This is a genomic window from Streptomyces sp. CA-288835 (genome assembly GCF_050936385.1).
Classification (GTDB): Bacteria; Actinomycetota; Actinomycetes; order Streptomycetales; family Streptomycetaceae; genus Streptomyces.
In genome coordinates this window covers 5,174,005-5,286,153 of sequence record NZ_JBNJMW010000001.1, presented here as the reverse complement: position 1 = coordinate 5,286,153, position 112,149 = coordinate 5,174,005, and the positions used below count along the sequence as shown (strand labels likewise).

General features: G+C 68.0%; 121 protein-coding genes, 1 tRNA gene and 1 pseudogene (2 of these 123 cut by a window edge). 35 read left to right on the top strand and 88 right to left on the bottom strand.

Going from position 1 to position 112,149, the window contains the following annotated elements; translation table 11 throughout:
- A protein-coding gene (locus ACQEVY_RS23900; protein WP_432951527.1) for a globin domain-containing protein crosses the window boundary here: on the bottom strand, positions 1–237 show its start. The gene continues 1,239 nt to the left of window position 1, outside the view; only the first 237 of its 1,476 coding nucleotides appear in the window; its start codon is at positions 235–237; its stop codon lies off the left edge, out of view.
- Between the two features lie 596 nt (positions 238–833).
- Here ACQEVY_RS23900 and ACQEVY_RS23895 point away from each other — a divergent pair.
- The 3 genes from ACQEVY_RS23895 (at position 834) to ACQEVY_RS23885 (ending at position 2,829) form a co-directional block, all read left to right on the top strand.
- Entirely contained in the window at positions 834–1,397 is a 564-nt protein-coding gene (locus tag ACQEVY_RS23895; protein WP_432951526.1) for a DUF2269 domain-containing protein, read from the top strand.
- Positions 1,398–1,402: 5 nt separating this feature from the next.
- Entirely contained in the window at positions 1,403–2,269 is an 867-nt protein-coding gene (locus ACQEVY_RS23890) for a GNAT family N-acetyltransferase (protein WP_432951525.1), read from the top strand.
- Positions 2,270–2,376: 107 nt separating this feature from the next.
- On the top strand, positions 2,377–2,829 hold the full coding sequence (locus ACQEVY_RS23885) for an N-acetyltransferase family protein (RefSeq protein WP_432951524.1): 453 nt from the start codon (positions 2,377–2,379) through the stop codon (positions 2,827–2,829).
- Positions 2,830–2,951: 122 nt separating this feature from the next.
- Here the strand turns inward: ACQEVY_RS23885 and ACQEVY_RS23880 are convergent, their stop codons facing one another.
- From ACQEVY_RS23880 to ACQEVY_RS23855, 6 genes and pseudogenes are all read right to left on the bottom strand, one after another.
- Positions 2,952–4,337 (bottom strand): serine hydrolase domain-containing protein, encoded by a 1,386-nt coding sequence (locus tag ACQEVY_RS23880; protein ID WP_432951523.1) that lies wholly within the window; start codon positions 4,335–4,337, stop codon positions 2,952–2,954.
- Positions 4,338–4,462: 125 nt separating this feature from the next.
- A pseudogene (locus tag ACQEVY_RS23875) lies at positions 4,463–4,711 on the bottom strand (hypothetical protein); the annotation flags it as partial.
- A 39-nt stretch (positions 4,712–4,750) separates the two neighbouring features.
- On the bottom strand, positions 4,751–5,053 hold the full coding sequence (locus tag ACQEVY_RS23870) for a hypothetical protein (RefSeq protein WP_432955368.1): 303 nt from the start codon (positions 5,051–5,053) through the stop codon (positions 4,751–4,753).
- Between the two features lie 203 nt (positions 5,054–5,256).
- Positions 5,257–6,540 (bottom strand): NAD(P)/FAD-dependent oxidoreductase, encoded by a 1,284-nt coding sequence (locus ACQEVY_RS23865; protein WP_432951522.1) that lies wholly within the window; start codon positions 6,538–6,540, stop codon positions 5,257–5,259.
- Between the two features lie 57 nt (positions 6,541–6,597).
- Positions 6,598–7,281 carry a haloacid dehalogenase type II gene (locus ACQEVY_RS23860; protein WP_432951521.1) on the bottom strand — a complete coding sequence of 228 codons (684 nt, stop codon included), beginning with the start codon at positions 7,279–7,281 and terminating at the stop codon, positions 6,598–6,600.
- A 479-nt stretch (positions 7,282–7,760) separates the two neighbouring features.
- Positions 7,761–8,978: a helix-turn-helix domain-containing protein gene (locus tag ACQEVY_RS23855; RefSeq protein ID WP_432951520.1), complete on the bottom strand. Its 1,218-nt coding sequence runs from the start codon at positions 8,976–8,978 to the stop codon at positions 7,761–7,763.
- 934 nt (positions 8,979–9,912) lie between these two features.
- Between ACQEVY_RS23855 and ACQEVY_RS23850 the strand changes: the two genes are divergently transcribed.
- The 3 genes from ACQEVY_RS23850 to ACQEVY_RS23840 are packed head-to-tail and all read left to right on the top strand — an operon-like array spanning position 9,913 to position 14,124.
- Positions 9,913–12,939: an aminotransferase class III-fold pyridoxal phosphate-dependent enzyme gene (locus ACQEVY_RS23850; protein ID WP_432951519.1), complete on the top strand. Its 3,027-nt coding sequence runs from the start codon at positions 9,913–9,915 to the stop codon at positions 12,937–12,939.
- A 24-nt stretch (positions 12,940–12,963) separates the two neighbouring features.
- Positions 12,964–13,134 (top strand): hypothetical protein, encoded by a 171-nt coding sequence (locus ACQEVY_RS23845; RefSeq protein WP_432951518.1) that lies wholly within the window; start codon positions 12,964–12,966, stop codon positions 13,132–13,134.
- A gap of 18 nt (positions 13,135–13,152) precedes the next feature.
- Positions 13,153–14,124 carry a succinylglutamate desuccinylase/aspartoacylase family protein gene (locus ACQEVY_RS23840; protein WP_432951517.1) on the top strand — a complete coding sequence of 324 codons (972 nt, stop codon included), beginning with the start codon at positions 13,153–13,155 and terminating at the stop codon, positions 14,122–14,124.
- Here ACQEVY_RS23840 and ACQEVY_RS23835 read toward each other — a convergent pair.
- Both ACQEVY_RS23835 and dnaB read right to left on the bottom strand, forming a co-directional pair.
- The gene (locus ACQEVY_RS23835; RefSeq protein WP_432951516.1) at positions 14,055–14,798 is read right to left on the bottom strand and encodes a TnsA-like heteromeric transposase endonuclease subunit; all 744 of its coding nucleotides are present in this window, start codon (positions 14,796–14,798) and stop codon (positions 14,055–14,057) included. The genes ACQEVY_RS23840 and ACQEVY_RS23835 overlap by 70 nt on opposite strands.
- Positions 14,799–15,089: 291 nt before the next feature.
- Complete coding sequence (gene dnaB / locus ACQEVY_RS23830; protein WP_328770344.1) at positions 15,090–16,562, bottom strand: replicative DNA helicase; 1,473 nt, start codon at positions 16,560–16,562, stop codon at positions 15,090–15,092.
- A 459-nt stretch (positions 16,563–17,021) separates the two neighbouring features.
- On the opposite strand from dnaB, the gene ACQEVY_RS23825 reads away from it, so the two are divergent.
- The gene (locus tag ACQEVY_RS23825) at positions 17,022–18,359 is read left to right on the top strand and encodes an MATE family efflux transporter (RefSeq protein WP_432951515.1); all 1,338 of its coding nucleotides are present in this window, start codon (positions 17,022–17,024) and stop codon (positions 18,357–18,359) included.
- A gap of 241 nt (positions 18,360–18,600) precedes the next feature.
- On the opposite strand, the gene rplI is transcribed toward ACQEVY_RS23825, so the two are convergent.
- From rplI to rpsF, 4 genes are all read right to left on the bottom strand, one after another.
- Positions 18,601–19,047 carry a 50S ribosomal protein L9 gene (gene rplI, locus ACQEVY_RS23820; protein ID WP_033321283.1) on the bottom strand — a complete coding sequence of 149 codons (447 nt, stop codon included), beginning with the start codon at positions 19,045–19,047 and terminating at the stop codon, positions 18,601–18,603.
- A gap of 18 nt (positions 19,048–19,065) precedes the next feature.
- Positions 19,066–19,302 (bottom strand): 30S ribosomal protein S18, encoded by a 237-nt coding sequence (rpsR, locus tag ACQEVY_RS23815; RefSeq protein ID WP_003949403.1) that lies wholly within the window; start codon positions 19,300–19,302, stop codon positions 19,066–19,068.
- 45 nt (positions 19,303–19,347) lie between these two features.
- Positions 19,348–19,941 (bottom strand): single-stranded DNA-binding protein, encoded by a 594-nt coding sequence (locus ACQEVY_RS23810; protein WP_328770342.1) that lies wholly within the window; start codon positions 19,939–19,941, stop codon positions 19,348–19,350.
- A 78-nt stretch (positions 19,942–20,019) separates the two neighbouring features.
- Positions 20,020–20,310 (bottom strand): 30S ribosomal protein S6, encoded by a 291-nt coding sequence (gene rpsF, locus ACQEVY_RS23805; RefSeq protein ID WP_033321285.1) that lies wholly within the window; start codon positions 20,308–20,310, stop codon positions 20,020–20,022.
- A gap of 275 nt (positions 20,311–20,585) precedes the next feature.
- On the opposite strand from rpsF, the gene ACQEVY_RS23800 reads away from it, so the two are divergent.
- The 3 genes from ACQEVY_RS23800 (at position 20,586) to ACQEVY_RS23790 (ending at position 23,342) form a co-directional block, all read left to right on the top strand.
- Positions 20,586–20,900 (top strand): hypothetical protein, encoded by a 315-nt coding sequence (locus ACQEVY_RS23800; RefSeq protein WP_432951514.1) that lies wholly within the window; start codon positions 20,586–20,588, stop codon positions 20,898–20,900.
- 223 nt (positions 20,901–21,123) lie between these two features.
- The gene (gene femX, locus ACQEVY_RS23795) at positions 21,124–22,245 is read left to right on the top strand and encodes a peptidoglycan bridge formation glycyltransferase FemX (RefSeq protein WP_328770340.1); all 1,122 of its coding nucleotides are present in this window, start codon (positions 21,124–21,126) and stop codon (positions 22,243–22,245) included.
- Between the two features lie 65 nt (positions 22,246–22,310).
- A complete protein-coding gene (locus ACQEVY_RS23790; protein WP_432951513.1) occupies positions 22,311–23,342 on the top strand; it encodes an alanine racemase in 1,032 nt (343 codons plus the stop codon).
- Positions 23,343–23,419: 77 nt separating this feature from the next.
- On the opposite strand, the gene ACQEVY_RS23785 is transcribed toward ACQEVY_RS23790, so the two are convergent.
- On the bottom strand, positions 23,420–24,934 hold the full coding sequence (locus ACQEVY_RS23785; RefSeq protein WP_432951512.1) for a glycosyltransferase family 87 protein: 1,515 nt from the start codon (positions 24,932–24,934) through the stop codon (positions 23,420–23,422).
- Between the two features lie 195 nt (positions 24,935–25,129).
- Complete coding sequence (locus ACQEVY_RS23780; RefSeq protein ID WP_432951511.1) at positions 25,130–27,838, bottom strand: transglycosylase domain-containing protein; 2,709 nt, start codon at positions 27,836–27,838, stop codon at positions 25,130–25,132.
- Between the two features lie 374 nt (positions 27,839–28,212).
- Here ACQEVY_RS23780 and ACQEVY_RS23775 point away from each other — a divergent pair, with 374 nt between their 5' ends.
- The 4 genes from ACQEVY_RS23775 (at position 28,213) to ACQEVY_RS23760 (ending at position 31,939) form a co-directional block, all read left to right on the top strand.
- Positions 28,213–28,896 (top strand): PadR family transcriptional regulator, encoded by a 684-nt coding sequence (locus ACQEVY_RS23775; protein ID WP_328770336.1) that lies wholly within the window; start codon positions 28,213–28,215, stop codon positions 28,894–28,896.
- A gap of 45 nt (positions 28,897–28,941) precedes the next feature.
- Positions 28,942–30,024, top strand: a complete 1,083-nt coding sequence (locus tag ACQEVY_RS23770) for an inositol-3-phosphate synthase (RefSeq protein ID WP_432951510.1) — start codon at positions 28,942–28,944, stop codon at positions 30,022–30,024.
- Positions 30,025–30,101: 77 nt separating this feature from the next.
- The gene (locus ACQEVY_RS23765) at positions 30,102–31,382 is read left to right on the top strand and encodes an MFS transporter (RefSeq protein WP_432951509.1); all 1,281 of its coding nucleotides are present in this window, start codon (positions 30,102–30,104) and stop codon (positions 31,380–31,382) included.
- 101 nt (positions 31,383–31,483) lie between these two features.
- Complete coding sequence (locus ACQEVY_RS23760) at positions 31,484–31,939, top strand: LppU/SCO3897 family protein (RefSeq protein ID WP_432951508.1); 456 nt, start codon at positions 31,484–31,486, stop codon at positions 31,937–31,939.
- A 114-nt stretch (positions 31,940–32,053) separates the two neighbouring features.
- Here the strand turns inward: ACQEVY_RS23760 and ACQEVY_RS23755 are convergent, their stop codons facing one another.
- Positions 32,054–33,520, bottom strand: coding sequence for a CCA tRNA nucleotidyltransferase (locus ACQEVY_RS23755; RefSeq protein WP_432951507.1), 1,467 nt, complete (start codon positions 33,518–33,520; stop codon positions 32,054–32,056).
- A 233-nt stretch (positions 33,521–33,753) separates the two neighbouring features.
- Here ACQEVY_RS23755 and ACQEVY_RS23750 point away from each other — a divergent pair, with 233 nt between their 5' ends.
- The 7 genes from ACQEVY_RS23750 to trxA all read left to right on the top strand — a co-directional run bounded on the left by ACQEVY_RS23750 (position 33,754) and on the right by trxA (position 43,477).
- Positions 33,754–36,171, top strand: a complete 2,418-nt coding sequence (locus tag ACQEVY_RS23750; RefSeq protein ID WP_432951506.1) for a DUF6049 family protein — start codon at positions 33,754–33,756, stop codon at positions 36,169–36,171.
- A 46-nt stretch (positions 36,172–36,217) separates the two neighbouring features.
- Positions 36,218–38,464: a murein biosynthesis integral membrane protein MurJ gene (murJ, locus tag ACQEVY_RS23745; protein ID WP_432951505.1), complete on the top strand. Its 2,247-nt coding sequence runs from the start codon at positions 36,218–36,220 to the stop codon at positions 38,462–38,464.
- Between the two features lie 117 nt (positions 38,465–38,581).
- Positions 38,582–40,282: a protein kinase family protein gene (locus ACQEVY_RS23740; RefSeq protein WP_432951504.1), complete on the top strand. Its 1,701-nt coding sequence runs from the start codon at positions 38,582–38,584 to the stop codon at positions 40,280–40,282.
- A 21-nt stretch (positions 40,283–40,303) separates the two neighbouring features.
- Positions 40,304–41,020: an RNA polymerase sigma factor SigM gene (gene sigM / locus ACQEVY_RS23735; RefSeq protein WP_432951503.1), complete on the top strand. Its 717-nt coding sequence runs from the start codon at positions 40,304–40,306 to the stop codon at positions 41,018–41,020.
- Positions 41,017–41,946 carry a hypothetical protein gene (locus tag ACQEVY_RS23730; protein ID WP_432951502.1) on the top strand — a complete coding sequence of 310 codons (930 nt, stop codon included), beginning with the start codon at positions 41,017–41,019 and terminating at the stop codon, positions 41,944–41,946. The genes sigM and ACQEVY_RS23730 overlap by 4 nt, the downstream gene beginning before the upstream one ends.
- Before the next feature lie 183 nt (positions 41,947–42,129).
- Positions 42,130–43,101, top strand: coding sequence for a thioredoxin-disulfide reductase (trxB, locus tag ACQEVY_RS23725; protein WP_432951501.1), 972 nt, complete (start codon positions 42,130–42,132; stop codon positions 43,099–43,101).
- A gap of 43 nt (positions 43,102–43,144) precedes the next feature.
- Positions 43,145–43,477: a thioredoxin gene (trxA, locus tag ACQEVY_RS23720; RefSeq protein WP_033321301.1), complete on the top strand. Its 333-nt coding sequence runs from the start codon at positions 43,145–43,147 to the stop codon at positions 43,475–43,477.
- A gap of 88 nt (positions 43,478–43,565) precedes the next feature.
- On the opposite strand, the gene ACQEVY_RS23715 is transcribed toward trxA, so the two are convergent.
- The 9 genes from ACQEVY_RS23715 to rpmH form a co-directional block, all read right to left on the bottom strand.
- Positions 43,566–44,183: a GNAT family N-acetyltransferase gene (locus ACQEVY_RS23715; RefSeq protein WP_165341952.1), complete on the bottom strand. Its 618-nt coding sequence runs from the start codon at positions 44,181–44,183 to the stop codon at positions 43,566–43,568.
- Positions 44,184–44,508: 325 nt separating this feature from the next.
- Positions 44,509–45,621, bottom strand: coding sequence for a ParB/RepB/Spo0J family partition protein (locus ACQEVY_RS23710; RefSeq protein WP_432951500.1), 1,113 nt, complete (start codon positions 45,619–45,621; stop codon positions 44,509–44,511).
- Positions 45,618–46,691: a ParA family protein gene (locus ACQEVY_RS23705; protein WP_328770323.1), complete on the bottom strand. Its 1,074-nt coding sequence runs from the start codon at positions 46,689–46,691 to the stop codon at positions 45,618–45,620. Before ACQEVY_RS23705 ends, ACQEVY_RS23710 begins: the two co-directional genes overlap by 4 nt.
- Before the next feature lie 301 nt (positions 46,692–46,992).
- Positions 46,993–47,709: a 16S rRNA (guanine(527)-N(7))-methyltransferase RsmG gene (gene rsmG / locus ACQEVY_RS23700; protein WP_432951499.1), complete on the bottom strand. Its 717-nt coding sequence runs from the start codon at positions 47,707–47,709 to the stop codon at positions 46,993–46,995.
- Between the two features lie 139 nt (positions 47,710–47,848).
- Positions 47,849–48,361, bottom strand: coding sequence for a protein jag (locus tag ACQEVY_RS23695; protein ID WP_328770321.1), 513 nt, complete (start codon positions 48,359–48,361; stop codon positions 47,849–47,851).
- Between the two features lie 15 nt (positions 48,362–48,376).
- Entirely contained in the window at positions 48,377–49,690 is a 1,314-nt protein-coding gene (yidC, locus tag ACQEVY_RS23690) for a membrane protein insertase YidC (protein ID WP_432951498.1), read from the bottom strand.
- Positions 49,691–49,693: 3 nt separating this feature from the next.
- A complete protein-coding gene (gene yidD / locus ACQEVY_RS23685) occupies positions 49,694–50,059 on the bottom strand; it encodes a membrane protein insertion efficiency factor YidD (protein WP_165341947.1) in 366 nt (121 codons plus the stop codon).
- Positions 50,056–50,427: a ribonuclease P protein component gene (gene rnpA / locus ACQEVY_RS23680; protein ID WP_078491857.1), complete on the bottom strand. Its 372-nt coding sequence runs from the start codon at positions 50,425–50,427 to the stop codon at positions 50,056–50,058. The genes yidD and rnpA overlap by 4 nt, the downstream gene beginning before the upstream one ends.
- Positions 50,428–50,446: 19 nt before the next feature.
- Positions 50,447–50,584 carry a 50S ribosomal protein L34 gene (gene rpmH / locus ACQEVY_RS23675; RefSeq protein WP_003949374.1) on the bottom strand — a complete coding sequence of 46 codons (138 nt, stop codon included), beginning with the start codon at positions 50,582–50,584 and terminating at the stop codon, positions 50,447–50,449.
- A 418-nt stretch (positions 50,585–51,002) separates the two neighbouring features.
- On the opposite strand from rpmH, the gene dnaA reads away from it, so the two are divergent.
- The 9 genes from dnaA (at position 51,003) to ACQEVY_RS23630 (ending at position 63,854) form a co-directional block, all read left to right on the top strand.
- A complete protein-coding gene (gene dnaA / locus ACQEVY_RS23670; RefSeq protein WP_432951497.1) occupies positions 51,003–52,928 on the top strand; it encodes a chromosomal replication initiator protein DnaA in 1,926 nt (641 codons plus the stop codon).
- 946 nt (positions 52,929–53,874) lie between these two features.
- Positions 53,875–55,005: a DNA polymerase III subunit beta gene (gene dnaN, locus ACQEVY_RS23665; protein WP_432951496.1), complete on the top strand. Its 1,131-nt coding sequence runs from the start codon at positions 53,875–53,877 to the stop codon at positions 55,003–55,005.
- 138 nt (positions 55,006–55,143) lie between these two features.
- A complete protein-coding gene (gene gnd / locus ACQEVY_RS23660; RefSeq protein WP_432951495.1) occupies positions 55,144–56,019 on the top strand; it encodes a phosphogluconate dehydrogenase (NAD(+)-dependent, decarboxylating) in 876 nt (291 codons plus the stop codon).
- A gap of 106 nt (positions 56,020–56,125) precedes the next feature.
- Positions 56,126–57,250: a DNA replication/repair protein RecF gene (gene recF / locus ACQEVY_RS23655; protein WP_432951494.1), complete on the top strand. Its 1,125-nt coding sequence runs from the start codon at positions 56,126–56,128 to the stop codon at positions 57,248–57,250.
- Positions 57,247–57,789: a DUF721 domain-containing protein gene (locus tag ACQEVY_RS23650; protein WP_432951493.1), complete on the top strand. Its 543-nt coding sequence runs from the start codon at positions 57,247–57,249 to the stop codon at positions 57,787–57,789. The genes recF and ACQEVY_RS23650 overlap by 4 nt, the downstream gene beginning before the upstream one ends.
- 390 nt (positions 57,790–58,179) lie before the next feature.
- Positions 58,180–60,246, top strand: coding sequence for a DNA topoisomerase (ATP-hydrolyzing) subunit B (gene gyrB / locus ACQEVY_RS23645; RefSeq protein WP_432951492.1), 2,067 nt, complete (start codon positions 58,180–58,182; stop codon positions 60,244–60,246).
- A 42-nt stretch (positions 60,247–60,288) separates the two neighbouring features.
- Complete coding sequence (gene gyrA / locus ACQEVY_RS23640; protein ID WP_432951491.1) at positions 60,289–62,883, top strand: DNA gyrase subunit A; 2,595 nt, start codon at positions 60,289–60,291, stop codon at positions 62,881–62,883.
- 18 nt (positions 62,884–62,901) lie between these two features.
- Positions 62,902–63,615 carry a DUF3566 domain-containing protein gene (locus ACQEVY_RS23635; protein ID WP_432951490.1) on the top strand — a complete coding sequence of 238 codons (714 nt, stop codon included), beginning with the start codon at positions 62,902–62,904 and terminating at the stop codon, positions 63,613–63,615.
- 165 nt (positions 63,616–63,780) lie between these two features.
- A tRNA-Ile gene (locus tag ACQEVY_RS23630) sits at positions 63,781–63,854 on the top strand.
- A 254-nt stretch (positions 63,855–64,108) separates the two neighbouring features.
- On the opposite strand, the gene ACQEVY_RS23625 is transcribed toward ACQEVY_RS23630, so the two are convergent.
- Entirely contained in the window at positions 64,109–64,303 is a 195-nt protein-coding gene (locus tag ACQEVY_RS23625) for a hypothetical protein (RefSeq protein ID WP_432951489.1), read from the bottom strand.
- A gap of 250 nt (positions 64,304–64,553) precedes the next feature.
- On the opposite strand from ACQEVY_RS23625, the gene ACQEVY_RS23620 reads away from it, so the two are divergent.
- A complete protein-coding gene (locus ACQEVY_RS23620) occupies positions 64,554–65,456 on the top strand; it encodes a hypothetical protein (RefSeq protein WP_432951488.1) in 903 nt (300 codons plus the stop codon).
- Positions 65,457–65,533: 77 nt separating this feature from the next.
- Here ACQEVY_RS23620 and ACQEVY_RS23615 read toward each other — a convergent pair whose 3' ends face one another.
- The gene (locus ACQEVY_RS23615; protein ID WP_432951487.1) at positions 65,534–66,388 is read right to left on the bottom strand and encodes a hypothetical protein; all 855 of its coding nucleotides are present in this window, start codon (positions 66,386–66,388) and stop codon (positions 65,534–65,536) included.
- Positions 66,389–66,478: 90 nt separating this feature from the next.
- Between ACQEVY_RS23615 and ACQEVY_RS23610 the strand changes: the two genes are divergently transcribed.
- Positions 66,479–67,714, top strand: coding sequence for an MFS transporter (locus ACQEVY_RS23610; RefSeq protein WP_432951486.1), 1,236 nt, complete (start codon positions 66,479–66,481; stop codon positions 67,712–67,714).
- Here the strand turns inward: ACQEVY_RS23610 and ACQEVY_RS23605 are convergent.
- The 4 genes from ACQEVY_RS23605 to ACQEVY_RS23590 all read right to left on the bottom strand — a co-directional run bounded on the left by ACQEVY_RS23605 (position 67,673) and on the right by ACQEVY_RS23590 (position 70,303).
- Positions 67,673–68,434 carry a class I SAM-dependent DNA methyltransferase gene (locus tag ACQEVY_RS23605; RefSeq protein WP_432951485.1) on the bottom strand — a complete coding sequence of 254 codons (762 nt, stop codon included), beginning with the start codon at positions 68,432–68,434 and terminating at the stop codon, positions 67,673–67,675. The genes ACQEVY_RS23610 and ACQEVY_RS23605 overlap by 42 nt on opposite strands.
- Positions 68,435–68,528: 94 nt before the next feature.
- Entirely contained in the window at positions 68,529–68,957 is a 429-nt protein-coding gene (locus ACQEVY_RS23600; protein WP_432951484.1) for a hypothetical protein, read from the bottom strand.
- Positions 68,958–68,988: 31 nt separating this feature from the next.
- Complete coding sequence (locus ACQEVY_RS23595) at positions 68,989–69,714, bottom strand: phytanoyl-CoA dioxygenase family protein (protein ID WP_432951483.1); 726 nt, start codon at positions 69,712–69,714, stop codon at positions 68,989–68,991.
- Positions 69,707–70,303 (bottom strand): hypothetical protein, encoded by a 597-nt coding sequence (locus ACQEVY_RS23590; RefSeq protein ID WP_432951482.1) that lies wholly within the window; start codon positions 70,301–70,303, stop codon positions 69,707–69,709. Before ACQEVY_RS23590 ends, ACQEVY_RS23595 begins: the two co-directional genes overlap by 8 nt.
- Before the next feature lie 304 nt (positions 70,304–70,607).
- Here ACQEVY_RS23590 and ACQEVY_RS23585 point away from each other — a divergent pair, with 304 nt between their 5' ends.
- Both ACQEVY_RS23585 and ACQEVY_RS23580 read left to right on the top strand, forming a co-directional pair.
- Positions 70,608–72,077, top strand: a complete 1,470-nt coding sequence (locus ACQEVY_RS23585; RefSeq protein WP_432951481.1) for a helix-turn-helix domain-containing protein — start codon at positions 70,608–70,610, stop codon at positions 72,075–72,077.
- A gap of 13 nt (positions 72,078–72,090) precedes the next feature.
- Positions 72,091–72,714 (top strand): 2'-5' RNA ligase family protein, encoded by a 624-nt coding sequence (locus tag ACQEVY_RS23580; protein ID WP_432951480.1) that lies wholly within the window; start codon positions 72,091–72,093, stop codon positions 72,712–72,714.
- A 150-nt stretch (positions 72,715–72,864) separates the two neighbouring features.
- On the opposite strand, the gene ACQEVY_RS23575 is transcribed toward ACQEVY_RS23580, so the two are convergent.
- From ACQEVY_RS23575 to ACQEVY_RS23430, 30 genes are all read right to left on the bottom strand, one after another.
- On the bottom strand, positions 72,865–73,062 hold the full coding sequence (locus tag ACQEVY_RS23575) for a hypothetical protein (RefSeq protein ID WP_432955367.1): 198 nt from the start codon (positions 73,060–73,062) through the stop codon (positions 72,865–72,867).
- Positions 73,063–73,115: 53 nt separating this feature from the next.
- On the bottom strand, positions 73,116–73,340 hold the full coding sequence (locus tag ACQEVY_RS23570) for a hypothetical protein (protein WP_432951479.1): 225 nt from the start codon (positions 73,338–73,340) through the stop codon (positions 73,116–73,118).
- A gap of 20 nt (positions 73,341–73,360) precedes the next feature.
- Positions 73,361–74,158, bottom strand: coding sequence for a peptidoglycan-binding protein (locus ACQEVY_RS23565; RefSeq protein ID WP_432951478.1), 798 nt, complete (start codon positions 74,156–74,158; stop codon positions 73,361–73,363).
- Positions 74,159–74,230: 72 nt separating this feature from the next.
- A complete protein-coding gene (locus ACQEVY_RS23560) occupies positions 74,231–76,012 on the bottom strand; it encodes a glycosyl hydrolase family 28-related protein (protein ID WP_432951477.1) in 1,782 nt (593 codons plus the stop codon).
- Entirely contained in the window at positions 76,012–76,950 is a 939-nt protein-coding gene (locus ACQEVY_RS23555) for a hypothetical protein (protein ID WP_432951476.1), read from the bottom strand. The genes ACQEVY_RS23560 and ACQEVY_RS23555 overlap by 1 nt, the downstream gene beginning before the upstream one ends.
- Before the next feature lie 6 nt (positions 76,951–76,956).
- A complete protein-coding gene (locus ACQEVY_RS23550) occupies positions 76,957–78,111 on the bottom strand; it encodes a siphovirus ReqiPepy6 Gp37-like family protein (RefSeq protein ID WP_432951475.1) in 1,155 nt (384 codons plus the stop codon).
- 19 nt (positions 78,112–78,130) lie between these two features.
- Complete coding sequence (locus ACQEVY_RS23545) at positions 78,131–79,093, bottom strand: phage distal tail protein (protein WP_432951474.1); 963 nt, start codon at positions 79,091–79,093, stop codon at positions 78,131–78,133.
- Positions 79,094–82,348, bottom strand: coding sequence for a phage tail tape measure protein (locus ACQEVY_RS23540; protein WP_432951473.1), 3,255 nt, complete (start codon positions 82,346–82,348; stop codon positions 79,094–79,096). It abuts the gene before it with no gap.
- Between the two features lie 6 nt (positions 82,349–82,354).
- Positions 82,355–82,564: a hypothetical protein gene (locus ACQEVY_RS23535; RefSeq protein ID WP_432951472.1), complete on the bottom strand. Its 210-nt coding sequence runs from the start codon at positions 82,562–82,564 to the stop codon at positions 82,355–82,357.
- Positions 82,561–83,082 carry a DUF7426 family protein gene (locus ACQEVY_RS23530; protein ID WP_432951471.1) on the bottom strand — a complete coding sequence of 174 codons (522 nt, stop codon included), beginning with the start codon at positions 83,080–83,082 and terminating at the stop codon, positions 82,561–82,563. The genes ACQEVY_RS23535 and ACQEVY_RS23530 overlap by 4 nt, the downstream gene beginning before the upstream one ends.
- Positions 83,082–83,555, bottom strand: coding sequence for a phage tail tube protein (locus ACQEVY_RS23525; RefSeq protein WP_432951470.1), 474 nt, complete (start codon positions 83,553–83,555; stop codon positions 83,082–83,084). The genes ACQEVY_RS23530 and ACQEVY_RS23525 overlap by 1 nt, the downstream gene beginning before the upstream one ends.
- Before the next feature lie 11 nt (positions 83,556–83,566).
- Positions 83,567–84,007, bottom strand: a complete 441-nt coding sequence (locus ACQEVY_RS23520) for a minor capsid protein (RefSeq protein ID WP_432951469.1) — start codon at positions 84,005–84,007, stop codon at positions 83,567–83,569.
- On the bottom strand, positions 84,004–84,354 hold the full coding sequence (locus ACQEVY_RS23515; protein WP_432951468.1) for a hypothetical protein: 351 nt from the start codon (positions 84,352–84,354) through the stop codon (positions 84,004–84,006). The genes ACQEVY_RS23520 and ACQEVY_RS23515 overlap by 4 nt, the downstream gene beginning before the upstream one ends.
- An 8-nt stretch (positions 84,355–84,362) precedes the next feature.
- A complete protein-coding gene (locus ACQEVY_RS23510; protein WP_432951467.1) occupies positions 84,363–84,686 on the bottom strand; it encodes a hypothetical protein in 324 nt (107 codons plus the stop codon).
- Positions 84,674–85,078, bottom strand: coding sequence for a hypothetical protein (locus ACQEVY_RS23505; RefSeq protein WP_432951466.1), 405 nt, complete (start codon positions 85,076–85,078; stop codon positions 84,674–84,676). The genes ACQEVY_RS23510 and ACQEVY_RS23505 overlap by 13 nt, the downstream gene beginning before the upstream one ends.
- A gap of 11 nt (positions 85,079–85,089) precedes the next feature.
- On the bottom strand, positions 85,090–85,599 hold the full coding sequence (locus tag ACQEVY_RS23500; RefSeq protein ID WP_432951465.1) for a hypothetical protein: 510 nt from the start codon (positions 85,597–85,599) through the stop codon (positions 85,090–85,092).
- Complete coding sequence (locus ACQEVY_RS23495; RefSeq protein ID WP_432951464.1) at positions 85,599–85,949, bottom strand: hypothetical protein; 351 nt, start codon at positions 85,947–85,949, stop codon at positions 85,599–85,601. Before ACQEVY_RS23495 ends, ACQEVY_RS23500 begins: the two co-directional genes overlap by 1 nt.
- Positions 85,950–85,963: 14 nt before the next feature.
- Positions 85,964–86,317, bottom strand: a complete 354-nt coding sequence (locus ACQEVY_RS23490; protein WP_432951463.1) for a hypothetical protein — start codon at positions 86,315–86,317, stop codon at positions 85,964–85,966.
- Between the two features lie 78 nt (positions 86,318–86,395).
- Positions 86,396–87,310: a P22 phage major capsid protein family protein gene (locus ACQEVY_RS23485; protein ID WP_432951462.1), complete on the bottom strand. Its 915-nt coding sequence runs from the start codon at positions 87,308–87,310 to the stop codon at positions 86,396–86,398.
- A gap of 14 nt (positions 87,311–87,324) precedes the next feature.
- Positions 87,325–88,113, bottom strand: coding sequence for a hypothetical protein (locus ACQEVY_RS23480; protein WP_432951461.1), 789 nt, complete (start codon positions 88,111–88,113; stop codon positions 87,325–87,327).
- Positions 88,114–88,263: 150 nt separating this feature from the next.
- Entirely contained in the window at positions 88,264–88,548 is a 285-nt protein-coding gene (locus ACQEVY_RS23475; RefSeq protein ID WP_432951460.1) for a hypothetical protein, read from the bottom strand.
- A gap of 12 nt (positions 88,549–88,560) precedes the next feature.
- Entirely contained in the window at positions 88,561–91,071 is a 2,511-nt protein-coding gene (locus ACQEVY_RS23470; protein WP_432951459.1) for a phage minor capsid protein, read from the bottom strand.
- 15 nt (positions 91,072–91,086) lie between these two features.
- The gene (locus tag ACQEVY_RS23465) at positions 91,087–92,601 is read right to left on the bottom strand and encodes a phage portal protein (protein WP_432951458.1); all 1,515 of its coding nucleotides are present in this window, start codon (positions 92,599–92,601) and stop codon (positions 91,087–91,089) included.
- Positions 92,582–92,761 carry a hypothetical protein gene (locus ACQEVY_RS23460; protein ID WP_432951457.1) on the bottom strand — a complete coding sequence of 60 codons (180 nt, stop codon included), beginning with the start codon at positions 92,759–92,761 and terminating at the stop codon, positions 92,582–92,584. Before ACQEVY_RS23460 ends, ACQEVY_RS23465 begins: the two co-directional genes overlap by 20 nt.
- Entirely contained in the window at positions 92,758–94,035 is a 1,278-nt protein-coding gene (locus tag ACQEVY_RS23455; RefSeq protein WP_432951456.1) for a PBSX family phage terminase large subunit, read from the bottom strand. The genes ACQEVY_RS23460 and ACQEVY_RS23455 overlap by 4 nt, the downstream gene beginning before the upstream one ends.
- Entirely contained in the window at positions 94,025–94,561 is a 537-nt protein-coding gene (locus ACQEVY_RS23450) for a helix-turn-helix domain-containing protein (RefSeq protein WP_432951455.1), read from the bottom strand. The genes ACQEVY_RS23455 and ACQEVY_RS23450 overlap by 11 nt, the downstream gene beginning before the upstream one ends.
- Positions 94,562–94,630: 69 nt before the next feature.
- Entirely contained in the window at positions 94,631–95,056 is a 426-nt protein-coding gene (locus ACQEVY_RS23445) for a hypothetical protein (RefSeq protein ID WP_432951454.1), read from the bottom strand.
- Positions 95,057–95,640: 584 nt separating this feature from the next.
- Positions 95,641–95,886 carry a hypothetical protein gene (locus tag ACQEVY_RS23440; protein ID WP_432951453.1) on the bottom strand — a complete coding sequence of 82 codons (246 nt, stop codon included), beginning with the start codon at positions 95,884–95,886 and terminating at the stop codon, positions 95,641–95,643.
- 69 nt (positions 95,887–95,955) lie between these two features.
- On the bottom strand, positions 95,956–96,387 hold the full coding sequence (locus tag ACQEVY_RS23435) for a PASTA domain-containing protein (protein ID WP_432951452.1): 432 nt from the start codon (positions 96,385–96,387) through the stop codon (positions 95,956–95,958).
- A 246-nt stretch (positions 96,388–96,633) separates the two neighbouring features.
- Positions 96,634–97,050 carry a hypothetical protein gene (locus ACQEVY_RS23430; RefSeq protein WP_432951451.1) on the bottom strand — a complete coding sequence of 139 codons (417 nt, stop codon included), beginning with the start codon at positions 97,048–97,050 and terminating at the stop codon, positions 96,634–96,636.
- A 263-nt stretch (positions 97,051–97,313) separates the two neighbouring features.
- On the opposite strand from ACQEVY_RS23430, the gene ACQEVY_RS23425 reads away from it, so the two are divergent.
- The gene (locus ACQEVY_RS23425) at positions 97,314–97,886 is read left to right on the top strand and encodes a hypothetical protein (RefSeq protein WP_432951450.1); all 573 of its coding nucleotides are present in this window, start codon (positions 97,314–97,316) and stop codon (positions 97,884–97,886) included.
- Positions 97,887–97,923: 37 nt separating this feature from the next.
- On the opposite strand, the gene ACQEVY_RS23420 is transcribed toward ACQEVY_RS23425, so the two are convergent.
- The 27 genes from ACQEVY_RS23420 to ACQEVY_RS23290 form a co-directional block, all read right to left on the bottom strand.
- Positions 97,924–98,328, bottom strand: a complete 405-nt coding sequence (locus ACQEVY_RS23420) for a hypothetical protein (RefSeq protein WP_432951449.1) — start codon at positions 98,326–98,328, stop codon at positions 97,924–97,926.
- A 181-nt stretch (positions 98,329–98,509) separates the two neighbouring features.
- On the bottom strand, positions 98,510–98,899 hold the full coding sequence (locus ACQEVY_RS23415) for a hypothetical protein (RefSeq protein ID WP_432951448.1): 390 nt from the start codon (positions 98,897–98,899) through the stop codon (positions 98,510–98,512).
- 154 nt (positions 98,900–99,053) lie between these two features.
- Entirely contained in the window at positions 99,054–99,263 is a 210-nt protein-coding gene (locus ACQEVY_RS23410; protein WP_432951447.1) for a hypothetical protein, read from the bottom strand.
- Between the two features lie 12 nt (positions 99,264–99,275).
- Positions 99,276–99,410 carry a hypothetical protein gene (locus ACQEVY_RS23405; protein WP_432951446.1) on the bottom strand — a complete coding sequence of 45 codons (135 nt, stop codon included), beginning with the start codon at positions 99,408–99,410 and terminating at the stop codon, positions 99,276–99,278.
- Between the two features lie 76 nt (positions 99,411–99,486).
- Positions 99,487–100,029 (bottom strand): hypothetical protein, encoded by a 543-nt coding sequence (locus ACQEVY_RS23400; RefSeq protein ID WP_432951445.1) that lies wholly within the window; start codon positions 100,027–100,029, stop codon positions 99,487–99,489.
- A 61-nt stretch (positions 100,030–100,090) separates the two neighbouring features.
- Positions 100,091–100,597: a hypothetical protein gene (locus ACQEVY_RS23395; protein ID WP_432951444.1), complete on the bottom strand. Its 507-nt coding sequence runs from the start codon at positions 100,595–100,597 to the stop codon at positions 100,091–100,093.
- 12 nt (positions 100,598–100,609) lie between these two features.
- Positions 100,610–100,762 (bottom strand): hypothetical protein, encoded by a 153-nt coding sequence (locus ACQEVY_RS23390; protein ID WP_432951443.1) that lies wholly within the window; start codon positions 100,760–100,762, stop codon positions 100,610–100,612.
- 10 nt (positions 100,763–100,772) lie between these two features.
- Positions 100,773–101,534, bottom strand: coding sequence for a DUF2637 domain-containing protein (locus ACQEVY_RS23385; RefSeq protein ID WP_432951442.1), 762 nt, complete (start codon positions 101,532–101,534; stop codon positions 100,773–100,775).
- 169 nt (positions 101,535–101,703) lie between these two features.
- Complete coding sequence (locus ACQEVY_RS23380; RefSeq protein WP_432951441.1) at positions 101,704–102,393, bottom strand: hypothetical protein; 690 nt, start codon at positions 102,391–102,393, stop codon at positions 101,704–101,706.
- Between the two features lie 97 nt (positions 102,394–102,490).
- A complete protein-coding gene (locus ACQEVY_RS23375; RefSeq protein ID WP_432951440.1) occupies positions 102,491–102,712 on the bottom strand; it encodes a hypothetical protein in 222 nt (73 codons plus the stop codon).
- 244 nt (positions 102,713–102,956) lie between these two features.
- The gene (locus ACQEVY_RS23370) at positions 102,957–103,277 is read right to left on the bottom strand and encodes a hypothetical protein (RefSeq protein ID WP_432951439.1); all 321 of its coding nucleotides are present in this window, start codon (positions 103,275–103,277) and stop codon (positions 102,957–102,959) included.
- The gene (locus ACQEVY_RS23365; protein WP_432951438.1) at positions 103,274–103,582 is read right to left on the bottom strand and encodes a hypothetical protein; all 309 of its coding nucleotides are present in this window, start codon (positions 103,580–103,582) and stop codon (positions 103,274–103,276) included. The genes ACQEVY_RS23370 and ACQEVY_RS23365 overlap by 4 nt, the downstream gene beginning before the upstream one ends.
- Positions 103,579–103,704 (bottom strand): hypothetical protein, encoded by a 126-nt coding sequence (locus ACQEVY_RS23360; RefSeq protein WP_432951437.1) that lies wholly within the window; start codon positions 103,702–103,704, stop codon positions 103,579–103,581. The genes ACQEVY_RS23365 and ACQEVY_RS23360 overlap by 4 nt, the downstream gene beginning before the upstream one ends.
- Positions 103,701–103,958: a hypothetical protein gene (locus tag ACQEVY_RS23355; RefSeq protein ID WP_432951436.1), complete on the bottom strand. Its 258-nt coding sequence runs from the start codon at positions 103,956–103,958 to the stop codon at positions 103,701–103,703. The genes ACQEVY_RS23360 and ACQEVY_RS23355 overlap by 4 nt, the downstream gene beginning before the upstream one ends.
- Positions 103,955–104,461 (bottom strand): hypothetical protein, encoded by a 507-nt coding sequence (locus ACQEVY_RS23350; RefSeq protein WP_432951435.1) that lies wholly within the window; start codon positions 104,459–104,461, stop codon positions 103,955–103,957. The genes ACQEVY_RS23355 and ACQEVY_RS23350 overlap by 4 nt, the downstream gene beginning before the upstream one ends.
- 50 nt (positions 104,462–104,511) lie before the next feature.
- Complete coding sequence (locus tag ACQEVY_RS23345) at positions 104,512–104,754, bottom strand: hypothetical protein (RefSeq protein ID WP_432951434.1); 243 nt, start codon at positions 104,752–104,754, stop codon at positions 104,512–104,514.
- Positions 104,747–104,977, bottom strand: coding sequence for a hypothetical protein (locus tag ACQEVY_RS23340; protein WP_432951433.1), 231 nt, complete (start codon positions 104,975–104,977; stop codon positions 104,747–104,749). Before ACQEVY_RS23340 ends, ACQEVY_RS23345 begins: the two co-directional genes overlap by 8 nt.
- On the bottom strand, positions 104,970–105,479 hold the full coding sequence (locus tag ACQEVY_RS23335; RefSeq protein WP_432951432.1) for a hypothetical protein: 510 nt from the start codon (positions 105,477–105,479) through the stop codon (positions 104,970–104,972). The genes ACQEVY_RS23340 and ACQEVY_RS23335 overlap by 8 nt, the downstream gene beginning before the upstream one ends.
- A 130-nt stretch (positions 105,480–105,609) precedes the next feature.
- Positions 105,610–105,786 carry a hypothetical protein gene (locus ACQEVY_RS23330; protein WP_432951431.1) on the bottom strand — a complete coding sequence of 59 codons (177 nt, stop codon included), beginning with the start codon at positions 105,784–105,786 and terminating at the stop codon, positions 105,610–105,612.
- Positions 105,786–106,283 carry a single-stranded DNA-binding protein gene (gene ssb / locus ACQEVY_RS23325; protein WP_432951430.1) on the bottom strand — a complete coding sequence of 166 codons (498 nt, stop codon included), beginning with the start codon at positions 106,281–106,283 and terminating at the stop codon, positions 105,786–105,788. The genes ACQEVY_RS23330 and ssb overlap by 1 nt, the downstream gene beginning before the upstream one ends.
- 2 nt (positions 106,284–106,285) lie before the next feature.
- The gene (locus tag ACQEVY_RS23320) at positions 106,286–106,507 is read right to left on the bottom strand and encodes a DUF6011 domain-containing protein (RefSeq protein WP_432951429.1); all 222 of its coding nucleotides are present in this window, start codon (positions 106,505–106,507) and stop codon (positions 106,286–106,288) included.
- Positions 106,504–107,823 carry a DnaB-like helicase N-terminal domain-containing protein gene (locus ACQEVY_RS23315; RefSeq protein WP_432951428.1) on the bottom strand — a complete coding sequence of 440 codons (1,320 nt, stop codon included), beginning with the start codon at positions 107,821–107,823 and terminating at the stop codon, positions 106,504–106,506. The genes ACQEVY_RS23320 and ACQEVY_RS23315 overlap by 4 nt, the downstream gene beginning before the upstream one ends.
- Positions 107,823–108,704 (bottom strand): hypothetical protein, encoded by an 882-nt coding sequence (locus ACQEVY_RS23310; protein WP_432951427.1) that lies wholly within the window; start codon positions 108,702–108,704, stop codon positions 107,823–107,825. The genes ACQEVY_RS23315 and ACQEVY_RS23310 overlap by 1 nt, the downstream gene beginning before the upstream one ends.
- Before the next feature lie 78 nt (positions 108,705–108,782).
- Positions 108,783–109,070: a WhiB family transcriptional regulator gene (locus tag ACQEVY_RS23305; RefSeq protein ID WP_432951426.1), complete on the bottom strand. Its 288-nt coding sequence runs from the start codon at positions 109,068–109,070 to the stop codon at positions 108,783–108,785.
- Positions 109,067–110,554, bottom strand: a complete 1,488-nt coding sequence (locus ACQEVY_RS23300; RefSeq protein WP_432951425.1) for a UvrD-helicase domain-containing protein — start codon at positions 110,552–110,554, stop codon at positions 109,067–109,069. The genes ACQEVY_RS23305 and ACQEVY_RS23300 overlap by 4 nt, the downstream gene beginning before the upstream one ends.
- Positions 110,555–110,633: 79 nt before the next feature.
- Positions 110,634–111,905, bottom strand: a complete 1,272-nt coding sequence (locus ACQEVY_RS23295; protein ID WP_432951424.1) for an AAA family ATPase — start codon at positions 111,903–111,905, stop codon at positions 110,634–110,636.
- Positions 111,902–112,149, bottom strand: the 3' portion of a protein-coding gene (locus tag ACQEVY_RS23290) for a hypothetical protein (RefSeq protein ID WP_432951423.1). Its footprint extends 49 nt past the window's final position; 248 of the gene's 297 nt are visible here — the last part of the coding sequence; the start codon falls outside the window, past its right edge; the stop codon is at positions 111,902–111,904. The genes ACQEVY_RS23295 and ACQEVY_RS23290 overlap by 4 nt, the downstream gene beginning before the upstream one ends.

Below are 112,149 nucleotides of genomic sequence, written 5' to 3'. Positions count from 1 at the left end.
GGCACCGGCGTCGGCTGGAGCGGCTTCCGCGAGGGGAGTTATTCGTTTCTGCGCTGCCTCGCCGTGGTCCGCCGCGGGCCTGCCCACGGGGCGCAACGCGGCCAGGCGGGTGCCCTCGGTCGGCTCCTGCTCGCCGCCCGCGGGCGGCTCCGGCTGCCTGCGCGGCGTGAACCAGCCGCCCTCGCCGCTGCCCCCTGAAGTGCCGTTGTCGGCCGACGTGGTGGTCGGAGCGTCCATGGTGTGCCTCGCCTCGAACATCTTTCGGTCGGTCTGCGCACTTCCTCGATCGGAAGATGCCTGCTTTCCCCCGCAGACGGCTTGTTTTTCCGTTCTGTCCCGCTGGCCAATTCGGGCACATTCAAACCCGAAATCCCGCCCCCTACGGACAAGTAAGGCAAGAGTGTGACAATGGCCGCAGTACCGCCATGGCAGCGTCCCACCCTGTACCAACACCCTGGCCGCATTACGGAGAATGCGGGTCTTCGATCTCTCCGTCCCGTTAGGCTGCGTTGACCTGCGCTCGTTCCCTGCGGGATCTGCACGCGAGACGCACACACATCACACTGGAACCGGAGTCGACCCTACCGGTCCCGGTCCACCGCACAAGTCCCCAGTTCCTTGCGCCCAGAATTGCGCGGGGCGAACCATCAATTCCTCCGATTACCGGGGATGCCGGACCAGTTGATAGGCATCCACCAGATCACGCGCCCCACAGAGGAGTACGTGGTCAAACCCGTCAGATGCTGATCCGCATTGACGGATCGAAGAGATGAAGTCTCGCTTTGTACGCCGAGGCTAGTACGTGGGAATACTCCCGCTGTCAGACGTCCTCGATGCTCGCGCCCGGCACGGTGTTTCACGTGAAACTAACCCGCCCCGCACGCCGGGCCACCCTCGTTGTCCATGTAGCCGCCTCAGCATGCTGGCTCGGGCTCACGCTCGGCCTGCTCGCTCTCGGAATCACCGCGACCACCACCGGTTCCGCAGTGACCGTCGAGGCTTCCGTCCGCGCCATGAAGCTCTTCGCCGACTGGCTCCTGCTCCCCCTCGCATTCCTTACGTTCCTCAGCGGTCTGGTGCTGTCCCTGGGCACTCCGTGGGGTCTGGCGAAGCACCGATGGGTCTACACGAAGTTCTGGCTGACTCTGGCCACGATGACCGCCACGGTGTTCGCGCTGCGCCCCGGGGTCAACTCCGCGGTCGCCGCCGTCTCCGTAGGCGGCCCTCTACCCGACGTCAGCGAGGTACTGGCCGGGCCGATCGTGTCGCTGTCCGCCTATGTCTTCATGACGGTGATCTCGGTCCTCAAGCCCTGGGGACTGACTCGGCGTGGTCAAAAACTACGTATGACTGCCCGGAAATCGGTGGACGCCGAGCGCGCCCGTCAGACAGCCTGACCAGCGTGCCGACTCCTTCCCTTGCCGACCTGCCCATCCGCGGTCTGACGCCCCGTGACCTCGCCGCCTGCACCGACTTGTCCGAGAACGTGGGCTGGCCCCGTGAAGAGCACAAGTGGGGTCTGCTCCTGGCGGCGGGCAGGGGTTACGGCATCGACTACCCGGACGGCGGTCTTGTCAGCGCCTGCGTCGTGACCTCGTACGGACCGCGGGAGCGTCCCGATCTGGCCGCGATCGGCATGGTGCTGGTCGCCCGACGACACGCACGGCAGGGCGTCGGCCGCCGCCTGATGCGTCATGTTGTCGCTGAACAGGGCACCACCCCGCTGACCCTGCATGCGACGCCGTACGGCCGCCCCCTCTACGAGGAGTTGGGCTTCAAGACCACTGGCCGAGCCGAGATGGTCCGCGGACATTTCACGCCCGGCGGTCCGGAGCCGGAGGCCACCACGCGCAGGGCCACGGCCGAGGATCTTCCCGCAATCCTCCGGCTCGACCAGGAGGTCTTCGGCACCGACCGCACGCACATGATCACGCGACTGCCGGCCTTCGCCGATCAACTTCGCGTCGCCGAGGAAGACGGGCAGATCACCGGGTACGCGGCCGCCTGGCCCAATATCGACAACCATGTCGTTGGTCCTCTGATCGCCCAGGACACGGAGACGGCGAAGGCGCTCATCGCCTCGCTGGCAGCCCACACCTCTCAGGCACTGCGCACAGATATCGACGTACGGCACGAGGAACTGCTGGCGTGGGTCAAGGCACACGGCCTTGCCTCTGCCGGCTTCAACGCGGTGATGACGTACGGCATCCCGGACCTCCCCGGCGACTGGACGCGCAGGTTCGCTCCACTGACGGTGGCGGCGGGCTGAGTCGCCCCTCTAAGAGACCGCCTGGGCAGCGGATCCGTGGTGGACGGGCCACGCCCGCGCCCGCCTCGGACACGTCTGCGCAGGACGTGCCCACATAGGCTGCCCCCATGGGAGACCTTGAGATACGACCCGCTGTTGCGGACGACATCCCGGTCATCGTCGCCATGCTTGCCGACGACCCGCTGGGTGCCCAGCGCGAGTCACCGGACGACCTGGCTCCGTACCTGACCGCGCTGAACCGCCTGAGCGGTGACCCGAACCAGCACTTGGTCGTCGCCGAACGCGAAGGCCGCGTCGTCGGCACTCTCCAGCTCACGATCGTTCCTGGCCTGTCCCGTAAGGGAGCGACCCGCTCAATCATCGAAGGCGTACGGGTTCGCACCGACGAGCGCGGCAGCGGCCTGGGTTCCCAGCTCATCGAATGGGCAGTCGACCAATCCCGGCGCGAGGGCTGCCAGTTGGTCCAGCTGACCTCCGACGCCACCCGCACCGACGCCCACCGGTTCTACGAACGACTCGGCTTCACAGCCTCCCACGTGGGGTTCAAGCTTCCCCTCTGAGACGGTGTATGGCATCCCTCCGCGGCGTCGTGTTTCACGTGAAACACGACGCCTCCCCCGTGTGGAACGCTCTCGGTCGGGACGCCCTTGTCGCGCACCACGCTGCTTGTCCGGTGCCGCGGCTACCGAATCCCGCGCCACCCCTCTGGATCCACCCCGCCCGGCACCGGCGCCCCCTCGTCGTACGGCTGCCGCGTGAAGACGAACGACCCGAGGTCCAGATGACTTACCGACCCGTCGGGGCGCCGTACGGCCCGCAGAAGTTCCCCCGCGTAGTAGCCGTCGAGCCCCGTCCACGTCCCGTCGCCATTGGCCCGGAAGCGCGAGCGACGGCCATTGCCGGACAGGGGTCCGAGTGAGACGCCTCCATCGGCGGTGAGACGCAGTGCGGATGCCTGCGTGCCCCAGTACCACGGCCCCGCCAACTCCAGTACGGATGCGTCGACTTCCGGCAACGGCCGCCACGGCTCGGGGAGCCGGGGTTCGGCCTCGGCGACGATGCGTACGAGGTCCGCGGCAACCGTCATCACCAACGGGCCCGAGGTGCAGTTGGCGAGCACGACTGAGGCCAGATCGTCCTCAACGCTGATCACGAGACCGGCGAGGAAGCCCGGCAGGGATCCCGAATGCCCCACAAGGATCCGCCCGTCCCGGTGCAGAATCTGCATGCCGAGGCCATAGGCCATGCCTGCCGCCACCTCATCGGCCTCAGGCGGCGCCGCGGGCGTACGCATCTCCTGCACCGACCGCGCACTCAGCACACGATCGTCCCCCTCGGCCAGAAAGGCGGCGAAGCGCGCCAGATCGCCCGTGGTCGACCAGAGCTGACCGGCCGGCGCCATCCGGCCCAGGTCCTCAGCAGGCTCCGGCAGCATCACATCCGCCCAGGGATGCACGGCCCAGCCGCCCGCATGCGGTGCCTGTGGGCGGCTGCTCGTACGGTGCAGTCCCAAGGGCTCGAGGACCTCATGCCGCAGGACCTCCTCCCAAGGCGCGCCCCTGAGCTCCTCGACCAACGCGCCCAGCAACGTATAACCGGGGTTCGAGTAATGGTGCCGCCGCCCGACGGGATGCCGGTGCGGCTGTTCGCCCAGCACATCGGCAAGCTCCGGGCGCAGCGAGCCCGGCGTACGCTCCCACCAGGGCGCGGGCGACTCGGCCGCCAACCCGCCCGTATGCGCGAGCAGTTCGGCGATCGTCGCCTCCCCCGCTCCGGTGTCCGGCAGATACTTCTCCAGCGGATCGCCGAGGTCCAGCACTCCCTCGTCCCGCAACCGCATCACCAGCACCGCGGTGAACGTCTTGGTGATCGACCCGATCCGGTACTGCACGTTCTCGTCCGGCCCATGCCCGTCCACCGAGGTACGCGCCCCGTGCCACACCGCCTCCCCGCCCCGCACGACCCCGGCCACCATCGACGGCGCCCGTCCCTCGGCCTGAGCAGTGGCAATACGGTGCAGCAGGGCCCGGCGCGTTCCGGGCAGCAGCTCATCCTGAGATGTCGTCATGAGCCCAGTCCACCTGGTCGGAGGCCCGGCGTCGAGCGCCGACAGGACCGCGGCCGGATCGAAAGCAAAACGCAGCGACAACAGCTGTAGGATCTCGCGGCTCGTGCCATAGAGCACAGCCCTGACCAGGGGGTTCCTGCGCTCCTGGCTGTCAGCAGCTGCTGGCACCTCCACTGCACCGGCACCTCGGGACGGTGTCTGAGCCGCTGCACGAGCGTAGGGAACAGGTAGTGCGTCGCCTCTGCAGCGAGGTGCTCTTGGAGCCAGTCGACCGGGAGCCGCTGGCTGAAGCCGTGCATGGCGGCCTCCTGGGCGAGGTCCAGGAGCTGAGCGGTGTCGACGGCTCGGACGGTGCGGGGAAGGGTCGGGGCCATGTCGAGATGATGCCAAGAAGCCTCAGCGGGGCCGAGAGGTCAGCCGGGCCGGGATGCGATCTGCCGACGAGCAGGACCCCAGACTTCCTCGAACTCCTCGGAGGTAAGTTGCTCGGGGTCGTGGCCTTCCCATTCCGAGACGGGCAGCTCAGCTGTGATCCCGGACCTGCTGTCGTACTCATCGAGGCGGCCTGCGTCGTAGGCCCGCTGCCACTCGGCGAGGGAGGCAGCTGCGATCGGGGTCAGCTCAGGCCCTTCGAGTTCGACCTGCCGGATCACCCAGCCTTCAGCGTCGACCTCGAAGTAGAACCAGGTGTCTTCCTCGTCCCAGTAGCAGCGCATCCATGTGGTCACCGGTCAATGATGACGGTGCTGGCTGCTGTCATGGCAGTCTTCCCGAAGGGGTCAGCTTCTAGCCCGACCGCGCTCGCGCGTTAGAGCAGTGCTTGCCCGAGGTCCCGCTCCAGGCGGTTGATCTGAGTGACCAGGGTTGGCTGGTATTAGTAACTGCGGCACGCAACTTGACGAATGCCTCTTGCTGAAGGTCAGAGCAGCCGGTCCTTGGCCTTGTAGTACGCCCCGGCGAAGGGCAGGAACCAGGCGGTGCCGTTGTAGAACGGCACCGGAACCTTGGGGAAGCCGAAGCCGCGCATGGGGTTGGCCTCCGGGTGGCCGTCCATGACCTCGGCCATGGCGCGGCCCATGTAGGTGGCCATCTGGACGCCGTGGCCGCAGTAACCCATGGAGTAGTAGAGGCCGTTGTCCTCGCCCGCGTGCGGAACGCGGTCGTAGGAGAAGCCGACCATGCCGCCCCATACATAGTCGATCTTCACCCCGGCCATCTGCGGGAAGATCTCGGTCATCTCCCGCTTCAGGACGTCACCGCTCTTGACGTCCGAGGCGGGGTCGGAGGGGGCGAAGCGGGCCCGGCCGCCGAAGGCGAGGCGGTTGTCCGGGGTGAGGCGGATGTAGTGGCCGATGTTCTTGGAGTCCACGACCACGCGGTTGTTGGGGATGAGCTGCCGGGCCCGCTCCTCGCCCAGTGGCTCGGTGACGATGACGAAGCTGCCGACGTTGATCAGCCGCTTGCGGAACCAGGGCATGGCCTTGTCGGTGTATGCGTCGGTGGCCGCCATGACCTGCTTGGCGCGGATGGTGCCGTGCAGGGTCTCGACGAGGAAACCGCCCTCGGGGATGCGGTGCAGCGCGGTGGCGGCGTTGCGTTCGTGGATCTGAGCCCCGGCGCGTTCGGCGGCCTCGGCCAGACCATGGACGTATTTGCCGACGTGTAGGTGCGCGCTGAGCGGGTCGAGCAGGGCTCCGTGGTAGTAGTCGGAGCCCAGCTCGGCACGCAGATCGTTCTTGCTCAGCAGCGTGGTGTCGTGGCCGAAGTTGTCGGCCAGGTCGCGCTGCTTGGCCCGCATGCTCTCGAAGTGCTGCGGCTTGAACGCGACTCCCAGACGCCCTACGCGGTGGAAGTCGCAGTCGATCTGCTCCTTGACCGTCAGCTCCTCCACCAGGTCCACCGCCTCGCGGAAGGCGTCGTACAGTTCCCTGGCCCGCGGCTGCCCGTAGCGCTTGCGCGCCTCGGCGGGACTGATGGTGATGCCCTGGGTGCACATGCTGCCGTTGCGCCCGGAGGCGCCGGAGCCGACCTTGTCCTTCTCCACGAGGACGACGTGGGCGCCCTTGCGTGCCGCGTGGTAGGCAGTGGACAGGCCGGTGAGGCCGCCGCCGATGACCACCAGGTCCGCCTGCTCGGGGAGGGGCTTGCCGGTCCGGTCGGGGAAGGCAGGAGCTGTGTCGAGCCAGTAGGGGATCTGCTTCATGACGTACGTCCTCGGGTCTTCCTGGTAGTCCGGGGGTGCTTTGTCTGGGTCCCGGCTTCAGCAGCCGAGCAGGGCCGGCAGGCCGGACAGGTCGGGCAGCTCGTCGAAGGGCTGGTAGTCGGCGCTGCCGCGGGCTCCGATGGAGCCGTTGTGGCCGTAGCGGTTGATCCACACGCGGCGAGCCAGGCCGAGGTCGCGGGTGGGGATGAGGTCGTACTCCCAGCCCTGGGCGACGTGGATGACCTGTGCGGGGTCGATGTCCATGGCCTGGAAGGCGTACTCGAAGGCCTGCCGGGACGGCTTGTAGGCCTTGGCCTGCTGGGCGGTGATGACATGGTCGAACTCGACGCCCATGTTGGCCAGGTTCTGGGCGATGAGGTCGTCGTCCGTGTTGGAGATGATGGCGATCTCGTACCGGGACTTCAGCGCCCGCAGGGCGGCCGGGACCTCGGGGTGAGGGCCGAAGGTGGGCACGGCCGCGACCAGGGCCTCGCCGTCGGACTGCCGGTACTCCAGGCCGTGCAGACGCATCGCTATCTCCAGGCTGGCGGGCAGCAGCTCGCGGAAGGGGCGGTATGCCTCCAGGACGGCGTGGAACCGCATGATTCGGAAGTCGTCGAGGAACTCGTCGACGTTCAGACGGTCCAGGTCCAGCCGGTCGGCCAGGACCTTCAGGGTGGTGGGGCCGAGCTGGAAGTCGACCAGGGTGCCGTAAGCATCGAAGGTGACGATCTGACGCATGATGTTCAACCTCTTTCCGGACATATAGGACATTCCGTTTACCGGGAGTCACGATCTCGTCGAGTGCGGCCAGGTCGGCCGCATCGGAAGTTCAGGAGGCTGCCGAGGCGTTGGGGCGACGACCTGCCTAGGGGGCATGAGGGCTGAGGGGGGTGCCCGAGGGGCCACCGCTGGAGGACGAGCCCCCGACAGGCCGGGGACGGCGAATGCTGATCAGGGGGTCGGCGGCAGCATCATCACTGCTGCGATGCGATGAGCCTCTCTTCGGCTCGAGGTGTTGCGTCAGTGAAGCACTGTGGAGAATCCGGCAACAAGGGACGTGAGGCCGCGAGATCGACCGCGTATTTTGTGCCTGTGCACAATTTCTGAGAGGCACCGCGAGCGGCTCCGGCGCGAACCGCGGCCGCTTGGCGCTGCTGCTCCAGCTCTCCCGGTCGCGGCCCCGGCCGGTTGCCTTGCCCCGTCCAGCAATCGGTGGATCAGGACACCGTCGCCCGGAAGCGGGCGCCCGCGTCCGTCTCCAGCCAAGCCAGGGCGAGGACCAGCCGGGCGGCGTCGTTCGGTCGTGACAGCTTCAGCCCGGTCGCCTCTTCCGCGGCCTGCAGGCGATTGCCCACCGTGTTCCGGTGACGGTAGGTGCGTGCGGCCACCTCGGCGACCGAGCCCAGGTCGAGGTACCAGCGCAGGGTCTCGACGATGCTGTCGCGGTCGCGCAGCTCGAGGAGTGAGCGCAGCACGCCGGTGGCCATCGCACCGGTGAGCTCCTCCTGCGCCGACATGATCGCCCCGACCCAGTGGCCCTCCACATGCCGCACTCCGGGCTGCGCGGAGCTGCGGATCGCGGCACGCGCGAACCGGATGCCCCGCGCCGTCAGCGCCAGGCCGGGAACTTCCGCGACGCCGCAGCGCCACGGGGCGAACGGCCGGAGCATGGCAAGCACGGCCCCTTCATCGCGCCGTCCGTGACCGATGATGCCGAGGAGCTCGTCGCCCATCCATCCGAAGTGACGCAGCAGGCCGCCTCGACGCAGCGCGTCGTCGACCTGGGACACAGCCGGGTCCCCGGTAGGAACGGATTCGACCACGACCACGGTCAGGGCGACGTTCTCGGAGAAGCCCAGCAACGTGGAGGCCTCGGCGACGATGGAGGGATCCTGCTCCCCTTCCAGGACGAGACGGGTGAAGGCGCGGTTGCGCACCTCCGTACGATGGCTCGCCAGGTCGCGCTCGGTGCGGCGGTAGGCGTCGACGACCTCGACGCTGTTGGCGTCCGTCGCCTCCCAGACGCGGATCAGCCCGTCGAGGAAGTCGGGATCGGCGCTGATGCCACGTGCTCGCCCCTCTGCGAGCACGGCCTCCCACAGGGTCCTGAGGTCCAGCTGGAAGGAGTGCATCAGAGCGGTCAGGGGAAACGCCTGCTCCGCTCGCTCGCGTCCCACGTCCTCGGTGGCGCGCGAGACCGTCCGGGGCACAGGACCGCCGGCCAGCCGGGTCAGGGCGAGTTCGAGGGTTCGTCGCATCCCCTCCCGTTTCTGGACCGGGTCCCAATCCGCCGACGCGTAGGCGGGCTCCTCGGCTTCCAGTCGTTCGAGAGCACGAGAGGTCAGTTCGTCGAGTCGTTCCTCGAGCAGCCGGCGCGCGATCGCCTGCACGGCGTCGTGGCGGGCCCCGCCCTGACGGCGTCCCGGGCCGCTCACGAGGACCGCCTCTCCCGACGACAGCCGTCACCGTACGAATCCGGGGCCGCCTCCGGGTAATACCGCTGACATGCCGGTGGGGCTCCCTGGCAGTAATTGTGCACAAGCACAAAATACGGGGTCGATGTCGCGACCTCGCGTCCCTTGTTGCCGGATTCTCCGCGGTGTTTCATCTGACGCATCACCTCGGGCTGGAGAGACCTCGTGACATGACCACGCACTTGGAGCAGTTATGGCACTTCCGTAGGCACCTGACCCCCAGTCCGTCACCTTGAGTAGGCGCTGCTGAGGGGCACCGCGTTGCTCGGCTCAATGTCGGCCTTCCGCTACGGAGCCCACCAGGAGGCGATGACCAGGGCGGCCGAGCCAACCGGTTCGCCAGGCAGAGCGGAATATCGAGATCACCCAGGACTCCCCCAGAGGCTACGCCGAGCTCAAGGCGAGGGTCGAGGACCATGAGGACACCGCTGGACCCCGCCCAGGCGCTGCGCGGGGTGCTCCCTCCAACGTCACCTGGGACGTCATAACCGCCGCCGCGTGAGCAGATGACCGGTCTCGATGAGCGCTCCGCCTTTGACGGACGGCCCACCTCGGATCTGATGCCGACCAAGTGCTGGAGCGCGTCCTGGCCCGGGCCCCTGCGGCCGTCGGAGTGGGGCATCGAGGCGAAGCACCAAACGGTGGAGTCGCCCTGGACCTGTCGGTCGTCGACTTGGCCAAGGTCTGCGCAGCCCGTAAGGCGATCGAGACACAGCCGAGGCTGCCCTGCCCGCCGCCTGCGGCAACTGCAACCAATCGGACCGTCCGGGAGCTGGCTGACAGCGTCGGGCAAAGCCGACACGGGTGGCGGCGGGGGACTGGCCAAGACCTGAGCGTCGTGGCCAGTCCCACGGTGAGTGATGAGCGACCTGACGACGAGAGAGAGAACGCACCGATGACCTCAGCGACCACCACCGGCCAGGACGGAACGACCATCCCCGGTCACACCGGCCCACTGCCGGGCTCGCTCCTCGATCACGTGCTGCGGCAGTCCTTCGGACTCGAGGAATATGTCCAGCATCCCCTGGGAGGGGAGGTCGACCAGAACGTCCGGATCACCGGCGACGACGGCATGCGCTACTTCGTACGGGTCACCCGCGCGGAGCCGGACTCGGCCGACGTTCTCTGGCAGAACTCGCTCCTCCAGCATCTGGCCTCCACCGTTCCCGACCTTCCGGTGCCACGGCTGGTCCAGACACGCGAGGGGAAGTGCCTTGCCGACGTCGTCCACGAGGGCCGAACGCACGTGGTTCGCGTGATGAGCTGGCTTGAGGGCCGGGTCCTGGCGGAACTCGACGACCACCCCGCGGCGCTTCTGCGTCAGCTGGGAGAAGCCGCCGGGCGGCTGAGCCTCGGACTCTCCAGCGTGGAGCCACCGGTGGGCTTGGAACCGCACGACTGGGACATGCGCCGGGCCGCTGAGATTGTCGAGGCGTCGCTGCACGCGGTACAGGACGCGGACCGGCGGGAGTCGGTGCGCACGATCATGAGCTGGTACGACGATCTCCTGCCGGCATGGGATCGACTGCCTCGGAGCGTCGTACACCAGGATCTCAATGACGCCAACGTCCTGGCCGACGCTGACGAGGACGGGGTGCTGCGGATCTCGGGCATCGTCGACCTGGGCGACTCGCTCCACAGCGTGCGCGCGGCGGAGGTGGCGATCGCGGCGGGCTACGCCATGGTCCGCAAGGCCGACCCGCTCGCTGCGGCGGCCGAAGTCGTGGCCGGCTTCCACTCGGTGCTCCCCCTCACGGCTGAGGAACTGGCGGCCGTCTATCCGTTGGCGGCCGCCCGGCTGTGCATGAACGCCGTGACGTGGACGCGCCGGGTCGCCGAGAGCGACACGCCGTACGGGCGGACCCGCATGCAACACACCTGGCCCGCGATCGCGCAGGTGGCCGAGGTCTGCCCCGACGTCGCCGAGGCGATGTTCCGGGTTGTGTGTGGGCTCCCCCCGACGCGGGAGCAGCTGGGTTTGGAAGAGGTCCTGGCAGAGGCGGCCCGAGACGGTGCCCCGTACGCACCGGCCCCGCGACTGCTCGACCTGCGACCGGCAAGTGATCTCTACGACGAAGTCGACTGGCACGACGCGAGGGCGGTGCGCGCGAGCATCGACGACATCCTCGACGGACGACGGCGACGGGGCTACGTGCCCCACCTCAGCGCATCGCTGCTCCTTGGGGGCCGGCGCCGCCCGGGAGCCGACGAGCCCGCGACGGTTCAGGTCGGCGGCTCGCTGATCGTGGCAGACGCCGAGGAGGTTGCCAGCCCGCTGTCCGGCATCGTCGAGGCCCGCGGTGGCGCAGGGATGCCGTTGGTACTGCGACATGCGGTCGAAGGGCTGGAGTTCTGGACGTGCTGGTGGGGACTCGACGACACGCCGCCCGTTGCGGCGACAGTCCCGGCCGGGGCGCCGTTGGGACGCGCCGGCGCGAGCGATGAGACGGACCCACTCGGGCCCTGCGTCCAGGTGCAGGTCCACCGCGCCGCGCGGATGGCCACGTGGCCGCCGCCTCGTGCCGTGCCGCCCTCCGCACGGCAGATGTGGAGCCACCTGTCACCCGACCCCGCCCGGCTCCTCGGGTTCGCCGAATCCCCCGCCGCGGCCCCCACCATCGACGACGTCGTCTCAGTGCGCCGTCGCCACATCGCTCGCTCCCAGCGCAACTACTACCGCACCCCGATGAACCTTGTGCGTGGGCGGGACGTGTGGTTCCACGACGAGGACGGCCTGGCCTATCTGGACTCGCTGAACAACGTCACCCACGTCGGCCACGCCGAGCCACGCGTGACGGCCGCCGCCACCCGACAGCTGCGCAAGCTCAACACCAACAGCCGTTTCGTCTACCCGCAGATCGCCAGTTACGTGCAGAAGCTGGTAGCCACCCTGCCCGACCCGCTCGAGGTCGTCTTCCTCGTGTGCACCGGCAGCGAGGCAAACGACCTGGCGCTGCGGATCGCCCGCCAGGTGACAGGTCGTCAGCACATCGTCAACATCGACGGCGCGTACCACGGAAACACCGGCGTGGTGACCGGGATCAGCCCGAACCGTTACAAGGGCCCCGGCGGCGCCGGTGCGCCCGCGACCACCCACGAGGTCGTCATCCCGGACCGCTACCGCAGTACCTACGGGTACGACGACGCGGACGCCGGAGTCAAGTACGCGCGCGACGCCGCGGCTGTCATCGAGCGGATCACGGCCGACGGCCGACCCCCGGCCGCCTTCATCGCCGAGTCCTTGATGGGATCGGGTGGGAACATCGTGTTCCCCGACGGCTACCTCGACGGCGTGTTCACCGCTGCAAGGCGAGCGGGCGCCCTGTGCATCTCCGACGAGGTCCAGGTCGGCGTCGGACGACTCGGGCCCTGGTGGGGTTTCGAGCTCCAGGGGGTGGTCCCGGACATCGTCACGATGGGCAAGCCGCTCGGGAACGGGCACCCCCTCGCGGCGGTGGTCACGACTCGAGAGATCGCCGACGCGTTCGACACGGGCATGAAGTACTTCAACACCTTCGGCGGCAACCCGGTCTCCTGCGCGATCGGCGAGGCCGTGCTCGACATCGTCGAGCAGGATGGGCTGAGGGAGAACGCCGTGAGCGTGGGCGGGTACTTCGCCCAGTCGCTGCGCGAGCTCCAGCAGCGCCAACCGCTCATCGGTGACGTGCGGGCAGAAGGGCTCTACCTCGGCGTCGAACTGGTCCGCAACCGCACCACCAAAATGCCGGCCACTGAGCAGGCCTTCATGGTCACCGAGCTCATGAAGGAGCGAGGCGTCATCGTCTTCCCCAATGGCGTGCACGACAACGTACTGAAGATCAAACCGCCCATGACCTTCCGTCGCGAGCACGTCGATGTCTACGTCGACGCGCTGGACGAGGTCCTGTCCCTGCCCGAGCTGCGCTCGGCCGTTCAGTCCTGAGGCGGGCAACCGTCCACTGAGGCAATGAACGAGAGCGGCCCGCGAAACGCGAGAAGTGCCCTGCTGGCCGGCTTCTCCGGCCAGGGCTTCAAGCTTTCGCCCGCCATGGGCGACATCGCCGCGGACCTCACCCTGGAGCGCCGCACCTCCCAGTCGATCGACTTCTTCACCACAATCGGCCGCTCCGCGGCCTGAGCCAGAAAGAGGAAGCACATGACCCTGACCATCGGCGCGCTGAGGGCTGAGCCCGGCCAGAAGACCCGCGGGAGCCTGTCGGCCGACCTCGGCACCACGACAGTGGAGGTGCCCCTGGTCCTCGTCAACGGATCCCGCCCCGGCCCCCGGGTGGTGATCACCGGGGGCGTCCACGGCGGCGAGTTCATCGGCGTCGACACGGCCACCCGCCTGGCCGGACTGCTGGAACCGGACGAGGTCGCCGGCCAGGTCGTGATCTGCCCCGTGGCCAACCCCCCGGCCGTCTACGGAGGCAGGCTCAACATCTCCCCGCTGGACGGCGTCAACATCAACCGCGTCTTCCCCGGGGACAAGGACGGCGGCCCCACCGAGCGGATGGCGGCCTGGCTGTTCGAGTACGTCATCGACGGCGCCGACGCCTACGTGGACCTGCACAGCGGCGGCATCGACCAGCACCTGCTCGACTTCGTCGGCTACCGCCTGACCGGCGACGACGAGCTGGACGCGAAGAACAAGGCGATGGCCCACGCGGTCGGATACGAGCGCGTCATCTTCGGCACCAGCCCGGCCGGCGGCAACAGCCACGCCGCGGCGAACCGGCAGGGCATCCCCGCCATCCTCGTCGAGACCGGGCAACTCGGCGAACGCGACCCCGCCACCGTGCGCAGGCTGCTCGACGCCCTGTACCGGATCCTGCACCACCTCGGTGCCATCGAGGCGTCGGAGCACGTCAAGCCGCCGACCGTGCAGCCGCGCGACTGGATCTGGACGGGCGACGTCGAGTCTCCGACCGCAGGCCTCTGGTACCCGGACGCGGCCACCGGTAACGAGGTGACCGAGGGACAGACCATCGGCCGCATCATCGACCCGGTCGACGGCACCGAGCACAAGATCACCGCCATCGCCACCGGAAAGATCATCTACAACATGAACGGGCTCTCCGTCCGCCCCGGCACGCACCTCGCCGCCATCGCCACCCCGCACCACTGACGGGCCGCACGCCCGCCCACTGATCCCATCCCCCTACCCCACCGAGATGGCCCCATTTCACTCCTTCCAGGAGAATCGTGTATCCAAGCCGGTCTTGCGGACTGTCTCCACCAACAGCACGGCGGATGGATGGCTGACCGAACTTGGGGTCCCGGCTGACCAGGCAGAGAGGCCACGGCCCGTCCCAAGGGCACTCCATCGAGATCAATTCCACGAAGCTCTTCCAGCAGCGCGGCGCTAAACAGCCAGTCCCTGCGGTAGCCCGCCAGGAATCGGACATTCTCCAGCTCCACCGTCGGAGGCTCGCTCCAGACCTCGTACTTCCATCCGCGCGCCTCCACCGCCTGCCGGGTCCACTCGAAGGTGAACGCGACCTCGGGCTTGGACACACGGTGGAGCGGCTTGACGTCAACGATCACCGGCACCTGGTCGGTGAGCAGGAGACAATCCGGGATGTGCTTGCGGATCTTCCCTTCCAGCACGGTCTGAAGCAGAAAGGGCTGAGCCACGATGCCGTGGACGCTGCGTTCGAAGTCTGCGAAAAGCAATCGGGCCAGCTCCAGGCGGGATTCGTAGAGCACGTGGTCGCGCATGGTCGCTGACCAGTAGGTACCCGAGTAATGCTTCTGCCCTCGGTGCCAGCGGATTAGCCGCCACGGGGCCGCGGAGGCCAACAGATCCTTGGAAGCGGCCGACTAGGCATACTCCTCGACCTCGTCGCCATCACGGCGGCGCACTCTGACCACGACTTCCGCAGCAATGTCCACGACGTACCCCCACCCAGACCGTGGTCCGTACGACCAGACTGCCCGCCGTCGAGAGCAGACGCCTGAGCTTGGAGCCAGTAGCCCGAAAGAGTGAACGCCCCGACCTGCTTGTCTCACGGCCGCTTCATAAGTGCAGCCGATATGAAGCGGAGCGTGAGACTCTGCAGCGAAATCTGAGGCCCTACAACAGTCGAAGACTCAGGCCTGCATATCCACGAAGCGCGAGTAGTGGCCCTGGAAGGCGACCGTGATCGTCGCTGTCGGACCGTTACGGTGCTTGCCGACGATGATGTCCGCCTCACCGGCGCGCGGCGACTCCTTCTCGTACGCATCCTCGCGGTGCAGCAGAATCACCATGTCCGCGTCCTGCTCGATCGACCCGGATTCACGCAGGTCCGAGACCATGGGCTTCTTGTCCGTACGCTGCTCAGGGCCACGGTTCAGCTGCGACAGCGCGATGACCGGAAGCTCCAGCTCCTTGGCCAGAAGCTTCAGATTCCGCGACATGTCGGAGACCTCCTGCTGACGGCTCTCGGCCCGCTTGGAACCGCCCGACTGCATCAGCTGCAGATAGTCGATGACCACGAGCTTCAGGTCGCTGCGCTGCTTGAGTCGACGGCACTTGGCGCGGATCTCCATCATCGACAGGTTCGGGGAGTCGTCGATGTAAAGGGGAGCGGCCGAAACATCCGGCATCCGGCGCGCGAGCCGGGTCCAGTCCTCGTCCGTCATAGTCCCCGAACGCATGTGATGCAGAGCCACCCGCGCCTCCGCCGACAGCAGACGCATCGCGATCTCATTACGGCCCATTTCCAGCGAAAAGATCACACTCGGCATGTTGTGCTTGATCGAGCATGTCCGTGCGAAATCCAGCGCCAGCGTGGACTTACCCATGGCAGGACGCGCGGCGATGATGATCATCTGGCCGGGGTGCAGACCATTCGTGAGCTGGTCGAGATCGGTGAAGCCCGTCGGCACACCGGTCATCTCCCCCGAACGCGAACCGATCGCCTCGATCTCGTCGAGCGCACCCTCCATGATGTCGCCGAGCGGCAGATAGTCCTCCGTGGTGCGCTGCTCGGTCACCGCGTAGATCTCTGCCTGGGCGCTGTTGACGATCTCGTCGACGTCACCGTCGGCCGCGTACCCCATCTGTGTGATGCGCGTACCAGCCTCCACGAGGCGGCGCAGCACCGCCCGTTCGTGGACGATCTCCGCGTAGTACTCGGCGTTGGCCGCCGTCGGTACCGTCTGAACGAGGCCGTGCAGATACGAGACGCCGCCGACCTTACTGATCTCACCGCGCTTGGTGAGCTCGGCGGCGATCGTGATCGGGTCGGCCGGCTCGCCCTTCGCGTAGAGGTCGAGGATCGCGCTGTAGATGGTCTCGTGCGCCGGCCGGTAGAAGTCATGGCCCTTGAGCAACTCGACGACATCGGCAATGGCGTCCTTGGACAGCAGCATGCCGCCGAGGACGGACTGCTCAGCGTCCAGATCCTGGGGCGGCACACGCTCGAAGGACGAACCTCCGCCGTCCCAGACGCCGTTGTCCCGTCCACGATCGTGTTGCTCGTCGCGCCCCCTGCCACCATCACGCCGACGGGAGGCGGGCAGACGATCACTGGGACCGCTGTCGGCCCACGGATCGTCCAAGGGCTCGGAAATACTCACCGAGCCACCTCCTCCCGTCCGCCGAGCGGACCTAGCCGTGCCTCATCTTTCTACGGCACGGCACTGACAAATGAGAGGCCCAACTCCGGTTCTCACCCGTCGCTTTTGCGAGGTTTCCGAGGACGGAAGAGGAGCAGGGCGCCGGACCACGTTAGGCCTGCGGGCACCGTCCGCCAATCTGGTTATCCACAGGCCATGTGGACGACCGCCCGGATGCTGTGGAGAACCTCGCAAAACCTGTGCACGACCCGGTGGACAGACCTGTGAACAAGCCTGGGCCTCATCCTCCAAACAAGCCTTGACCTGCGAATATCCCGTCCACCGGCTGTGCAGAAGAAAAACTTCCACAGCAGAATCAAGATCGTTACGAACGCCCCGCAACGGCACTTCACACAAGAAGAGACGTAAGGGGCTATCAAGCATTGCATCTCTTACCTGTGGAAGATTAGATTGATGTGCATGACACAGGCCTCAGCGGAGCCCAAGGCTGCCCGGCGCCGGCACGACCGAGAGATCGTCTCGTTGGCCGTCCCGGCCTTCGGCGCACTCGTCGTCGAGCCCCTCTTCCTCATGGCCGACAGCGCCATCGTCGGCCATCTCGGCACTCCGCAACTCGCCGGTCTCGGTGTCGCCTCCGCCCTCCTCACCACAGCCGTCAGCATCTTCGTGTTCCTGGCGTACGCCACCACAGCCGCCGTCGCGCGCCGGGTCGGCGCGGGCGATCTGCAAGCAGCGATCCGTCAGGGCATGGACGGCATCTGGCTCGCGCTCCTGCTGGGGGCAGCCATCATCGCGATCGTCGTGCCGACGGCCCCCGCCATGGTGGAGCTCTTCGGCGCCTCGGACACCGCCGCCCCCTACGCCACCACGTATCTGCGGATCTCGGCGCTCGGCATTCCCGCGATGCTCGTCGTTCTCGCCGCCACTGGAGTCCTGCGCGGACTGCAGGACACCAAGACACCGCTGTACGTCGCCATCGCGGGCTTCATCGCCAATGGTGCCCTCAACGTCGGCCTCGTCTACGGCGCGGACCTCGGCATCGCCGGCTCTGCCTGGGGCACTGTCATCGCACAGTGCGGTATGGCCGCGGTATATCTCGCCGTCGTCGTCCGTGGAGCACGGAAGCACGGCGCCTCCCTGCGGCCGGATGCCGCCGGGATACGCGCCTGCGCCCAGGCCGGGGCGCCTCTGCTGATCCGTACGCTCTCGCTGCGGGCCATCCTGTTGATCGCCACCGGCGTGGCGGCGCGACTTGGCGACGCGGACGTCGCCGCGCACCAGATCATCCTGGGGCTATGGAGTCTGCTCGCCTTCGCCCTGGACGCGATCGCCATCGCCGGTCAGGCGATCATCGGTCGCTACCTCGGCGCCGGTGACGCCCAACGCGCCCGTGAGGTCTGCCGCCGCATGGTGGAGTGGGGCATCGCGGTCGGCGTCGTACTCGGTGTGCTGGTGATCGTCACGCGGCCGCTCTTCGTCCCGCTGTTCACCAGTGACTCGATGGTCAAGGACGCGGCGCTGCCCGCTCTCATCGTGGTGGCCCTGTCCCAGCCGATCTGCGGCATCGTCTACGTACTCGACGGCGTTCTGATGGGCGCCGGGGACGGCCCGTACTTGGCACGGGCGATGCTCGTGACGCTCGCCATCTTCACGCCCGTCGCCCTGCTCGTACCTGTTCTCGGCGGCGGCCTGACAGCGCTGTGGGGAGCGATGACCCTGATGATGGCTCTGCGAATGCTGACCTTGTGGCTGCGCTCCCGCTCGGGTCGCTGGATCGTCACTGGCGCCACGCGCTGAGAAGAGCCGATCCAGCACCGGGTGAAGCAGAATCGCCCCCAAGCTCGCTCGGTTTCACGTGAAACGGCGGGGACCAACTCGGGGACTGATGCACGCCGTTTCACGTGAAACATGCTCTCCATGCCTCCCCGCCACCGACACGTCCGCCGCCGAGGGACCCGCCAGCCAACAGCCGACGGGCAAGCATGTGGGGCCGCACCCCGAAAGGCACGGCCCCACACTGCTTCAGCGATCGCAGCACTCAGGCAGCGACGACCTCGATGTTGACCTTGGCGGCAACTTCGGGGTGCAGACGCACGGACGTCTCGTGAGCGCCCAGCGTCTTGATCGGCGAGCCCAGCTCGATGCGGCGCTTGTCGACCTCGGGGCCACCGGAAGCCTTGATCGCCGAGGCGATGTCGGCCGGGGTGACAGAACCGAAGAGCCGACCGGCGTCGCCGGAGCGGACGGCCAGGCGGACCTTGACGCCTTCGAGGCGGGCCTTGATCTCGTTGGCCTGCTCGATGGTCTGGATCTCATGGATCTTGCGAGCACGACGGATCTGCTCGACGTCCTTCTCGCCGCCCTTGGTCCAGCGGATCGCGAAGTTCCGCGGGATCAGGTAGTTGCGAGCGTAACCGTCCTTGACGTCGACGACGTCGCCCGCGGCGCCGAGGCCGGAGACCTCGTGGGTGAGGATGATCTTCATGTGTCGGTCACCCTTCCCTTATCGCGCGGTGGAGGTGTAGGGCAGCAGCGCCATCTCACGGCTGTTCTTGACAGCCGTGGCGACGTCACGCTGGTGCTGCGTGCAGTTGCCGGTCACGCGGCGGGCACGGATCTTGCCGCGGTCGGAAATGAACTTCCGCAGCATGTTCGTGTCCTTGTAGTCCACGTACGTGACCTTGTCCTTGCAGAAAGCGCAGACCTTCTTCTTCGGCTTGCGCACAGGCGGCTTCGCCATGGTGTATCTCCTGTGTGATCAAGAAGTGTGGGTGCGAACCCGCCCTTAGAAGGGGGGCTCGTCCGAGTAGCCGCCGCCGGAGCCGCCGGAGCTTCCGCCCCAGCCGCCACCGCCGCCACCCTGCTGGCCGCCGCCGGCCGGCGCACCGGTCGCCCAGGGATCGTCGGCGGGAGCGCCGCCGCCCTGCTGCTGACCGCCACCGGGGCCTGAGCCCCAGCCGCCGCCCTGCTGGCCGCCTCCGCCACCGCCGCTGTAACCACCCTGGCCGCCTCGGCCGGTGGTCTTGGTGACCTTGGCCGTGGCGTTGCGCAGGCTCGCGCCGACCTCGTCGACGTCGAGTTCGTAGACCGTGCGCTTGACGCCCTCACGGTCCTCGTAGGACCGCTGCTTCAGCCGGCCCTGCACGATGACGCGCATGCCTCGCTGGAGCGACTCGGCGACGTTCTCCGCCGCCTGACGCCAGACCGAGCACGTCAGGAAGAGGCTCTCGCCGTCCTTCCATTCGTTGGTCTGACGGTCGAAGGTGCGGGGAGTGGACGCGACACGGAACTTCGCGACCGCCGCACCGGAAGGGGTGAAGCGCAGCTCGGGGTCGTCGACAAGATTGCCGACGACCGTGATGACGGTCTCGCCTGCCATTGGGGGAACCTCTCGGCGGGTTTGCTGCTGGCTGCTTGTGCTGCTACTCGATGCCCGAGATCAACTGAGCGGGAGAGCTCAGTGCATCTCGGGGCGGAGGACCTTGGTCCGGAGGACCGACTCGTTCAGGTTCATCTGGCGGTCGAGCTCCTTGACGACCGCAGGCTCGGCCTGCAGGTCGATGACCGAGTAGATACCCTCGGGCTTCTTCTTGATCTCGTACGCGAGACGACGACGGCCCCAGGTGTCGACCTTCTCCACCTTTCCGTTGCCCTCACGGACAACAGAGAGGAAGTTTTCGATCAGTGGGGAGACAGCGCGCTCCTCGAGATCGGGGTCGAGGATGACCATCACCTCGTAGTGACGCATGTGGAACCCACCTCCTTTGGACTCGGCGGCCACGGTCGTTCCGTGGCAGGAGGGTTGTGATGCGTACGCAACGGTATCGGCCACCACTGACAATCGGGCCCGTCACTCAGTGAACTGAGTGGGAGTCGCGTCATGGCCTGGGCAGACACCGGTGCAGACGGTACAGACTACCCGGACACCGGCTTCCGGTTGAAATCCGGGGGTGGAGGCCGCCAATCTGTACACATCGGGTGTGCATGGCGCTACGATGCGCCGCTTTCCGCAGGAGGTGCCCTATGGCACAGACATCGCGACCCAACATCGCCGGATCCCTGTTCGCCACCGACCACAAGCCCCACCCGCTCCAGGACACGCTGCTGGCCGTGACGCTGGTGCTCGGCGCGACGGCCTTCACCACGGGGCTGTTCGACGACCTCCATCTGGTCAGCTCATGGGCGGGTCTGGTGGGAATCATCACCGGGGCAAGCGGGCAGTTCGTCTCCGAGACGACACGGCAGCGCTTCGGGCTGGTGCTGGGTCTCGGTGCGGCGGGGGTCGGCTTCTTCCTCGGCATGGCACATGGCGGCCTTTTCGGCGGAGTCATCGACTGAGCGACTCCCCGGCGCGTCCGGACAGGCGCGGCGACCACAGGCCCACGACCTTCCCAACACCCGGCCCTACAGCCGGATAACACCTCAAGACGCTCCGGCCGCGTATCGGTCGGGCCCAGGTTCCGTACGGCCAGACGGGGCGCTCGCAGGGCGCAGTAGGCTTCGGCGCGAGAGCCGGAGCCCCTGTACCCATGGGGACACACCAGCCCGAGGAGCGCCCCGTATGAGCCTGACCCTGAGGACCATCAGTCGAGAGCAGCATCTGGCGTACATCCAGAGCCTGCCCGCGGCGAGCCACATGCAGGTCCCGGCCTGGGCAGACGTCAAGGCGGAGTGGCGCGCCGAGAATCTCGGATGGTTCGACGACAGGACAGGCGAGATGGTCGGGGCGGGCCTTGTGCTGTACCGGCAGCTGCCCAAGATCAAGCGCTACCTCGCCTATCTGCCCGAGGGCCCGGTCATCAACTGGTTCGCGCCAAATCTGACCGAGTGGCTGGATCCGATGCTCGCGCATCTCAAGCAGCAGGGCGCCTTCTCCGTGAAGATGGGCCCGCCGGTCATCATCAGGCGCTGGGAGGCCGCTTCGATCAAGAAGGGCATCCAGGATCCGGACGTGAAGCGGCTCCGCGACATCGAGGCCGACTTCATCGAGCCGCGCGCCTTTGAGGTCGCCGACCGGCTGCGTCGCATGGGCTGGCAGCAGGGCGAGGACGGCGGGGCCGGCTTCGGCGACGTACAACCCCGCTATGTCTTCCAAGTGCCGCTGGCCAACCGGTCGTTGGAGGACGTCCACAAGGGCTTCAACCAGCTGTGGCGGCGCAACATCAAGAAGGCCGAGAAGGCGGGCGTCGAGGTCGTCCAGGGCGGTTACCAGGACCTTGAAGAGTGGCAGCGTCTCTACGAGATCACAGCCGTACGCGACCACTTCCGGCCCCGCCCGCTCTCGTACTTCCAGCGCATGTGGACAGCCCTCAACAACGAGGACCCCAACCGCATGCGGCTGTACTTCGCACGGCACAACGGTGTGAACCTGTCCGCCGCGACGATGCTGGTCGTGGGCGGGCATGTCTGGTACTCGTACGGCGCCTCGGACAACATCGGGCGTGAGGTCCGGCCCTCGAACGCGATGCAGTGGCGCATGCTGCGCGACGCCTACGCGCTCGGTGCCACGGTCTATGACCTGCGGGGCATCTCCGACTCGCTGGACGAGACCGACCACCTCTTCGGCCTCATCCAGTTCAAGGTGGGCACGGGCGGCCAGGCCGCCGAATACCTCGGTGAGTGGGACTTCCCGCTCAACAAGCTGCTCCACAAGGCGCTCGACATCTACATGTCGCGCCGCTGACGCATCAGAATTCGCCTTCATATCTCTGATACACCGCAGCCACGAGAAAGGTTCCAGGTCCGGCCATGGCGCTCACGCTCTACGTCGACACCGCACGCTGGCGGGCGCACCACAAGCAGGTGTCCGAGCAGTTCCCCGGACTCGTCCCTGTGTGCAAGGGCAATGGCTACGGCTTCGGCCATGAGCGGCTGGCGGACGAGGCCACGCGGCTGGGCTCGGACATCCTGGCCGTCGGGACGACGTACGAGGCCGCCCGGATCAAGGACTGGTTCGGCGGTGACCTGCTGGTGTTGACGCCGTTCCGGCGGGGCGAGGAGCCCGTGCCGCTGCCCGATCGCGTGATCCGCTCCGTGTCGTCGATCGACGGGGTCTACGGCCTCGTGGGCGCCCGCGTCGTCATCGAGGTCATGTCCTCGATGAAACGGCACGGTGTGAACGAGCACGACCTGCCCCAACTCCACGCCGCCATAGAGAACGTACGGCTGGAGGGCTTCGCGATCCATCTGCCGCTGGACCGCACCGACGGATCGGACGCCGTCGAGGAGGTCATCGGCTGGATGGACCGGCTGCGCGCGGCCCGGCTGCCGCTGCACACCATGTTCGTCAGCCACCTGAAGGCCGAGGAACTCGCCCGGCTGCAACAGCAGTTCCCGCAGACCCGCTTCCGCGCCCGCATCGGTACGCGGCTGTGGCTGGGGGACCACGAAGCGACCGAGTACCGCGGAGCCGTCCTGGACGTCACTCCCGTCGGCAAGGGCGACCGCTTCGGCTATCGCCAGCAGAAGGCCGCCTCTGACGGCTGGCTGGTGGTCGTGGCGGGCGGTACGTCGCACGGGGTGGGCCTGGAGGCCCCGAAGGCCCTGCACGGCGTCATGCCGCGCGCCAAGGGCGTCGCCCGGGCCGGCCTCGCCACGGTCAACCGGAACCTCTCGCCGTTCGTCTGGGGCGGCAAGCAGCGCTGGTTCGCGGAGCCTCCGCACATGCAGGTCTCGATCCTGTTCGTGCCCTCGGACGCCCCGGAACCGAAAGTCGGCGAGGAACTCGTTGCCCATCTGCGCCACACCACCACGCAGTTCGACCGGGTCGTCGAGCGCTGACCACCGAACCTCAGCGGAAAGGCCGTACACGGAATCCGTGTACGGCCTTCTCTGTGGTTCCCCTACGCCCTGTTCGCTCAGGGCGAACCGCCGCCGACCGACGGCCCGCGGTGACCCCACTCCACCTGCGGCCTGTCGAAGTGCGCCGCATGCCGCCGCGGATGGGCTGCGGCGCCCAGTACGAAGCGGTCCTCCGCGCCATCCAGTACGCCCCCCGTCGGGTCGTCGTCCCCGGCCCGGCGTACCACGTCCCGTTCCGGCATGAGGATGTCGCGTACGACGACGGCACACAGGTAGAGCGTCCCCAACAGGTGGATGACGATGGCGACGTGATAGCCGTCGGTCGGCAGTCCCTTGTGGGCGTCTCCACTGGTCGTGTACGCGAGGTACATCCAGATCCCGAGGAAGTAGGCGACCTCGCACGCCTGCCAGATCAGGAAGTCCCGCCATTTGGGGCGGGCCAGCGCGGCGAGGGGGATCAGCCACAGCACGTACTGGGGTGAATAGACCTTGTTGGTGAGGATGAAGGCCGCGACGATCAGAAAGGCGAGTTGGGCGAAGCGCGGCCTGCGCGGGGCGGTCAGCGCGAGTCCCGCCACACCCAGGCAGGAGACCAGCATCAGCACCAGGGCGAGCGTGTTGACGGTGTCCGTGGTGGGCGGGCTGTCCATGCGATGGGACAGGACGAGCCAGAACGAACCGAAGTCGACGCCGCGCTCCTGGCTGAATGTGTAGAACTTCGACCAGCCCTCGGGGGCGAGCAGCATCACGGGGAGGTTCACGATCAGCCAGGCGCCCCCCGCGCCGCGCAGCGCGGTGCCGAACTCCCGCCACCGGCCCGCGCGCCAGCACAGCACGAGCAGTGGACCGAGGATCAGGAAGGGATAGAGCTTGGCGGCGGTGGCAAGGCCCAGGAGGACGCCGAAGGCGAACGGGCGGCCCCGCGCCCACATCAGCATCGCGGCGGCCGTCAGGGCGACGGCCAGCAGGTCCCAGTTGACGGTGGCGGTAAGCGCGAAGGCGGGTGCGAGGGCGACCAGCAGACCGTCCCAGGGCCGCCGGCGGTGGGTGCGGGTGACGCAGACGGCGATGATCGCCGCACACGCCATCAGCATCCCGCAGTTGACCATCCAGTAGATCTTTGCCTGCTCCTGGATGCTGCCGCTGCCCGGTGTCAGCCAGGAGGCGACCTCCATGAACACGCCGGTCAGGACCGGGTATTCGAGGTACTCCATATCGCCGCTGAGCTTGTCGAAGTACGGCACGAGCCCCTCGGCGAAGCCGCGGCCCTGGTAGAGGTGCGGGATGTCTGAGTAGCACGCGTGCGTGTACTGCGAGCTGGCCCCGAAGAACCAGGCGCCGTCGTAGCACGGCAGCTTCTGCACCATGCCAAGGGCGAACATGCCGATCGCGACGAGCGCGATGACACGTACAGGGGTCCACCAGGACGTGCCGAGCAGCGCGCGGCGTCCGATGGGGCCACCGATCAGCTCGCTGCCGGTTGCGGCGACCGCGTCCTCCTTGGTCGGCCGTACCGTGTCCGGCTCGTGCGAGCTGGCTCGCTTCGTCTCTGCACTGGGCATGCCGACCATCCTGCCGTACGTAGCTGAGAGTGTGCTGCGTCGTCGAGCCGCTGTGGCCGGTCGCATGGCTGAAGGCCCTCGCCCCGTGTACGACAAGCGGCCGCTACAACAAGGGCCGCCGCACCCTGTCGGTGCGGCGGCCCTTGTTTCACGTGAAACAGCGTGTTTCACGTGAAACACACACAGTGACGGCTACTACGTGCCCTACCCGAAGATGCCCCCATTGTTGTTATCGCCGTTGTTCCCGGGGGGATCGGACTCCGTCGGCGAAGCGCTCACACCCCCGTCGACTCCGCCGTTGTCAGCACCACCGTTGTCCTCGCCACCGGTGTTGTTGCACTCGAAGTCGAAGGGTTCGCAGGTGTTGCTCGGCGAGGGCGTGGGACTGGTCGTCGGCTCGCTGGGCGTCGGGCTCGGCGTCGGGGTGTCATCCTCGGGCTCGGGCTCAGGGGCGGACGGCGTCGGAGTCGGAACCGGGATGTCGTTGACGACCTCACCGATGGGCTCGGGCGTCGGGAACTCCTTCGCGGGCTTGCCCTTGAGCGCGTCGTCCATGTAGTCGTGCCAGATCTCGGCCGGGAACGAGGCACCGTGGATCTTCTTCTGGCCACCCGTCCCGAACATCTCCAGGAACTCGCGCTTCTTGCTGTTCTCGTCGTCATCCATGCGGTACATGGAGATCGCGGTCGAGAGCTGCGGGGTGTAGCCGACGAACCAGGCGGACTTGTTGCCGTCGGTGGTACCGGTCTTGCCCGCCACCTCACGGTCACCGAGCGCAGCAGCGGTACCAGTGCCGTCTTCCACGACGGTCTTCAGAACGTCGGTCACGTTGTCGGCGACCTGGGAGGTGAAGGCCGTTTCAGGATTGGCGACGTCCGCGTGCCTGAATACCGTTCCGTCCTTGTCTTCGATCTCCTTGACCGAGTATGGATCGTTCTGCTGGCCGCTGGCCGCGAAAGTGGCGTACGCGCCTGCCATACGGATCGCGCTCGGGTCGGATGTGCCGAGCGAGAAGGACGGGTAGTTCGCGCTGGCCAGACTGCCCTCCAGGACGCCCGCGTTGACCGCTGCCTCCTTGACCTTGTCCAGTCCTACGTCCATGCCGAGCTGCACATAGGCGGAGTTCGCCGAGACCCTCATTGCCTCGCGGAGGTCGATCCGGTAGCTCGGGGCGTTGTACGACTCACCGCCGTCGTTCTTCTGCAGCCACACCTTGCCCTTGTTGTCCTGCCAGACGGTGCCGTCGTAGTCCTCGATCTTGAGCTTGTTCTTGCCGCTGTAGAAGCTCTCGGGCGAGACGATCGTCCGCTCGTCCTGCGCCTGAATCGGGTCGCCGTCGGGATTGCGCGCACCCCACTGCATCGCGGACGCCAGCACGAACGGCTTGAACGTCGACCCGACCTGGGCGCCGGTCTGGTCGGCGTTGTTGGTGAAGTGCTTCGTCGCGTCCTCGCCACCGTAGATGGCCTTGATCGCGCCGTCCTTCGGGTCCACCGAGGCGCCGCCGAACTGGACGTGCGTGTCCGTGTCGGGACGCTCCTTCGGCTTGATGTTCTCCTTCTGGACCTTCTTCACCGCGTCTTCGAGCTGGTTGACCATCTTCTTGTCGAAGGTCGTGTGGATCTCGAGGCCGCCTTGCTGAAGCCTGTCGGCCGTGATCCCGGTCTTCTCGCTGTTGTTGACGATGTACGACTTGGCGAGGTCGACGAGGTAGCCGGTCTGCCCGCTCAACTGGGCATTCGACCGCGGGTTCTCGGTCTTGGGGAGCTTCGTGTACTTCGCTCGCTCCGTTGCCGACAGGTGGCCGTACTCGACCATCTTGTCGAGCGTGTCCTGCATCTGCGCGAGGGCCCGCTTCTTGTTTGCGTCGGACGTGGCAGCCGGGTCGATGGCGGTCGAACCCGCTGGGTCGTAGTAGGTGGCGCCCTTGAGGGTCGCCGACAGGAAGGCGCATTCGCCCGCGTTCAGCTTGACGGCGTCCTTGTTGAAGTAAGCACGTGCCGCTGCCTGAATTCCGTAGGCGCCGCGACCGTAGTAACCGGTGTTCAGGTAGCCCTCGAGGATCGTGTCCTTGGGTTCGGTGGTGCCCACCTTGACAGAGACGAAGATCTCTTTGAACTTCCGCGAGAGCGTCTGCGACTGGTCATTCAGCATCGCGTTCTTCACGTACTGCTGAGTGATCGTGGAACCGCCCTGCGTCTCACCGCCCCGGGCCATGGTGAGTACGGCGCGGGTGATGCCCTTCGGGTCGATGCCGCTGTCGTCGTAGAAGGTCTTGTTCTCCTGGGAGATGACGGCGTTCTGCATCGCCTTGGGAATCTGCGAGAGGTTGATGATCTGGCGGTTCGTCTCACCACCCGTGGCGACCATCTCGGTGCCGTCAGACCAGTAGTAGACGTTGTTCTGCGCCGTCGCGGCCTCGGCGACGTTCGGAACGCTCACCATGGCGTACCCGATGCCCGCAACGGCCACCAGGCTGCCGAAGAAGCCGATGCACAACCCCGAGACAAGCCTCCACGAGGGCACCCAGCGCGCAGCGCCGTACTTGCCCGCGCGCGGATAGTCGATGAGGCGCTTCCTGGGCGGCTCGGCCCCGCGGCCCCTGCCACGCCCGGGCCCGTTCGGCCCGACGGGACCGCCTCCGCGGCCGCCACCACCGTGGCCGCCGCGTCCCGCGCCGTCGGCCGCTCTGCGCCGGCCACCGCCGCTCGTACTTCTCTGGGCGGCCCTTCGGGCCTCTGCTCGGCCACCGTACGGCCGTTCCTCGCCTCCCGAGCCGTAGGAGGCGGAAGGAGACCCGGTGGCGCCTCGCGGTGCCGCGCGGCGACCGGAGGACGAGCTGGTAAGGCCGCGTCGGGCCGCGGCACGTCCGCCACCTTGCGGCTGCGGCGGTTTGCGACGGTGCTCGCTCATCGAACGGTTACTCCTCGGGCAGGCGCACCTTTGCGCGCCTGGAAACGGCGGCTGGTTTCCCGGTCCCCCCGAAGTACGGATGCGGTCGTTCTGTCATTCACCCGTACTGCACCGAGGACGAGGACGTCCCCAAACGTCACTTGGTTCCCGGTGATGTGCATGGCGCACAGACTACGCACCGGCAAAACCTACCGAGGGCCGAAGGCCACCCCAAAACAGGCAACTTGCTTCCCACGAATCGGTGATGTGACGCCGCTCACCGTGCCCCCTCTTGTCGCGTACGGATGGCCGTTCTATCGTGCTGATGTATCGAGTCGATACATCAGCTCGGCATAACGACCGTCACGGCAAGACTCTGCTGAGAGGAGGCGACCATGAGCCGGCGCTCCGGGATCCTCGAGTTCGCCGTACTCGGCCTGCTCCGCGAGTCCCCGATGCACGGCTATGAGCTGCGTAAACGGCTCAATACCTCACTAGGGGTGTTCCGTGCCTTCAGCTACGGGACGCTCTACCCCTGCCTCAAGACGCTGGTCGCGAACGGCTGGTTGATCGAGGAATCGGGGGGTGCCCGCGATGAAGCACCTGCCGCTCCACTCGCAGGGCGCCGCGCCAAAATCGTCTATCGGTTGACGGCGGAAGGTAAGGAGCACTTCGAGGAGCTGCTCTCGCAGACGGGTCCCGACGCGTACGAGGACGAGCACTTCGCCGCTCGCTTCGCCTTCTTCGGGCAGACGTCGCGGGATGTACGTATGCGGGTCCTCGAAGGCCGCCGCAGTCGTCTCGAGGAGCGCCTGGAGAAGATGCGCGCCTCCCTGGCACGCACCCGGGAGCGCCTCGACGACTACACCCTTGAGCTCCAGCGGCACGGGATGGAGTCCGTGGAGCGCGAAGTGCGCTGGCTGAACGAGCTCATCGAGAGCGAGCGGGCCGGACGGGACCAGCGGCGTCCCGCCGCGGACGGCTCCGCTCAGCACGACAGCACATCTGGAGAGTCGGGCGGCCTGCCCCGGCACGGGGACACCTCCCGGCCGGATCCGTCCGACGACACCGACACGTGAAGTCCGCTCAGGACTTTCACCGAGTACACACAGGGAGCAACCGGAATGGGTTCGGTTCGCGTAGCCATCGTCGGCGTGGGCAACTGCGCCGCCTCGCTGGTCCAGGGCGTCGAGTACTACAAGGACGCCGACCCGGCGGGCAAGGTGCCGGGTCTGATGCACGTCCAGTTCGGCGACTACCACGTCCGTGACATCGAGTTCGTGGCCGCCTTCGACGTCGACGCGAAGAAGGTCGGCCTCGACCTCGCGGACGCCATCGGTGCCAGCGAGAACAACACCATCAAGATCTGCGACGTCCCGAACTCCGGTGTGCCCGTGCAGCGCGGCCACACCCTGGACGGGCTCGGCAGGTACTACCGCGAGACCATCGAGGAGTCGACCGAAGCCCCGGTCGACGTCGTCCAGGTCCTCAAGGACCAGCGGGTCGATGTCCTCGTCTGCTACCTCCCGGTGGGCTCCGAGGACGCGGCGAAGTTCTACGCCCAGTGCGCCATCGACGCCAAGGTCGCCTTCGTCAACGCCCTTCCGGTCTTCATCGCCGGCACGAAGGAGTGGGCGGACAAGTTCACCGAGGCCGGCGTCCCGATCGTGGGCGACGACATCAAGTCGCAGGTCGGCGCCACGATCACGCACCGCGTCATGGCAAAGCTGTTCGAGGACCGGGGCGTCGTCCTGGACCGCACGATGCAGCTGAACGTCGGCGGCAACATGGACTTCAAGAACATGCTCGAGCGGGACCGCCTGGAGTCGAAGAAGATCTCCAAGACCCAGGCCGTCACCTCCCAGATCCGCGACCGCGACATGGGCGCGGACAACGTCCACATCGGCCCGTCCGACTACGTGGCCTGGCTGGACGACCGCAAGTGGGCGTACGTCCGTCTCGAGGGCCGCGCTTTCGGTGACGTCCCGCTGAACCTGGAGTACAAGCTCGAGGTCTGGGACTCCCCGAACTCCGCGGGCGTCATCATCGACGCCCTGCGCGCCGCGAAGATCGCCAAGGACCGCGGCATCGGCGGCCCGATCCTCTCGGCGTCGAGCTACTTCATGAAGTCCCCGCCGGTCCAGTACTTCGACGACGAGGCCCGGGACAACGTCGAGAAGTTCATCAAGGGCGAGGTCGAGCGCTAAGAGCTTCGCTGAGACGGCTGTTGAGGGTCTCCGGGTCGTACGCCCGGGGACCCTCCTCGTATGTGAGGCTGGGCCCCATGGCTGTCGTACGTGACCTGCGCGTACTCCTGCGCTTCCGGAACTTCCGGCGCCTGCTCGCCGTACGGCTGCTGTCCCAGGGCGCCGACGGTGTCTACCAGGTCGCGCTCGCCACGTACGTCGTCTTCTCGCCGGAGCGGCAGACCTCGCCTGCCGCGATCGCCTCGGCGATGGCGGTGCTCCTCCTCCCGTACTCGCTCGTCGGCCCCTTCGCGGGCGTGCTGCTGGACCGCTGGCGACGTCGGCAGGTTTTTCTGTACGGGAATCTCCTGCGGGCGCTGCTGGCCTCTCTGACGGCCGTGCTGATCGTGAGCGGTGTCCCGGACTGGCTCTTCTACGCCTCCGCGCTGAGCGTCACCGCGGTCAACCGCTTTGTCCTAGCGGGTCTGTCCGCCGCGCTGCCGCGTGTCGTCGACTCCGAGCGCCTGGTGATGGCCAATTCCCTGTCGCCCACGGCCGGGACGCTCGCCGCGACCGCGGGCGGCGGGATCGCCTTCGTCGTACGTCTCGTCATCTCGGACTCCGACGCCGCGGTCGTTCTCGTCGGAGCGGCGCTCTATCTGTGCGCGGCACTCGCCTCGCTGCGTATGGCGCGAGAACTGCTGGGTCCCGACCAGCAGTTGGTGCAGCCGCATCTGAAGGCGGCCCTGGCGGGTACGGCACGTGGCCTGGTGGCCGGTGTGCGCCATCTGGCCGAGCCCGCACGCCGTGAGGCCGCCTGGGCGCTGACCGCGATGACGCTGATGCGGTTCTGTTTCGGCGCCCTGACGGTCATGGTGCTGATGCTCTGCCGGTACGCCTGGTCGTCCGGCTCGGACGACGACGGGCTCGCCCTCCTGGGCCTTGCCGTGGGGATCTCCGGGGCCGGCTTCTTCGTGGCGGCGGTGGTGACCCCGACGGCGGCCGGGCGGCTCGGGCCGGGCGGCTGGATCGTCGTCTGCGCCGGTTCGGCCGCGGTCCTGGAACCCGCGCTCGGTCTGTCGTTCACCGAAGTGCCCGTACTGATCTCGGCCTTCGTCCTCGGCCTCACCACACAGGGCGCGAAGATCGCCACCGACACCGTGGTCCAGTCGTCCGTCGACGACGGCTTCCGTGGCCGGATCTTCTCCGTGTACGACGTGCTGTTCAACGTCGCGTTCGTCGGCGCCGCCGGGGTGGCCGCCCTGATGCTGCCTCCTGACGGCCGCTCAGTCCACCTGGTGGTCACGGTGGCCGTTGTCTACGCGGCAGTTGCTGCGTCTATGGCCCGCTTTGAACGGCGTCGAGTGTCACATCAGTGACACAGAGCGTCTCCGAGGCACTGAGTTGTCAGTGGTGGCCGATAACTTACGTGGGTCTTATCTCGCGCTCCGCGCACCCAACGTTCCAGGGGGACCCACAAGTGACCACTCCGCCGCCCCAAGGCCAGAACCCGTTCGCCCAGGGCCAGACGGCACCTCAGGGCCAGCCTCAGTTCCCCGGCCAGCCCGGCTACCCGCAGCAGCCGAACGCGCCGTACGCCCCGGTCCCGCCCCAGCAGCGGAAGCGCGGAGTCAAGTTCTACGTGCGCATCGCGGTCGTCGTTGCCGCCGTCATCGCCGCGGGCATCGGCTTCATCGCGAGCCGGGACGACGCCGCCACCGCCAAGGTCGGCGACTGCATGAGCGTCGGCAACCCGAAGAGCACCACCGAGCCGGAGCTCGAGGTCGTGGACTGCGGCGACTCCAAGGCCGCGTACAAGGTCGAGCAGAAGAAGACCGACGACTCCAGCTGCGACCGCACCAAGTACGCCCAGTACACCGAGACCGGTGGCAGCAGCGAGTTCACCCTCTGCCTGTCGGAGTACCCCGCCAAGTAGAAGCTCGTCTGACGCGCGAGGGCCGTTGTTTCACGTGAAACAACGGCCCTCGGCGTATCCGGATCCAGTCGTGTCGGGCCATGTTTCACGTGAAACGTGGCCGCGTTTCACGACTCAGCTCTGCGCGGCCCACCACTCCTTGAGCGCTGACACCGCCGCATCCTGCTCCATCGGCCCGTTCTCCAGGCGCAGCTCCAGCAGGAACTTGTACGCCTGGCCGATAACTGGGCCAGGGCCGACACCGAGGACCTCCATGATCTGGTTGCCGTCGAGGTCGGGCCGGATGGCGTCCAGTTCCTCCTGTTCCTGGAGCTGGGCGATGCGCTCCTCCAGGCCGTCGTACGCACGGGAGAGCGCCGCGGCCTTGCGCTTATTGCGCGTGGTGCAGTCGGAGCGCGTCAGCTTGTGGAGGCGGTCGAGGAGCGGGCCTGCGTCCCGTACGTAGCGGCGGACCGCCGAGTCCGTCCACTCCCCGGTGCCGTAGCCGTGGAAGCGCAGGTGCAGCTCGACCAGTCGCGAGACGTCCTTCACGAGATCGTTGGAGTACTTGAGGGCCGTCATGCGCTTCTTGGTCATCTTGGCGCCCACCACCTCGTGGTGGTGGAACGAGACCCGGCCGTCCTTCTCGAAGCGGCGCGTGCGCGGCTTGCCGATGTCGTGCAGGAGCGCGGCGAGTCGGAGGGTGAGGTCGGGACCGTCCTCCTCCAGCTCGATCGCCTGCTCGAGGACGATCAGCGAGTGGTCGTAGACGTCCTTGTGCCGGTGGTGCTCGTCACGCTCCAGACGCAGCGCGGGCAGCTCGGGCAGCACATGCGCGGCGAGTCCGGTGTCGACGAGCAGCGTCAGTCCCTTGCGTGGATGCGCGGAGAGGATCAGCTTGTTCAGCTCGTCCCGGACCCGCTCGGCGGAGACGATCTCGATGCGCTCGGCCATGGCCTTCATCGCGGCGACGACGTCCGGTGCCACCTCGAAGTCGAGCTGCGCGGCGAAGCGGGCGGCCCGCATCATCCGCAGTGGATCGTCGGAGAAGGACGCCTCAGGAGTGCCCGGGGTACGCAGCACACGCTCCGCCAGGTCACGAAGCCCACCGTGCGGGTCGATGAACTCCTTCTCCGGAAGAGCCACAGCCATCGCGTTGACCGTGAAGTCGCGGCGTACCAGATCTTCCTCGATGGAGTCGCCGTACGACACCTCGGGCTTGCGCGAGGTCCGGTCGTACGCCTCCGAGCGGTACGTCGTCACCTCGATGTCGAAGCGCTGAACAGCGTCCCCGACACGGGCTTCCTTCTGCGCCCCGACCGTCCCGAAGGCGATCCCGACCTCCCATACGGCGTCCGCCCATGGCCGCACGATCTTCAGTACGTCCTCGGGGCGGGCGTCGGTCGTGAAGTCCAGGTCGTTTCCGAGCCTGCCCAGAAGGGCGTCCCGGACCGAGCCGCCGACCAGGGCGAGGGAGAACCCGGCCTCCTGGAAGCGGCGGGCGAGATCGTCGGCGACGGGGGACACCCGCAGCAGTTCGCTCACCGCGCGGTGCTGCACCTGACTCAGGGCGTTGGGATTGTCTTCGTTGGCGTTCGGCACAACAGAAAAGGGTACGTGGCGCGGGCGACGGTGAGCGCCTCCATTAAGTGTGCGCAGGTGCTTACCCGATCCCAGTTGGGGCGCCTCCCTCAATACGTGCACATAGGCGACAGCCCGGCCTGGTCCCCCGATCTTGTGGGGCGGACCGCGGCACTTCCCCTCAGCGCGCATCGTTACCATGCGTGGACGCACATTCCGACGACCACTGACGACGACGAGGGACGGACGAGCGCGTGGCCCAGGCGGCAGACTTCCAGGGGACGAGTGCCTCACCTGCCCGCCGGTGGCTTCGGCGCACCGGAGTACTGCTCGCCGGAGCGCCTCTGCTGGCCGGCCTTCTCCAGCTGCCCGCCTCGCCGTCCGCGGATGCCACCGAGCGCACTGCCGAGCACACAGCCGTGGCCGCCGCCACGGGCTCCAAGACGGTTGACATCTCCCTGCACTCGCTCAACCCGAGCGTTCCCTCGGACGGCGACACGCTCACTGTCTCGGGCCGGATCACGAACAACGGCAAGCAGTCGGTCACGGACGCCCAGCTCGGTCTGCGCGTGGGACCGACGATGAACGGCCGCTCGTCGATCGACACGGCCGCGAAGAACAACCCTTATGCGGGCACCGAGGTCGGCGGCTCATACGTGCAGGATTTCGCCAAGCTGGCGCCGGGTGTCCCGCAGAACTTCAGCCTCTCCGTCCCCGTCGACGAGCTGGAACTCGGTGCCGACGGCGTCTATCAGCTCGGGGTCGCGCTCACCGGGGAGACCGCCGCCCAGCCGTACGAGCGGATTCTCGGTATCGAGCGGACCTTCCTGCCCTGGCAGCCCGACGCTGCGGAGACGAAGACCAGGACGACGTACCTCTGGCCCCTGATCTCCACCCCCCATATGACGGCCGAGACAGGTTCGAACGAGCAGCAGACTCCCGTCTTCAAGGACGACGACCTGGCCGCGGAGCTCGCGCCCGGCGGTCGGCTGCAGCAGCTCGTCACGCTCGGCAAGGAGCTGGACGTCACATGGGTGATCGATCCGGACCTCCTGGCCTCCGTGGTCGCGATGGTGGGCGGCTACGAGATCCGGACCGGCACCGAAACCACCACAGCGGGCACCCACAAGGAGGTCGCCAAGCAGTGGCTCGCCGAGCTGGAGAAGGCGGTCGAGGGCAAGGAGGTCGTCGCCCTCCCCTTCGCGGACCCGGATCTGGCGTCGTTGGCCCACAAGGGCACGAAGGTCGCCGGATCGCTGAGCCACCTCAAGGACGCCACAGAGGTGGCCGCCACCACGGTGGAGTCGATCCTCCATGTGACGCCGAGCACGGACTACGCCTGGCCCGCGAATGGAGCGATCGACCCGTCGATCGTCAAGGTCGCCACCTCCGCCGGCGCCGACAAGGTGATCTCCCGCAGTGACAGCCTCCAGGAGACCGGCAGTCTGTCGTACACCCCCAGTGCTGCCCGGCCCATCGGAGGCGGCACGACGGCGGTGGTCGCGGACGCCCGCCTGTCGACGGCGTTCCAGGGCGACATGGCGGTGGCCGGCAACTCCACGCTCGCCGTGCAGGAATTCCTCGCCCAGACCCTGATGATCAACCTGCAGCAGCCTGGGAAGCAGCGCAGCATCGTGGTCGCCCCGCAGCGCATGCCGTCAGCCAGCCAGGCCCAGGCGATGGCGCAGGCGCTCACAGCCCTCCAGGGCGCGAACTGGTCGGAGTCGGCGGAGCTGTCCGCGGCCACCGAGGCCAAGCCCGACCCCGGCGCCACCACGCGGGTCCCCTCGGAGTCGGAGTACCCCTCCTCGCTCAGCAAGCAGGAACTGCCGCCGAAAACCTTCGAGCATATCGAGGAGATTCAGCGGAAGATCAACAAATTCCGGGTGATCCTCACCGAGGAGGACCGGGTGATCACCCCCTTCGGGCGCGCCCTGAACCGGGCGATGTCCACGTCCTGGCGCGGTCATGAAGCCGAGGAGGTCGTGTACCGCTACGGCGTGGATGCGTATATCGATGAGCTCACCGAGCAGGTCGCACTGATCAAGAAATCCGAGGCGAAGCTGTCGGGCCGCAGCGCCACGATTCCGATCACCGTGCAGAACAACCTCGTCCAGGGCGTCGACCATCTGGTGCTGCGCCTGACGTCGAAGCATCCGTCGCGCCTGAGCATCGGTGAGCGTGAGCGTGCCTACTGGGAACAGCGGGTGGAGGTGTCGGGCGGGCACAGCGAGTCGGTGAAGTTCACCGCCAACGGCCGGGCCAACGGCCGGTACGCGGTGACCGCCCAGCTCTACACGGAGGACGGCCAGCCGTACGGCGAGGAAATCACGTTCGACGTGAGCGTCACCGAGATCACCCCCACGGTGATGCTCGTCATCGCCGGCGGTGTACTGCTGCTCGTGCTCGCCGGATTCCGGATGTACACCCAGCGTAAGCGCGCGGCCGCCAGGCGGGCCGAGGAAGGGCCGGACGACGGTGCTGACGACGCCGAGGCTGATCGTGAAGCGGCGTTCCACCCGGAGTCGGGGCCGGCGTCCGATGCGGAATCCGCGTTGGCGTCGCCAGTGGAATCCAGGGAAGACGACCCGGAGCAGCCGAGTGACCCTTCACCGGACACCGCACCGGAAAGCACCGACCCGTCCGGCACTGGTGAGAGAGTGGACCGTTGAGCGAAGTCGTGGCCGGTGGGCCCGGGGACGATGAGGTGGGGTAACCATGAACGCGCCGTACGACGGTGACCGCGGTCAGGGCGCGGGGGGCTCCGGCTACCCCGACGACCCGCCGCAGGGACCGCCGGAGCCCGGACAGGTGCCGCCACAGCCCCCCGCCGACGCGTACCTCCAGGACGCCTACGGACAGGACCCCTACGGGGTTCGGGATCGCACCACCCAGGATCCGGTCGACGAGGCGTTGTACGACCGCGCCGCGCATCCCCCGCCACCGCCCGGCACATACCCCCCGCCGCAGCAGCTCTACGCCCAGCCGCCGCAGTCGCCGCACGCTCCCGACCCGCGTGTATGGGCGCAGACTCCGGCGCCCGAGCCAGACGGCCTGACGCAGCACCTTCCCTACGGTGACGACGCCCGTACGACCCAGTTCGTGGGCGTGGACGACCTGGTGACCCAGGCAGGCGAGCAGCGCCACGAGCCGGATGCCTTCGCGTATCTCTTCCGTGACCAGCAGCAGGGCGGCGCGTATCCCCCTGCGCGTCCGCCCGGTGTGTCTTCTCCGCCTGGTGTGCCGTCCCCCACACCGGAGCCGGCTCCCGCGGCCCCTCAGTCTCCGCCGCCCGCGCCCGCATCGGCGCCCACGGCCGCGTCGAAGAAGTCCGGTGGCCGCGCGTCCGGTCTGCTGAAGTCCAGCGCTGTCATGGCGGCGGGCACGATGGTGTCCCGCCTCACCGGCTTCATCCGGTCCGCGCTGATCGTCGCCGCGCTGGGCACGGCCCTCCTGGGCGACACCTTCCAGGTCACCTACCAGCTGCCGACGATGATCTACATCCTGACGGTGGGAGGCGGCCTCAACTCCGTCTTCGTACCGCAGCTCGTGCGTGCCATGAAGGAGGACGAGGACGGCGGTGAGGCTTATGCGAATCGTCTGCTGACCCTTGTCATGGTGGCGCTCGGCGCGCTGACCCTGCTCGCGATGTTCGCCGCACCGCTCCTGGTCCGCATCATCTCGGTGCCCGTCGCCAATGACGCCGCGGCCAACGAGGTCGGCATCACCTTCACCCGCTACTTCCTGCCCTCGATCTTCTTCATGGGCATCCACGTGGTGATGGGCCAGATCCTCAACGCCCGCGGCAAGTTCGGCGCGATGATGTGGACTCCGGTCCTCAACAACATCGTCATCATCGTGACGCTCGGCATGTTCATCTGGGTGTACGGCACTTCAGCGAACTCCGGGATGACCGCCGGGAACATCCCGCCGGAGGGCCAGCGGCTGCTCGGTATCGGTGTCCTACTCGGCCTTGTCGTCCAGGCCCTCGCGATGATTCCGTACCTGCGCGAGACCGGGTTCCGGCTGCGGCTGCGCTTCGACTGGAAGGGCAACGGCCTCGGCAAGGCCGCGAGGCTCGCCAAGTGGACGATCCTGTTCGTCCTCGCCAACCAGGCGGGCGTCCTTGTCGTCACCCAGCTGGCCACCGCTGCGGTCACGGACACGGGAACCCCCGGAACGGGCTACAGCGCCTACGCCAACGCCCAGCTCATCTGGGGTCTCCCGCAGGCCATCATCACCGTCTCGCTGATGGCTGCCCTGTTGCCGAGGCTCTCGCGTTCGGCCGCGGAGAACGATGCGGGCGCCGTCCGCGACGACATCTCCCAGGGCCTGCGCACCACGGCCGTCGCGATCGTGCCCATCGCCTTCGGCTTCTTCGCACTCGGCATCCCGATGTGCACCCTGATCTTCGGCTCTTCCGGCACCGACGCGGCCACGAAGATGGGTTACATGCTGATGGCCTTCGGCCTCGGCCTCATCCCGTACTCCGTGCAATACGTCGTGCTGCGCGCCTTCTACGCGTACGAGGACACCCGGACTCCCTTCTACAACACGGTCATTGTGGCCGCCGTCAACGCGAGCGCCTCGGCGCTCTGCTACATCCTCCTGCCGCCCCTCTGGGCGGTGGCGGGCATGGCCGCCTCGTACGGTCTCGCATACGCGATCGGCGTGGGCGTCGCTTGGCAGCGGCTACGCAAGAGGCTGGGCGGTGACTTGGACGGAGCTCGCGTCCTGCGTACGTACGCCCGGCTCGGCATCGCCTCGGTACCGGCGGCGTTGCTGGCCGCCGCGGCCTGTTACGGAATCACCCAGGGACTGGGGCAGGGTGTCCTCGGCTCCCTGGCCGCCCTCCTCGGCGGGGGCATCGCCTTGCTCGGCGTCTTCTTCGTCGCGGCTCGGCGTATGCGCATCGAGGAACTGAACGGAATGGTCGGCATGGTCCGCGGGCGCCTCGGGCGCTGAAGCGGGGTACGCGCACAACCATCGTCCGGGACCGTGTGTCGTGCATAGCGATGGACTGTGGGCACAATTGGCTTTGGCGTCGGACAGCGGGCAATGGATGGGGAGGCAGGAACGACGGTGGCGGAACGGAGCACGGCTGCCGTCGACGTGGCAGACAACAGTGGTGATGAGCCGCTGACCGCCAAGGCGGACCAGTCCACGGCCGACGGGGTGGCCCAGAACCGGGAGCGGGACACGGAAATCTCGGAGAGCGAAGAGGCACAGGGGAGCGGCGGGGACGAGAGCCCCGACAGGACCTCACCGCCCGAGTTGCACAGCGGACACAAGCTCGCCAGACGCTACCGGCTCGAAGAATGCGTCACCCGTCTGGACGGTTTCAGCAGTTGGCGTGCTGTGGACGAGAAGCTGCGTCGTGCCGTCGGCGTGCACCTGCTGCCCGCAGACCATCCGCGAGCGCGCTCCGTCCTGGCGGCGGCCCGTTCCGCCGCCCTCCTGGGCGATCCCCGCTTCGTCCAAGTGCTGGACGCGGTCGAGGAGAACGACCTGGTCTACGTGGTGCAGGAATGGCTGCCCGACTCCACAGAACTGACGACACTTCTGGCCGCCGGCCCGCTGGAGGTGCACGACGCGTATCAGATGGTCAGTCAGGTCTCCCAGGCGATGGCGGCCGCGCACCGCGAAGGGCTGGCGCATCTGCGGCTGACGCCGGGCGCGGTACTGCGCTCCTCGTCCGGTCAGTGGCGTATCCGCGGGCTCGCTGTGAACGCCGCGCTGCGCGGCATCAGTTCCGACACCCCGCAGCGCACCGACACGGAAGGGATCGGCGCGCTGCTGTACGCCGCCCTCACTCAGCGGTGGCCGTATGAGAACGACGCGTACGGCCTCTCCGGGCTGCCGAAGGGCGTCGGGCTCATCGCGCCCGACCAGGTGCGCGCCGGAGTGCACCGTGGTCTGGCGGAACTCGCGATGCGCGCGCTCGTCAACGACGGTGCTACGGCCTCCCGCCAGGAACCGCCGTGCACCACGCCGGAAGAGCTGGTGAAGGCGATCGGCGAGATGCCGCGCATCCGCCCGCCCGAGCCCGCGTTCACTGGGCCGCCGGACTACCAGCGCACCACGTACCAGCAAGGCTCGTACGGGCGTCAGGCACCGGGGTCCGGCGTCACGCAGCCGGTGCCGTCGCCTCCGCCCCCGTTGCAGAGCCGTACCGGCAAGGCCCTGAAGTGGGGCGTGTCCGCGTTGCTCATCGCCGCGCTGGGCCTTGGCAGTTGGCAGTTGGCGGACGCCCTCATGGAGCGTGGGAAGTCCGACGACACCGACAAGACGCAGACGACGGACGACAACGACAAGGGTGCGAAGAAGCCGGCCAGCAAGCCGATCGCCATCCAGGGTGCCCGCGCCTTCGACCCGCTCGGCGCCGACGGATCCGAGAATCCGGAGGACATAGAGAAGGCCTACGACAGCAGTCCAGGCACGTACTGGGAGACGAGCTTCTACACGAGCGCCGACTTCGGTCGTCTGAAGTCGGGCGTGGGCGTCATTCTCGACCTCGGCAAGGTCCAACAGGTCGGGAAGGTGACCGTCTCCTTTGTGGGCGACACGTCCGTCGAGCTCCGAGCCGCCTCCGGCGATGCGGGCGCGGAGCCGACATCCTTTAATGCCTTCTCCAAGGTCGCCCAAGGATCCGGTACGACCGGAGTGCTCAAGCCCGACGAGTCCATCGAGACCCGGTATCTCTTGATCTGGCTGACCGAACTGCCGCTGACCGACGAGGGTAACTACCGTGGCCGGGTAGCGGACATCAAAGTGACCAGCTGAAGCTGAGGGGAGGGGGGTCCGATGGCAGGCGGTGCCGAATACGACGGAGCGAGCGATCAGGATCTCCTCGCCCGCCATGTCGAGGGTGACCCCGACGCCTTCGGTGAGCTTGTGCGGCGCCACCGCGACCGGCTCTGGGCAGTGGCCCTGCGGACTCTGGGAGACCGCGAGGAGGCCGCTGACGCGGTCCAGGATGCCCTCGTCTCCGCTTATCGCGCTGCCCACACCTTCCGCGGCCAGTCGGCCGTCACGACGTGGCTGCATCGCATCACGGTGAACGCCTGCCTCGACCGCGCGCGCAAGGCAGCCTCCCGAAAGACGTCTCCCGTCGATGACACGGAGCGCCTTGAGCAGCTCCTGGAGCCGCACGAGTCGGCGTCCGCGCCGGCGGAGCGCAACGATCTGCACCGCGAGCTCCTCGAAGCCCTCGGCACCCTGCCGCCCGATCAGCGCGCCGCCCTCGTCCTGGTGGACATGCAGGGCTACCCCGTGGCGGAGGCCGCCCGCGCGCTCGACGTGCCGACCGGCACAGTCAAGAGCCGTTGCGCACGTGGCAGAGCCCGGCTCCTCCCGCTGCTCAGACACCTGCGTACGGATGCCGGAGGTGGCGAGGACAGCAAGAAGTCGGGCGAAGGACGGAACCGCACGCAGGGGACATCCGTCCCACCCGCAGCGGGAGTACCGGATGCAGGGCCAAGTGATTCAACTGCTGTGAAGGGCGGAGGTGGGCGAGCGTGACATCGACCGACACGGCCGGGCACCCGGAAGTCACGGAGATCTCCGACCTCACCGAAGGTCTGCTCCCGCCTTCCCGTACGGCAGATGTGCGTCGGCACCTGGAGGATTGCGTTCTCTGTGCCGACGTGTACGCGTCGCTGGAAGAGATCCGCGGCATGCTCGGCACACTGCCGGGCCCCTCGCGCATGCCTACCGACGTCGCGGAGCGCATCGATGCCGCTCTCGCCGCGGAGGCACTCCTGAATGCCAGTGAGCCGGACGCGGATACTGCGGACGGCCGGGAGCCCGTGGGCGCCTCCCGTCTCATGGCAGGCGAGAGCGACGGCGTGCGTGTTTCACGTGAAACATCGACCGCGGCCGACCGTCCCGCAGGACGCCCTCGCGCTGCCACCGGACCGGGGCGTACTACGAAGCGCACGCGGCGAGGCCGTCGCGGCGCTGTCGTCCTCAGTGCCATGTTCACGGCCGCCGCGCTCGGGTTGGGCGGCCTTCTTCTCCAGTCGATGGGCGACGACACTCCGGGCACCACTCCAGAGCAGGAGCGCGCCAACGCCGCGAACACCTTCACCGAGGGGAAGCTGGAGAGTCAGGTCACGGAGCTCCTCGCCGACAGCGAAGACGAGGACAGCGGCAGTCGAAAAGAGCAGTCGCCCTGGGGTTCCGCGTCCGACTCTGACGAGCCGAGCACTCTGCGGGAGCCCAAAGTCGAGGTGCCCAAGTGCATCCAGCAGGGCATCGGTCGTGATGAAACCGCTCTCGCCTACAGGACGGGCACCTACGAGGGCACGAAGGCCTATCTCGTGGTGCTGCCTGACGCCACCAACGCCACACGGGTCACGGCTTATGTCGTCGACTCCGCCTGCGTCGCCAAGTCCCCGGACTCGGCCGGCAAGGTGCTGCTGCGGCAGTCCTACGAGCGACGCTGACCCAGCTCCACTCCGGTACTCCCGTCCATGGCAACCATGTTGTCGCCGTGCGGGCATGGCGCCGCGTGTGCCCGGACACAGTCGGGAATGCACGCCCCGTAGGATCCGTTGGGTGGGGTGAGAGTTGTGAGACAGGCTCCCACCGGTCGTACGAAGCAGTCGTCAGAGACGAGGAATCAAGCCGTGAGCGACGTCCGTAACGTGATCATCATCGGCTCCGGGCCCGCCGGCTATACGGCGGCGCTCTACACCGCCCGCGCGTCGCTCAAGCCACTGGTGTTCGAGGGCGCCGTCACCGCAGGTGGCGCGCTGATGACCACCACCGAGGTGGAGAACTTCCCCGGCTTCCAGGACGGCATCATGGGCCCCGAGCTCATGGACAACATGCGGGGCCAAGCCGAGCGCTTCGGTGCCGAGCTCGTTCCGGACGACGTTGTCGCGGTCGACCTCACCGGTGAGATCAAGACGGTCACGGACACTGCGGGCACCGTGCACCGCGCCAAGGCCGTCATCATCGCTACGGGCTCCCAGCACCGCAAGCTTGGTCTGCCCAACGAGGACGCGCTCTCCGGACGCGGCGTCTCCTGGTGCGCGACCTGTGACGGCTTCTTCTTCAAGGACCAGGACATCGCTGTGATCGGCGGCGGTGACACCGCGATGGAGGAGGCCACCTTCCTCTCCCGCTTCGCCAGGTCCGTGACGGTCGTCCACCGCCGTGACACTCTGCGCGCCTCGAAGGCGATGCAGGAGCGCGCGTTCGCCGACTCGAAGATCAAGTTCGTCTGGGACAGCGAGGTCGCCGAGATCCAGGGCGACCAGAAGCTCTCCGGCTTGAAGCTGCGCAATGTGAAGACGGGGGAGCTCTCCGAACTGCCGGTGACGGGTCTGTTCATCGCGATCGGCCACGACCCGCGCACGGAGCTGTTCAAGAGCCAGCTCGACTTGGACGACGAGGGCTATCTCAAGGTCGACGCGCCCTCGACCCGGACGAAAATCCAGGGTGTCTTCGCCTGCGGTGACGTGGTGGACCACACCTACCGCCAGGCGATCACCGCGGCCGGCACCGGCTGCTCCGCCGCCCTCGACGCCGAGCGCTTCCTCGCGGCCCTCGCAGATGACGAATCCGCGGCCGAGCCCGAGAAGACCACCGTCTGACCCCCCAACCACCTCACCGCACCAACCAGTTAAGGAGCCCGCAGTGGCCGGCACCCTGAAGCATGTGACCGACGACTCCTTCGAACAGGATGTCCTCAAGAGCGACAAGCCCGTCCTGGTGGACTTCTGGGCCGCCTGGTGCGGTCCGTGCCGTCAGATCGCGCCGTCGCTCGAGGCGATCGCCGCCGAGTACGGCGACAAGATCGAGGTCGTCAAGCTCAACATCGACGAGAACCCCGGTACGGCCGCCAAGTACGGCGTCATGTCCATCCCCACCCTGAACGTCTACCAGGGCGGCGAAGTAGCCAAGACCATCGTCGGTGCCAAGCCGAAGGCCGCGATCGTCCGGGACCTGGAAGACTTCATTACCGAGTAGTCGGCTGTGGCGCTGCACGGACGCGGCGTTGTTTCACGTGAAACACGAATGGGCCAACCCGGAGGGGATGGCCCATTCGCATGAGCGCTTACAGCGGCCGCAGGGCGGGCTCCTTCTGTACGGCCCCCAAAAGCCGGTCGAGCGCGAGCTCCACGTCTTCCTTCCAGGAGAGCGTCGTGCGCAGCTCCAGCCGCAGTCTCGGGTACGTCGGATGGGGCCGGACCGTCTTGAAGCCCACCGCGGTCAGATGGTCGGCGGGCAGGACACAGGCCGGTTCCTTCCACCGGGCGTCTCCGAAGGCCTCGATCGCCTTGAAGCCCCGCCGCAGCAGGTCCTTGGCGACCGTCTGGACCATCACACGTCCGAGTCCCTGTCCCTGATAGCCCGGCATGATGAAGGCCGTCATCAACTGGACCGCGTCAGGGGAGACCGGGCTCGTGGGAAACGCCGTGGAGCGCGGCACGTAGGCGGGCGGCGCGTAGAGGACGAAGCCCACCGGCACCTCGTCCACATAGACGACCCGGCCGCAGGATCCCCACTCCAGCAGGACGGCGGAGATCCACGCTTCCTTCTCCAGCTCTGGTGTGCCTGCCTTTACCGCGGCTTGACCGCTGACTGGGTCCAACTCCCAGAAGACGCACGTGCGGCAGCGCTTGGGAAGGTCCTGGAGGTTGTCCAGCGTGAGCGGTACGAGCCGACGCCCCATGAAGGCAGTTCCTCGCTTCCTTCGCCCGCGGCATCACGAGCGGCAGTCAGAGCGCTCCTTTCCCTGAGCAGGCTGCCGACGAACCCGCCGACCGCGCCAAGCCCCAGGCCCGCGCTCATCAGTCCGGTGCGGTTCATCGCCCGCATGGCTTCCGCCTCCCTACAGAAGGTGCTGCCAGGTGGATGCGCCATACTCGATCGCATCGTATCCACGATGCGATTCCATCGATACCGCCAGAAAGCAAAGAGCGGGCCGTGTTCCGGTACACACCGGACACGGCCCGCTCTGATGGTCGGCCGACAGGAACCGTGACCACCCCTGAGGCTCAGGCTTCAGACCCCTCGGAACCCTCGGGGTCGTCGTCCAAGAGGCTCTTCTGGAGGACCGGTCCTTCACCCGGCGCCAGCTGGCCGAGGATTCGTTCCAGATCATCTATTGAGGCGAACTCAACGGTGATCTTTCCCTTCTTCTGGCCGAGGTCGACCTTCACGCGGGTCTCGAAGCGGTCCGAGAGGCGCGTGGCGAGGTCGGTCAGCGCCGGAGAGACCCGAGTGCCGGCCCGCGGCCCCTTGGAGCGCGGAGTGGACTTGGGGCGCGATCCCATAAGGGTGACGATTTCCTCGACCGCCCGCACCGAGAGTCCCTCGGCCACGATGCGGTGAGCCAGACGGTCCTGCTCCTCCGAGTCGTCGACAGAGAGCAGCGCCCGCGCATGGCCTGCGGAGAGCACTCCGGCGGCGACACGACGCTGGACCGCGGGCGACAGCTTCAGCAGACGCAGCGTGTTGGAGACCTGCGGACGCGAGCGGCCGATCCTGTCAGCCAACTGGTCGTGCGTGCAGTTGAAGTCCTTCAGCAGCTGATCGTAGGCAGCCGCCTCTTCCAGCGGGTTCAGCTGAGCGCGGTGCAGGTTCTCCAGGAGCGCGTCCAGGAGAAGCTTCTCGTCCTCCGTGGCCCGCACAATCGCCGGGATGGCCTCGAGCCCTGCCTCACGGCAAGCGCGCCAGCGCCGCTCGCCCATGATCAGCTCGTAGCGGCCTGGGCCCAACTGCCGTACGACGACGGGTTGGAGAAGCCCGACCTCCTTGATGGAGGTGACGAGTTCGGCGAGAGCGTCCTCGTCGAACACCTCGCGAGGCTGGCGTGGATTCGGCGAAATGGAGTCGAGGGGCAGCTCGGCGAAGTGCGCCCCGACGGGAGCCGCGGGCGCTTCCGCGAAATCGTTCGCCGATGGCTCCGCTGTTTCATGTGAAACATTGCCCGGCGGAAGCGTAGCGACCTTCGCCGCTGCCACTCCGCGCTCCGCGGTGAGTACGGGCACTGCGGCCGGCGAGGTCGATGCTCCCCCCGCCGCCGGAGGCGCCGTCTTCTCCCCTGCCGGGGCCGCCGGGATCAGTGCGCCGAGACCACGGCCCAACCCCCTCCGTCGCTCGCTCACTGGATCCCCTCCACCATGCTCTGATCGTTGTGTGCGCCCAAGTGGGCATGCTGCGCGTCATACGTCACGCCGACGCCGCGCAACGCGAGTTCCCGTGCCGCCTCAAGATAGGAGAGGGCACCGCTCGACCCCGGGTCGTAGGTCAGCACTGTCTGCCCGTAGCTCGGCGCCTCGGAGATGCGGACCGATCTCGGAATGCTCGTCCGCAGCACCTCCTCGCCGAAGTGGCTGCGCACCTCGTCCGCGACCTGGGACGCCAGTCGCGTCCGGCCGTCGTACATGGTGAGCAGAATCGTCGAGACATGCAGCGCGGGGTTGAGATGCCCTCGCACCAGGTCGACGTTCCGCAGCAGCTGGCCCAGCCCTTCGAGTGCGTAGTACTCGCACTGAATCGGGATCAGGACTTCCGCACCGGCGACCAGTGCGTTGACCGTCAGCAGGCCCAGCGACGGCGGGCAGTCGATGAGGATGTAGTCCAGCGGCTGCTCGTACGACTGGATCGCTCTTTGCAGCCGGCTCTCCCGTGCCACCAGAGAGACCAGCTCGATCTCCGCACCGGCGAGATCGATCGTGGCAGGTGCGCAGAAGAGACCCTCGACATCGGGGACCGGCTGGACGACCTCGGAGAGCGGCTTGCTCTCGACCAAGACGTCGTAGACGGACGGGACTTCGGCGTGATGGTCGATGCCCAGCGCAGTGGACGCATTGCCCTGAGGGTCGAGGTCAATCACCAGGACCCGCCCGCCGTGCAAGGCGAGCGAAGCGGCGAGGTTGACCGTCGTCGTGGTCTTACCCACCCCGCCCTTCTGATTGGCGACCACCATCACACGGGTCTGCTCAGGCCGTGGCAGGCCCTCGCCGGCGCGGCCTAGAGCCTCCACCGCCAGTTGGGCAGCACGACCGATGGGAGTGTCGTCCATCGGGGGCGGTGTTTCACGTGAAACATCGTCCCCCATCGACTCGGTACGGGGACCGGGGACCGGATCGGTCATCGGTCCCGCGATGTTGGCGTCGGACCGCAAGGATTCACTCTCCTCGACTTCAGGCTCGCAATGAACAGAGCCTCCCATGCCTTCGGGGTCGTGAACCAGCGAGGCCCGTGCTTCTGTGGAGAAATCCACCTCTGTGGACAACTCCGCACCCTCTCCGGGGGAGCTGTTGTTGCCCGGAGAGGGTCTTCCCCTGAGGGATCCGAGGGGATTGCGGTCGCGGGGTTCGGCCGCAGCGCGGCCGCGACTGATGATGCCATGCAGGAGTGAGCGACGTTTCACGTGAAACACGATGCACAGGGCCCGAGACAGCGCCTGCGCGACACTCCGACATGCGTAGTTTTGCCAGCTTGTGTGGAGTACGTCTCGTCGTCAGGACGGATCAGCGACGACGACGCGCCCGCCCGATCCGAGCAGCCTTGGCACGCTTGGCCGCGAAGCGCACACCCCCTGGGCTTTCCCCGACCTCCACCCGCACCACAGTAGCGAGCGGACTCACCACACCCTCACCGACATGGAGCACGGAGGTCTCCACGGCACCGAGCTTGCTGAGCGCGGCCCCGGCACCCTTGACCTCTTCCTCCGCGGTGTCGCCCTTGAGTAGAAGCATCTCTCCGTACGGGCGCAGGAGCGGCACTCCCCATGCTGCGAGGCGGTCCAAGGGCGCCACGGCCCGTGCCGTCACCACATGGACGGGAGGCAGCTTGCCCAGGACCTCCTCGGCACGGCCGCGAACCACGGTCACATGGTCGAGGCCGAGCAGCTCTACGACCTCGGTGAGGAAGTTCGTACGCCGCAGCAGCGGCTCGAGCAGCGTGATCTTCAGGTCCGGGCGGACTAGGGCCAGTGGGATGCCGGGCAGTCCAGCGCCGGAGCCGACGTCGCACACGGTCACACCCTCAGGCACGACTTCCGAGAGCACCGCACAGTTCAGCAGGTGCCGCTCCCACAGGCGAGGCACTTCGCGGGGGCCGATCAGACCGCGCTGTACTCCTGCGTCCGCCAGCATTTCCGCGTACCGGACCGCGTCTGCGAAGCGATCGCCGAATACCGCCCGGGCCTGCTCAGGCGCAGGGGGGAGCTCCGCTGCCTCCGTCACGGGGAACCGTCCTTCCGTACCGCACAAGCGCACTGGGCGCTGATCACCAGGGCCACAAGGAACCAACAGGCACTACCAGGCTGACAAAGCTCGGCCCCGCCTGCGCAACAGACGGGGCCGGAGGAACGTACGTACCGATTCAAGCGGGAAGCACGACGACGAAGCGCTGCGGCTCCTCGCCCTCGGACTCGCTGCGCAGGCCCGCGGCCTTGATCGCGTCGTGCACCACTTTGCGCTCGAAGGGCGTCATCGGCTTCAGCTTCACTGCCTCGCCAGAGCTCTTGACCTCGGCGGCGGCCTTGGCGCCCAGCTCGGACAGCTCCTCGCGCTTCCTGGCGCGGTAGCCCGCGATGTCCAGCATCAGCCGGCTACGGTCTCCGGTCTCCCGGTGAACGGCCAGCCGCGTGAGCTCCTGAAGAGCCTCGAGTACCTCGCCGTCACGGCCGACCAGCTTCTGCAGGTCGCGGCTGCCCGTGTCGCTGATGATCGAGACAGCGGCGCGGTCGGCCTCGACGTCCATGTCGATGTCGCCGTCGAGGTCCGCGATGTCCAGCAGACCCTCGAGGTAGTCCGCCGCGATTTCACCCTCCTGCTCAAGGCGGGTCAGGGTGTCGCCACCCTCGGTGGCGGCGGAGGTGGTGCCTTCCGTCACGGGATGGACTCCTTCTTACTTCTTGGAGGGGGACTTGGGCCGCTGCGGACCCTTGCGTCCGGACTGGGCCTTGCTGCGTGTGCCGCCGGAAGTCGACTTGCCATCCGAGGCGGACTTGCCGCCGGAGGCGGGCTTGCCCCCCGTCGGCTTGGCGTCCTGCGGCCCGTCGGACTTGCTCAGGGAGGTCTTCGCCCCGGAGTCATCCGTCGTCTTGGCGCCACCGGCGCCGCCATGGCTGGCGCCCGACTGACGCCGGGACTTGCTCTGCCGCTTGGGCTGCTGACGCTTGGGGGTGCTGGTCGCCGGGGCACCGTCCTCGGTCTCGGCGACGGTCGTGACCTCGCTCTTCACCACCGTGCCATCGGCCTGGGCCGCGAGGCCCGCCTTGACCAGACCGTTGATGAACTTGCGCTCGTACTCATTGCGGTCACGGCCCTTGGCGACAATGGCCTTGACGATGGCCTTCTCACCGCGGCCGCGCGTCTTGCCGTGGTGCGTGACGCGCTTGTACAGACGCTCCAGGTAGGAGGCCTGAGCCTTGGAACCCGGGGTCGGGTTGTTGTGGATCACGTACATCTGCTGGCCCATGGTCCACACGTTGGTGGTCAGCCAGTAGACGAGGACACCGACGGGGAAATTGATGCCGAAGACGGCGAACATGATGGGGAAGACGTACATCAGCATCTTCTGCTGCTGCATGAACGGTGTCTTCACCGTGGTGTCGACGTTCTTCGTCATCAGCTGGCGCTGCGTGTAGAACTGCGACGCCGACATCAGGAGGATCATCACCGCGGTGACGATGCGGACGGTGGTCAGCGAGGCGTCGAGCGCGGCGACGTCCGAAGAGCTGTCGGTGAACTTCGCGGCCAGCGGGGCGCCGAAGATGTGCGCCTGCTGGGCGCTCTCCAGCAGACGCGTGTTGATCACACCGACGGTGTCATTGTTCGCGATGCTGTTGAGCACGTGATACAGGGCGAAGAAGAACGGGGACTGCGCCAGGATGGGAAGGCACGAGGAGAGCGGGTTGGTGCCCGTCTCCTTGTACAGCTTCATCATCTCTTCGGACTGACGCTGCTTGTCGTTCTTGTAGCGCTCCTGGATCTTCTTCATCTCGGGCTGGAGCGTCTGCATGGCCCGGGTCGCCTTGATCTGCTTCACGAAGAGCGGGATCAGGCAGATTCGGATCAGGATCACCAGGGACACGATGGAAAGGCCCCAGGCCCAACCGGTGTCGTCGCCGAAGAGAGCGCCGTACACCGAGTGGAACTGGACGATGACCCAGGAAACGGGCGTCGTGATGAAACTGAAAATACTGGCAATCGTGTCCACTAATCAGGCTCCTTGAGCATGCGACGGGGTCTCGGCGGCCGGGCTCGAGGGCTGGTCGGACATACCGTGCCCTCCAATGGCCGGTTCGGCGGCGGAGTTCCCGCCATTGCGTGCGCTCCAGGTGTTACGAAGCATTTGGTGCCACCGCGGACGCTTGCGCGGCGGTACGTGATCCACGCCGCCCAGCGACCACGGATTGCACCGCAGGATGCGCCAGGCAGTGAGCGCCGTTCCCTTGATCGCGCCATGACGGTCGATGGCCTGGTACCCGTAGTGGGAACACGACGGGTAGTACTTGCACACCGGCCCGAGCAGCGGGCTGATGGTCCACTGGTACAGCTTGATGAGAGCCAGCAGTGGGTACTTCATCGCGCGCCCCCTCCCAGTAGCCGCCGCAGAGCGGCATCCAGGTCTTGGGCCAGCTGTGCATGGTCGGCGTCACCCGCACCGGGCAGCGCTCGTACGACTACCAGGCTACCGGGGGGCAGCAGAGCCACTCGATCGCGCATCAGATGACGAAGTCTGCGCTTCACCTTGTTGCGTACGACCGCGCCGCCCACCGCCTTGCTGACAACGAAACCCGCACGCGACGGGGGAGCGCTCTCCCCAGGCGCGTGCGGGTCCATTGCACCACTACGCAGGTGGACGACGAGAAGCGGGCGTCCGGCCCGGCGTCCCCGGCGTACCGCGGTCGCGAAGTCCTCGCGCCGCCTCAGCCGATTCTCGGTAGGCAGCACGTCATGACCTGTACTGCGATCAGGCGGACAGGCGGGCGCGACCCTTGCCACGGCGGGACGCGAGAATCGCGCGGCCGGCACGGGTGCGCATGCGCAGCCGGAAGCCGTGGGTCTTCGCGCGACGACGGTTGTTCGGCTGGAAGGTGCGCTTGCTCACTCGGGGGCTCCAGAAAGAATCGGTAGATGGCGGGGTGCCGTCATGGCTGTCACCGTGCGCCCACGAGTAGCTCGCTTACGCCCGAGTGCACCGCTTCCCGATCACTCGTACGTGATCTATGCCCATCGGAGGCAGGCGGCAGCAGCCATCGACAACTCGACCTGGCAACGGTACGCGCGGCTACGCCATCCGGTCAAACCAGCGGCGGCAGGAGACACTATCCACAGGCTGGGGACAACAACTTGAACCGCAGCGGTCGCCCTGACTACCGTGGCTGGACTTCGATTCGTTCCCTTCTCCTGACCCATCTGATTCGTTCGCCCCGCCCGAACTGCCTGGTTCCACCCGCCCACCCGAGTGACATACCGACCCGTCCCGCGAACCACTCGTTCGAGGGACCCGTGAGAGAGCGTGCCCTGTGGCTGACGTACCTGCCGATCTTGCCGCAGTGTGGCCACGCGTACTGGAGGAACTCCTCGGTGAAGGGCGAGGGCAGGGCGTCGAGGCGAAGGACGAGCACTGGATCAAGCGCTGCCAGCCGCTGGCGCTGGTCGCGGACACCGCGCTGCTCGCGGTCCCGAACGAATTCGCCAAAGGTGTGCTCGAGGGCCGCCTGGCGCCGATCGTCAGTGACACGCTGAGCCGCGAGTGCGGCCGGCCGATCCGTATCGCGATCACCGTCGACGACTCCGCCGGCGAACCCCCGCCGACGCCCCCCGCCCAGCGCCGACCGCGCTACGAGGAGACCGAGCTCCCCTCCGCGCAGGGCGGCAGAGACGGATACGAAGGCCGAGACGGAAGAGACGCGTACGAGGGGCGCGACGGATACGACGGGTACGGCCGCCACCGCGACGACGACCGACCGCGCGAACGCAACCACGACCAGGGCCGTCCCGACCAGCTTCCCGCTGCCCGCGCAGATCAGCTTCCCACCGCCCGCCCTGCGTATCCCGACTACCAGCCGCGCCCCGAGCAGGGCAGCTGGCCACGGCCCTCGCAGGGCGACGACTACGGCTGGCAGCAGCAACGGCTCGGCTTCCCGGAACGGGACCCCTATGCCACGCCTCAGCAGGACTACCGGCCGCAGTCCCTGGAGCGCTCCCGCTACGAGCAGCCGAGGGCCGACTACGACCAGCCGCGCTCCGACTACGACCAGCGGCCGGACCGCCGCCAGCTGCCCGAGCAGCCGTCGCCGTCCGGCAGTGGTCACGTCCACCGCGGCGGCCCTGTCGGCTCGACCTTGCCCGCCCCCAGCGGCGCACCCGGGCCGCTGGCCGCGCAGCCGGCTCCCGCGACAGGTCCGGGCGAGCCCACCGCACGCCTGAATCCGAAGTACCTCTTCGACACGTTCGTGATCGGAGCCTCGAACCGTTTCGCGCACGCCGCCGCGGTCGCCGTCGCAGAGGCACCCGCCAAGGCATACAACCCCCTCTTCATCTATGGGGAGTCGGGACTCGGCAAGACGCACCTGCTGCACGCGATCGGCCACTACGCCCGAAGCCTCTATCCGGGCACACGCGTCCGGTATGTGAGCTCAGAGGAGTTCACCAACGAGTTCATCAACTCCATCCGCGACGGCAAGGGAGACAGCTTCCGCAAGCGCTACCGCGAGATGGACATCCTTCTTGTCGACGACATCCAGTTCCTCGCGGACAAGGAGTCGACGCAGGAGGAGTTCTTCCACACCTTCAACACGCTCCACAACGCGAACAAGCAGATCGTGCTGTCCTCGGACCGGCCGCCCAAGCAGCTGGTGACCCTGGAGGACCGGCTGCGGAACCGTTTCGAGTGGGGGCTGATCACCGATGTCCAGCCGCCCGAGCTGGAGACACGCATCGCCATCCTTCGTAAGAAGGCGGTGCAGGAGCAGCTCAACGCCCCTCCGGAGGTCCTGGAGTTCATCGCCTCGCGGATCTCACGGAACATCCGTGAGCTGGAGGGCGCGCTGATCCGCGTCACGGCGTTCGCCTCGCTCAACCGGCAGCCGGTGGACCTCGGCCTCACCGAGATCGTCCTCAAGGACCTGATCCCGGGCGGCGAGAACGCGGCCCCGGAGATCACGGCGACCGCCATCATGGCCGCGACCGCCGACTACTTCGGCCACACGGTGGAGGACCTGTGCGGAGCCTCGCGCAGCCGCATCCTGGTGACGGCCCGGCAGATCGCCATGTACCTGTGCCGGGAACTCACCGACCTGTCGCTCCCGAAGATCGGCGCACAGTTCGGCAACCGTGACCACACGACCGTCATGCACGCCGACCGCAAGATCCGCGCCCTGATGGCCGAGCGCCGCTCCATCTACAACCAGGTCACCGAGCTCACGAACCGCATCAAGAACAGCTGACAGCTCTTTCCATACGTCGCTGAGGGCGCCCCGGGGCACGTCCCCGAGGGCGCCTTTCGCTGCTCTCGTACAGCTCCGGCCGGGTTCTCGTACGCCTTCTGCGGGCGTCCTCCGCCGATGCGGGCCGTGTTCCGCATCGAACCGCGGTCACCCGAGGAGCACCCGCTGTTCGAATACGCGCCGCGTTACGGCCACCCTCCACAGATTCCGGTACTTTCTCGCGTCCACACCCTGGGGACCGGGAAGTTGTCCAGAACGTGTCCACAGGGTGTGCTGCTAAAAGAGGATCAAGCCAGGTCAGCCGACTGTGGATTCGTGGACAGACGATCTCCACAGTCTGTGGACGACGAGAAGATCCACAGGCTGTGGGGAAAGTTGTCCACCGGTGGCCCACAGGCTGAGGCCGGTTGTCCCCAGCGATCTCCGGTTTCTCCACATCACTGTCCACTGTTCGGCAACGTGACGTGCTCTTTCACCGCCCCGAGTGAACCGCGTCACACCAAGGTGTCCGGTTGGGCTGTGGGGAACCTGGGTAAACCTGGGGACGCCGCTGGGGAGAACTGCTCCGCTCCTGTGCATCGAGTGTGCAGAACTTTTCTCCGTCCACAGCGAACCCCGGTTGTCCACCGCCTCCGCCCACAGGGCCAGTGGACAAAAAACCGGCGCTGACCTGCGTATACGAGGTTATCCACGGTATCCACAGCCCCTACTACTACTCCCAACTAGAGAGAGCTGGGAATTCGTTTCGAAGCGGGGGCTGTGCACAACTCACGCTCGGCGCCTCAGGTGCCGCTCGGAACGACTTGCCCCCGAGGGGCACCGACTGTCAGTGCTGTGCGTCAGACTGGTCCCCGGTGTCCTTCCCCTGAGCGGACCGAGCGACACCGAGTCAGACGACGAACGCGAAGCAGGGCGAGAGCGCCGGCAACAGACGGAGGCGGCAACGGTGAAGATCCGGGTGGAACGCGACGTACTCGCGGAGGCAGTGGCCTGGGCGGCACGCAGCCTCCCGGCACGACCGCCGGCGCCTGTGCTCGCCGGCCTTCTGCTGAAGGCCGAGGAGGGCGCGCTGAGCCTGTCCAGCTTCGACTACGAGGTCTCGGCACGCGTCTCTGTCGACGCCGAGGTCGACGAGGAAGGCACGGTGCTCGTCTCCGGCCGCCTGCTCGCCGATATCTGCCGCGCCCTGCCCAACCGGCCGGTGGAGATTTCCACAGACGGTGTACGGGCGACGGTGGTCTGCGGCTCCTCGCGCTTCACGCTCCACACACTGCCTGTGGAGGAGTACCCGACACTGCCGCAGATGCCGTCGGCCACGGGCACCGTCCCCGGTGAGGTCTTCGCTTCCGCAGCCGCCCAGGTGGCCATCGCCGCCGGCCGCGACGACACGCTGCCCGTCCTCACCGGTGTGCGCATCGAGATCGAGGGCGACACGGTCACGCTGGCGTCCACCGACCGCTACCGCTTCGCGGTCCGTGAGTTCCTGTGGAAGCCGGAGAACCCGGAGGCGTCCGCGGTCGCCCTGGTGCCCGCCAAGACGCTCCTGGACACCGCCAAGGCCCTCACGAGCGGCGACAGCGTGATCCTGGCGCTGTCCGGTTCGGGCGCGGGCGAGGGCCTGATCGGCTTCGAGGGCGCGGGACGGCGTACGACCACGCGCCTGCTGGAGGGCGACCTCCCGAAGTACCGCTCGCTGTTCCCGACGGAGTTCAACTCGATTGCCGTCATCGAAACCGCCCCCTTCGTGGAGGCCGTCAAGCGCGTGGCCCTGGTCGCCGAGCGGAACACGCCGGTGCGGCTCAGCTTCGAGCAGGGTGTGCTGATCCTGGAGGCCGGCTCCAGTGACGACGCACAGGCTGTGGAAAGGGTCGACGCCCAGCTGGAGGGCGACGACGTCTCGATCGCCTTCAACCCGACGTTCCTCCTCGACGGCCTGAGCGCCATCGACTCCCCGGTGGCCCAGCTCTCCTTCACGACGTCCACGAAGCCGGCGCTCCTCAGCGGCAAGCCGGCCGTGGACGCGGAGGCGGACGAGGCGTACAAGTACCTGATCATGCCGGTGCGGCTGAGCGGCTGAGCTGCTGACGAAAGTCCGCAGGTGAGGACGTACGTCTGAGCGGCTATGCCCACAGATGTGCGGGAGAGTCCGGGTTTAGGCTCGGACGTAGGTACGGAAGTGCCCCTCACGCCACGTCGTCAGTGAAGGAACACCCTGATGGAGCTCGGTCTCGTCGGTCTCGGCAAGATGGGCGGCAATATGCGCGAGCGCATACGCCGCGCAGGCCACACCGTCTTCGGATACGACCGCAATCCGGACCTCGCCGATGTCCACAGCCTCGAGGAGCTTGTGGGCAAGCTCGACGCTCCACGTGTGGTGTGGGTGATGGTCCCGGCCGGGGCGGCGACCCAGTCCACCATCGATGAGCTCGCCGATCTCCTGGAGCCCGGCGATGTCGTCGTGGACGGCGGCAATTCGCGCTGGACGGATGACGAGAGGCACGCCGAGGAGCTTGCTGCCAAGGGCATCGGCTTCGTCGACTGCGGTGTCTCGGGCGGCGTCTGGGGCCTGGAGTACGGCTATGCGCTGATGTACGGCGGCGACGCCGAGAACGTAGCCAAGGTGCGGCCGGTCTTCGACGCGCTCAAGCCGGAGGGTGACGCGGGCGCCGTGCACGCGGGCAAGGTCGGCGCCGGGCACTTCGCGAAGATGGTCCACAACGGCATCGAGTACGCGATGATGCAGGCCTACGCCGAGGGCTGGGAGCTGCTGCAGGCCGTCGACTCCGTCACCGACGTACGCGAGGTCTTCCGCTCCTGGCAGGAGGGCACGGTCATCCGCTCCTGGCTGCTCGACCTGGCGGTCAACGCGCTCGACGAGGACGAGCACCTGGAGCAGCTCAAGGGTTATGCACAGGATTCCGGAGAAGGCCGCTGGACTGTGGAGGCCGCCATCGACAACGCGGTTCCGCTGCCGGCGATCACCGCGTCGCTCTTCGCGCGCTTCTCCTCCCGGCAGGACGATTCGCCGCAGATGAAGATGATCGCGGCGCTGCGGAACCAGTTTGGCGGCCACGCGGTCGAGAAGAAGTAGTCCACGTCCCAGGTTCTCCACACCTGGGGTGACCTGGTTGTCCACAAGCAGGGGACAGGCCGGGGACAACCGGAAGCATCACGTTGGGGGAGGTCGGCGAACGACCATGCACGTCACGCATCTGTCGCTGGCCGACTTCCGCTCGTACGCCCGGGTCGAGGTCGCGCTCGATCCGGGCGTCACCGCCTTCGTGGGCCCCAACGGACAGGGCAAGACGAACCTCGTCGAGGCGGTCGGCTATCTGGCGACTCTCGGAAGCCATCGCGTCTCCTCCGATGCGCCTCTTGTACGCGTGGGTGCGGACCGCGCGATCATCCGGGCGCAGGTTCGGCAGGGCGAGCGTCAGCAGCTCGTCGAGCTGGAGCTGAACCCCGGGAAGGCGAATCGCGCCCGTATCAACAGGTCGTCGCAGGTCAGACCCCGTGACGTACTCGGCATCGTACGCACCGTGCTGTTCGCCCCCGAGGATCTCGCACTCGTCAAGGGCGACCCCGGCGAGCGCCGACGCTTCCTCGACGAGCTGATCACCGCGCGCGCCCCGCGCATGGCGGGCGTGCGCTCCGATTACGAGCGCGTGCTCAAGCAGCGCAACACCCTCCTCAAGTCGGCCGCGCTGGCCCGTCGCCACGGCGGACGCTCCATGGACCTGTCCACGCTCGACGTATGGGACCAGCATCTCGCGCGCGTGGGCGCCGAGTTGCTCGCGCAGCGGCTCGATCTGATCGCCGCGCTCCAACCGCTGGCCGACAAGGCGTACGAGCAGCTGGCGCCCGGCGGCGGCCCCGTGGCCCTGGAGTACAAGCCCTCCTCGCCCGAAATCGTCGGCCACGCGCGCGAGGAGCTGCACGAGCAGCTGATGGCGGCTCTGGCGGAGTCCCGTAAGCAGGAGATCGAGCGGGGCGTCACCCTGGTCGGCCCGCACAGGGACGAACTGCTGCTCAAACTTGGCCAGATGCCCGCAAAGGGATACGCGTCACACGGCGAGTCCTGGTCGTACGCGCTGGCGCTGCGCCTGGCCTCGTACGACCTGCTGCGGGCCGAGGGCAATGAGCCGGTGCTGGTCCTCGACGACGTGTTCGCCGAGCTGGACACCCGGCGCCGCGAACGTCTCGCCGAGCTGGTCGCGCCGGGTGAGCAGGTCCTGGTGACGGCGGCGGTCGACGACGATGTACCGGCCGTACTGACGGGCACGCGGTACGTGGTGGCGGAGGGCACGGTGGAGCGCGTATGAGCAAAAACACACCGGAACCCGAGAAGGGCCCCAAGTCTCCCGAACCGTCCGGCGTCGACCTCGCGCGCGTGGCCCTGCGCGCGGCGAAAGAACAGGCACGCGCGCGTGGAGACGCGGCGCAGCAGAAGAAGCAGGCGCGGCGCGGTGGTCTGCGCTCCGGCGCGCGCGCCGACGGCCGCGATCCGATGGCGCTGGGCGCCGCCATCAACCGGCTTATCAACGAACGCGGTTGGGAGACACCGGCCGCCGTGGGCGGCGTGATGGGCCGGTGGCCGGAGATCGTCGGCGAGAAGCTGGCCCAGCACTGCGTGCCGCAGGGGTACGACGAGGACGAACGCGTGCTGACCGTGCAGTGCGACTCCACGGTCTGGGCGACGGAGCTGCGCCGTCTCACTCCGGCACTGGTCGCGCGCCTCAACGAGGACCTGGGCCATGGCACCGTGCGGATGATCAAGGTGCTCAATCCCGCCGGCCCCTCCCGTCGCTACGGCCCCCTGCGCGCCCCGGGCAGCACCGGGCCCGGCGACACCTACGGGTGACCGGAGCGGACCCCGTAATCCACAGGTGACTGACATCACATCAGCGGGCGCCAAAGGCCCTTTCGTGGCGTCGGCGCACAACCCGTCGTAGCACCGGACGCGGTTGCGAATCGTGACATGACTCCGAAGTAGCCATGGGTTGACGGCTCGAAGCGCTGAGTGGCGTTGTGAGCCTCTTGGAGCCCCCATCCGCATATCGGGAGTCGGCCGATGATGGTTCAGGGCGGCACATGCGGACTCAGGTACCGGCAAACGCCCATCACTGTCGGCGCTACCGGTAGACTGGAGGCTAATCCCGCCCCACTTGTGGGACACACCGAGCAACGCTGACTAAGGCTTACCAACGCAACACGCCGCAGCCGCTCCGGCCATCCGCTGAGAGCTTGGCTTGTGCTGTGCCAGAAAGGGCGCTTCGTGGCCGATTCCGGCAACCCCAACGAGAACATCCCGTCCACCGACGCCGGCGCGAACGGCGAGGTCACAGCCTCGTTGTACGACGCCAGTGCCATCACAGTCCTCGAGGGTCTGGACGCGGTCCGCAAGCGACCCGGCATGTACATCGGCTCGACCGGTGAGCGCGGACTGCACCACCTCGTACAAGAGGTCGTCGACAACTCCGTCGACGAGGCACTGGCCGGCCACGCGGACACCATCGACGTCACGATCCTCGCCGACGGCGGCGTGCGGGTTGTGGACAACGGTCGTGGTATCCCGGTCGGCATCATCCCCTCCGAGGGCAAGCCGGCCGTCGAGGTCGTGCTGACGGTGCTGCACGCGGGCGGAAAGTTCGGCGGCGGCGGCTACGCGGTCTCCGGCGGTCTGCACGGCGTGGGTGTCTCCGTCGTGAACGCCCTGTCGACCAAGGTCTCCGTCGAGATCAAGACCGACGGCTATCGCTGGACGCAGGACTACAAGTTGGGGGTCCCGACGGCCCCGCTTGCCAAGCACGAGGCCACGGACGAGCACGGCACCTCGGTCACCTTCTGGGCCGACCCGGACATCTTCGAGAGCACCGAGTACTCCTTCGAGACGCTCTCCCGGCGTTTCCAGGAGATGGCGTTCCTCAACAAGGGGCTGAGGATCAACCTCACCGACGAGCGCGAGTCGGCGAAGGCCACGGCCGGGGCGGACGAGGCGGGCGAGGACGAGAAGCACGAGGTCAAGAGCGTCTCGTACCACTACGAGGGCGGCATCGTCGATTTCGTGAAGTACCTCAACTCCCGCAAGGGAGACGTGGTGCATCCCACCGTGATCGACCTGGAGGCCGAGGACAAGGACAAGAGCCTTTCCCTCGAACTCGCCATGCAGTGGAACAGCGGTTACAGCGAGGGTGTGTACTCCTTCGCCAACATCATCCACACGCATGAGGGCGGTACGCACGAAGAGGGCTTCCGCGCCGCGCTGACGAACCTGGTCAACAAGTACGCGCGCGACAAGAAACTGCTCCGTGAGAAGGACGACAACCTCACGGGCGACGACATCCGCGAGGGTCTGACCGCGATCATCTCGGTCAAGCTGAGCGAGCCGCAGTTCGAGGGCCAGACCAAGACCAAGCTGGGCAACACCGAGGTGAAGACCTTCGTCCAGAAGGTCGTCTACGAGCACCTCAACGACTGGCTGGACCGCAACCCGACCGAGGCCGCGGACATCATCCGCAAGGGCATCCAGGCGGCCACCGCGCGCGTGGCGGCCCGTAAGGCACGCGACCTGACGCGCCGTAAGGGCCTGCTGGAGACGGCGTCCCTGCCGGGCAAGCTCTCCGACTGCCAGTCGAACGACCCCACCAAGTGCGAGATCTTCATCGTCGAGGGTGACTCCGCCGGCGGCTCGGCCAAGTCCGGCCGCAACCCGGAGTACCAGGCGATCCTCCCGATCCGAGGCAAGATCCTCAACGTCGAGAAGGCGCGGATCGACAAGATCCTGCAGAACCAGGAGATCCAGGCGCTGATCTCGGCCTTCGGCACCGGAGTCCACGAGGACTTCGACATCGAGAGGCTCCGCTATCACAAGATCATTCTGATGGCGGACGCCGACGTCGACGGCCAGCACATCAACACCCTGCTGCTGACGTTCCTGTTCCGCTTCATGCGGCCGCTGGTCGAGGCGGGCCACGTCTTCCTGTCGCGTCCCCCGCTCTACAAGATCAAGTGGGGCCGGGACGACTTCGAGTACGCGTACTCCGACCGCGAGCGCGACGCGCTGATCGAGCTGGGCCGCCAGAACGGCAAGCGCATTCGCGAGGACTCGGTCCAGCGCTTCAAGGGGCTCGGTGAGATGAACGCCGAGGAGCTGCGCATCACGACCATGGACCAGGAGCACCGCGTTCTCGGCCAGGTCACGCTCGACGACGCCGCCCAGGCCGACGACCTGTTCTCGGTCCTGATGGGCGAGGACGTCGAGGCGCGCCGCCAGTTCATCCAGCGCAACGCCAAGGACGTCCGGTTCCTCGACATCTGAGTCGGTCTCAGCTGACCGCACTAGGAAGGATCTTCACCAGCAATGACCGACGAGAACATCCCATTCACGCCTGAAGAAGGCGGCGTCATCGCCCAGCGCGTCGAGCCCGTCGGGCTCGAGACGGAGATGCAGCGCTCGTATCTCGACTACGCGATGTCCGTCATCGTGTCGCGCGCCCTGCCGGACGTACGGGACGGTCTCAAGCCCGTCCACCGCCGCGTCCTGTACGCCATGTACGACGGCGGCTACCGGCCCGAGAAGGGCTTCTACAAGTGCGCCCGCGTCGTCGGCGACGTCATGGGCAACTACCACCCGCACGGCGACTCCTCGATCTACGACGCGCTGGTCCGCCTCGCACAGCCGTGGTCGATGCGGATGCCGCTGGTGGACTCCAACGGCAACTTCGGCTCTCCGGGCAACGACCCGGCGGCGGCCATGCGGTACACCGAGTGCAAGATGGCGCCGCTGTCCATGGAGATGGTCCGCGACATCGACGAGGAGACCGTCGATTTCACGGACAACTACGACGGCCGCTCCCAGGAGCCGACCGTTCTGCCGTCCCGCTTCCCGAACCTGCTGGTCAACGGCTCGGCGGGGATCGCGGTCGGCATGGCCACCAACATCCCGCCGCACAACCTGCGCGAAGTCGCGGCCGGCGCCCAGTGGTACCTGGAGAATCCCGACGCCTCCCACGAAGAGCTGCTCGACGCTCTGATCGAGCGCATCAAGGGCCCCGATTTCCCGAGCGGCGCCCTAGTAGTGGGCCGAAAAGGCATCGAGGAGGCCTACCGCACGGGCCGCGGCTCCATCACGATGCGCGCGGTCGTCGAGGTCGAGGAGATCCAGAACCGCCAGTGCCTGGTGGTCACCGAACTCCCCTACCAGGTCAACCCGGACAACCTCGCGCAGAAGATCGCCGACCTGGTGAAGGACGGCAAGATCGGCGGCATCGCGGACGTACGCGACGAGACCTCGTCCCGTACCGGCCAGCGCCTGGTCATCGTCCTGAAGCGCGACGCGGTCGCCAAGGTCGTACTGAACAACCTGTACAAGCACACCGACCTGCAGACGAACTTCGGCGCCAACATGCTGGCGCTGGTGGACGGCGTGCCGCGCACGCTGTCGCTCGACGCGTTCATCCGGCACTGGGTGGCGCACCAGATCGAGGTCATCGTCCGGCGTACGAAGTTCCGGCTGCGCAAGGCCGAGGAGCGCGCGCACATCCTGCGTGGCCTGCTGAAGGCCCTGGACGCCATCGACGACGTCATCGCACTGATCCGGCGCAGTGACACCGTCGAGATCGCGCGAGAGGGCCTGATGGGCCTCCTGGAGATCGACGAGATCCAGGCCAACGCCATCCTGGAGATGCAGCTGCGGCGCCTCGCCGCCCTGGAGCGCCAGAAGATCGTCCAGGAGCACGACGAACTCCAGGCGAAGATCACCGAGTACAACGCGATCCTCGCCTCGCCGGTCCGCCAGCGCGGCATCATCAGCGAGGAACTCACCGCGATCGTCGAGAAGTTCGCCGACGACCGCCGCTCCAAGCTGGTGCCCTTCGACGGTGACATGTCCATCGAGGACCTCATCGCAGAAGAGGACATCGTCGTCACCATCTCGCGCGGCGGCTACGTCAAGCGCACAAAAACCGACGACTACCGCTCCCAGAAGCGCGGCGGCAAGGGCGTACGCGGCACAAAGCTCAAGGAAGACGACATCGTCGACCACTTCTTCGTGTCGACGACGCACCACTGGCTGCTGTTCTTCACCAACAAGGGCCGCGTCTACCGGGCCAAGGCGTACGAACTGCCGGACGCCGGCCGGGATGCGCGAGGCCAGCACGTCGCGAACCTGCTGGCCTTCCAGCCGGACGAGGCGATCGCCGAGATCCTCGCGATCCGCGACTACGAAGCGGCGCCTTATCTCGTACTGGCCACCAAGGGCGGCCTGGTGAAGAAGACGCCTCTCAAGGATTACGATTCCCCGCGTTCCGGCGGCGTCATCGCGATCAACCTCCGTGAAACGGCGGACGGTTCCGACGATGAACTGATCGGTGCTGAGTTGGTTTCAGCAGAGGATGATCTGCTTCTGATCAGCAAGAAGGCGCAATCGATCAGGTTCACGGCGACGGATGACGCACTGCGCCCCATGGGCCGCGCGACCTCGGGCGTCAAGGGCATGAGCTTCCGTCAGGGAGACGAGCTGCTCTCGATGAATGTTGTTCGAACCGGTACGTTTGTGTTCACTGCCACCGACGGTGGGTACGCGAAGCGGACGCCCGTCGACGAGTACCGCGTCCAGGGTCGCGGCGGCCTCGGCATCAAGGCCGCCAAGATCGTGGAGGACCGCGGATCGCTCGTCGGCGCGCTGGTGGTCGAGGAGACGGACGAGATCCTCGCCATCACGCTGTCAGGCGGTGTGATTCGTACGCGGGTCAACGAAGTCAGGGAGACGGGCCGTGACACCATGGGCGTCCAACTGATCAACCTGGGCAAGCGCGATGCCGTCGTCGGTATCGCTCGGAACGCCGAGGCCGGTCGCGAGGCCGAGGAGGTCGACGCTGTGGACGTCGACGAATCGGACGAAGCCGACACGGTCGTCGGCACGACGGACGAGGGCGACGAGTCCACGGCCGAGTAGCGCGAGGAGTGAGTCATCGTGAGCGGAGCCACGGGCGCCGGATCGACCGGTACGGAGACGGACGGCGGCCGTGGCCCCGCCAAGGACGCGAAGGACTCCCAAGCGCCCGATGACTCCCAGGGACCCCAGGGGGGCACTGTGACGGACACCCGAGGCGCGCAGACGCCGCAGTACGCGGCGGGCGCGGCGCCAGGCAGCGCGCCGGCGCCTCCGGCCTCCGGTTCGCCGTTGCCCGGCGAGCGGCAGCCTCAGCAGCCCGCACAGCCGTACCACCCGCCGCAGGCGTACCCGACACAGCCGCCGCCACCGCCCGCGGCCGGCGCCGTCCGCCGGCCGCGCACCGGAGCGAGTACGACACCTCGCACCCGCAAGGCGCGCCTTCGGGTCGCCAAGGCCGACCCCTGGTCGGTGATGAAGGTCAGCTTCCTGCTCTCCATCGCGCTCGGCATCTGCACGATCGTCGCGGCCGCGGTGCTGTGGATGGTCATGGACGCCATGGGCGTCTTCTCCACAGTGGGCGGCACGATCTCCGAGGCCACGGGCTCGAACGAGTCCAACGGCTTCGATCTGCAGTCCTTCCTGTCGCTGCCGCGCGTGCTGATCTTCACGTCGATCATCGCGGTCATCGACGTCGTCCTCGCCACCGCGCTCGCCACCCTCGGCGCGTTCATCTACAACCTCTCGGCGGGCTTCGTCGGCGGCATCGAGCTGACGCTCGCGGAAGACGAGTAACCGTCTTCAGCACCTCTTGACGATGTGAGCGCATCCTTGTCAGGGATGCGCTCGAACGCCGTCCGGGCAGGCAAGAGGTCACCTCGGATATCGATTTTGGGACTGACCCGGAGGTGCGCTAATCTTCAGAGGTCAGCGCGCGGGACGTACACCGCAGAGCGCGGCGGGGCTATAGCTCAGTTGGTTAGAGCGCATCCCTGATAAGGATGAGGCCACAGGTTCAAATCCTGTTAGCCCCACATCGATTAAGTGCCAGGTCAGAAGCCCGGTAGGTCCACAGGATCTACTGGGCTTCTACATTTGTGGATCTTGTTACCCCACTACTACCCCGTAACTTGCGCGGTAGCAGCGGATGTCAGGCCGGACCTACTGATGTCAGCGCTGCCGGTCTACGCTGAGCAGCACTGCGCCCCCTGCCGACTCACACGGCAGGGGGCGCTTGCATTCCGGTCGGGGCCTCCCGAACCCAACCGGGGTCCTTGATGCCAGCAGGTCACCAGTGCGAGTCGCCCGGCGCCGCATCGGCACCACTGGAGGCCTCCGTGGTCTCCTCGGACGCCGGCGTGCTCCAGTGGGAGTCGGACGGGGTGGTGTCCGTTTCGTCGGCAACTGCCACCGAGGGCAGAACGGCCATGGGAACGGCGATGAGCAGGGTTGCAATGACCTTGCGCAGGCCGAACTTCTTCATCGTGAGATTCCTCCCAGGTGTGGGCCGCTCGGTCGAACGCCGATCCGATTTGGCTGTGGAACATAAACTTCCCTGTGTAGTCATCGTGATCAAGGGGGGTCCCGGTAGGCATTTGCATCAGAGGCATATGCCTACCGGAGGAATGGGGGGAAAGGTGTGTGAATCAACCACAGTGGAAGCGTGGGATGTTCGTCCGCTGTCCGATGCGGCGCTCCAGCTCTACGCGCGTCTGTCAGAGGGGGAGCGTGAGGTGGACGCCGATAGTCCAGAGCTGGCCGAGCTTGCGCGGTACGGGCTCGTACGCCGGGGATACCTCGATCCCGGCGCGTTCATGGCCGTCGCGCCGTGGGATGCGGAGTCGGACCTGCTCGCTGCTGAACTTCAGTGCATGCAGCGCTCCTTAGCCAGGATGGGAGCGCTCCCGCACGTCATGGTCAAAGCGACGGAGTCCTTCGCTGCCGGTGCCTACCACACCAGCACGCGGACCCGGATCATCGAGAACCGGGAAGAGGTGAACGCGGCGATCGCGCGAGCCTTCGAGGGCGCCCGCGAAGAGGTCATCACGGCACAGCCGGGCAGTCGGACGCGTACGGCGATGTCGGTTGCCAGCACCCGAGATGCCGCCGTCTTACAGCGTGGCGTGGCCATGCGCACGCTCTATCACCCGAGCAGCAGGTCGAGCGGCCACGTGCAGCGGTACGTCAAGACCACCACAGGCTTGGGGGCCCAAGTACGCACCCTGGGCAGGGACTTCCCGCGCATGGTCCTCGTCGACAGCCGGGATGCATTCTTCGCAATCCAGTTACCTGAGGCACCCGAGCACGGTGCGGTGCACACGACCGACCCCGTCATCGTGGCGTGGATCCGGTCGATCTTCGACGCCTTCTGGCCACTGGGCGAAGTGTGGGATCCCTCCGAGCCGTCACCTCGGACGGCAGCAGCGAACACCGACACGAAGCGCATGATCCTCCAGCTCCTGGCCGAGGGCCACGCTCAGAAGGTGATCAGCCCGCGCGTCGGGCTGAGCAAGGCCGGGCTCGACCGGGCTCTCGCCGAGCTCAAGCAGGATCTCGGCGCCACGAGCCTCTTCCAGCTCGGCATGAAGTGGAACGAGGCACAGCGAGCAGCCGAGTCGACGCCATCTGAAGTGTGAGGACAGACAGTGGCCGGGGCGGTTCCGTAGGGCCCCGCCCGGGCCACTGCTCATGCGCCACGTCTCCTCGGTATGCGCTAGCTCGAGCGGAGCGACGAAGCCAGTTCGGCAGCTGTGGGACGGCGTTCGGGCGGTTCGATCAGGGCCCGGCTCAGGATGTCCTGCACGGAATGCCACATCCAGGGCCCACGTAACGGGATCTTGCATGTCGCAATCTGGTGCCGGAGCTCGGCAGCTGTCAGCTCGCGGGGGTCGATATCCAGCGCGGCGTAGTCAAGGGGCCAGTCCCCAGTGATCGCCCACCATAAGCCTGCCGCAAGCGTGTAGACCTCCGCAGACGGGGAGGGGGCCACGGGCCGATCCCCCTCGTGGATCGACTCAGCCAGCTCGGGCGCCAGGAGGTGCGGCAGGCCGCCCATGAACATGTTCGACGGTCTCAGCAGGCGAGGGTGCCATGCCCAGGAACAGTCGATGAACCGTACGCCGTCGGTCGTGTGGATGGTGTGCTGCGGCTGGAGGTCGGAGTGCACCCACCCCGCGGCGTGCAGCCGGGCAACCGCCTCGCACACATCGATCATGTGGTTCTTGGCGAGGGAGTGGTCGCCGTCGCTGCATCTGACGTCGCTGAGCGCCTCCCAGGTGGACGCTCCCTCACGCCAGGGCGTCACCATCCACGCGACACCGTCGAGTCGGCCGTGACCGAGGAGCGCGCCGCGGCCGGCCAGCCCGGCGTACAGCGCTGCGGTCTCACGTGCGGTGATGACGGCGCCCTCCGGCCCCGTACCGACCTTGACGGCCACTGAGCGCCACTCTCCCGCCGCCTGCCATACGGCGCTGCCGCGCCGGTTGCTGATCAGCGTCAGCGTCATACCTGGGCCGCAGACGGCTTCCGCTGCCGCGCGTGCCTCGATGGGTGGGTTTTGCGTCTTCACGAACTCTCGCCTTCATCCGTGCCATAAGGTGTGTGCCGTCCCGGTGAGCACAGGTGCCGGGATTTCGTGCTTTCCAGAGCAGGAGTGATCTTGGGATACGTTCGCCTGCTGCGGCGCCGCCGAGTGCTCACGCTGTGGGGTGCGCAGACCCTGTCCGTGTTCGGTGACCGCCTGTACGCCATGGCGATCATGTGGATCGCGTGGGAGCAGTCCGGAGCCGGTGCCATGGGCCTGGTGGCGATCGCGGAGTCCGTGCCGTACATCGTGATGGGCACGTTCGGTCGCCGGATCATGGACCGCTTCGCGTCGCTGCGGGCCCTCGCCGGTGTGGACGTGGTGCGGGTGGTGCTGGTGGCCGCTCTGCCATGGGCCTGGGACGCGTTCGGGACGCCGGGCATGCTCGCGCTGGCTGCGGCGCTGGGCCTGGCCGGGGCCGTGTTCGATCCGAACCTGGGGTCGCTGGTCCCCGACCTGGTCCGCCCGGACGAAGTACAGGCAGTCAACGGGCTGATGGACCTGACCGGCCGGATCGCGCGGGTGGCCGGCCCCGGAGCGGCAGGAGCCCTGCTCGCGTTCATCCCCCAAGCTGCCCTGTTCTGGCTGGACGCGGCCACCTTCGCCGCGTCCGCCCTGGCGCTCGCCGTCCTCGGCCGGTCCGTACGGACGGCTGCCGCCGAGCCCGTGCCGCCTGCGGAGGCGCTGCGGCTGCGGGCACGGTCCTTGCTGCGGACCCACCCGGCGACGGGCGCAGCCATCGCGGTGCACGGCGCGGGGATCTTCGCACAGGCTGTGGCCATGGCGATGCCCGCGCTGCTGGCCACCCGCATGGACGCGGGCGCCGGGGCGTACGGGCTCGTGCTCGCCGCGACCGGTGCGGGGGCGCTGGCCGGGAACCTCGTGGCGGGCAACATGCGGCTGCCAAAGCGGCTGCCGGCCGTGTATTGCCTGCTCTGGGCGGTGTCCGGCCTGCTGCTCGCGGTCACGGGCTCAGCCGGGAGCATCCCGGTCCTGCTGGGAATCTCCGCGGCCTCCGGCGCTGTGGCCCCGTTCTTGGGCGTCACCTTGCAGACCCACCTGTCGGCGTTCCCACCTGCCGCGCGTCGGCGGCTGATGGCTGTGGACCTGACCGTCATCCGGGCCGCGGGCACCACGTCAATGCTGGTGATCCCGGTCGTGGCAGCAAGCAACCCGGTCACAGGTTTCTGGGTTGGCGGCATGGCCACCGTCGTCGTGGCGGCTGCCGGCGCCGGGGCCGCATGGGCCTGGACCCGGGACAGAGGGGCTCTACCGGTCACGGAGGCGGCCCCGCAGCTCTCGCGCGACTGAGTACACGCTGACGTGCCTTGGTTGGCCCGCCGTGTACGGGGTCAGATCCCATCCCGCATAGCGGGCTTCCAGGTGCAACCCGGCGGCCCGTGCCATCAGATCCAGTTCGGACAAGTGGGTGTAGCGGCGGGTGACAGGCAGCATGCGAAGGCCCATCGCGTCCAGGCGGACCTCTTGTGATCGGAGCGTCTGGCTGATCGGTTCGTGCGCGACGATCGAGAGCTTCGCATAGTCCGGCCCGACGGCCCGGGTGAAGACCCGAGAGTCCAGAGGCAGCGCGCTGGTGCCAGGCACGGCGGCTTCGATAACCAGCCGCCCGTCCGTGGTCAGCGACCGGGCGCAGGACAGCAGGCAGGAGATCTGCCGCTCGGGCGTCGTGAGCAGGTAGAAGGTGCCTGCCACGACGTAGATCAGCGGGTATGGCTCGGGCACCTCGAAGTCGGCCATGTCAGCGATCTGGATGGCCACGGGGAGATCGCCGCGGCGCTCCATCAGGCGCCGGGTCATCTCTGCCGAGGCATCCAGGCCCAGCACGCGTACGCCGTGTTGGGCAAGTGGTAGTGCGATGCGGCCGGCGCCGACTCCGAGTTCGAGCGCGGGGCCGCCGCTGGCGAGTTTGGCCAGGGTGTCGGCGGCCGGTTCGGCCGGTCCGAGGCTGGCTTCGTTGTACGTGGCGGCCCACTCGTCCCACAGTGCTGCCTGTTCCTCGAACTCCCCCATGGGGCCTCGCTCCCTTCGTCGTGAAATAGAGGTGCGGCCGGGCCCCGCTCGGATGAGTCGGGTGCCCGGCCGCTATCGGATCGGCGGTGTCAGATCACGCCGCCAGGCGGAGCCAGTGATCGACGGTGATGTTCTCCAGCGGGATGCCGAGCTGCTGGTAGATCCGCTGGTGCATAGTGCCGAACCAGGCGTCCCGGCGGTCGTCGAAGAACTCCTGGTCGTACCAGGCCACGCCGAGGATCACGGTGCCGCCGCCGTTGGGGTTGTCCTTCTCGGCCTCGAAGTACGTGGCCTGCCAGTCCCAGAGCATCAGCTCCTCCGGCCGCTCCCGGAGCCGCTTGTCCGACTCCTCCAGGGCGTCGATGCAGCGGCGGGCCGTGGCCTCGTCGGGGCAGTAGTAGGTGCACTCGCTGCGGGCGATCGGCTTCTTGTCCCCGCGGCGTTCGGCGTCGGTGTCCTCGCCGTTGAGAACGCGAACCCGGGTGGGTGCGTCCTGGTCGAGGAACTCCTTGAGGATGGTCACGGTGGTGCTCTCCCCTCGATCGATGGTGGAGTTACCAGCCCGTGCCCGTGATTGGGCACAGGCTGGGGCTTGAGTCGTCGCGCCTGCGGATGCCGCCGGGCGCGACGTAGCGGATGTTCAGGCCGATGCGGGCGCCGGTGCCGCGGTTGGAGTGGGAGCAGTGCACCAAGCGGGTGTCCATGAGGACCCCGCTCCCCACCGGCACCGGGATCGGCAGGCCCTGGGTCTCGGGAGCTATGCGGGCGCCGAGGGCACGGCCGCGGGCCGCGCCGGTGGCGGGCTCTGGTTCGTACGGGCGGTAACCGGCGCGTTGGGATCCGGGCACGACGTGCAGGCAGCCGGTCTCCACGTCGGCGTCGGTGAGCGCGATCCATGCTGCGACAGCGCGGTACGGCTCCAGCTCCAGGCGGTCGTTGATGCCGTCCTGGTGCCAGGGCACCTCGAAGTCACTGCCGGGCCACTTGATGACCAGGAACGTGTTCTCCACCGCGACCGCATCGCCGATCAGACCCTGGACGGCTGCCAGCAGGCGCGGTGCCCGTACGAGGGTCTGGGCCCATTCCTGCGTGGCGTGCGGGTTGCGCACCACTTCGCGAAGGGATCCCCGATAGGCCGCGACTAACTCGATGGCGCGGGCGCGTGCAGCAGCAGGCGGGGCCCACTCGCGCAGGACCTGGTACCCCGGCGGTCCCAGCAGACCATCGTCGCCGGTTGTGACCTCCGGCTGCGACGTCACACCGGATGACGGCTCAGGCATGAACGACCTCACTCGGCTCCTGACCCATCCGACGCTGCCCCACCGCGATCAGCCGGGCGACGGCGAGCGGCTGGCACAGCACTGCGGCCGAGGGCATCGGCACCGACCAGTACGAGGCCCACGCCTCCGGGTTCAGCTCCGCTGCCTGAAGCCTGGGCACCCCCAGGTACCAACCGCGTCCCAGGCACTCCACCCCAAGCGGTCGCCAGTCCTCTGCCGCGTCATGCCACCTGTCGGGCATGCTGCCGGGCACCAGCGCGTAGTACCGGCGGTGACGCGGATCGCAGATCACCGGACCACCGTCGAGGACCTCCTCGAGGAGCGCGTCCACGTCTGTGTGCTTGTCGGAGCCGACGGCGGCCACGACCAGGGACGCGGGGATCCGGACCGCCGAGAACAGAGTGCCCAGGGGAAGCAGCGCCACCCCCGCCTGCGTCCACTCCGCGCGGACCTGCTCGGGTGCCGGGTGCGTCGCCAAGAACCAGTGCTCGATCGCCAGCTCCCGGTCAGCGCGGGTGTGGACGAGCACGCCAGACTCTGGATCGACGGGCGCTAGTGCCGCGCCAGTTGGTGGGGTTGTACGTTGCATGGTGTCGTCGCTCCCTCGAAGCGTCGGCCGCGCCCCGGGGCCGTGTCCGCGGTTGCCGGGGTTTGTCGGAACCGTTGCCCGGTGTGGGCGTTGTGCGTCCCCCTACGGTTCCAAGAGCGGCACCTTGCGTCACGGGCGGCCGTGACCAACTTTCCTGGACATGCAGAGTGCGCCGCGACCAGGTGTAACGCCGTTTCTTGGACGGCGCGTTGGACCCTCGGCCGCCCGAATTATTGGCAGCCGTGATCCGCTTGGGCGACTGCGCGGCTACGGTGAGTTCACAACCCCGCGCAGGGAGCCGCACATGACCGCTCGCCCTAAGCCCGGTTCCAAGGCTGACCGAGAAGCTCTCCGCTACGACATGACCGCCGCCGGATGCACGGTCGCGGACATCGCCGTTGAGATGCGTGCCCGCTTCCGAATGCGGCCCCGGGAGGCATGGCGTCATGCCCACGGCTGGACGCTTCAGGAAGCGGCGGACCGCATCACCCAGGTCAGCTGTCAGCGCCTCGGCGAGGCTGTGGCAGCCGATGCTTCTCTCCTCGCCAAGTGGGAGAAGTGGCCAGGGCCGTCCGCACGTCGGCCCACCCCCGCGGTCCTCCTTGCTATGGCGGACGCCTTCGCCTGTCGCGTAGAGGACCTGCTGGATCTGGACGACCGTCGGGCGTTGCCGGAGACCGACCTTCGTCTGCTGAGCGGCACGGCGCAATCTCCTGATCAGGCACCGCCCGCTCTGATTGCCCACAGCCTGCCAGTGGAGCCGAATGGCAGCGGGTTGGTGCGCCTCGCCGCAGACGAGTCGGCGACTTGGGCGCAATGGGCGGAGGCCTCCAACGTCGGCGACATCGCGCTGGAACAGCTCATGGCCGACGCCCGGGCGCTGGCCTCCGATTACCTCATCTCCGACCCGATGCCTCTCTTCGTCCGCACACGCACGCTGCGCGACCGCGTCTTCGCTCTGCTCGAGGGCCACCAGCACCCGCGCCAGGCTGCTGACCTCTACGTCGTGGCCGGCTACCTGTGCGGGCTGCTGGCGTGGATGTCCTCCGACCTCGGCCAGCTGCGGGACGCGGACACACAGGGCCGCACCGCGTGGCTGTGCGCCGAGCTGGCCGGGCACAACGACTTGCGCGCCTGGGTGCTGTCCACCCGATCCAAGGTCGCGTTCTGGGACGGGCGCCTGCGCGATGCCATCAACTACGCCCGGCGGGGCGCCACATGCCGCCCGTCCGGCACGGTCTCGGTACTGCTGGCCTGCCAGGAAGCTGACGCCTGGTCCCAGCTCGGAGCGGAGGCCGAAGCAGTGGGGGCGCTCACCCGCGCCGAGGAGGCCCGCGACTTGTTGAGTGGCGAGGATGAAGTCGGCGGCATCTTCGCTTGCCAGCCCGCACGCCAGGAGAACTACGCCGCGGCTGTGCAGTTGAGGATCGGCCGCCCGGCCGATGCCCTGCGCGCGGCGGACAGTGCCCTCGCTCTGCTGAAGGCTCAGCCCGTACGGGCGTACGGCACTGAGGCTCAGATCCACATCAGCAAGGCGGCGGCGCACCTCGCCACCGGCGAGGCGGAGGGGGCCTTCGAGGCACTCGCGCCGGTGCTCGCGCTCCCGCCGGATCACCGCCTGGAGCCAGTCACTCGGCGCTTGGGCGAACTGCCCGTCGATGTCAGTCGTGCACCCGCCACGGGGAGCGTTGGTCTCCGCGCGGCCATCGAAGAGTTCTGTCTGGACTCCGTTCCGCGCCACCTTGCGCTCTCGCCAGGAGAAGGCACCGCCTGATTTGATCTCAAGCATGAAGACTCAACCCGAGACCATGCGGAACCATTGGTGGTGGCGGCCCGGTTGGAGCGTGGGACGTCGCTTCTACACCTGGCACCTCACGTTCGAGGGCCAGGACGACGTGCACCGGCTCGCCGCTCAGTATCGGTCCGCGCTCGCCCCTATTGCAGACGCGCTGACCCCGATCCCCGATCAGTGGCTGCACCTGACCATGCAGGGCATCGGCTTCGTTGGCGAAGCCAAGGAAGCGGACGTGCACGCCATCGCCGAAGCTGCTCGCGGGCGCCTGGCTACTGTCCCGGCGTTCGACCTCCAGCTTGGGCCGGCAGTCCTTGATCCGGAAGCGGTCCTGCTGGAGGTCCAGCCCGACGAGCCGGTCCGGTCCATCCGGGACGCCATCCGGGGAGCGATCGGCGACGTCCTCAGTGAGGTCCCGGAGAAAGCCGAAGGCTTCACCCCACACGTCTCCGTTGCCTATAGCGCAGCCGAAGGCCCTGCCGATCCCATCGCCCAGATCCTGGCCGGGCTCGACATGGCCCCCGCCACTGCGCGTATCTCCGCTGCGGAACTTATCGTGATCCACCGGGACAACCTGATGTACGAGTGGGAGTCCTTGGCGAATGTGCCTCTCGGCTGACATGACGAAGCCGCCCGCCTACTCCCCCGTGGCGGGCGGCCCTTGTCGTGTGTCCAGAGGGTCGACGTCGCTGGACACGCTGACGGTAGGCAGCACCGTTCGCGGTAAATGCGAAAAGCCCCGCCGCCCGAAGGCGGCGGGGGACACAGCTCAACGGGCTAGGGCTTGCCACACGGTCACGCCGAGCGCACTCAACGATGCCACGGCCGCGAGTGACGGCAGTGGCCACCGGTTCCGCTCCAGGGCATCGATACGGGTCTCGTGCTCGTCCAACTTCTTGTCCGTCTGGTCGCCGCGCTGCACCAGGAGCGCGAGCTGTCCGCGCTGTTCCGTGAAGCCGACCTCCATCGTCCTCCGGATCTCGGCGAGTTCGAGCGCGACGTCGCGGGACTCCGGTGGGGTCACTCGATGGCTCCGTCGTCGGTACGCAGCCAGCCCGGGAGCAGCTGCTGTACCCCGGGGAGCGCCATCACCCGCGCGAAGCCGCCCGCGACGGCAAGCCCGCCTGCGACCCACGGCAGCGACTCCGGCACGCCTGAAGCCGACACGATGGCCGGCAGCGCCACGGCGAAGCCGAGCCCGGTCTGGAGCACCGTACGGGCGGTGCGCTTCGTCGAGTCCTTCATGATGATTTCCCTTCTGAGCATCAGACGTTGGGGACGCGGAGCTTGTCCCAGGTGGTCTTGCCGGGCGGCCACTTCGCGGCCGCGCCCGTGAAGCCGCACTGGCGCTGGAAGGCCTCGTACGAGTCGACGTCGGCCTGCCCCAGCTTCGGGCCCGGCCCGACCTTGTAGCGGCCGCAGCCGATCGCGACGAGCCGCTTGCCCATGGCGGTGAAGATCGGCGACTGCTTGCCGAAAGCGGGCTTGCCGTCCTTCATGAAGAAGGAGACGCCTGGGAACGGCTCGTACTTGGGCTTCGTCTCCACGGGCTTCCCGCCGCCAGGCCGGGGCGCACCCTTCTGCACCCAGGCGTACAGCGGCCCGCCCGGGCAGCTCGTCGAGTAGCCGTCCTTGTGGCCCTTGATCTCGGATCCGGCGCCGTGCTTGCGGAGGTGCTCGATGCCGTCGCGGATCGCGTGCAGCAGCTCGTCCGTGGGCTCGGTCAGCCCCGAGGAGCCGACGAGGCCGAGCACGGCGTAGTGCGCGCGGTTGAGGGCCTGGCTGCCGTTGGCGCCCGTGCGGCGGCCGATGCCTCGGCCCTCGAGGAGATAGCCGTGCACGCAGGCCGCGTAGTTGTACGCCACGTCGGAGTAGTTCTCGGCGACGTTGGCGAGGTGGGCGGCTCGGATGTCCCGCCACAGGGCGAGACAGAGGCTGTGGTCCTCCAGGAGCTGCCGGGAGACGTGGCCGCCGGTGTAGTGGACCTTCACGCCCTTCGCGGTGGCCTGCGCGGGCGCGGCCGACGTGGGCCAGCCCAGGCGCTTTCGGGTAACGAGCTGCATACGCCCTCCGGGGCATGAGAAAAGCCCCGGCCAACGGCTCGGGGCACGGGTGCTGGTTGGTCGGACGAGCGACTAAGCGGCTTCGAACAGGACCCAGGCGATGACGGACGTTTCCGGCGCATCCGACGTGATCGTGAAACCCACGCCGGGATCCTTGGTGACCGACAGGTGCCCGAGGGTGCCGCCCGGCTCCTGCCGGAAGTGGTCGACGCGGGTAGTCGCGGTCACGCTGGTGTTGGGGACGGTGACCGTGCCGCCGACCAAGGTGGCCACGCCCTGACGGGCGTTGGCGCCCTCCTTGATGGCGATGCCGCCCCCGGCCGTGCCCAAGTTGAGGGCTGAGGGAGTGCCGTGCCAGATGTTCCACTGTCCGTTGGACTGGCCTGAGTCGAGGATCGTGTAGCCCGCGGCTGCCCAGCCCTCGGTGAACCGGTCGACCGGCGCGGTGGTGGGGCCGGCGCGTTCGCCGATGTTCGGGCCCCTACGCAAGATCGCGTTGCCGCCGCCGTCGCTCCAGCCGTCGGTGGCGGCGTGCAGGAAACCGCTCGCCACCGACACGTAGGTGCAGTCTTCGACTCGCACGCCGTACTGCGGAGAGCTGGTCTGGGTCCCGTCGTCGTCCACGCCCGGGTAGCAGGTGACCATCCCGACGAGGACCGGCATCGTTGCAGCGTCCACCTTGAGGCCGGCGTACCCGCCGCCGCCGAGGCCCCCGTTGCGGCCGTCGCGCCTGGTGTGGAGGTTTTCGATCTGGATCGGTGCGTTGCCGACTGCGTCGACGAGGACGCCGTTGAAGCCGTTGCGGTCCGTGCTGCAATCGCCGAGCAGCATGCCGCCCGACCCAGTGCCAGTGGCCCAGTCTCCGGTCAAGCGGATGCCGTTGTTCACGTTCCACTCGGCGCGGCAGCCGATCATATGGCTGTTCGCCGAGTTGGCGATTTCGAAGCCGTTCGCACCGCAGCCGATCGCCTGACAGTCGATGAGGCTGATGTCCGTCATCACTTCCATGGCGAAGCCGTGCCAACCGCAGTTGTCGATCATCACTCTGTGGCAGCGCCACGAGTACGGGAAGAACCCGCCGTTGAACTCGGTGTGGACGCCAGCACCGGTGACCCTGCGGACGGTCACGTCCCTCATCGCCACGTTCTGGATGTTTCCTGCGGCCCGGATCCCGTCGACACCCGGGCTGGAGAGGTCCGCCCCCTCGATCATGATGTTGAGTAGCCGCTGCTCAGCTGAGATGGTGCTGTAGCCGCCGTCTGCCTGATCCAGGAACTTGATCACTGCATCGCCGACGAAGCTGGGCAACGGCTTGATGTAGCACGGGGGGTCCGTGAGGTTGGGCACCGTCATGAGGTTGGTGTGCGTGCTCATCAGCGTCACGCCCGGCGGGACGATGATCGGGGCGCTGGTACGGCAAGGGCCCGCAGGCAGGTAGACGATGCCGCCCATCGGGCACGCGGCGGTCGCAGCGTTGATGGCCGCGATGTCATCCGTGACGTTGTCGATGGCCGCGCCGAAGTCGCGGACGTTCAGCCAGTCCCTTACAGACGGAGTGATCGTCGCGCCGCTGGTGACGCTGCGCGCCTCGATCCACGCACGGCTCATGCCGCCGGCGTCTGCCCACATGCCCGTGACGCCGTCGGGTCCGGAGAATTCGGGGATGGCCCCGTACTCGTCCGCGGTCACCTGCGTAACGGGGAGGTTGGAGGCGTCGATGAGGTCGGTGTACTGGGTGCCGCCGTCGGAATCGGTCCAGAAGGTGATGACGGCGCCCGCTGCGACGCCCCACTGGCCGTCGGACGGCTGCACCACGAAATCGGCCAGTGAAGCGCCGAAAGTTGAGCGTGCCATCAGTCCACCGCCCAGCTGACGTCACCAGGCTGCACGTGGTCGCCCGTGTTGATGTCTGGTTTCTGCGTCAGCCACACTTGGCCCGGCGTGGCGTGGTTATTCGGGTAGATCGTGAGGCGGCCGATCCGCGCGCCGGAGAGGTACGCGATCGCGTACGTATTGCGGGAGGGATGCCGGTATTCGGCCGGGATCAGCACAGGCAGGCGGCTCGCGGTGGCATTGTCAAGGAGTCCGGCCGTGCGCTCGAACTGCCCCAGCCTGAAGTGGATGCTGCCGTTTCGGAGCTCGAGTACGGGTTCCACGATGATGGACCACTGAGCCAAGGGCGACGCGGCGGAGACGATGTCGCTGCGGGAGAACACCGTCCTGCGCGCCGTCCCGTCATACACGTTCAGACGACCGGTGTCCGTCTCGTATTGCAGCTCGCCGGGCAGCGCGAACGGGTTGTGGGTGATCGACGTCAGCGGCCTCACTCTGCTGCCCACGTACAGCTCGTTGCGTCGGACGGTGACCGTGCCCGCCCCGCTGAGGAGGGTCACCACCGCGAGGTAAATCTCCCACACACCGGTATCGCCCGGATATTGCACGATCCCGGGAGCACCGGCGCCGGGCGCCCCCTCCTTGACGACGGCGCGCACAGTCCAGTCCGCACGGTCCAGGCGCAGCACCACGATGTCCGTCCGCGTCTGACCGCTGCCGTTGGCGGTGATCGGCAGGTTGACGGTCGTCGCGCCGGAGGCCCATGTGTGGCCGCGTACGGACGCGTACACACCTGCGCGGATGTCGACCGAAAGGCCTGCCCCTGCGGTCACGACCTGAATGTCCAGGGGGCTGCCGTACACGCCGTCGTCGGAGAAGCGCGCGGCGAGCCTCTCGTACTCCGTGTCCGTGACGGCTCGTGCGTTGTGGGCTGGAGACGGCCAACTGTCCTGTGCCACAGCGTTCTACCTCGCTTCCAGTCGGCCGAGCCTGCGGCCCAGTTCTCGTACGAGCCGCACCATCTGCGGATCGGTGGTGGCCTCTGGGGAGCCGACCAGCGACGTGACGTACTCGCCGCTGCCCGGGGTGGCCTGAAGATGGATGGACCGCACCACGTCCGCTACTTCCACCCCGGTGGGCAGTGCGACCGTCACGCGGTCGCCGAGGCCGAAGTCGACGCCGGCGCGGAGGTCTTCGGTGTCGACCGTCACGGTCGCGAGTTCCACCGGGGCCGCGCCCTCCGCCAGGACGGCCTTGCCGTCCTGGGTGAGTTCGCCGTTGAGGTCGTCGACCGCGCTGGAGTCGACGAGCTGCTCGACTCGCCACCACGCTGCGGATGCGGCGGTGTCGGCGACTTCCAGGTAGGTGCGAGGGAACGCTTGGTCGGAGGCGGTGACCAGTGCGTGGGTGACGGTCGGAGCGGTCCGCTTGTAGGTGACGGCCCGCAGGTTCCCGAGCCCCTCCGAGAAGCGGGCCGTAGCGGTCAGGTCCTGCGGGGCGTACACCTCGAACTCGATCTGCGTCGCGGTCTGTCGGGTCCGGAAGCCGAGCCCTCCGCCGTCGATCGCGACACGGCGGCACACGTCGAGCAGCCGTTCCAGGCGGGTCTGGACGCTCACCGTGGTGCCCACCCCGGCCACCGGGCCAAGGGCCAGGTTCGGGATCCGGCGGGCGACGAGCGCGCCGGGCCCGCAGTTGAGATTCACCAGGGTGCGGAGGATCGTCTCGGCGTTCGTCGACGTCAGCTGGTAGGCCGTCTCTGGCTGCGCCGACCACGCGGCAGCCGGGTTCGGCCACGTCAGGTGCCCGGCCGGGCGCGCGAGGTCGTCGCTGAAGCTCACGGTCACCTTGCCCGGCGGAGCCTCTCCCTCGCCACCGATACCCCAAGAGAAGGCTTGCGGGATCTCCATGGGGCCGCCTGTCCAGATCCCGCCATCGCGCACGACCACCAGGCGGTTGCCAGGCTGGAGTTGCGCCATCACGTACGGGTGCGCGACCAAGTCCACGCTGCCGCTCGCGGGTTCGTTGAAGCGGATCGTCGCGTCCAGGTTGGACCAGTTGGCGGGTGGGTCGCCCTGCACGGTGAGGTTTTCGTCGGTGATGAGGAGCTGGATCGCCAAGGGTCCACCTCCCCGCTGGTCAGGCCGTCTCATACCTCGGGTTGAAGGACAGGTCCACGGCCGAGCCCGGCCCGCTGCCGTCGAGTTGGAACGTCACGCTGTTGTCGCCTGGGGCCAAACCCCACAGCGTGGCGGACGGCCAGTTCAGTGCGCCGATCCAGTTCGAGCCGTTCTGATAGCGCACCTGCGGCGGGTCGGTACGGACGGTGACTTTCTGTCCGGGCAGGAGGTTGCCGTGCCCGACTGCGGTTGGGTTGAGCGTGAAGGACTCCCCGGTGTCCGTGTGCGTGAAGGTCACCAGCGAGGCGGGGCCGGTGATCGTCCACTCTGGCCACACGATCACGTCGCCGGGGTTGGTCACGGTCGTCGCGCCGAGGACCTGGCTGGACGACACCGACGGGAACGGCACGAGGAAGTCCTCGCCCACGCCCTGCTCGCGGTGCACTATCACCGAAACCGGGTCCACCCAGTACGGGTCCTCACACCACAGGGACAGGACCGCGCTGTCGAAGATCCTGCCGAACCCTCGGCTGCCCCGCCCCTCGAAACCCTCCTGGTAGTGGACCTCGATGCGGCGGCGGGTGCCGTCCGGGCGGGCGATCTCCAGTACCCCAGGGCCGTCCCGCAGTGTCCGCGTGAAGGCCGTAGCGAGCGTCCGCCAGCGCTCCACGAACTGGAGGTGGGTGTCCCCGCCCACCCACAGCGGCCACACGATCGTGCGGGGCTGCGCCTGCACGTGCCGCAGGCGGGCGCCCCCGCGCGGGTGCGCGTCGCTGGTCAGTTCGTACGGAGTCGCCCCCAGCCCGCTGACCCCCTCGGCGAGGGTGTACCAGCCCAGCGACCGGCGCGTCAGCGGCCACACCCCGCCCGTCGGGTCGTAGTAGGTGATCGTCGCCCGGCCGAGGTCCGGCAAGACGATGCCGCCCCCGCCAGCAGGCGGCGGCTCTGGCGGGGTGGTGACCGGGGCAGCAATGAGCGGCATTTACCGTGGCCTCCCCACCCGCGCGAGCGCGTCCTGACGGCGCTGGAGCGCCTCGAACTGCTGGAGGGTGATCTCCCGCGTCGTCAGGTTGTACGTGTTGTTTGTGGTGTTCACCCGCGATGGGCCGCTCGCCGTACCGCCTGCCGCCGACAAGGCCAGCTGACCCTGCGTCGGGGTAGCAACGAGACCGGCCATCGACCGGTCCACCGCCCGCCGGCCGGACTCGATGCCCTTGCGCAGGCCGGCCGGGATGTTCTTGCCGATCTGGGCCATCACCCGCGATGGGCTCTTGATACCCAACGCCTTACGGATCGCCTTCGACATGTGCTGCGCCAGCTTGAGCATCGTGCGCTCAAGCGTCTTCTGCTGCGACTGAAGCCCCTTCACTAGGCCCTGAGCGGCCCGGATACCGGAGCCGTACATCGCATCACCCGCGATGTTGCCCGCCTTCGCCGCGGCATTGGTCAGCAGCGCCTGCTGGGCGTTGATCTGCTTGACCTGCGCCGTGTTGGCGCTCGCCAGCGCCGCTGCGGTCGCCGCGCCGCCGTCCACGCCGGCCTGCGCGATCTGGGCGATCAGGTCCTTCCTGACGCCCTTCTTCGACAGCGCCGCCAGGTTCTTCGCGAACAGGTCGGCGGCCTTCTGGCCCCGCTGGAGGCGGGCCAGGATCCCATCGGCCGTCATCGGACCGGTGCCCTGGGTGATGTCCGCCGAGTCGAGGACGCCCTTCTTCACGTCTGCCGCGAGCTTGTCGCGGGCCGCGATCTGGTCTTGGAGTTTCTTCTGTGCGTCCTTGAGGCGCTTGGCGACCTTCTCTTCCCGAACCGCGAGCCAGTCCAGCCAGCCTGCGTCACGGTTGATGACCTTGAAGGCGTTGCTACGCCGTTTGCCGGGGGCGAGGCTGTCGCGGACGATGTCCACCAGCTTGTACGCGGCGGCGCGGACTTGCTTCTGCGAGCCGGTCAGGCCCTCGACGAGGCCGCGGGCGATCCACCGGCCCTGAGCTTTCGTCACCTTCGACGGCGACGCGATACCGAGGGCCTTGGCGATCGGGCCCGGAATCGCGTCCTTCGCCCACGAGATCAGCTTCGACTTGATCCAGCCGCCCATGGACTTGATACCCGACCACAGGCCCTGCACAACGGCCTTGCCTTTGGAGACCAGCAGGCTGCCGAGGGAGCCGAGGGCGCCGGAGATCCTGCCGGGCAGGCCACGGACCCAGGCGACCATCTCCAGGGCCTTACGGACCGTGGCCGTCTTGATCGCCGACCAGTGCTTAATGATCAAACCCAAGAGGGTCCAGTTCAAAAACGCCTGGTACAGCTTGCCGGGGATGCCCTTCACCCACCCCACGACCGCGTTCCATGCGGCAGTCGTCCTCGCCCGGATCGTCGACCAGTGCTTGATGATCAGCCCGATCAGGGTGAAGTTCATGAAGGCGCTGATCATCATGTCCTTGGCCCACACCAGCTTCTGGACCACCCAGTTCCACGCCGCGAGCGTGTACTTCTTGACGGTGTCCCAGTTCGCGACGACCAACGCGACCAGGCCCACGATGCCCGCGATGACCCAGCCGATCGGACCCATCGCGATCAGCCACGCCGCCGCCATCCGCCCGGCCTGGATCATCGACTGCACGCCCATCAGGACCCACGTCGCCACCACCCGCGCGCCGGACGCGACCGCCACAGCAGCCTGACGAACCCACCCGGCCACGACCAGCGTGTTCGCCACGACAAACCGCGCGGCACCCGCGACCGCCGCAGCACTCTGCGTCGCCCACGATGCGACCGTGGTCGCGGCTGTTGTGACGGCCTGGGTCGCCAGCCGGACCAGCGTGGGCAGCATGACGGTAGTGATGATCGCGGCCACCGTGATGAACGTGGCCTTGTTGCGGTCGACGAACTGCGCCATCGACACGAACGCCTGACCGACCTGCGCCGCCACCTGCGGGATCTTCAAGAGAACGGGGATGACGTGCGTTCCCATAGCGTTCACGAGGCCCTGCTGAAGCCCCCGCTTGAACTGCTCGACCTTCGCACCGGCGTTGTCCCGCAGGCTGTCGCCCATCTTGGAAGCGGCGCCGCCCACCTTGCCGAGCGACTCGGCCGCGCCGGCCGGGTCCAGGGCGTACAACGATTCACCAAGATCCTCGGCCTTGGTGCCGAACAACTCGACCGCCAGGGCGTTGCGTTCGACACCGGGCTCCATCGTGGCCAGTCCCTGAAGGGTCTGGTCCAGGGCCTCCTTGGCTGCGTCGCCACCTTGGCCGACCTGCTTGAACAGCTTGTCGGAGTCCAGGCCGAGTGCTTCCCACGCTTTGCCGATCTTGCTGGACCCAGCGACAGCTTCGATCGAGAATTCCTTGATGGCGTCGGCGACCGTGTCTGTGTCGCGGGCGCCCGCCTTCAGGCCCTGTGACAGCAGACCAGTTGCCGTCTTGCCATCGAGGCCCATGCTCCTGAAGATCGTGCTGTATTCGTTGAAGGTGTCGGCGATGTCGTCCGCGCGGGGGCCCATCTGCTGGAGGCCCTTGGTCAGCACGTCCAGGGCCTCGCCGCCGTTCTTGGCGAGGCCGGTCTTGAGCATCTGGCCGACCGCGTTTGCGGTCTGCCCAAGGTCCAGTTCGAAGGTGCCTGCGAGGTCGGACACTCGCGTCGCGATGGTCTTCAGCTGCGCGTTCGTCGCGTCCGGGGGTGCGATCCCGGCCCGCATTACCGCGGAGATGGCGTCCGCTGCACCCTGGAAGTCGGCGGTGACCGCGTCCGCGTACAGCTCGCCCGCCAGCTTGCCGTACCGCTGCGCCTCAGCCGGGGTCGCGCCGAGCTGAGCGCCGAGACGGCCGGTGATCTGGGACTGCTCAAGGGCCTGCCCGAAGGCATCCATCATCACAGCGCCCGCTGCCAGGCCGACTGCGGCAGCCGCTACTTTGAGCTTGCTGAGCCGTGATTCGGTCTGGACGACCGCGTCATCGGCTCCCGCGGCGGCGCCGGCTCCGAGCCCGTCTCCGACCGCGTCCCCGGCCTGGCGGCCCGCCGCGACGAACCGGCCGGCTGCGTTTCGCAGTCGGCCGTCGGTGCCGCGGACGATGCCGTCGCCGAGCTGCTGCCCGGCCTGCTGCCCGGACCGTTCGGCGTCGTCCCCCATCTGCTGCCCAGAGGCGCGCAGCGCGTTCTCGGCACGGCGCAGTGCCGGGTCTACGGCCCGGTCGTCGATGGTGATGAGCCCGTTGAGCTCGCCGACGGTCAGGGCCATGGCCGCTCACCTCCTTCGGGGTCCGGGCTTGTCCTCAGGAGGTGGTGCGAAGTGCGCGTGGAGCCGGGACTCCGTGGACAGCAAGCCGAAGATGCGGATTCGCAGCCAGCGCCACGACCGCTGCCGGAGGATCCCGGAGTCGGCGTCGATGCCGTACACCTGGTGCAGATCGGCCTCGATCAGCGGCCACTGCTCCAGCAGCCGCTCCCACGTCACCGACGTGGTCTGCCGCGCCCGCCCCGGCGTCGGGAGCCCGCCCTCGTACCACTCGTAGAGGCCGGTGACGGGGTCGAACTCGCCGCACCCGACCCCGAGGTAGCGCGCTTCTCCTGCGCTCTCCGGGCCTCCCTGTTCGGTGCTTTTCCCGGCTGCTGCCCCGTCCGCCAGAACTCCGCAGCGACGTCCTTGTCAGCGGTGACCCAGAACATGCTGGTCAAGGCGACGTGCTTGAAGCGGCCCCACGACACTTCGGCCCTGAGCCGGTCGTAGGTGTCGCCGAGGCACATGCGGTACAGGTCCGCCTCTTCGTCGTCGTCGAGGACCGGCGTGTCCGGAGCCTTCCCGCCAGCAGCGAGACGGGCCGCCAGGCTCGTGATCCGCTCGATCTTGATGCCGTCCTCGGCGGACGGGTCCTCAATCCGGTAGACGCGCTCGACACCGTCCCGGCCGGTGACCGGAAGCTCCAGGTAGTCGTCGAGGAAGTTGTCGAGCGCCTCGAACGTGCCGCCAGCCATCACGCCGCCAGCGGGTTCGGGATCGGGGTGAGCGGACCGTCACCAGTGAAGGTGATCTCCGTCTCGCCGAGCGCGGTGTACTCGCCGCCCGCGGGCTGCCAGTTCGGGATGGCCTTGCCCTCGTACGCCTCCGGCAGGCCGTTGCGGTTCATGTACCGCAGGTGCACCAGGTTCGCCTCGCCGTACGAGAAGTGCGCCAGCCGGATCGCCTCGTGCACCGGGTTGTAGACCTTCACCGACTTGTTGGCCTTGCGGCGGATCGTGACCGACACCTCCCACGCCTGCGCGGTCTTGGTGTTGCCCGCCCAGCCGTCGGAGTCGTAGTCCGAGCTGTCCTCGATGTTCGGCTCGGAAGCGGGCTGGAACTCGCGGACACCGGGGCAGAGTTGCCAGTCCGGCGCCTCATCGGTGCCCATGTTCACTTCCAGCCGCCACTCCCGAGCAAGCTCGGTCTCTTCCGTGGGGGTCGACACAGGGGTCCTCCCTAATCGATCAGATGGATCCCGGACCGGACCGTCCGGAAGTAGTAGTTGCTGACGAGCTCCATGCGGCCGCGGGTGTCCTGGCCGATCCAGGCCTGCGAGTTGCGCCAGGAGATCTCCACCTGCACGCCGTGCACGGTGTACGAGCGGCGGTTGTGGAGGACGTTGAACACGTCGTTGGCGAGCTGGATGACGTCGAGCGGATTCGAGCCCGCGCGCATGCGGACCTGGATGCCGGTCACGGAATCGGTGGAGTCGTCGTCCGACACCGGATAGGGGGTGAGGCCGATCGCCCGGTCAGGCCCGTCAGGCACCTTGCCGAGGACGATCCCCGTCCCGCCGGCAGGCAGGACCCCGTCCGGGTCGTACGTACCGACGTCCGCGGCGTCGAGCAGCTCGGCGACGCCCACCAGGAGGTTCGCGTCGTGGGTCTCGCCGCTCACCGCATCGCCCGCCTTACCTCGGCGGCGATGATCGCGGCGACCTCCTGGCGGGACGCGTTCAGCGTGTTCTCCAGGAACTTCGCGGTACGGCCCGGGGCGTGCCGGAAGTCCAGCCGCTCATGCTGGACCACCGCGTACGGGGTGTCGTACGAGACCATCCCGGTCAGCGACGCCTCGTCCACGCTGGCCGTGCCGGAGCGCTGCAGCTCCGCCTCGTCGAGCGGTACGACGTCGTTGCTACCAGCGAGGACGTGCTCGGCAGCGAGGTACAGTCCGCGCGCGGCGCCTTGGCGCATCTGCCGTGCCGCGGGGGCCCCGTTGAAGCGGAGTCGAAAGTTCTGCGGCACGGTGCCCCCTACTGGAGAAAGACCTGCGTGTTGGACGGCACCGGCAAGCCGCCGCCGTCGGGTCGGGCGATCGTGATGACCTTCGTGACCTGCCCGTCAGGCAGCGTGACGCGCGATTTCGGCGCGGGGCTGTGGTCGATGCGGGTGATGTACGAGGACGACGAGGTCACCTGCTCGCCCCCCGGGCTGATGACCACCTGGGTGCGCTCATCCAGCAGGCAACGCACCGGGGCGACCGGCCCATATACGTCGCCTGTGCTGGACGACCCGAGGTACTCCTCGACTTGGACGGTGTGCCTCAGCAGGAAGCCCGGCACCTTCACGTCTGCCACACCACCTGGCACAGGTCCAGGTCGTCGAGGATCTCGGCGGCCTCTGGGACGAGGGAGGTGTCCTCGGAGGTCGCCGTCGGAGCGGACTGCCGCGAGAACGACAGCCCGCCCGCCGACACCGACGTCCACGGGCTCGCCGTCACGTCGTCGCCGTCGGCGGCCGCGGCATCACGCCGCGCCCACTCCGCAACCTGCGCGCACGTGGCGTCCCGGAAGGCCTGCCGGACGTCCGGGTCGGACGGATACCCCGCCGAGTCAGTGTCGTAGATCGCCGCCTTCGTGTCCCGGGACACCAGCCGGGAGGCCCTGGCCAGGAGCCGGGGAGCGTTCGCCGGCGCGGGCTGCCCGGTGAACGCCTCGTACTCCGCTGGGGTGGCGAACACTCTGCCCACCGGGCACCTCCCTACGCGGACGCGCCGACGATGTGGATGTCGTACGTCACCGGCGTCGAACCGGCACTGTTGGCGATCTTCAGTTGGTCACCGATGCCGGCCGTGACCGCGTACGCGGTGGCGTCTGCCGCGCCGGCCATGGCGCCGATCGTGGCGCCGGGGCGCAGGGTCAGCGTGCCCGTCGCGTTGAGCAGCGTGGCCCAGGCGTTGGACGCGGCTGCACCGATGACCAGGTTGTTCGTGTTCGCTGCGGCGGCGCTGATGAACAAGCCCTTGATCCGTACGAACGTGATCGCTGAGCCGAAGACGTCGAGCAAGACGCCCGCCAGGTCGAGGTCCTCGGAGGCGGACGCAGCGAGCGTGCGGCGGTCGCTGAACACCTTGTCGGCCTTGCCCGCGCCGGTACCCGAGCCGAGCGTGACCGAGCGGTTCAGGCTCATCGGGGCCTTCGCCGATCCGAGGTCGAGGGCGTTGCTGAGCTCGGCGAACGCGGACATGGCGAGTACGGAGTTCAGTGCCATCAGCTTTCACCTCCGTACTGCTCGATGAGCTGGTCCTTGGTGAGGCCGTCGATGGCGGCCTCCTCGTCGGAGTCTTGCGTGCGGGCACGCGCGTACGCCTGCCAGTCGGCCTTGGACGCGGAGCGGGCCGGACGCTGCACGTCGTCCGACCCGCTGCCGCTGTCTCCACCGCCGTCCGATGGCTCATTGGGCTTCTCCTGCGGAGCATCCCCCTGCGCGCTCGGTTCCTCCGTGGCGCCGGACGGCTCCGGCTCGGAGAGCAGTTCCCAGTTGGGGAGCATGTCGAGCCGCGCGCTCCGGTGCTCGTACTGGACGACGTCGCTGGTGTTGTTGTTGCGGTAGACGAACATCAAGGCGCCTCCGCTCAGGCCAGGTCGTAGGCGTCGGCGTCGATCGCGATGTCTGCCTGGATGACGACCGTGGTGGCGTCACCGCTGGCCACCTCCAGGGACAGGACCTGGCCAGCGTTCATTTCGCCGGCGGCCCCGGTCGGGGTACCGGAGGTGAACACGCCGTTCCCGGCGGTGAGGTCAGCGGCGAGCACGTCGACGGCGCCGATCTTCGCGTTGATGGCGGCAGCGGCCCCGCCGGAGCGAAGGCCGTGCACTTTGACGATCTTGCAGGCGACGGGGGCACGCCAGACGACGTGCGTCGCGGCAGCGACCGGGGATCCGGTAAGCCGGATGGACTGGGTGATGATGCGGCGCTGGTACGCCATGAGGGTCTCCTGACTGGGAGAAGAAGGGCAGCGGGCACGGGACGCCGCCGAGGCCGTCGGCGCGGCGGCGGCCGGGGCTTACGGAACGTCGGCGCCCTTGATGAGGCAGGCCCGGTTGGCGTCCAGCGTCTTCGTGCCGTACAGGCAGTCCACGGAGACGACGTCCTGCTTCTTGTCCATGTCGTAGCCGTAGATGACACGCAGGCCGAAGCCCTTGTAGTTCGCGATCGCCGCGTTGGGGTTGCCGCGCGGGAGCTGGAGCGGCCGGAAGGCGAGCGCGAACGCGGTGCGGTGGAAGGCGACACCGACCTCGGTGGTGGAGTTGCCGGAGGTCTGCGCAGGCTTGGCGATGTTCTGCGTCATGTACGGGTCGAACCCGAACGTGCGCCGCCCGAGGTAGGCCTCGGTGAGGCCCTCGGTGTTGCCGCGCTTGTCAGCCTCGTGGAACAGCGGGTCCGCCAGCCACTTCGATGCCATCATCGGGCCGACCACCGCACGCCGCTCCGTCATCGGCACGCTCTCCGTGTCGAGCTCGCGGCCGGCCTCGATGAGCGAGCGCGGGTTGCTCCACGGGTACTCGTTGTCTCCGGCGACGACGCCGACTTCCTGGGTGATGTCGTTGCGCAGGGTCAGCAGGTCGCGGTCGATCTTCTGGGAGATCGCCTCCATGGCCGGGGTGAGGAGCTGCTCGTCGAAGTCTTCGATCTTCAGCGTGAGGTCCTCAGCGGTGACGGCGAACGACACGTCGGCGAAGTGGTTGAGCGTGAGGTCGATGCCGTTTTCCTGGGCGTCCTGGACGGTGATGCCCTGGCTACGGTCGTACTCCTTGGCCTCGAATACTGCGGGCTGACGGATGGTGATCTTGTCGCCGACGCGGCGGGCGAACTCGGGCTCGTAGTCGCGGTGCACGAGGTTCGCCATGACGGTCGTCTCGTACAGGTTCGCCAGCGCCTGCTGTGCGATGGCCTGCGGGGTCAGCAGGGTGTTGCCCATCGGGGCTCTCCGTTCTATCCGGCGCGGCGCTTACGGCGCTCGGCGCGGATGTCATCGATGGTCTTGGGACCGGATCGGCCGCTGTCTCCGGTCCCGCCGGAGAAGTCGCCGGATGAGCGCGCAGGCGCCTGGCCTGCGGCCTTGAGCTTGGGGTTGTCGTCGACCGCCTTCTTGATGGCGGCCTGCACTGCCTTCGCGAATCCCTCGTCGGCCGGGTCGAGGCCCTTGATCGAGTTGAGGAACGCGCGGCTGTCGGTAAGCGCGTCCGGATCGGCGCCGTACTTCGACGCGCCCCGGTACACGGCCAGTTCGACCGCCGTCTCCCGGTGCGCCGCGGTCGCGGACTCGATCTGCTGCTTCAGTACTGCCGGGTCCGGGGGCGTCTTGTCGTCGTCCTTGATCAGGCCGAGCGCCTTGCCGAGCTCCTGGACGATCTCGTTGCGGGCTTCGTCCGCTGCCGACTTCTTCGCCGTGGTGCGAGCCTTCGCAGCCTCGCCGTTCGCCGTCTTCAGCTCCTTCTGGAGCCGGGCGATCGTCGCGGCCGGGTCCTCGTCGCCGCCCTTCTTCGCAGGCGGCTTGGGCTTCGGCTTGTCGTCCTTCGCGTCGTCGTCCGCGGTGTCGTCGGCGTCCTGGCCGTCGTCATCGTCCGCGTCATCTGCCGAGTTGTCACCGGCGTCGCCGCTGTCGGATCCGGAGTCGTCTCCGTCCCCGCCGTCGGCGTACAGGAAAGGGTCGAGAGGGCCGTGACCGTAGGGGTGTGCCCAGCCAGCACCGGCCAGCCTGGGGAGGGTTCGCTTCTGCATGTCGTGCACTCCTGGTGCGCGTAGGGAAGTCCCGCACCCGGCGGGACGGTTGTGCGATCCGGCCCGCACCAGGCGGGCGGAAGATCAGATGCCCGGATCCGGGCATGAAAAAGGGCCCGCAATGGGCGGGCCCTGTATGGAGGATGCGATCTAGTAGACGACATCCTGCGCGTCGTCACCGGCTGGCGGACTCGGCACTTGCGGCGGCTCCCCGGATACCTGTGGAGCAGGCACCAGGCGCACTGCGGCGAGATACTCGGCGACCTCGTCACCTGGCCCCTTCGGCGCGTAGACCGGGCCGGTCGGTGTCAGCGGCTGCGGCCCGTCCGCCAGAGTGATCATGTTGAGGCGGGTCACGTCGTCAGCGGTCCACTGGCGCCCGTCATGGGCGACCCAGCGGTCCACATCGGTACGCGACTCCACTCTCCAGGCCATGCCGCCAGCCTGTCACAGCACTGCCAAGCAGCCAAGAACGAACTGCTGCAGCTCCAGCCCACCGAAGTTCCTGCCAGAGCGGCCGAAGAGATCCTGCAGGCCGACCTGGAAGGCCTCCGAGGAGACCGAGGCCGGATCATCAGGAGCGCCCCGCTCATAGGTTTTGCCTGTGTAAGCGTCCGCCCACTGGTCCTCGTAGGTCAGCTCGCCCGTCCGGTACTTCGATCCTGGGTAGAGCGCAGACATCTCCCGAGGCGGCTCCAGCACACCGTTGTTGGTGGCACGCCTGCGTACCAGCGTGTACTCCAGCTCGCGCAGGCCCGGCACGTACTGCTCCATGCGGTGCCCCAGCTCGTGCGTGGCGACTTCCGCCGCGTACGAGCTGAAGGCGCCGTTGTACCAGGCAGGAGCAGACGTATCGAGCGCGATGAGGTCGGTCCCGTTCGGCCCCAAGCCGCCTCCGTAATACGCCCGGTCTGACCCCACCAGCACCATCGGCGTGTTCCGCATGCGGTCCACCCACTCCTTGGGGAAGTGGTTGAGCGCCTCGCCGAGCAGCCCCTGCCAATCCTCACGCACCGCGGTCGCGGTCGGACCGCGCGACGCGATGACGTCCGGGCCAGCGGCCTCGGCCTTTACCTTTCCGCCCAGCTTGCGAACATCGGCCAAGAGCCTGCGGATCGTCTCCGCCTCGCGTGCCGCGACCGCCATCTGTGCGCTGCGCAGCTCGTCGGCGTCCGGCTTCTCGCTGCGGGCGAGGCGTGTGACCTCTTCCCGCAACTCTGCGAGTACCGAGTCCTGGAGATAAGCGTCCTGCAAGTCATCCCGCAGTGCTCTCCCGACTTCCTGGACGCTGTCCAGGTGCCGCTCGTACTCCTCCGGTGGAAGCAGGGATCCGAACGGGTCCTCGCGGTAGGTGTATGCGTACCGGGCAGGCTGCGTCCGGGAAAGGTACTGGCTGTAGTTGCCAGGCTCGCCCGCCAGGAAGTTGTCCCTTTCTTCCTCCAGGCTGCGGATGGTGTTCCGGGTGAACAGGATGTCGCTGTCGACTCTCCAGGTCGCTTCCTCCAGCAGACCAGCCCGCTTGTACTTGGGAGTCCTCCGGCGCTTGAATTCGGCTTCCGTCTCAGCGGCGATTCGTTCCCGCTCAGCCAGGTGGCTCTTCAGCTCATCCCGGAACTCGCCGATGCGGATGTCGTAGCCGAGCCGCTCGGGCTCCACCAGTACCCGTCGCGCGTCCGTCCACTCCTCGCGATCCTTCGGCAGCGCACGCCGCACCTCGTCGATGCGGTCCCGAGTTGTCTGCGACACACTCGCCTGCGGCTCCGGCGGCGGGGCCGGCTTCTCCACCGCCTGCGGCTCGGGCGGCTTCACCGGCTGCTGCTCGGTGACCTGCGCCTGCTGCTGCGGCGAGGGCTTGGCGACCTGCTCGCGGTGCGGCTTGCGCGGCATGCCCGACTCGTCGACCAGCTCGCGGATCTTCGTCTGGTACGCGCGCACTCGCGCGTTCGCAGACTTGCGCGCAGGCTCGTCAATGGCAGCCTCAGCGCGACGCTTCCACTTGCGGACCTGCCGCTCCAGGTAGCGCTGCTGCTGCGACTGCTCGTACGTGCCGCGCGCCGGGACCGGCGCAGGCTCCCGAGTCAGCCCAGGAAGGTAGGCACTGACGCTGTGACGGCAGTTCGGGTGGAGCAGCCCCGCAGCGCGCGCCTCCTCCAGCGAGCCAGCCACCTTCACCTGGACCATGCGGCCATCTTCAGTGGCGTGCTCGACCTCGATGGTGCGTGACCCGGGGGCGCCAGCGCGGTCGAGGATCTTACCTTCCCAGGGTCGGCACAGCGGGCACTCCTCGGGAGCCCGCGACACAATCACCAGGTCGATTCCAGCCTCGCCCAACCGGTCGGTGTGCGCCTCGATGGCGGCTCGGCCCACCGTGGAACGGGTCGCCATCTCGATGTACGAGGCCAGGTTCCAGGAGCGGCCGGACGTGTCGGTGAAACCAGTGATGCCGCGGTTGGCGAACTCGTCCAGCGCCGACTGCGCCGCCTGCCTGCGCGTCTGAGCGCCGGCAAGCGGAGCAGCCGAGGCGCGGGCGATGACATCACGGTATGCATCCATTGATCCGCGCAGGATCCGCAGATGAGCTGCCCGGGTGTCGCCTACGAGAGCAGATGCCAGTCGGTCGATGCTGGCGGCGTTGGGAATGTCATCCGCGACCGCCTGCGCCACGCCGGCCGGCAGCGCGCCGAGCTCCGCCACCGCCGCCTGCTGGCCTCGCCGGTACGCGTCAGCCACCGCCTGATGGACTGCCCCTGATGCGTCCCGATCAAGCGCGTCCACGACAGAGCGCACACCAGCCTGCAGATTGCCGAGCGAGGCGAGCTTTTGGTCCACCCAAGTCGGGGTGTCGATCCCCGCGGCTACTGCCTGGCGGATCCGCTGGATCAGGACCGTCTCGACCTGCTCGTACAGTACAGAGACATTGGAGGCGAGATCTTCGGCCATGGCCGGGGAAACGGGCACGGCCGACCACCTCCGCTACGGAAGTGCGCCGGTCTGCATCGGGTCCGGCACAGCCATCCCGGACTCGCCCTGGATCCGCTGCACCTCGGCCGCCACCAGCGTCTTGTCCCACTCCGGGTGAGCCATCCGTACGAGCGTCTCGGTGCTCGCGGCATTCGCCCGCCGCAGCACGTCCACCGTGTTCGCCAGCGTGAGCGGGTCCTCCTGCACGGAGTCCTCGAACTCCACCGTCGGCCGCTGCGGCGTGATGTCCCCGCCGTACACCTGCTTGTCGACTGCGAGCAGGGCTTCGATGGCGTGCGCGAGCGCCGGCCGCCAACGCAGGATTTTCCGGCCGCGGGTCGTCATCGAGCGCCGCTCGCGTGCCGTCACCTCGGTCGCGGTAACCGCCACGTCCCCGCCGATCCCGAACGTCTGCCCGCTATACCCGGCGGAGCGGAGGATCTGGTTGACCAGGTCCTCCGCCGTCTCCCGGTGCTCCTGCACACGGATTGCGAACTGCGCGACCGTGAGCTGGTTCCCCGAGTCGGGGCCGGTCAGCATGTCGATGCCTGCGAAGGCTTCTTGGTCGGGGTTCCAGGTGGCGCCCTGGCCGGGGCCCAGGTTCTGGAGGTAGGCGTTCGGCACGATGATGCGACCTTTACCGAGCCGGATATCCCGCATCCACGAGCTGTAGGTCTCGTCAAGCTGATCCATCAGGCCTTCGACGCCGTCAAGGTCCGAGCGCCCAAGGTCCTTCAGCGTGTGGTCCTTACGCCACCGCCGGCTGGCCTGGTTGGGGATGTGCGCGACGTCCAGGCCGTCGTAGCCGGTCTCGATCGCGCCGAGATCGTTGACCACGATGGCGAAGCCCTGTGTGGCCTCCGAGTCCTCCAGGGGGACCGGGTGGCCGAGCTTGTCCGCGGTGCCCTGGTACAGGCCGTGCAGGATCACGCCGCGCTCGTGCCGCTCCAGGTGCCGCCACACCTGGCCGTCCTCCTTGCGGACCACCTTCCAGAAGGTCACCGCGGCGAGGCGCCCCCACCGGAACTCAGGGACAGCGCTGTCGGCGTGCACAGCATCCAGCCAGGGCCGGTCAGCGATGTCCGTGTCGTACACCGGCCGCAGATAAACACCGCCCAACGCAGCGCCGACCTCGGCCGCAGTCTGGAGCGTGGCCAACATCCCGTCATCGGCGAGCGCGTCGAGCCGCTTGGCCGTGGAGGCGCCGTCGACGGTGAACTTCGGCGGCTCACTGAAGAGCAAGTCCGCGCTGCCGCTGCACAAGTCGCCTGCGAGCGGCACGTGCACCTTCGTACGACGCTCACCTGGAGCTGTCGGGGTGCCCCACCACCAGCGGGCGAAGCGGCCGAGCAGGCCGCTGGAGTACTGGAGGCGCTTGGGGTCGGGGCCGGTGCCGGATGTGCCGCCGTAGAGGGATTCGAGGCGGTCGGGGTCGCCGGACCACCAGGTGTCCCAGGTGTGCATGGCGTCGAGTGCGGGCTTGAGGTGGGGCGGGGGCCAGGGCATGTCACCCGTCGGCAGCGGCATCCGACACCTCCTCCCGGTCCATCGACTGCGCCAGCTCTTCGGCCAGCTCGCGGAGGAGAGCGGGCAGCGCCTCGCGTATCTCCGGCCAGGTGTCGCCTTCGGCTTCGCCAACCACAGCCTGCGGCTGTCCCTCGGCACGGAGGATCACTTCGACCTTCACGCGGCCACCTCCAGAGCACTGCGTACGAGAGGCCGCCACAGCGCCTCAGTAGTCGTCACCGCATACCGGCCGCCATCAAGCGAGTGGTCCGCCACCTTGATCGGCTTGTCCTCGCCGGCCTCGGTCGCCTTCGGGTCCCAGGAGTAGCCCGGCGCCTCGCGGATGAAGCCCTTGCACCGGTCCGACACCACGAGCTGGCCTTCGGCAAGCAGCGTCGCCAGGAGGCTGATGCCGCGGGATACGTCGTTGTCCGCCGGGTGCGGCGTCACGCCGTCGCGGTACAGCTGGAGCCGGAGTGACGCGGCGGACGGGTCGACGACCCACCACTCCGGCCGGTCCGGGCCGCCGTTCGGGAGGTGGCGTTGCTGCGCCCAGTCGCGGAGGCCGGCCGACAGTTGACCGTCGGTCATCCGCTGCTGGTCGTGCTTAGGGTCGTGGCGCCACTCGTCCACCAGGTACAGACGTCGATCGGTGCCGATGCCGAGCAGGAGGCCAGCGGTGGCGTTGGTCGTGCCGTAGTCGATGCCGAGCGCCAGGAGCCGCTGCATGGCGGGGAGTTGCGCCCACGGCACCACGTGCTTTGCCGGGTCCCACATGTCGAAGACGGCGCCCTCGGCGGCGACCCACTCGCCGAGGATGAACCGCCGGTACCACAAGCCGGTGTACGTACGCCGGTACCGCTCCTTGACCTGTTCGGACAGGACGGGGTTGTCGTCGAGCTGGAAGTGCCAGACCCGCCAGTCCGGTAGTCGGTCGAGCCGGTCGAGGAAGCGGGCCCGTACCCAGTGGGCGGGCGAGTCCGGGTTGGTCGTTGCGAAGATCTGGGAGCCTTCGACGGAGCAGCGGCCCATGAGCTGCTGGAAGAAGTCCTCGGCGATGACGGTGAGTTCGTCGACGTAGGCGCCCGCGCAGGTGAGACCGCGGAGGACCTTCTCCGCCTTGGCGTCGCTCGCGCCCAGGACGTGGATCGTACGGCCGAGGATCGTGGCCGTGCTCGCGCCGTTGGTGTACTTCGTGAACTTCGCCAGCGGCCCGAACAGGTCCGGGTCCATCAGCGGGCCGAAGACGTTGCGGTTGAGGCTGTCGCGGGTGCGGCCGACGACGACCAGCTCTCCGCCGCGCGGCGCGGTCGAGACGTAGATCAGCCAGCGCAGCAGCGATGACGCGGTCTTGCCCGACCGGATGCTGCCCTCGGAGAGGTTGACGAACGCCGTGCTGTTGACGACGTAGTCGAGCTGCTTCAGCGACAGCGGGACAGGGAGATCACGAAGCATCGGCCCCCTCGTCTCCGCCAGCCTCTCGCTGCGCCTGCTTCCACACCTCGCCCAGGCCGGTCATGACCTTGCCGAGCATCGAGCGCGCCTCGTCCTCACCGGTCTCCGTCACGAGCGGTACGAGCTTCAGCGACTTGTCGAGGGCGGTTGCGACGGTGGCCATGAGGGCGCGTTTGTCGGCGGGAGTCGGCTCGTTGGCGAGGTGTGTGTCGAAGTCGTGTTCCTTGCCGCCCCAGTCCCAGTACAGGTGCGGTTGGTTGATCTTCTCGACTTCGCGTTCTGCGATCTCGTGGAGCCGGATGGCGAAGGCCGTGCGGCGGTCGGCGAGGTCGGCCTGGCGGATCTCGGTGGCGGCGCGGACCTCGGCGGCCCGGGAGAAGCTGATGCCGAGGTCTTTGGCGATGGTGCTGATCGTCCGGCCGGAGCGCCCGAGTTCGGTGGCGATCTCGTTGCGCCCCTTGCCTTCGGCGTGGAGTTGGCGGACGCGTTCGCGGTCTTTGTCGGTGACCGGGCGGGCCTTGGCCATGGCACCTCCCCGGACGTGCATCAGCCCGGCCGCGCCCAAAGGGTCGGCGGCCGGGCCGGGGGTGAGCGGTTACACCTCGCAGAAGCCGCTGGACTTCAGTGCCTCGTTGATCGCCTTGCCCTGTGCCTCGGTCGTCGTGACGTCTTCGTACGTGAACCGTTGGGACGCCGACCAGTCGAGCTTCTGGCCTCCGCCGTTGATCGCGGAGCACTGGTTGCGGGCCGCGTCGATGGCCTTGTCCTCGTACTTGACCGCGTCGGGGTTCCCCTTGGCGATGGCGTCGAGGAGTTCCTGGCGCTTGGCGCCCGTGGGGGCGGGCGGGATGCCGGCCTCGGCGGCGATGTTGGCGCGCTCCTCGGAGGAGGGCTTGGATTCGGCGGCGGTGGGGCTGGCCTTCGCCTTGTCCTCGGCGGTGGTGTCGCTGCTGGTGGAGCAGGCGGTGAGCGCGAGGAGCGCGGCGGCGAGTAAGGCGGTGGCAGTGGTGCGGGTGCGCATAGATCCCCCTGGGATGCGTGTTGGTCGGGTGAATCATGCGCGACGCGTAGGGCTGGAGGGGTGGATTCCGGCGTGAAAGAGCCCCAGCCGCTCTCCACGGTGGAGCGTTGATGCTGGGGCTGAGCTTGGCCGGGCACCGGTCGGCAGGGTGAACTGCCGACGACTGGGGCGGCGGTGCCACGGACCTCTGAGCTCCGGTACCTGCCGGAGCGGCATTTGTGTCCGGGCACGCCGGACTTGGCACCCATGATCCACGGCGAGGTGGGTGTTGGCAAGCGGCGTTGCGAGGGTGGTCGGAGTGTGTGTTTGTTGTTGATGTTGTTTTAAGTACACACATACATGTGCGTGTCAGTGTCTGGGATTTCGGGACGCTGACACGCCTTTGTGTTTGTGACCTGCGGGTTTGTGGTGGGGGTGGTGTGGTCAGTGTCCAGATTCTGCGGACACTGAGGCGGTTCAGTGTCTGGGTTTTCGGGACACTGAGGCCCGGTCAGTGTCCGGGATTTCCGGACCCTTGAGTTGGGGTTGAGGGTCCGGGATTTCCGGACACTGAGCGTGGCGGGCCAGGCCTCAGCGTCCGGGAACTACGGACACTGAGGAGGCGTCAGTGTCTGGAGAAACGGGACACTGAGACGGCGCGAGATCCACTCGAACGAGATCACGTCCCGTCGGACGTCGAAGGTGAGGCCGAGCTCGTGGGCGATGACGCGGACGGTGCGTTGGACGCGGCCGACCTCGCGGGCGATGGCGTTGCGGCCCATGCCGCGCGCATGCAGTTCGGCGACGCGCTGGTAGTCCTCTTCGGTGACGGGCCGGTTCTGGATCGGCATGGGTCACCTCCGGGCGTGCGAAGGCCCGGCCGCGCACGGGCGCGAGCCGGGCCGGTCAGCGGGGGTGGGTCAGCAGGCCTCGCCGTCCTTGACGGCGTACAGGGTCACGGGCGTGTCCGTGGGGTGCGTGCCGGCTGTGGGCTCCTGGCTGCATACGGTCCAGTTGCGGTCGAGGACCTGCAAGCGGTTCTGGCCGCTGGCGTCTTGGTCGTCGAGTGCGTAGAACCCGGCGGCCTGTGCCTCGTCTTGGGCGGCCTGGAGGTCCTGGCCGACGAGGTTGGGCAGGGCCGCGGTTTCCGGCTCCGCCTCGGCGGCAGGCGCGTCGTCCGCGGCGGGCTCGTCCTTCGCGGGCTCGTCCTCGGTGGGGGTGCTGTCCTGCTTGGGGGCGTTGTCCTGACTGGTCGCGGGTGCTTCCGGCGCCGGGCTGGTGTCTTCGGCTGCGCAGCCGGTGAGTGCGAGCAGTGCGGCGGTGAGTGCGGCGATGGCAGTGCGGGTGCGCATGGTTCCCCCTGGGGTTGTGGTGCTGAGGGAGGCATCATGCGTCATGTGGAGGAGGTGTGAAGGCAATGTGACGTTGCTGTGACACGAATGGGTGTCGGGCATGACAAAGGCCCGCACGGGGCGGGCCTGTTGTGTCCGGGCACGCCGGACGTGAGGTCAGGATGTGACATGATCGCGCGGAATGCAGCTACGGGCGCAGTTCGGCCCCGCCCGGGATCCGGTGGCCTCACCGCGACGACAGCAACGCTAGTCGCCCAGACCCTCCACCATCTTGAGCTTGTCGAACTCCCCACCCTCACCCGTCCACCCCAGACCGCCGATCGCCTTGGCCATGAGCAGCGCGGTGTAGTCGTCCTCCGAGAGCGGCTCGCACGCCTCCGGCCGGCCCTTTCCGCCTTCCTGGGTCTTCTTTTCCACCGTGTCGAACGCGTCCTCGGCCACGCCCTCGTACCCGGAACGGACCATGTCCGCGAGCGTCTTGTCGAGCGCGTCGACCCGCTCCTCAGCCTCCTTGACGGTCGGCTTGTCCCCCGGCTCACCTCCGGTCCTCTCGGTGAGCGCGGCGGCGCAGTCCTCGGCCTTCTCGTCGTCGGACTTCGAGCAGCCGACCGCGGTCCCGGCGACCAGCAGGACGGTGGCGAGCAGAACAGCGGTGTGGCGCATGGTCCCCCCAAGGACGGTTGTGCGTGGCCTGCATCATCCTGTGGTGTGTGTCCGGTGTGGAGGTAGTGTGTCCGTGTTGTGACACGCGAAAGCCCCGCCGCGAGGGGGGAAGTCCGCAGCGGGCCACGCTGCATCCCGGCTCAGCCTGGGAAGTCCTCCCCGCGAACTTCATCCGCGCCACCACCGCCTTCCGATTCAGCGCGCTAGGGGCCGCTTCTGTCCAACTGAGCTCTTGCGTGGGCGGCTTGTAGGAGACTGCCCTGGTGGTTGACCCGATCAGTGTGGCTGGTTCCTCTGCGGCGAAGGCGCTCACCTCCGTCCTGACGAAGCGTCTTCAGTCCAAGGCCGGCCTGCGCCTTGGGAGCCGGGACGAGCGACGGCAGGTGTATGCGCGCTTCCAGGGCGCGGTGACCGATTCGGTCGCCTCCCACACGGCGGTGCGGGTAGAGCAGAGCCTGCACACGGTGTGGCTCGGTAAGCGAGCCTCCATATCCTTCAGGCCCTCAGCTGCGTACAGTGCGGCGAGTGCGGCCATAGCCCAGCTACGCCAGGCCGAGAGCGAACTGATCCAGGCGTATCTCGATCTGCGTCTCGTGGCAAACCCCGAACCTCTTCGAGCCGCCGACGTCATCGTTGAACGCATCGGTGAGCTCCAGGCACTACACCCTTCCGTCAAGGTCCCGGAGATGCTCGCGACTGCCAATGGGGTGTTCGACTCTCAGAGGGAGTTCACGGACGTCTGCCGCGATGATCTCTGGTACCTGCCGAAGCGTTGGCAGGTGTACCGGCCAGCCTGGTGGTCCGCTCGCCGTTGGCGGCGTCACCGGCCTCAGTGACCAGCCCGCGAGCCGGCGCGAGGCGCAACCAGACGGCTCAGGCGTCGCCCTGGGTCGTGCGCCGGTAGCCACGGCGGCCGTCCAGTGCCTGCGCGGCGGTGGCGCCGTACCAGCGGTTGACGCCGCCTTCGTCATCGTCCGGCTCGGGCCACCGGCCCCGCGTCAGATCGGCGCGGATCGTCCCGGCCTTGATGCCGATCCCGGCATCTTCGAGCTGCTGGGCGGTGTAGAGGCGGCGGGGTTCGAGCTCGACGGCCTGGCGCTCGATGTGGTCCCGTACGAAGTCGGCGATGTTGCTCGCGGCGTACTCCTTGTACCGGCCGCGCTTGCCCACGGAGATCGGCCACTCCGGGTGCTGTGCCCAGCTCTTAGTCACGGTGTGGATGCTCACGCCGTACTTGTCGGCGATCTCGGGGGCGATCAGGCCCGGTCGGTCTACCATGGTGGCGGATTCTCCTTTGCGGAGTTTTCAACTGGTTCAGGGGCCGACGCGCTGTCACCCCCGGCTTGCCGGGGACTGCGTCGGCCCCTTCCCTGTGCTGTGACAGTCGGTTGGTGCGCGGGCTGAAAATCCCGAGAGGAGAGGGGCCCGCCCCAGGCTGGCTGCCTGGGGCGGTGAGCTGCTACGACTCGTCGTCGTTCAGCTCGTCGTTTTCGATCATCTCGATCCACGTCACGAGCCGCTCAAGCGCGTACTCTGCGACGTCGAGTCGCCACGGGGCGGGACCGGCGAGCCTCACGAGGGCGAGTGTCTCGTAGGCCGCGAACCAGTCGAGCATCATGCGCTCGAAGGCTCGCTTGTGGCCGTGTGAGATCGGCTCGTCCGCGATCAGCGTGCGCGCCCGGTTGAGTCCGACGAGAACCTTGGTCGGTTCGCCTTCACCGGCCTGGACGAGGTCCGGGACGGTGATGGGAAGCGGGAGGTCCTCCAGGAGCGACGCCACGTAGGCGAATGCTCCGACGACGGCCTCAGCGAGTGCGAGGTACCGCTCCGTGTTGTCGTGATCTGCCACGACTTCTCCTCTCTGGAATTTTCAACTGGTTGTCAGTGGTGGGGCTGTCACCCCCCACCCTGACGTTTCTAATTTTACAGCATTCGCTTCTAGTTTTGCAACATCCTTGGGTGGAGAAACGGGGACGACCCGAAAGCCGCCCCCGCCCTCCAGCTCAGGCGCGCTCGAACCTCACCAGCTCGCCGTCATCACTGACCACAGCAACCAGCTCGGCACCCGCCAACTGCTCGCGCGGAATACCCGTCTCGGCTACCAACCGCGCCACCGGCACCCGCTCCGGGTCCGTATGGTCACGATGCGCCGTCGTCACCTCGGCCTGGTCCCCGATCAACAACAGGACAGTGGCCTTCAAACGCTCGCTCATGACGTGATCCTCTCAGTCCTCGTCCTGGTCGCCGGGCTGCGCGGGTCGCGCGTCCCGAGCAGGCCACCCCTCGTTGGCCCGCATGCGGGGAGCGCCCCCTGATGAACGCGGTACGGGGATGCCCTTGGTCGTCTCGGTGTCGGACATGATGGTGCTCCTGTCTCTTCGTGGGATGGGAAACCGGGGCGGCCGGCGGCTTGGCGGCATGACGGCCGCCCCGGGGCTAGTGGTCGCGCACCTTGTGGTGGCGGTGGGTATCGGCGAGGTCGTAGACGATGAACCCCCCATCGGTCCGCTCGACGCGCACTCCCTGTTGGTTGGTTGGTTGTTCCTGGTCAACAGGCTCAACAGGGTCATCCGAAGAGGGGTGGGGGAGGGGCGGAATGTCCTCCGCGTGTACGCCCACACCCGTGGTGTCCCCAACACGCACGGCCCGGCGGATCCGGATGCCGAGTGCTTCCAGGACGGCCCGCGCCGCCTCTACCGACAGGCAGAGTTCCGCCGCGAGAGCGGAAAGGAAGACGTTGGGCGCGGCCAGGAAGTGCAGCGCCCGAATGACCTCCGCTTCCATAAGGAGCGGCTCCTCGGCAGGCTCGCTGCCTGGATCCTCGCGGCGGCGGGCGATCCACTTGCGGACCTTCTGCCAGCCATGCGTACCGAGGATTCCGACGATGACGTACGCGACCCATGGAGCTACGGCGACGATTCCCCACACCGCGCCGAGGGCGACGACGGTGAGGATCGCGCGTGCCGTACGCTCGCTCATCCCGCCCGACTCCCCGGCTCTTCAGCCTCGCCGGTCTCGGGCTCCACCTCCTCCGGAGCGCTCATCCGAACGTCCCGGTGAAGCCGGCGCCGAGCATGTTGGCCGCGCTTCCGAGCGGCACGGCAGCGACCCCGGCCACCGAGCCGGACAGCGCCAGGCACACGCCGGAGAACGCGCCCGCACCGAGCTTGCCGTTCGGCACCTTGGGCGCCCACTTCACCAGCGCAATGAACGCCAGCGTGAACAGGAAGACCACGACGAACCCGCCATCAGTGAGGACGATCGGATTGCCGCGGGTGACGTTGGGGGCATTGCCGCCGACGCCCCAGACCAGGCCTGCATATCCGGCGACGTTCGCGGCCCAGATCGCGGCCCAGGTGACGATGCCGAGCAGCGACCAGGCGGTGAACGTGGCGAGCGCGGCGAGCAGGCCGTACAGGTGGGCGAAGACGAAGGGTACGAGGGCGGTCCACCGGCGCTTTTCCTGGAACCACCAGCGGATGAGGTACATGAGGATGATGCCGACGCCGAGGGCAACGCCGCCGAGGTTGATCACGGTGTAGGGCATGAGCGGGGTCCTTCAGCGGAGGACGGCCACGGCAAGCGCAGCGAAAGTCAGGATGAGCGCGCACGTCCCCGCGATCGGGGGGACATCGCGAGGGGCGACGAGCGCCAGGCCAGCGAAGGCAACCAGGGCACAGAGGGCGAAGAACACGCCGAACACGGCGGTCACGGTGGGGTGCCTACGCGCTGATGGCGACGGGGGCCGGAGGCAGCTGTGCGAGGTGCGGCTCGTGCTGCTCGACCTCAGCGCGGAGCTGGCCTCGGATCACACCGTCGGACGGCTCGGCGAATCCTGCGGCCACGATCGCAAGGCGCATAGCCTTGGTGCCGGGCCGGGTGCCGTTGTCGTACAGCGGGCGGATCGCAGCGCACCGGGGGTCGCTGTACTCGATCACCTTGGGCTCGAGCTCGGGCGTCTCGTCGACGGGCTCCGCTGGCGGGATGACGGGGGCCGTCGCAGGCCGGGGCGGGAGCATGACGGGCGTCGCCACAGGCGCGGGGGCGAGCAAGCGGTAGATCTGGTTCATGAGCGCGCCGAACGCGAGCAGCGAGGCGACGGGCGGCACGGCCGCGACCACGTAGTCCAAGGGCTGCGCGCCGGGCCCGACGCCTGCGATGTTCAGTGCGATGGATCCGCCGGCTCCGAAGACGACCAGGCTGATCGCCCACCAGTCGATGCGGCGGGCGAGCGCGGCGCGCAGGATGAGGACCTCGCCTGCGGCGTAGAACAGGTCGAGGGTGGCGGGCCAGGCCCAGGCGCGTACGGGGTCGTCGGCGAAGCCGTGGCGGGCGCCGACGTCGTGGAGGTGTTCGTACGAGAGCCAGAGGGAGACGCCGGTCAGGAGGAAGATGAGGACGGCGGCTGTGATGGCGAGTGCGCGGATGGCGCGCGGCTGGGTGTTGCTGGGTTGGGTGGGCGCATTAAGGTGCAGCTCAGCCATAGGAGGTCACTCTCCTGCGGTCAGAGCCCTGGCGGGAGTTGCAGTCTCCTTGCCGGGGCTCGCACTATTTCGGAGGTGACGCCCTACGGGGGGCATCTGCCGTCCATGACGGTAGCGCGACGAGCGCGTGTGGTGCTACAGGGTCAACGACACCCAGGCGTGACGGGTGTCATGCCACTTCGCTGGGTGCCTCTGTCCACTTGCGGCCGCAGTCCTCGCAGCGCACGAGGGGCGGCTGGCCGTCCCCGCCCTCGATAACCAGCTGGCCACCGCACGGAGCTGGGCAGGGCTCCGGTACGGGCTGCGTGCGGCGAGCCTCTCCGAGGGTGCGGCGGATCAGCTCGGCGCCCATCGCGGCCACGTTCGCCACGGCGGTGTGCTCCTCTTCGGTGAGTGCGCGGAACGGGCCGGGCTCGCCCCTGACGCGGAGTGACAGCCACTCGGCGGCCGCGGGTGCGTCGACCGTGCCGGCGATCCTCCAGCGACGGGGGTCTGCCGCGTCCTTCGCGGCGAGGAGGACGACCTGGCGGTGAAGGTTGTCGCTCCAGCCGCGCCCGGTCGGGGCGTTCATGACGGGGCGTTGGATACGTGAGGCCAGCCAGTCCGCGGTGGTGCTGAGGCCGGTCTCGATGATCGTCATGACATCGAGAACGTCCACGTCAACGGGCGTCGGACGGGGGCCCGGGGCGTCGGGGTTGGTGTCGGCTCGCTCGGTGACGAGCTCTTGGCGCTCCTGGTCGCTCATGAGTCGGCTGATGCCCATGGTGGGGGGCCAGGTGGTGGTGGGTCGGGTGCCGGCGGCTTCTTGGAGGGTGGTCCAGCGTTCGGTGATGGTGTCGAGGTCGTCGGCGGTGGTCACGGTGCTGCTCCTGTGGTGTGTGGGGCGGTACGGTGATCAGCACCGAGGGGGCGCGCCTTCCTGTCTGGCCGGACGGGGCGCGCCCCTGTGTCGTGTCTCAGTCGGGCCAGGCGATGCCGTTGCTGGCGAAGGCCCGGACGATGGCGGGGTCGTCGAGGAAGAGCTGGAGGCTGTCGAGCTCGGTGTCCCAGTCCTCGGCCTGGAGGTTGGCGATCAGCTCGCCGAGGACCTTCTCCTTCACCTCGTCGGAGGCGCCGGCCTTGATGAGCCCGTGGGCGACGGGGTTGAAGAACGTGAGTCCTGCGCTGCCGAATCCCATGGTTGGCGGCTCCTTTGCTCGATGATCTGCGCGGTCTGGTCGATGTGGTCGGCGTGCGGGTGGAGGTGCCAGCGGCGGCAGCGGATGACCTTGATGTTCGAGAAGCCCCGTAGGCGATCCGCCTGGTCGGCGAACAGCACCTCCGGGTCGTCGAGCGACAGCCCGCTGTCGCGGCACCAGGCCCGGAACTCGTCGTAGCTGGAAGCCAGTACGACCAGGACAGAGCGGCTGGGGATGTGCATGGTCACTGCTCCTTGGGCTCGTCGAGGGCGGTGAGGGTGTCGCGGGCCTGCGCGACGGCCTGGACGCGAACCGATGCGGTGATGGTGAGTTCACACAGGCGGCGTACGCGGGCGATGGCGGCCTCGGCCCGCTCGGCCTTGCTGGCGCGCTCCTCGGCGGCCTTGCGCTGCCGGATGGCCGCCGTGATGCCCGCCTCGGCGTCCTCCAGGCGTACGTGGAGCTCTGCGTACTGCTGGACGGCGTGCTCCATGCGCGCGGCCTGGAGCTGTAGGGCGTCGAGTTGGTCGCTGGTGATCGTGTCGACGGTCAGGCGGTCGGTCATGCTGCGCTGCTCCTGGGGTCGTCGGGGTTGTGGTCGTGGAGGCCGGCGGCAGCGACGGCCGCCACAGCGTCGTCAGCTGGCCTGGGGTGGAGGCGGGCATCGCGTTCGGCGCGGATGGCTTCGCGGCGGAGCGCGTCCTCCAACTCGCCTTCGCGGATGAAGGCGACGATGACGAGGCTGGAGCCGATCACGAAGACGGCGCAGGCCCACGTGGCGCCGGTGCGGGCGCTTTGTACGGCGCAGTAGGCGAGCAAGGCGAGGAGCGCGCCGTACGCGACGTACAGGCCACGGGAGAGGCGGCTCATCGGGTTCTCCGGGTGCGGGCGGTGCGGTAGAGGGCACGGCCTGCCCGGTGGAGGCCGAGGAGGATGGCGGAGATGAATGGGGCGCAGATGATGCCGATGCCGAGCGCGTAGCCGGGGTTCACGCTGCCTCCTGGTAGTCGTGATCATCTGAGGGGCTGTGTGGGCGCCTGAGGCGGCGTCGAGCGAGGATTCGGGCGCGGAGGCGTCCACGGGCCCAGGACGGCCGCGCCACGCGCCGCCACGCCCGCTTCACCGCCCACGTGATCCCCGCTGCTATGCCCAGCACCACGGGAGTGGCCAGCGCGGCGAGGACGACGATCCACGCGAAGAGGGCCCAGAAGATGTGGGCGGCGGTGTCTATGGCCTCGTGGATCACGACGGCTCCTTGCCGGGCTGGGCGGGCTGGGCGGGCTGGGGGTTGGCGAGCACCTCGGCGTTGGCTTCCGCGCCGGGGCAGATGAAGTCCTTGGGCGGTTCAGGCTGGGCCACGCAGGCGGGGCAGTGGTGCGGGTCGCCGCCCTTGTGGAGCAGGCCGAGATCCCACGCCCGTCGCGGCCAACTCGGGTCAGTGGCGGCCATGCGGCGCAGCTTGTCGACGGCGGCCTGATCGTCGGCGCTGAACTCGTCGCCACGGGAGTACATCTGTTCCTGGGCCAAGCCCAGGGCGTAGCCGAGCATGGTGCGTTCGGCCTCGGTCAGTACGGCGGCCCGGCCGACGGGCGCGGGCTGCACGACAGCGGGCGCGGCGCCGAGGAGCGCCTGCTCCAGCTCGAACTGGGCGCCGAGCGCTTCCGTGCCCGGGTCGGCCGAGTCGTGGATCAGATCGGTGAGCGAGGCGAGTGCGCGACGGGCGGCAGCTTCGAGACGGTCGGTAGTCATGGTCAGGCCCCGTCTGTGCGCGTGGGTGGGGGGAACCGGATGGGCGGCGGTCACGGGGCGAGCGCGCCTTCCCACTCGGCGAGCTGCTCGCTGGCCTCCGAATGCGCCGAGGTGAGGTGCTCGTGATCCCGGAGCAGGTCCTGGAGGGCGTTCCAGCAGCTCGCAGCGAGGACGTACAGCTCCCGTTCGGTCTCCGTCTCGAAGTGCCCGGTGGCCGGGTTGAGCTGGGTCGTGAACCTCATCGCCCGGATCTCGTCCAGTCGCTCGCGCGTGATCGGCTGCGGCTCAGGCATGGTTCGCTGCCTCCCGCCTGGCGCACCAGTTCATGACGCACTTCGCGGACACCCCGAGGCGCCGCGCCGTCTCGTTGGTGGGCACGCCTTCCCTGACGAGGTACCAGGCGGCGAACCGCTGCTCCTTCTCGGTCAACTCCGGCAGGGGTTCCGCGCCGTCGCGATAGCGCTGAATGGCGACCATGTCCATGCCGCGGTACGTGGTGTCGAACTCCTCAGGCACTGCGCTGCTCCCCCGTGACGGGCGTCGACGGGCCGTCCTCGAGGACCGCGCCGAGCGCCAGGAGCCGCGTGTGCTGCCGGATCCGCAGGTACTTCTCGTCCGTCCCATGCCCGTTCCACTGCGCCCGCGGGTCCGTCGGCTCGACGGCCGTCACGTGCTTGAAGAGATGGGCGTCATCCGGGGCGATGTGCCAGGACATTTGCCAGCCGCCGGCCACGAGGTACAGCAGCTGCCAACCGTCCTCGTCGTCTACGTCGGAGGCCGGGGTGATGACGGCCGACGCGGGATGGAGCGCGGCGAGCCAGGCGAGGAGGTGCGCCCGTTCCCGGTACGCGGCGTCCCGCTCACGGATGCGGTTGGCGAGGGCAGCCACTGCGCGCTCGCGGTCCTGCTCGCACGAGTCGGCGTAACGCTTCCAGCGCGCGGCCTCGTCCTGCGCGGCCTGGAGGTCGCGGACGAGCGGCGGCAGCGGGTCGAGGATCGGCGCCGAGTCACCAGGCACGCGCGTGGGCGTGGACCGAACCGGTTCCGGTTCCTGGTTCCTGCGTCGGCGCCAGAATGTCATGGACATGGAGTGCTCCGGGTGGTGGCCGGGGCGGGTCCCTGCGTGGGGCCCCTTGTCCGGTGGTGGGTCAGTGCTGGGTTGTGGGGAGTCGGTCGAGGGCGTCCCTGGCGTCGTTGGCGAGGGTGCGCCAGCGGTGGGCGAGTTCGGGGGCGTGCGGTTCTTTGGCGTCAGCGGCGGTGAGTAGGGCTTCGACGATCTCGGAGATGTCGTCGGTGCCGCCGGGTAGGCGGAGGTACGCGGCCATCAGAACGGGGGTTTGTCGCTGTAGCCGTTGGCCTGGTCGACGGCCCAGGGATCGTCTGTGGGCGGTCCCTGGCGGTTCTGCACCTGGGGACGCTGAGCCTGTGTGGGCCGCTGCTGTTGTCCGCCGGCGGACTGCTGGCTGTTGGCCTTGGTCACGGACGCGGTGGCGTAGGCGAGGTTGGGGCCGATGGAGCGGATGAGGAGTGAGGGCTGGCTGTGCTTCTGGCCGTCCTTCTCCCAGGACTCGGTACGGAGTTCGCCGGTGACGAGGACCTCCATGCCTTGGGCGAGGGTCTCGGCGACGTGTTCGGCGAGACCTTCCCAGGCGGTGCCGCGGATCCAGAAAGTGTCGCCGTCCTCCCACTGGTTCGTCTGCTTGTTGAGGCGTCGGGAGTTGAAGGCGAGTCGTACGGAGGCGACGGCCTTCTGGGATTGGGTGAAGCGGAGTTCGGGGTCGGCGACGAGGCGTCCGACGCCCGTCATGGTGGGAAGAGACAAGGTCAGTTCTCCTTCGGGAGGGTGGGCTGGATTGGGATGGTGGTCTGGTCGGGGTGGACTGGGATGGCAGTTGTCGACGTCGCGGGCCGGGCCTGACGGGTCCGCCAGCTCGTCGGCGTCAGGGGAAGGCCGTTCTTCCGGGCGCAGACGGGTCCGTAGCCGCGAGCTCGGGATTCCGGCGTCAGGAGGAGCTGGGGGCAGTACCGGCACCTGATGGCCTTCACCCGGTGGCTCCAGTGGAGGAGTAGCCGCGGACGTCGGTGTCGATCGGCGTGTACGGCACCCACGGCCAGCCGCCGCGTTGGCCCTGCCGGAGGAACGGCGGGAAGGCGCGTTCGTCGCGGAGGCCGCGCCACGGGACGAGGCGGCGGGCCCGGTCCTCGTCCGCGCTCTTCTCGTCCTCGACGGGGCGGAGGCCGAACCCGAACTCGGGCCAGCGCATCCAGAGCGCGGATCCGGCAGGGCGGAGTGCGCGAGGGCCGAAGCCGCTGCCGTGCGGGGCGTGCGCCTCCATGACCATCGCGCAGTTCGCCGTCACCCGGGCTTCGTTGAGGGCCGTTGTGACGCGGCGGGCGTGCTCTTCGGAGGACGGGTCGCCGGTGTGCAGCTGGTAGATCGGGCCGATCACGAGCATGTCGGGCATGACGGTTTCGACGCGGCGCATCAGCCAGGCCCTGCCGTCGGCGCGGGTGAGGTCGACGCCTTCGGGCCGGCAGTCGATGTGGATCTGACCGCGCTTGACGGGCATGTGGGCGCGAGCGGCTGCGTTCATGAGTGGCCGGTACTGGCGCCTGTTCTGGGGCTCTGAGTTCTCGCAGTCCAGGACGAGGACTTTCTTCGGGCCGTACTCGCTGGGGGCGATGGTGAAGGGGTTGACTCCGGCTGCGGTGGCGACGGCGATCTGGCGGAGCAGAACGCTCTTACCGCCGCCTTCGCCTGCGGTGAGGATCAGGCGGTCGCCGTGCTCCAGGAGGCCGGGGATGACCCAGTTGTAGTGGTCCTCGACGGTGAGGAAGTCGTGCATGTCCTGGATCGGGGAGTCTTGGGCAGCGCGGCCTGCGTCGCGTACGTCGCGGGTGAGGGCGACGGCGTCTTCGGCGAGATCGGCGGGTTCGCCGGCGGTGGGGTCGTAGCCGGTCTGCATGATGCGGTGCCCGGCTTCGATGAGCGCGCGGCGTTGGGCGAGTTCGCGGATCCGTTCGGCGTACTGGTCGGCGTTGGCGACGGTGGGAACGACCCGGGCCAGTTCGTGTAGGTATGGCGCTCCTCCGACCCGGGACAGGGCTCCAGCGGCTTGGAGGGCGGCGGTGAGGGTGATCGGGTCGACTGGTTCACCGCGGTCGATCAGGTCGCCTGCGGTGGCGTGGATGGTGGCGTGCGCGGGCCGGTAGAAGTCGGTGCTCGCGACGAGCTGGTGGACGCGGCGGACGTCGTTCTGGGCGAAGGAGAGAGCTCCGAGGTAGGCCTGCTCGGCTTCGAGGTCGTTCGGCTGTGTACGGGTGAAAAGCTCGTCGTCCTCGGGGATGCGGTCGTGTGTCATCAGAAGATGCCCCTCTCGGACGGGTCGGTGTAGCGGCTGGTGGGGGTGCCTGGGATGGCGGGCTGGGTGTGCGAGGCCGCGGGTTCGGATTCGTCGTCGTAGCGCTCGCTGTTGAGCCAGGTCGCCGGGTACGGGATGAAGCGGGCCTCGGTGTGCGTGGCGCGCCACTGTGCGGCGTGGCGGGCGGCGGCCGCGGTTATGGCGGCGGGGTCGGCTCCGCGCTTCAGGGCTTTTGCGAAGGCGGTGCGGGCGGTGCCCTTGGCGACCTTGCGGGGGTAGGTGATCCAGAACGCGTCGAAGGCGGCGGGGTCTGAGGGGGGTGGGGCGGGAGTGTGTGTATTAACACTCTCTGTATTAAGTAGGCGTCCGGGATTTCCGGACACTGAGACCGGTTCAGTGTCCGGAAATCCCGGACGCTGAGGCTGGCGGGACGGATCAGTGTCCGGGATTTCGGGACGCTGAGACGGGCTCTCAGTGTCCGGGTTTCCCGGACGCTGAGAATCGTCAGTGTCCGAAGATTCAGGACACTGAGATGCGTCAGTGTCCGGATTCTCGGGACGCTGAGAAGAGGTGTCAGTGTCCGGAGATCCGGGACGCTGAGCGGGTGCGAGAACCGCGATCTTGTACTTCGCAGCGGCGTTTTTCTGGCCGGCCGTGACCCGGTCGAGAACGCCCTTCGCGGTGAGAGCCTTCAGCACGTCGTACAGGCCCGAGCGGGACACATCCGCCCGGCGGAGGATCTTCGGGTCCTCGACGCGGCTCCAGGTAACCCGCGTCTCGTCCGAGGCGTCCTCCGCCAGCACCGCGAGGAGCAGTCGCTCCCGGTGCGTGAGCGTCGAGGGTGCGTGATCGAGCACCTCGACGAACAGGCGGTTTCCCACGTGCTGCCCTTCGTTGGTTCGGGTGGTGCTGGTGACCGTGGGCCCGGCGGCCGGTCTCATCCGCAGGGCCCACGGCGTCTATCCGGCGGCGCGCACTTTCGACTTCTTCCGGTGCTTCCTCGGGACCGCGATGGCGTGCCGCTGACGGCCGTTGAGCCCGGCGAAGATGCCGTCCCGGAGGTGGGCGCCTGTGCCCTCCTCCGCGCGCAGCACCGCGGCGAGGCAGGCCTCCGAGACCGGGCATGATGCACAGGTCTCCTGCGCCTTCCGGCGCGACTTCGGCTTGTCGGAGAAGAAGATTTCGGTGTCCATGCCCCGGCATGCCGCCTGGAGCTTCCAGTTCGTGTCGTCGGTGATGGCCGTCATGACGCCACCGCCTTCACGTCGTGCACCCAGGCGAGCGCGCGGTCGTCGAGGACCTGGCGGGCGCGGGTGACGGCGACGTACGCCAGCCGGGCCTCTTCCCGACGGACCGTCACCAGGCCGGTGACGGGGTCCGGCGACGGGGCTCGGAAGTCACTGTGGATGCGCACCTTCGGCCACTCGCGGCCTTTCGACCGGTGTGCGGTCGACACGACGAGCTGCGCCTGGTCCTCGTTCACCAACTGGTCGGTGGCCGCGATGATGACGGCCGGGCCGTGGTCGTCGATCAGGCGGACCAAGACGCGGAGATCGGCGCCGTCGGCTTCCTCGTCTGCGTACTGCCGGACCTGGTCCCAAGTGGCGAACGCGCACAGCTCCGGGTGGTCGGTGTCCCGGCCGGACTGGAGAGAGGCAGCAGCCTCGGCGAGGCGCTTCATCTCGGAGCCGCCGCCAACGAGCGCGACCGGTACGCGGCGGGCGAGTGCGTCCATGACGCACTCCATGGCGCCCGCGTTCGTACGGCACAGGATCGCGTCCGGGTCCGATAGATCGTCCAGGCGGGATTTGACCTGCTCGAAACCTTTCAGCCTCAGCTCGGTGCCCACCACGTACAGCCAGGCGTTGGCGGCCTCGGCGATCGCCGGACCGAATCGGAAACTCTGGCTGAGGGTCTGCTCCTGGGCGCCGGCGGCCGCGAACTTCGTCAGGGCGTCATTTGCGCCGCGCCACTCGTAGATCTGTTGCGCCGAGTCGCCGACCACGATGCGCTGTGCGTGCTCCTGCCGCGCGATGACGTCGTACAGGACGTCGTTCGTGTCCTGTGCCTCGTCGAGGAGGATCACGTCGGCGTCGATCGTTGGGCCGCCGAGCTGCCACGCCTTCATGTAGTGGTCGTGCTTGTACTTCAGCACACCGTCCGGCTTCAGCAGGTCGCGCCAGGCGGCCCGGGCCACGGGGAGAACGAGCTCGGCGAGCTGCTGGACGGTGGCTGTCTTCTTCATGTTCGGCTTGCGGGGGATGTGTGCCGAGGTGATCTCGCGGTCGGCCGAGTAGCACCAGCGCTCGACTGTCTCCAGGGCGTACCGCATGATGCGCTTCGTCGGCATCGCGATCTTCTCGCCGAGGTCGCTGACGATGCTGGGGACGCCGACAGGGTGACCGAGGATGGCGGGCACACCGAGGGCCTGCGCAGCCTGGTGTGCGGTCTGGCGGGCGCCCCCAAGCCGGTGGGCGTACTGCTTGCCGATGCCCTGGAAGGCCAGGCTGTGCCCGGTAGAGCAATTGGCGTTGCGGGGGAAGGACTTCTGGGCAGCGACCGCGATCGGCTTGTTGTAGGCGATGTACGTCATGCGGGCGCGCGGGTCGGCCTTCGCGATCATCTTCAGCGTGCTCGACTTGCCGCATCCAGCGCCGGCCTGGAGGACGAGGTCCGTTCCATCGCCGTACGCGGCGATCGCGTCTCGCTGTTCAGGGGTGGGGTCCACCACTGGGGTGCACCTCCTTTCTAGGCGGGTGCGGGCCCGCCCCGAAGGGGGAAGTAGGGGCGGGCCCGCGGTCAGTGGTGGATCAGGCGGCCTGGTCAGCGCCGTCGGCCGCGCTCTCGGACTCGTCGAGGCCGTCGACCATGGCGGCGAAGTCGGCAGCTGCGGTCTCGCCGCGCTCGCCGTAGGCGCCGAGGGTGTCGAGGAGCGTCTTCGCCTCGTCGATGGTCAGGTCGTTCGCGGACTCGATGGGGCGGCCGATGATGAGGGCGGTCGCGCGGAGTCGATCGGGGCGGCTGTCCTTGTGGCCGAGGCCGACTCGAGTGAAGAGGGCGTGCATCATGCGCATCTGCGGGGGCGTCACTCGGTCCGTGACGGGCGTCGCGTCGCTGGTGCTCGGGGCGGGCGCAGAGGGTGTGCTCTGTCCGGCCGGAGCATCGGGCGCGGTCGGGGTGGTGACGGGCGTCGGCTGCGGCTTGACGGCCTGCCCGTACTCCCGGATCAGCTCCCCGAGGGTCGTGGGCTCGCCCGACTTCGGGTGCATCAGGCCGGAGTTCAGCAGCCCACGGCCCTTAGCGCGCCCGTGGAGCTCCAGCGCCCGGTCATACGTCAGGCCGTCGCCGACCAGTTCGTCGACGATGACCTGGACCGGGTCGACGCCCTGGCCGAGCTGCTCGAGGATCTGCTCGGCGACGTCCTCGCCGGGGTGGTGGACCGTCATGCCCTCCAGGGGCGTGTACCTGGTCTTGGTGACGGTGGCCGTGCCGCCGACCATGTCCATCACGACGTCGAGTTCGTACTCGGCGCCCTCGCGCTGCACAGCCTTGGTCCCGACCTTGGTGACCGTCCTGCCCTCGATCACGTAGTCGTTCTTGGTCCGCATGGTCACGATCAGGTGGCCGCGGAAGTTGAGCATCGCGTCGAGCATGTCCTGCTCGATGGGGTTGGCGTCCTTCCAGGCGCCGAAGGTCCCGCCGCGCGCCTTGGCGCCGGTCTCCTCGACGATGCTGAGCAGGCCGCCGCGTCCGTTCCAGAAGTGCGACCAGGAGTCGACGATGAGGACCTCGATTCCGGCCTCCTCGGCGACCTGAACGGCGCGGATGAGGTTGCGGGGGTCGTGGCTGTCCATCGGCATGTGGCCGAACTCGTGCCCGCCGAGTTCCGGCTTGCCGGGGACGGTCGCGTACTTCAGGGCGGAGCCGCGCTCGGTGTCAACGACTCCGATCGGGCCGCCCTTGGCGAGGCCTTCGGCCATGCGGAGGGCGGTCTTGGTCTTGCCGCAGCCTGCCGGGCCCTGGAGCCCGATGCGGGCGCGGGCCGTCTCGCGGGTCGCGGGGGCGAAGGTGAAGGTCGTCATGACGTGCTCCGAGTGCGCTGGTGGGGCGTGGAGTTGGGGAGGCGAGAGGCTGCGAGCTTGCGGAAGGCGTTCACGACGCGCATGGCGGCGCCGTAATCGCGGCGCTTCCGGCGGAACGAGGCGTCGGTGTCGGTCGCGGTCCGCCGGTACTTGCCGGAGAGGTCCCTCTCGACGTCGTCGGCCAGCTCCTCGCCGATCTCCTTGCGGAGGTTGGCGAGGAGGTGGGCAGCTTGGTCGGGACGGA

Coding starts and splice junctions, on each gene's coding strand:
- ACQEVY_RS23490 (WP_432951463.1), bottom strand. CDS start 86,317: ATGGCGTACCAGCGCCGCATCATCACCCAGTCCATCCGGCTTACCGGA.
- murJ (WP_432951505.1), top strand. CDS start 36,218: ATGAACGCGCCGTACGACGGTGACCGCGGTCAGGGCGCGGGGGGCTCC.
- ACQEVY_RS23545 (WP_432951474.1), bottom strand. CDS start 79,093: ATGCCGCTCATTGCTGCCCCGGTCACCACCCCGCCAGAGCCGCCGCCT.
- ACQEVY_RS23765 (WP_432951509.1), top strand. CDS start 30,102: ATGGCTGTCGTACGTGACCTGCGCGTACTCCTGCGCTTCCGGAACTTC.
- ACQEVY_RS23475 (WP_432951460.1), bottom strand. CDS start 88,548: ATGGCCTGGAGAGTGGAGTCGCGTACCGATGTGGACCGCTGGGTCGCC.
- ACQEVY_RS23445 (WP_432951454.1), bottom strand. CDS start 95,056: ATGCGCACCCGCACCACTGCCACCGCCTTACTCGCCGCCGCGCTCCTC.
- ACQEVY_RS23895 (WP_432951526.1), top strand. CDS start 834: ATGCTCGCGCCCGGCACGGTGTTTCACGTGAAACTAACCCGCCCCGCA.
- ACQEVY_RS23785 (WP_432951512.1), bottom strand. CDS start 24,934: ATGGTCGGCATGCCCAGTGCAGAGACGAAGCGAGCCAGCTCGCACGAG.
- ACQEVY_RS23570 (WP_432951479.1), bottom strand. CDS start 73,340: ATGAAGGACTCGACGAAGCGCACCGCCCGTACGGTGCTCCAGACCGGG.
- ACQEVY_RS23865 (WP_432951522.1), bottom strand. CDS start 6,540: ATGAAGCAGATCCCCTACTGGCTCGACACAGCTCCTGCCTTCCCCGAC.
- ACQEVY_RS23840 (WP_432951517.1), top strand. CDS start 13,153: ATGACCCTGACCATCGGCGCGCTGAGGGCTGAGCCCGGCCAGAAGACC.
- ACQEVY_RS23410 (WP_432951447.1), bottom strand. CDS start 99,263: ATGAGCGAGCGTTTGAAGGCCACTGTCCTGTTGTTGATCGGGGACCAG.
- ACQEVY_RS23485 (WP_432951462.1), bottom strand. CDS start 87,310: ATGGGCAACACCCTGCTGACCCCGCAGGCCATCGCACAGCAGGCGCTG.
- ACQEVY_RS23825 (WP_432951515.1), top strand. CDS start 17,022: ATGACACAGGCCTCAGCGGAGCCCAAGGCTGCCCGGCGCCGGCACGAC.
- ACQEVY_RS23590 (WP_432951482.1), bottom strand. CDS start 70,303: ATGCAACGTACAACCCCACCAACTGGCGCGGCACTAGCGCCCGTCGAT.
- ACQEVY_RS23565 (WP_432951478.1), bottom strand. CDS start 74,158: ATGCAGCTCGTTACCCGAAAGCGCCTGGGCTGGCCCACGTCGGCCGCG.
- ACQEVY_RS23770 (WP_432951510.1), top strand. CDS start 28,942: ATGGGTTCGGTTCGCGTAGCCATCGTCGGCGTGGGCAACTGCGCCGCC.
- ACQEVY_RS23420 (WP_432951449.1), bottom strand. CDS start 98,328: ATGGTAGACCGACCGGGCCTGATCGCCCCCGAGATCGCCGACAAGTAC.
- ACQEVY_RS23625 (WP_432951489.1), bottom strand. CDS start 64,303: ATGAAGAAGTTCGGCCTGCGCAAGGTCATTGCAACCCTGCTCATCGCC.
- ACQEVY_RS23870 (WP_432955368.1), bottom strand. CDS start 5,053: ATGCGCTGCTACTGGGACGAGGAAGACACCTGGTTCTACTTCGAGGTC.
- ACQEVY_RS23395 (WP_432951444.1), bottom strand. CDS start 100,597: ATGCCCTACACCGTGATCAACCTCGGCGGCGTTGCCCTCGGCGTCGGC.
- ACQEVY_RS23860 (WP_432951521.1), bottom strand. CDS start 7,281: ATGCGTCAGATCGTCACCTTCGATGCTTACGGCACCCTGGTCGACTTC.
- ACQEVY_RS23575 (WP_432955367.1), bottom strand. CDS start 73,062: ATGGAGGTCGGCTTCACGGAACAGCGCGGACAGCTCGCGCTCCTGGTG.
- ACQEVY_RS23305 (WP_432951426.1), bottom strand. CDS start 109,070: ATGACGGCCATCACCGACGACACGAACTGGAAGCTCCAGGCGGCATGC.
- ACQEVY_RS23585 (WP_432951481.1), top strand. CDS start 70,608: ATGACCGCTCGCCCTAAGCCCGGTTCCAAGGCTGACCGAGAAGCTCTC.
- ACQEVY_RS23560 (WP_432951477.1), bottom strand. CDS start 76,012: ATGGCACGCTCAACTTTCGGCGCTTCACTGGCCGATTTCGTGGTGCAG.
- ACQEVY_RS23715 (WP_165341952.1), bottom strand. CDS start 44,183: ATGGGGCGTCGGCTCGTACCGCTCACGCTGGACAACCTCCAGGACCTT.
- recF (WP_432951494.1), top strand. CDS start 56,126: ATGCACGTCACGCATCTGTCGCTGGCCGACTTCCGCTCGTACGCCCGG.
- ACQEVY_RS23500 (WP_432951465.1), bottom strand. CDS start 85,599: ATGGCACTGAACTCCGTACTCGCCATGTCCGCGTTCGCCGAGCTCAGC.
- rpsF (WP_033321285.1), bottom strand. CDS start 20,310: ATGCGTCACTACGAGGTGATGGTCATCCTCGACCCCGATCTCGAGGAG.
- ACQEVY_RS23650 (WP_432951493.1), top strand. CDS start 57,247: ATGAGCAAAAACACACCGGAACCCGAGAAGGGCCCCAAGTCTCCCGAA.
- ACQEVY_RS23375 (WP_432951440.1), bottom strand. CDS start 102,712: ATGGGATTCGGCAGCGCAGGACTCACGTTCTTCAACCCCGTCGCCCAC.
- ACQEVY_RS23430 (WP_432951451.1), bottom strand. CDS start 97,050: ATGCGCCACACCGCTGTTCTGCTCGCCACCGTCCTGCTGGTCGCCGGG.
- ACQEVY_RS23540 (WP_432951473.1), bottom strand. CDS start 82,348: ATGGCCCTGACCGTCGGCGAGCTCAACGGGCTCATCACCATCGACGAC.
- ACQEVY_RS23370 (WP_432951439.1), bottom strand. CDS start 103,277: ATGACCGACCGCCTGACCGTCGACACGATCACCAGCGACCAACTCGAC.
- ACQEVY_RS23495 (WP_432951464.1), bottom strand. CDS start 85,949: ATGTTCGTCTACCGCAACAACAACACCAGCGACGTCGTCCAGTACGAG.
- ACQEVY_RS23605 (WP_432951485.1), bottom strand. CDS start 68,434: ATGGGGGAGTTCGAGGAACAGGCAGCACTGTGGGACGAGTGGGCCGCC.
- ACQEVY_RS23775 (WP_328770336.1), top strand. CDS start 28,213: ATGAGCCGGCGCTCCGGGATCCTCGAGTTCGCCGTACTCGGCCTGCTC.
- ACQEVY_RS23885 (WP_432951524.1), top strand. CDS start 2,377: ATGGGAGACCTTGAGATACGACCCGCTGTTGCGGACGACATCCCGGTC.
- ACQEVY_RS23530 (WP_432951471.1), bottom strand. CDS start 83,082: ATGGCTGGCGGCACGTTCGAGGCGCTCGACAACTTCCTCGACGACTAC.
- rpsR (WP_003949403.1), bottom strand. CDS start 19,302: ATGGCGAAGCCGCCTGTGCGCAAGCCGAAGAAGAAGGTCTGCGCTTTC.
- ACQEVY_RS23400 (WP_432951445.1), bottom strand. CDS start 100,029: ATGAGCGAGCGTACGGCACGCGCGATCCTCACCGTCGTCGCCCTCGGC.
- ACQEVY_RS23440 (WP_432951453.1), bottom strand. CDS start 95,886: ATGCCGATCCAGAACCGGCCCGTCACCGAAGAGGACTACCAGCGCGTC.
- rplI (WP_033321283.1), bottom strand. CDS start 19,047: ATGAAGATCATCCTCACCCACGAGGTCTCCGGCCTCGGCGCCGCGGGC.
- ACQEVY_RS23880 (WP_432951523.1), bottom strand. CDS start 4,337: ATGACGACATCTCAGGATGAGCTGCTGCCCGGAACGCGCCGGGCCCTG.
- ACQEVY_RS23345 (WP_432951434.1), bottom strand. CDS start 104,754: ATGCCTGAGCCGCAGCCGATCACGCGCGAGCGACTGGACGAGATCCGG.
- ACQEVY_RS23780 (WP_432951511.1), bottom strand. CDS start 27,838: ATGAGCGAGCACCGTCGCAAACCGCCGCAGCCGCAAGGTGGCGGACGT.
- gnd (WP_432951495.1), top strand. CDS start 55,144: ATGGAGCTCGGTCTCGTCGGTCTCGGCAAGATGGGCGGCAATATGCGC.
- ACQEVY_RS23790 (WP_432951513.1), top strand. CDS start 22,311: ATGGCGCTCACGCTCTACGTCGACACCGCACGCTGGCGGGCGCACCAC.
- sigM (WP_432951503.1), top strand. CDS start 40,304: ATGGCAGGCGGTGCCGAATACGACGGAGCGAGCGATCAGGATCTCCTC.
- ACQEVY_RS23385 (WP_432951442.1), bottom strand. CDS start 101,534: ATGGCTGAGCTGCACCTTAATGCGCCCACCCAACCCAGCAACACCCAG.
- femX (WP_328770340.1), top strand. CDS start 21,124: ATGAGCCTGACCCTGAGGACCATCAGTCGAGAGCAGCATCTGGCGTAC.
- ACQEVY_RS23480 (WP_432951461.1), bottom strand. CDS start 88,113: ATGCAGAAGCGAACCCTCCCCAGGCTGGCCGGTGCTGGCTGGGCACAC.
- ACQEVY_RS23705 (WP_328770323.1), bottom strand. CDS start 46,691: ATGGGAGGCTCTGTTCATTGCGAGCCTGAAGTCGAGGAGAGTGAATCC.
- ACQEVY_RS23455 (WP_432951456.1), bottom strand. CDS start 94,035: ATGCTTCGTGATCTCCCTGTCCCGCTGTCGCTGAAGCAGCTCGACTAC.
- ACQEVY_RS23810 (WP_328770342.1), bottom strand. CDS start 19,941: ATGGCAGGCGAGACCGTCATCACGGTCGTCGGCAATCTTGTCGACGAC.
- ACQEVY_RS23580 (WP_432951480.1), top strand. CDS start 72,091: ATGAAGACTCAACCCGAGACCATGCGGAACCATTGGTGGTGGCGGCCC.
- ACQEVY_RS23330 (WP_432951431.1), bottom strand. CDS start 105,786: ATGGCCGCGTACCTCCGCCTACCCGGCGGCACCGACGACATCTCCGAG.
- ACQEVY_RS23405 (WP_432951446.1), bottom strand. CDS start 99,410: ATGTCCGACACCGAGACGACCAAGGGCATCCCCGTACCGCGTTCATCA.
- ACQEVY_RS23800 (WP_432951514.1), top strand. CDS start 20,586: ATGGCACAGACATCGCGACCCAACATCGCCGGATCCCTGTTCGCCACC.
- yidD (WP_165341947.1), bottom strand. CDS start 50,059: ATGAAGTACCCACTGCTGGCTCTCATCAAGCTGTACCAGTGGACCATC.
- gyrA (WP_432951491.1), top strand. CDS start 60,289: ATGACCGACGAGAACATCCCATTCACGCCTGAAGAAGGCGGCGTCATC.
- ACQEVY_RS23295 (WP_432951424.1), bottom strand. CDS start 111,905: ATGACGACCTTCACCTTCGCCCCCGCGACCCGCGAGACGGCCCGCGCC.
- ACQEVY_RS23845 (WP_432951518.1), top strand. CDS start 12,964: ATGAACGAGAGCGGCCCGCGAAACGCGAGAAGTGCCCTGCTGGCCGGC.
- ACQEVY_RS23350 (WP_432951435.1), bottom strand. CDS start 104,461: ATGACTACCGACCGTCTCGAAGCTGCCGCCCGTCGCGCACTCGCCTCG.
- ACQEVY_RS23450 (WP_432951455.1), bottom strand. CDS start 94,561: ATGGCCAAGGCCCGCCCGGTCACCGACAAAGACCGCGAACGCGTCCGC.
- ACQEVY_RS23315 (WP_432951428.1), bottom strand. CDS start 107,823: ATGACACACGACCGCATCCCCGAGGACGACGAGCTTTTCACCCGTACA.
- ACQEVY_RS23850 (WP_432951519.1), top strand. CDS start 9,913: ATGACCTCAGCGACCACCACCGGCCAGGACGGAACGACCATCCCCGGT.
- ACQEVY_RS23365 (WP_432951438.1), bottom strand. CDS start 103,582: ATGAGCCGCCTCTCCCGTGGCCTGTACGTCGCGTACGGCGCGCTCCTC.
- ACQEVY_RS23595 (WP_432951483.1), bottom strand. CDS start 69,714: ATGCCTGAGCCGTCATCCGGTGTGACGTCGCAGCCGGAGGTCACAACC.
- ACQEVY_RS23435 (WP_432951452.1), bottom strand. CDS start 96,387: ATGCGCACCCGCACTGCCATCGCCGCACTCACCGCCGCACTGCTCGCA.
- ACQEVY_RS23465 (WP_432951458.1), bottom strand. CDS start 92,601: ATGCCGCTGCCGACGGGTGACATGCCCTGGCCCCCGCCCCACCTCAAG.